105 protein-coding genes are annotated in these 111,350 nt (G+C 60.4%); 76 read left to right on the forward strand and 29 right to left on the reverse strand.

The features are described from left to right. Nucleotides 1-138: 138 nt before the first annotated feature. The gene (locus GGD46_RS25565) at nucleotides 139-1,047 is read right to left on the reverse strand and encodes a LysR family transcriptional regulator (RefSeq protein ID WP_184709302.1); all 909 of its coding nucleotides are present in this window, start codon (nucleotides 1,045-1,047) and stop codon (nucleotides 139-141) included. 101 nt (nucleotides 1,048-1,148) lie between these two features. Between GGD46_RS25565 and GGD46_RS25570 the strand changes: the two genes are divergently transcribed. Continuing rightward, on the forward strand, nucleotides 1,149-2,372 hold the full coding sequence (locus GGD46_RS25570) for an MFS transporter (RefSeq protein WP_184709304.1): 1,224 nt from the start codon (nucleotides 1,149-1,151) through the stop codon (nucleotides 2,370-2,372). Nucleotides 2,373-2,529: 157 nt separating this feature from the next. Here the strand turns inward: GGD46_RS25570 and GGD46_RS25575 are convergent, their stop codons facing one another. Then, nucleotides 2,530-4,533, reverse strand: a complete 2,004-nt coding sequence (locus GGD46_RS25575; RefSeq protein ID WP_184709306.1) for a methyl-accepting chemotaxis protein — start codon at nucleotides 4,531-4,533, stop codon at nucleotides 2,530-2,532. Between the two features lie 423 nt (nucleotides 4,534-4,956). Here GGD46_RS25575 and GGD46_RS25580 point away from each other — a divergent pair, with 423 nt between their 5' ends. Next, nucleotides 4,957-5,832, forward strand: coding sequence for a transporter substrate-binding domain-containing protein (locus GGD46_RS25580; protein ID WP_184709495.1), 876 nt, complete (start codon nucleotides 4,957-4,959; stop codon nucleotides 5,830-5,832). 50 nt (nucleotides 5,833-5,882) lie between these two features. Here GGD46_RS25580 and GGD46_RS25585 read toward each other — a convergent pair whose 3' ends face one another. The 4 genes from GGD46_RS25585 to GGD46_RS25600 all read right to left on the reverse strand — a co-directional run bounded on the left by GGD46_RS25585 (nucleotide 5,883) and on the right by GGD46_RS25600 (nucleotide 9,063). Then, complete coding sequence (locus tag GGD46_RS25585) at nucleotides 5,883-6,296, reverse strand: tellurite resistance TerB family protein (RefSeq protein WP_068397371.1); 414 nt, start codon at nucleotides 6,294-6,296, stop codon at nucleotides 5,883-5,885. Nucleotides 6,297-6,373: 77 nt separating this feature from the next. Beyond that, nucleotides 6,374-7,726 (reverse strand): hypothetical protein, encoded by a 1,353-nt coding sequence (locus GGD46_RS25590; protein ID WP_184709308.1) that lies wholly within the window; start codon nucleotides 7,724-7,726, stop codon nucleotides 6,374-6,376. A gap of 15 nt (nucleotides 7,727-7,741) precedes the next feature. Further along, nucleotides 7,742-8,407: a helix-turn-helix transcriptional regulator gene (locus tag GGD46_RS25595; protein WP_184709310.1), complete on the reverse strand. Its 666-nt coding sequence runs from the start codon at nucleotides 8,405-8,407 to the stop codon at nucleotides 7,742-7,744. Between the two features lie 227 nt (nucleotides 8,408-8,634). Beyond that, the gene (locus GGD46_RS25600; protein ID WP_246806480.1) at nucleotides 8,635-9,063 is read right to left on the reverse strand and encodes a hypothetical protein; all 429 of its coding nucleotides are present in this window, start codon (nucleotides 9,061-9,063) and stop codon (nucleotides 8,635-8,637) included. Nucleotides 9,064-9,168: 105 nt separating this feature from the next. On the opposite strand from GGD46_RS25600, the gene GGD46_RS25605 reads away from it, so the two are divergent. Together GGD46_RS25605 and GGD46_RS25610 are read left to right on the forward strand one after the other, a co-directional pair. Then, nucleotides 9,169-9,525, forward strand: coding sequence for a DUF952 domain-containing protein (locus tag GGD46_RS25605; protein WP_184709312.1), 357 nt, complete (start codon nucleotides 9,169-9,171; stop codon nucleotides 9,523-9,525). Next, entirely contained in the window at nucleotides 9,522-10,610 is a 1,089-nt protein-coding gene (locus tag GGD46_RS25610) for a quinone-dependent dihydroorotate dehydrogenase (RefSeq protein ID WP_184709314.1), read from the forward strand. The genes GGD46_RS25605 and GGD46_RS25610 overlap by 4 nt, the downstream gene beginning before the upstream one ends. Here the strand turns inward: GGD46_RS25610 and GGD46_RS25615 are convergent. Genes GGD46_RS25615 through GGD46_RS25625 form a run of 3 tightly spaced genes read right to left on the reverse strand, consistent with a single transcriptional unit; the run spans nucleotide 10,586 to nucleotide 12,723 of the window. Further along, a complete protein-coding gene (locus tag GGD46_RS25615; RefSeq protein ID WP_184709316.1) occupies nucleotides 10,586-11,935 on the reverse strand; it encodes an MATE family efflux transporter in 1,350 nt (449 codons plus the stop codon). The genes GGD46_RS25610 and GGD46_RS25615 overlap by 25 nt on opposite strands. A gap of 16 nt (nucleotides 11,936-11,951) precedes the next feature. Next, nucleotides 11,952-12,455 (reverse strand): CAP domain-containing protein, encoded by a 504-nt coding sequence (locus GGD46_RS25620; RefSeq protein ID WP_184709318.1) that lies wholly within the window; start codon nucleotides 12,453-12,455, stop codon nucleotides 11,952-11,954. Nucleotide 12,456: 1 nt separating this feature from the next. Further along, entirely contained in the window at nucleotides 12,457-12,723 is a 267-nt protein-coding gene (locus GGD46_RS25625) for a DUF6460 domain-containing protein (RefSeq protein WP_184709320.1), read from the reverse strand. 266 nt (nucleotides 12,724-12,989) lie between these two features. Here GGD46_RS25625 and GGD46_RS25630 point away from each other — a divergent pair, with 266 nt between their 5' ends. Both GGD46_RS25630 and GGD46_RS25635 read left to right on the forward strand, forming a co-directional pair. After that, nucleotides 12,990-13,934, forward strand: a complete 945-nt coding sequence (locus GGD46_RS25630) for a class I SAM-dependent methyltransferase (protein WP_184709322.1) — start codon at nucleotides 12,990-12,992, stop codon at nucleotides 13,932-13,934. A gap of 107 nt (nucleotides 13,935-14,041) precedes the next feature. Continuing rightward, nucleotides 14,042-14,677: a YitT family protein gene (locus GGD46_RS25635; RefSeq protein WP_184709324.1), complete on the forward strand. Its 636-nt coding sequence runs from the start codon at nucleotides 14,042-14,044 to the stop codon at nucleotides 14,675-14,677. A 25-nt stretch (nucleotides 14,678-14,702) separates the two neighbouring features. On the opposite strand, the gene GGD46_RS25640 is transcribed toward GGD46_RS25635, so the two are convergent. Then, nucleotides 14,703-14,894, reverse strand: a complete 192-nt coding sequence (locus GGD46_RS25640) for a DUF2735 domain-containing protein (RefSeq protein WP_184709326.1) — start codon at nucleotides 14,892-14,894, stop codon at nucleotides 14,703-14,705. Between the two features lie 439 nt (nucleotides 14,895-15,333). Here GGD46_RS25640 and GGD46_RS25645 point away from each other — a divergent pair, with 439 nt between their 5' ends. After that, the gene (locus tag GGD46_RS25645; RefSeq protein WP_184709328.1) at nucleotides 15,334-16,374 is read left to right on the forward strand and encodes a glutamine synthetase beta-grasp domain-containing protein; all 1,041 of its coding nucleotides are present in this window, start codon (nucleotides 15,334-15,336) and stop codon (nucleotides 16,372-16,374) included. A gap of 85 nt (nucleotides 16,375-16,459) precedes the next feature. On the opposite strand, the gene GGD46_RS25650 is transcribed toward GGD46_RS25645, so the two are convergent. Both GGD46_RS25650 and GGD46_RS25655 read right to left on the reverse strand, forming a co-directional pair. Next, complete coding sequence (locus tag GGD46_RS25650) at nucleotides 16,460-16,921, reverse strand: carboxymuconolactone decarboxylase family protein (protein WP_184709330.1); 462 nt, start codon at nucleotides 16,919-16,921, stop codon at nucleotides 16,460-16,462. A 30-nt stretch (nucleotides 16,922-16,951) separates the two neighbouring features. After that, nucleotides 16,952-17,455: an Rrf2 family transcriptional regulator gene (locus GGD46_RS25655; protein WP_184709331.1), complete on the reverse strand. Its 504-nt coding sequence runs from the start codon at nucleotides 17,453-17,455 to the stop codon at nucleotides 16,952-16,954. A 95-nt stretch (nucleotides 17,456-17,550) separates the two neighbouring features. Here GGD46_RS25655 and GGD46_RS25660 point away from each other — a divergent pair, with 95 nt between their 5' ends. Both GGD46_RS25660 and pdeM read left to right on the forward strand, forming a co-directional pair. After that, the gene (locus tag GGD46_RS25660; RefSeq protein WP_184709333.1) at nucleotides 17,551-20,061 is read left to right on the forward strand and encodes a ligase-associated DNA damage response DEXH box helicase; all 2,511 of its coding nucleotides are present in this window, start codon (nucleotides 17,551-17,553) and stop codon (nucleotides 20,059-20,061) included. A 20-nt stretch (nucleotides 20,062-20,081) separates the two neighbouring features. Then, complete coding sequence (gene pdeM, locus GGD46_RS25665; protein WP_184709335.1) at nucleotides 20,082-20,825, forward strand: ligase-associated DNA damage response endonuclease PdeM; 744 nt, start codon at nucleotides 20,082-20,084, stop codon at nucleotides 20,823-20,825. Here pdeM and GGD46_RS25670 read toward each other — a convergent pair. Then, nucleotides 20,822-21,382, reverse strand: coding sequence for a dihydrofolate reductase family protein (locus GGD46_RS25670; protein ID WP_184709337.1), 561 nt, complete (start codon nucleotides 21,380-21,382; stop codon nucleotides 20,822-20,824). The genes pdeM and GGD46_RS25670 overlap by 4 nt on opposite strands. A gap of 109 nt (nucleotides 21,383-21,491) precedes the next feature. Here GGD46_RS25670 and GGD46_RS25675 point away from each other — a divergent pair, with 109 nt between their 5' ends. After that, on the forward strand, nucleotides 21,492-21,995 hold the full coding sequence (locus GGD46_RS25675) for a helix-turn-helix domain-containing protein (protein WP_184709339.1): 504 nt from the start codon (nucleotides 21,492-21,494) through the stop codon (nucleotides 21,993-21,995). Here the strand turns inward: GGD46_RS25675 and GGD46_RS25680 are convergent, their stop codons facing one another. The 3 genes from GGD46_RS25680 to GGD46_RS25690 all read right to left on the reverse strand — a co-directional run bounded on the left by GGD46_RS25680 (nucleotide 21,996) and on the right by GGD46_RS25690 (nucleotide 27,687). Then, nucleotides 21,996-22,805, reverse strand: coding sequence for a TIGR02186 family protein (locus GGD46_RS25680; RefSeq protein WP_184709341.1), 810 nt, complete (start codon nucleotides 22,803-22,805; stop codon nucleotides 21,996-21,998). It lies immediately after the preceding gene. Further along, the gene (locus GGD46_RS25685) at nucleotides 22,802-23,725 is read right to left on the reverse strand and encodes a sulfite exporter TauE/SafE family protein (RefSeq protein ID WP_184709343.1); all 924 of its coding nucleotides are present in this window, start codon (nucleotides 23,723-23,725) and stop codon (nucleotides 22,802-22,804) included. The genes GGD46_RS25680 and GGD46_RS25685 overlap by 4 nt, the downstream gene beginning before the upstream one ends. A gap of 293 nt (nucleotides 23,726-24,018) precedes the next feature. Further along, on the reverse strand, nucleotides 24,019-27,687 hold the full coding sequence (locus GGD46_RS25690) for a peptidoglycan-binding protein (RefSeq protein WP_184709345.1): 3,669 nt from the start codon (nucleotides 27,685-27,687) through the stop codon (nucleotides 24,019-24,021). 480 nt (nucleotides 27,688-28,167) lie between these two features. Between GGD46_RS25690 and GGD46_RS25695 the strand changes: the two genes are divergently transcribed. From GGD46_RS25695 to GGD46_RS25705, 3 genes are read left to right on the forward strand one after another with little or no spacing between them, the layout of a single operon-like run. Continuing rightward, nucleotides 28,168-29,964, forward strand: coding sequence for an acyl-CoA dehydrogenase C-terminal domain-containing protein (locus tag GGD46_RS25695; protein WP_184709347.1), 1,797 nt, complete (start codon nucleotides 28,168-28,170; stop codon nucleotides 29,962-29,964). 35 nt (nucleotides 29,965-29,999) lie between these two features. Continuing rightward, on the forward strand, nucleotides 30,000-31,208 hold the full coding sequence (locus tag GGD46_RS25700; protein ID WP_184709349.1) for an acetyl-CoA C-acetyltransferase: 1,209 nt from the start codon (nucleotides 30,000-30,002) through the stop codon (nucleotides 31,206-31,208). Nucleotides 31,209-31,220: 12 nt separating this feature from the next. Then, complete coding sequence (locus GGD46_RS25705; protein ID WP_184709351.1) at nucleotides 31,221-33,431, forward strand: 3-hydroxyacyl-CoA dehydrogenase NAD-binding domain-containing protein; 2,211 nt, start codon at nucleotides 31,221-31,223, stop codon at nucleotides 33,429-33,431. Nucleotides 33,432-33,559: 128 nt separating this feature from the next. Here GGD46_RS25705 and GGD46_RS25710 read toward each other — a convergent pair whose 3' ends face one another. Further along, nucleotides 33,560-34,771 (reverse strand): MFS transporter, encoded by a 1,212-nt coding sequence (locus GGD46_RS25710; protein WP_184709353.1) that lies wholly within the window; start codon nucleotides 34,769-34,771, stop codon nucleotides 33,560-33,562. A 138-nt stretch (nucleotides 34,772-34,909) separates the two neighbouring features. Here GGD46_RS25710 and GGD46_RS25715 point away from each other — a divergent pair, with 138 nt between their 5' ends. The 4 genes from GGD46_RS25715 to galE all read left to right on the forward strand — a co-directional run bounded on the left by GGD46_RS25715 (nucleotide 34,910) and on the right by galE (nucleotide 38,741). Continuing rightward, complete coding sequence (locus tag GGD46_RS25715; RefSeq protein ID WP_184709355.1) at nucleotides 34,910-35,470, forward strand: TetR/AcrR family transcriptional regulator; 561 nt, start codon at nucleotides 34,910-34,912, stop codon at nucleotides 35,468-35,470. A gap of 251 nt (nucleotides 35,471-35,721) precedes the next feature. Continuing rightward, nucleotides 35,722-36,147, forward strand: a complete 426-nt coding sequence (gene mscL, locus GGD46_RS25720) for a large conductance mechanosensitive channel protein MscL (RefSeq protein ID WP_184709357.1) — start codon at nucleotides 35,722-35,724, stop codon at nucleotides 36,145-36,147. 144 nt (nucleotides 36,148-36,291) lie between these two features. Continuing rightward, the gene (locus GGD46_RS25725) at nucleotides 36,292-37,458 is read left to right on the forward strand and encodes a pyridoxal phosphate-dependent aminotransferase (protein ID WP_184709359.1); all 1,167 of its coding nucleotides are present in this window, start codon (nucleotides 36,292-36,294) and stop codon (nucleotides 37,456-37,458) included. Between the two features lie 248 nt (nucleotides 37,459-37,706). Continuing rightward, nucleotides 37,707-38,741 carry a UDP-glucose 4-epimerase GalE gene (gene galE / locus GGD46_RS25730; protein WP_184709361.1) on the forward strand — a complete coding sequence of 345 codons (1,035 nt, stop codon included), beginning with the start codon at nucleotides 37,707-37,709 and terminating at the stop codon, nucleotides 38,739-38,741. 18 nt (nucleotides 38,742-38,759) lie between these two features. Here the strand turns inward: galE and GGD46_RS25735 are convergent, their stop codons facing one another. Further along, nucleotides 38,760-39,686 carry a LysR family transcriptional regulator gene (locus GGD46_RS25735; RefSeq protein ID WP_184709364.1) on the reverse strand — a complete coding sequence of 309 codons (927 nt, stop codon included), beginning with the start codon at nucleotides 39,684-39,686 and terminating at the stop codon, nucleotides 38,760-38,762. A gap of 173 nt (nucleotides 39,687-39,859) precedes the next feature. On the opposite strand from GGD46_RS25735, the gene GGD46_RS25740 reads away from it, so the two are divergent. From GGD46_RS25740 to mmsB, 8 genes are all read left to right on the forward strand, one after another. Further along, on the forward strand, nucleotides 39,860-41,068 hold the full coding sequence (locus GGD46_RS25740; protein WP_184709366.1) for an ABC transporter substrate-binding protein: 1,209 nt from the start codon (nucleotides 39,860-39,862) through the stop codon (nucleotides 41,066-41,068). A 15-nt stretch (nucleotides 41,069-41,083) separates the two neighbouring features. Then, a complete protein-coding gene (locus GGD46_RS25745) occupies nucleotides 41,084-41,866 on the forward strand; it encodes an ABC transporter ATP-binding protein (RefSeq protein ID WP_184709368.1) in 783 nt (260 codons plus the stop codon). Between the two features lie 2 nt (nucleotides 41,867-41,868). Continuing rightward, nucleotides 41,869-42,570, forward strand: coding sequence for an ABC transporter ATP-binding protein (locus GGD46_RS25750; protein ID WP_184709370.1), 702 nt, complete (start codon nucleotides 41,869-41,871; stop codon nucleotides 42,568-42,570). Nucleotides 42,571-42,573: 3 nt separating this feature from the next. Continuing rightward, nucleotides 42,574-43,461: a branched-chain amino acid ABC transporter permease gene (locus GGD46_RS25755; protein WP_184709372.1), complete on the forward strand. Its 888-nt coding sequence runs from the start codon at nucleotides 42,574-42,576 to the stop codon at nucleotides 43,459-43,461. Between the two features lies 1 nt (nucleotide 43,462). Next, nucleotides 43,463-44,446 carry a branched-chain amino acid ABC transporter permease gene (locus GGD46_RS25760; RefSeq protein WP_409527714.1) on the forward strand — a complete coding sequence of 328 codons (984 nt, stop codon included), beginning with the start codon at nucleotides 43,463-43,465 and terminating at the stop codon, nucleotides 44,444-44,446. 162 nt (nucleotides 44,447-44,608) lie between these two features. Continuing rightward, a complete protein-coding gene (locus GGD46_RS25765) occupies nucleotides 44,609-46,204 on the forward strand; it encodes a GMC family oxidoreductase (RefSeq protein ID WP_184709376.1) in 1,596 nt (531 codons plus the stop codon). A 39-nt stretch (nucleotides 46,205-46,243) separates the two neighbouring features. Beyond that, a complete protein-coding gene (locus GGD46_RS25770; protein WP_184709378.1) occupies nucleotides 46,244-47,302 on the forward strand; it encodes an enoyl-CoA hydratase/isomerase family protein in 1,059 nt (352 codons plus the stop codon). A gap of 124 nt (nucleotides 47,303-47,426) precedes the next feature. Beyond that, nucleotides 47,427-48,308, forward strand: coding sequence for a 3-hydroxyisobutyrate dehydrogenase (gene mmsB, locus GGD46_RS25775; protein WP_184709380.1), 882 nt, complete (start codon nucleotides 47,427-47,429; stop codon nucleotides 48,306-48,308). 178 nt (nucleotides 48,309-48,486) lie between these two features. On the opposite strand, the gene GGD46_RS25780 is transcribed toward mmsB, so the two are convergent. Then, entirely contained in the window at nucleotides 48,487-50,562 is a 2,076-nt protein-coding gene (locus GGD46_RS25780; protein WP_184709382.1) for an ATP-dependent helicase, read from the reverse strand. Nucleotides 50,563-50,835: 273 nt separating this feature from the next. Here GGD46_RS25780 and GGD46_RS25785 point away from each other — a divergent pair, with 273 nt between their 5' ends. Continuing rightward, nucleotides 50,836-51,711, forward strand: coding sequence for an SMP-30/gluconolactonase/LRE family protein (locus GGD46_RS25785; RefSeq protein ID WP_184709384.1), 876 nt, complete (start codon nucleotides 50,836-50,838; stop codon nucleotides 51,709-51,711). 74 nt (nucleotides 51,712-51,785) lie between these two features. Here the strand turns inward: GGD46_RS25785 and secD are convergent, their stop codons facing one another. The 3 genes from secD to GGD46_RS25800 form a co-directional block, all read right to left on the reverse strand. Beyond that, nucleotides 51,786-54,344, reverse strand: coding sequence for a protein translocase subunit SecD (secD, locus tag GGD46_RS25790; protein WP_184709386.1), 2,559 nt, complete (start codon nucleotides 54,342-54,344; stop codon nucleotides 51,786-51,788). A 91-nt stretch (nucleotides 54,345-54,435) separates the two neighbouring features. Further along, on the reverse strand, nucleotides 54,436-54,855 hold the full coding sequence (locus GGD46_RS25795) for a hypothetical protein (protein WP_184709388.1): 420 nt from the start codon (nucleotides 54,853-54,855) through the stop codon (nucleotides 54,436-54,438). A gap of 174 nt (nucleotides 54,856-55,029) precedes the next feature. Beyond that, entirely contained in the window at nucleotides 55,030-56,526 is a 1,497-nt protein-coding gene (locus GGD46_RS25800) for an ArnT family glycosyltransferase (protein WP_184709390.1), read from the reverse strand. A gap of 722 nt (nucleotides 56,527-57,248) precedes the next feature. Between GGD46_RS25800 and GGD46_RS25805 the strand changes: the two genes are divergently transcribed. The 13 genes from GGD46_RS25805 to visR all read left to right on the forward strand — a co-directional run bounded on the left by GGD46_RS25805 (nucleotide 57,249) and on the right by visR (nucleotide 69,554). Then, the gene (locus GGD46_RS25805; protein WP_184709392.1) at nucleotides 57,249-58,895 is read left to right on the forward strand and encodes a globin-coupled sensor protein; all 1,647 of its coding nucleotides are present in this window, start codon (nucleotides 57,249-57,251) and stop codon (nucleotides 58,893-58,895) included. Between the two features lie 62 nt (nucleotides 58,896-58,957). Further along, on the forward strand, nucleotides 58,958-59,254 hold the full coding sequence (locus GGD46_RS25810; protein WP_184709394.1) for an STAS domain-containing protein: 297 nt from the start codon (nucleotides 58,958-58,960) through the stop codon (nucleotides 59,252-59,254). Next, nucleotides 59,251-59,616, forward strand: coding sequence for a chemotaxis response regulator CheY1 (gene cheY1, locus GGD46_RS25815; protein ID WP_004128526.1), 366 nt, complete (start codon nucleotides 59,251-59,253; stop codon nucleotides 59,614-59,616). Before GGD46_RS25810 ends, cheY1 begins: the two co-directional genes overlap by 4 nt. 16 nt (nucleotides 59,617-59,632) lie before the next feature. After that, the gene (locus GGD46_RS25820; RefSeq protein WP_184709396.1) at nucleotides 59,633-61,930 is read left to right on the forward strand and encodes a chemotaxis protein CheA; all 2,298 of its coding nucleotides are present in this window, start codon (nucleotides 59,633-59,635) and stop codon (nucleotides 61,928-61,930) included. 3 nt (nucleotides 61,931-61,933) lie between these two features. Then, nucleotides 61,934-62,401: a chemotaxis protein CheW gene (locus GGD46_RS25825; RefSeq protein ID WP_184709398.1), complete on the forward strand. Its 468-nt coding sequence runs from the start codon at nucleotides 61,934-61,936 to the stop codon at nucleotides 62,399-62,401. Beyond that, nucleotides 62,398-63,306 carry a protein-glutamate O-methyltransferase gene (locus tag GGD46_RS25830; protein ID WP_184709400.1) on the forward strand — a complete coding sequence of 303 codons (909 nt, stop codon included), beginning with the start codon at nucleotides 62,398-62,400 and terminating at the stop codon, nucleotides 63,304-63,306. Before GGD46_RS25825 ends, GGD46_RS25830 begins: the two co-directional genes overlap by 4 nt. After that, nucleotides 63,303-64,349 carry a protein-glutamate O-methylesterase CheB gene (gene cheB / locus GGD46_RS25835; RefSeq protein ID WP_184709402.1) on the forward strand — a complete coding sequence of 349 codons (1,047 nt, stop codon included), beginning with the start codon at nucleotides 63,303-63,305 and terminating at the stop codon, nucleotides 64,347-64,349. The genes GGD46_RS25830 and cheB overlap by 4 nt, the downstream gene beginning before the upstream one ends. Further along, nucleotides 64,349-64,738: a response regulator gene (locus tag GGD46_RS25840; RefSeq protein WP_004128537.1), complete on the forward strand. Its 390-nt coding sequence runs from the start codon at nucleotides 64,349-64,351 to the stop codon at nucleotides 64,736-64,738. Before cheB ends, GGD46_RS25840 begins: the two co-directional genes overlap by 1 nt. Beyond that, complete coding sequence (cheD, locus tag GGD46_RS25845; RefSeq protein WP_184709404.1) at nucleotides 64,735-65,289, forward strand: chemoreceptor glutamine deamidase CheD; 555 nt, start codon at nucleotides 64,735-64,737, stop codon at nucleotides 65,287-65,289. Before GGD46_RS25840 ends, cheD begins: the two co-directional genes overlap by 4 nt. A gap of 16 nt (nucleotides 65,290-65,305) precedes the next feature. Continuing rightward, complete coding sequence (locus GGD46_RS25850) at nucleotides 65,306-65,695, forward strand: hypothetical protein (RefSeq protein ID WP_184709405.1); 390 nt, start codon at nucleotides 65,306-65,308, stop codon at nucleotides 65,693-65,695. 165 nt (nucleotides 65,696-65,860) lie between these two features. After that, a complete protein-coding gene (fliF, locus tag GGD46_RS25855; protein WP_184709407.1) occupies nucleotides 65,861-67,540 on the forward strand; it encodes a flagellar basal-body MS-ring/collar protein FliF in 1,680 nt (559 codons plus the stop codon). Between the two features lie 518 nt (nucleotides 67,541-68,058). Next, entirely contained in the window at nucleotides 68,059-68,796 is a 738-nt protein-coding gene (visN, locus tag GGD46_RS25860; protein ID WP_184709409.1) for a transcriptional regulator VisN, read from the forward strand. Between the two features lie 11 nt (nucleotides 68,797-68,807). After that, entirely contained in the window at nucleotides 68,808-69,554 is a 747-nt protein-coding gene (gene visR / locus GGD46_RS25865; RefSeq protein WP_409527715.1) for a transcriptional regulator VisR, read from the forward strand. Nucleotides 69,555-69,697: 143 nt separating this feature from the next. Here visR and GGD46_RS25870 read toward each other — a convergent pair whose 3' ends face one another. The 6 genes from GGD46_RS25870 to motA all read right to left on the reverse strand — a co-directional run bounded on the left by GGD46_RS25870 (nucleotide 69,698) and on the right by motA (nucleotide 74,840). Then, complete coding sequence (locus GGD46_RS25870; RefSeq protein WP_184709413.1) at nucleotides 69,698-70,138, reverse strand: hypothetical protein; 441 nt, start codon at nucleotides 70,136-70,138, stop codon at nucleotides 69,698-69,700. Between the two features lie 5 nt (nucleotides 70,139-70,143). Continuing rightward, nucleotides 70,144-71,223: a flagellar biosynthesis protein FlhB gene (gene flhB / locus GGD46_RS25875; RefSeq protein ID WP_184709415.1), complete on the reverse strand. Its 1,080-nt coding sequence runs from the start codon at nucleotides 71,221-71,223 to the stop codon at nucleotides 70,144-70,146. A gap of 92 nt (nucleotides 71,224-71,315) precedes the next feature. Next, entirely contained in the window at nucleotides 71,316-72,359 is a 1,044-nt protein-coding gene (gene fliG / locus GGD46_RS25880) for a flagellar motor switch protein FliG (protein ID WP_184709417.1), read from the reverse strand. Between the two features lie 49 nt (nucleotides 72,360-72,408). After that, nucleotides 72,409-72,945 carry a flagellar motor switch protein FliN gene (gene fliN, locus GGD46_RS25885; protein WP_184709419.1) on the reverse strand — a complete coding sequence of 179 codons (537 nt, stop codon included), beginning with the start codon at nucleotides 72,943-72,945 and terminating at the stop codon, nucleotides 72,409-72,411. Between the two features lie 69 nt (nucleotides 72,946-73,014). Beyond that, the gene (locus GGD46_RS25890) at nucleotides 73,015-73,962 is read right to left on the reverse strand and encodes a FliM/FliN family flagellar motor switch protein (protein WP_246806481.1); all 948 of its coding nucleotides are present in this window, start codon (nucleotides 73,960-73,962) and stop codon (nucleotides 73,015-73,017) included. Nucleotides 73,963-73,967: 5 nt separating this feature from the next. Next, nucleotides 73,968-74,840: a flagellar motor stator protein MotA gene (gene motA, locus GGD46_RS25895; RefSeq protein WP_004128566.1), complete on the reverse strand. Its 873-nt coding sequence runs from the start codon at nucleotides 74,838-74,840 to the stop codon at nucleotides 73,968-73,970. Between the two features lie 222 nt (nucleotides 74,841-75,062). Between motA and flgF the strand changes: the two genes are divergently transcribed. The 13 genes from flgF (at nucleotide 75,063) to fliP (ending at nucleotide 84,302) form a co-directional block, all read left to right on the forward strand. Next, nucleotides 75,063-75,797 carry a flagellar basal-body rod protein FlgF gene (gene flgF, locus GGD46_RS25900; RefSeq protein ID WP_184709421.1) on the forward strand — a complete coding sequence of 245 codons (735 nt, stop codon included), beginning with the start codon at nucleotides 75,063-75,065 and terminating at the stop codon, nucleotides 75,795-75,797. 12 nt (nucleotides 75,798-75,809) lie between these two features. After that, a complete protein-coding gene (fliI, locus tag GGD46_RS25905) occupies nucleotides 75,810-77,198 on the forward strand; it encodes a flagellar protein export ATPase FliI (RefSeq protein ID WP_184709423.1) in 1,389 nt (462 codons plus the stop codon). A gap of 83 nt (nucleotides 77,199-77,281) precedes the next feature. Continuing rightward, nucleotides 77,282-77,827, forward strand: a complete 546-nt coding sequence (locus GGD46_RS25910) for a flagellar protein (RefSeq protein ID WP_184709425.1) — start codon at nucleotides 77,282-77,284, stop codon at nucleotides 77,825-77,827. Nucleotides 77,828-77,945: 118 nt separating this feature from the next. Continuing rightward, nucleotides 77,946-78,338, forward strand: coding sequence for a flagellar basal body rod protein FlgB (gene flgB, locus GGD46_RS25915; RefSeq protein ID WP_184709426.1), 393 nt, complete (start codon nucleotides 77,946-77,948; stop codon nucleotides 78,336-78,338). 16 nt (nucleotides 78,339-78,354) lie between these two features. Further along, nucleotides 78,355-78,771, forward strand: a complete 417-nt coding sequence (gene flgC, locus GGD46_RS25920; RefSeq protein ID WP_184709428.1) for a flagellar basal body rod protein FlgC — start codon at nucleotides 78,355-78,357, stop codon at nucleotides 78,769-78,771. After that, complete coding sequence (locus tag GGD46_RS25925) at nucleotides 78,771-79,121, forward strand: flagellar hook-basal body complex protein FliE (protein ID WP_184709430.1); 351 nt, start codon at nucleotides 78,771-78,773, stop codon at nucleotides 79,119-79,121. Before flgC ends, GGD46_RS25925 begins: the two co-directional genes overlap by 1 nt. Nucleotides 79,122-79,219: 98 nt before the next feature. Continuing rightward, nucleotides 79,220-80,008 carry a flagellar basal-body rod protein FlgG gene (gene flgG, locus GGD46_RS25930; RefSeq protein ID WP_184709432.1) on the forward strand — a complete coding sequence of 263 codons (789 nt, stop codon included), beginning with the start codon at nucleotides 79,220-79,222 and terminating at the stop codon, nucleotides 80,006-80,008. A gap of 34 nt (nucleotides 80,009-80,042) precedes the next feature. Next, nucleotides 80,043-80,528: a flagellar basal body P-ring formation chaperone FlgA gene (flgA, locus tag GGD46_RS25935; protein ID WP_409527716.1), complete on the forward strand. Its 486-nt coding sequence runs from the start codon at nucleotides 80,043-80,045 to the stop codon at nucleotides 80,526-80,528. Further along, nucleotides 80,525-81,643 (forward strand): flagellar basal body P-ring protein FlgI, encoded by a 1,119-nt coding sequence (locus GGD46_RS25940; protein WP_184709436.1) that lies wholly within the window; start codon nucleotides 80,525-80,527, stop codon nucleotides 81,641-81,643. Before flgA ends, GGD46_RS25940 begins: the two co-directional genes overlap by 4 nt. Beyond that, a complete protein-coding gene (locus tag GGD46_RS25945; RefSeq protein ID WP_184709438.1) occupies nucleotides 81,640-82,191 on the forward strand; it encodes a MotE family protein in 552 nt (183 codons plus the stop codon). Before GGD46_RS25940 ends, GGD46_RS25945 begins: the two co-directional genes overlap by 4 nt. Next, nucleotides 82,188-82,901 (forward strand): flagellar basal body L-ring protein FlgH, encoded by a 714-nt coding sequence (gene flgH, locus GGD46_RS25950; RefSeq protein ID WP_184709440.1) that lies wholly within the window; start codon nucleotides 82,188-82,190, stop codon nucleotides 82,899-82,901. Before GGD46_RS25945 ends, flgH begins: the two co-directional genes overlap by 4 nt. Before the next feature lie 148 nt (nucleotides 82,902-83,049). Further along, the gene (locus tag GGD46_RS25955) at nucleotides 83,050-83,547 is read left to right on the forward strand and encodes a flagellar basal body-associated FliL family protein (protein ID WP_184709442.1); all 498 of its coding nucleotides are present in this window, start codon (nucleotides 83,050-83,052) and stop codon (nucleotides 83,545-83,547) included. After that, the gene (gene fliP, locus GGD46_RS25960) at nucleotides 83,544-84,302 is read left to right on the forward strand and encodes a flagellar type III secretion system pore protein FliP (RefSeq protein ID WP_184709444.1); all 759 of its coding nucleotides are present in this window, start codon (nucleotides 83,544-83,546) and stop codon (nucleotides 84,300-84,302) included. Before GGD46_RS25955 ends, fliP begins: the two co-directional genes overlap by 4 nt. 84 nt (nucleotides 84,303-84,386) lie before the next feature. Here the strand turns inward: fliP and GGD46_RS25965 are convergent, their stop codons facing one another. Further along, entirely contained in the window at nucleotides 84,387-86,333 is a 1,947-nt protein-coding gene (locus GGD46_RS25965) for a glycosyl transferase (protein WP_184709446.1), read from the reverse strand. Nucleotides 86,334-86,667: 334 nt separating this feature from the next. Between GGD46_RS25965 and GGD46_RS25970 the strand changes: the two genes are divergently transcribed. The 24 genes from GGD46_RS25970 to GGD46_RS26085 all read left to right on the forward strand — a co-directional run bounded on the left by GGD46_RS25970 (nucleotide 86,668) and on the right by GGD46_RS26085 (nucleotide 111,031). Further along, nucleotides 86,668-87,591, forward strand: coding sequence for a flagellin (locus tag GGD46_RS25970; protein WP_184709448.1), 924 nt, complete (start codon nucleotides 86,668-86,670; stop codon nucleotides 87,589-87,591). Between the two features lie 252 nt (nucleotides 87,592-87,843). Then, nucleotides 87,844-88,761 (forward strand): flagellin, encoded by a 918-nt coding sequence (locus GGD46_RS25975; protein ID WP_184709450.1) that lies wholly within the window; start codon nucleotides 87,844-87,846, stop codon nucleotides 88,759-88,761. A gap of 466 nt (nucleotides 88,762-89,227) precedes the next feature. Next, complete coding sequence (locus GGD46_RS25980; RefSeq protein ID WP_184709452.1) at nucleotides 89,228-90,151, forward strand: flagellin; 924 nt, start codon at nucleotides 89,228-89,230, stop codon at nucleotides 90,149-90,151. Between the two features lie 249 nt (nucleotides 90,152-90,400). Beyond that, complete coding sequence (locus GGD46_RS25985; protein ID WP_184709454.1) at nucleotides 90,401-91,378, forward strand: flagellin; 978 nt, start codon at nucleotides 90,401-90,403, stop codon at nucleotides 91,376-91,378. A 249-nt stretch (nucleotides 91,379-91,627) separates the two neighbouring features. Further along, nucleotides 91,628-92,260, forward strand: a complete 633-nt coding sequence (locus tag GGD46_RS25990; protein ID WP_184709456.1) for a hypothetical protein — start codon at nucleotides 91,628-91,630, stop codon at nucleotides 92,258-92,260. Further along, complete coding sequence (locus GGD46_RS25995) at nucleotides 92,257-93,690, forward strand: MotB family protein (protein ID WP_184709458.1); 1,434 nt, start codon at nucleotides 92,257-92,259, stop codon at nucleotides 93,688-93,690. The genes GGD46_RS25990 and GGD46_RS25995 overlap by 4 nt, the downstream gene beginning before the upstream one ends. A 3-nt stretch (nucleotides 93,691-93,693) precedes the next feature. Then, entirely contained in the window at nucleotides 93,694-94,998 is a 1,305-nt protein-coding gene (gene motC, locus GGD46_RS26000; protein ID WP_184709460.1) for a chemotaxis protein MotC, read from the forward strand. Nucleotides 94,999-95,000: 2 nt separating this feature from the next. Further along, on the forward strand, nucleotides 95,001-96,569 hold the full coding sequence (locus GGD46_RS26005; protein WP_184709462.1) for a flagellar hook-length control protein FliK: 1,569 nt from the start codon (nucleotides 95,001-95,003) through the stop codon (nucleotides 96,567-96,569). Next, a complete protein-coding gene (locus GGD46_RS26010; RefSeq protein WP_184709464.1) occupies nucleotides 96,529-97,104 on the forward strand; it encodes a transglycosylase SLT domain-containing protein in 576 nt (191 codons plus the stop codon). Before GGD46_RS26005 ends, GGD46_RS26010 begins: the two co-directional genes overlap by 41 nt. Before the next feature lie 280 nt (nucleotides 97,105-97,384). Continuing rightward, complete coding sequence (gene rem, locus GGD46_RS26015; RefSeq protein ID WP_184709466.1) at nucleotides 97,385-98,056, forward strand: transcriptional activator Rem; 672 nt, start codon at nucleotides 97,385-97,387, stop codon at nucleotides 98,054-98,056. Between the two features lie 539 nt (nucleotides 98,057-98,595). Next, nucleotides 98,596-100,104 carry a flagellar hook-associated protein FlgK gene (flgK, locus tag GGD46_RS26020; protein WP_184709468.1) on the forward strand — a complete coding sequence of 503 codons (1,509 nt, stop codon included), beginning with the start codon at nucleotides 98,596-98,598 and terminating at the stop codon, nucleotides 100,102-100,104. Nucleotides 100,105-100,107: 3 nt separating this feature from the next. After that, entirely contained in the window at nucleotides 100,108-101,151 is a 1,044-nt protein-coding gene (locus GGD46_RS26025) for a flagellar hook-associated family protein (protein WP_184709470.1), read from the forward strand. 37 nt (nucleotides 101,152-101,188) lie between these two features. After that, nucleotides 101,189-101,536 carry a flagellar biosynthesis regulator FlaF gene (flaF, locus tag GGD46_RS26030; RefSeq protein ID WP_184709472.1) on the forward strand — a complete coding sequence of 116 codons (348 nt, stop codon included), beginning with the start codon at nucleotides 101,189-101,191 and terminating at the stop codon, nucleotides 101,534-101,536. Further along, a complete protein-coding gene (gene flbT, locus GGD46_RS26035) occupies nucleotides 101,533-101,985 on the forward strand; it encodes a flagellar biosynthesis repressor FlbT (protein WP_184709474.1) in 453 nt (150 codons plus the stop codon). Before flaF ends, flbT begins: the two co-directional genes overlap by 4 nt. Beyond that, the gene (gene flgD, locus GGD46_RS26040) at nucleotides 101,973-102,482 is read left to right on the forward strand and encodes a flagellar hook assembly protein FlgD (RefSeq protein ID WP_184709476.1); all 510 of its coding nucleotides are present in this window, start codon (nucleotides 101,973-101,975) and stop codon (nucleotides 102,480-102,482) included. Before flbT ends, flgD begins: the two co-directional genes overlap by 13 nt. Nucleotides 102,483-102,513: 31 nt before the next feature. Then, a complete protein-coding gene (gene fliQ / locus GGD46_RS26045) occupies nucleotides 102,514-102,780 on the forward strand; it encodes a flagellar biosynthesis protein FliQ (protein ID WP_184709478.1) in 267 nt (88 codons plus the stop codon). A 200-nt stretch (nucleotides 102,781-102,980) separates the two neighbouring features. Next, a complete protein-coding gene (flhA, locus tag GGD46_RS26050) occupies nucleotides 102,981-105,068 on the forward strand; it encodes a flagellar biosynthesis protein FlhA (RefSeq protein WP_184709480.1) in 2,088 nt (695 codons plus the stop codon). Continuing rightward, nucleotides 105,065-105,817 (forward strand): flagellar biosynthetic protein FliR, encoded by a 753-nt coding sequence (fliR, locus tag GGD46_RS26055; protein WP_184709482.1) that lies wholly within the window; start codon nucleotides 105,065-105,067, stop codon nucleotides 105,815-105,817. The genes flhA and fliR overlap by 4 nt, the downstream gene beginning before the upstream one ends. Nucleotides 105,818-105,889: 72 nt before the next feature. Next, a complete protein-coding gene (locus GGD46_RS26060; RefSeq protein ID WP_184709484.1) occupies nucleotides 105,890-106,309 on the forward strand; it encodes a hypothetical protein in 420 nt (139 codons plus the stop codon). 126 nt (nucleotides 106,310-106,435) lie between these two features. Further along, nucleotides 106,436-107,029 carry a rod-binding protein gene (locus GGD46_RS26065; RefSeq protein ID WP_184709486.1) on the forward strand — a complete coding sequence of 198 codons (594 nt, stop codon included), beginning with the start codon at nucleotides 106,436-106,438 and terminating at the stop codon, nucleotides 107,027-107,029. Between the two features lie 13 nt (nucleotides 107,030-107,042). After that, nucleotides 107,043-107,411, forward strand: coding sequence for a hypothetical protein (locus tag GGD46_RS26070; protein ID WP_184709488.1), 369 nt, complete (start codon nucleotides 107,043-107,045; stop codon nucleotides 107,409-107,411). Then, nucleotides 107,408-107,935, forward strand: a complete 528-nt coding sequence (locus GGD46_RS26075; RefSeq protein ID WP_184709490.1) for a hypothetical protein — start codon at nucleotides 107,408-107,410, stop codon at nucleotides 107,933-107,935. The genes GGD46_RS26070 and GGD46_RS26075 overlap by 4 nt, the downstream gene beginning before the upstream one ends. 235 nt (nucleotides 107,936-108,170) lie before the next feature. Beyond that, the gene (locus GGD46_RS26080) at nucleotides 108,171-109,007 is read left to right on the forward strand and encodes a WecB/TagA/CpsF family glycosyltransferase (RefSeq protein WP_184709491.1); all 837 of its coding nucleotides are present in this window, start codon (nucleotides 108,171-108,173) and stop codon (nucleotides 109,005-109,007) included. 98 nt (nucleotides 109,008-109,105) lie between these two features. Continuing rightward, a complete protein-coding gene (locus tag GGD46_RS26085) occupies nucleotides 109,106-111,031 on the forward strand; it encodes a succinoglycan biosynthesis transport protein (RefSeq protein WP_184709493.1) in 1,926 nt (641 codons plus the stop codon). Nucleotides 111,032-111,350 lie beyond the last annotated feature (319 nt).

The following is a 111,350-nucleotide window of genomic DNA, read 5'->3' on the forward strand; positions in this document are numbered from 1 at the left end:
TGCTGGCCTCCATTCCAGCATCAATGATCAATCACAAATCTGCTGATTTGGGAATCCCGCAACGATTCCGATAAGAAATGATCCGCTCTAAAGCGCTGGATGCTCGCTCGAAGGATCGCGATGGGCACTAGACACGGTTCAGGTCAGAAACGGTCTCTTCGATTTCAATGTTTCCGTCAGCGCTTCGCCGAAGGTTGCGATCGGGCGGGCGAGCCGGCCCGCCGGCGGCCGGTGCAGCAGCCAGTTGACCACCTTCGGACGAAAATCCGGGGCCTCGACAATCTCGACGTCATTGCGCCAGCGGCTGTCTGCTAGTGCCGCCGGCGTCAGCACTCCGATGCCGAGGCCGCGTGCAACGAGCGACATGCGCAGATCGGCACTCATGGCCTCGACGCCGACATCGAAGGGAAGCCGTTCCGCCTCGAAGCGATGCTGAATGAAGGCGCGGAAGCCACAGCCGCTCTGGTTCATGATCCAGGGAAAACGCGAAAGCTCTTCAAGTCTGGGTGTCTTCGGAACACCGAGCGACGGTGCGGCGACAAGAATAACACTGTGAACGCCGAGCACCTCGCCGACAACATTCTCCGGCGGCTCCACGCCCTCGGCCAAGCAGACGGTCGCCGCGTCCAGCTGGCTATGGGCAACCTGTTCGATCAGCTGCGGCGACCATCCGGATGCGATCCGCAGCGTCAATTGTGGAAACTGGCTGCGTAGCGCATCGAGCGGAGCCGATAGAGCGGCCTCGGAGAGATAGGGCATAATACCAAGGCGAAACTCCCCGCCGATCGCGCCTCCCGGCGACACGCCTGCTTTCAGGTCATCGAGTGAGCGCAGGACGCGGCGTCCATGCTCATAGGCCTCCCGCCCGGCGGCTGTCGGCTTGAGCGGCTTGGATTGCCGATCGAGCAGCGCGATGCCGAGACTATCCTCGAGGTTCTGGATGCGTCGCGTGATGCCCGGCTGCGTGAGATTGATGCGCGCGGAAGCGGCGACGATCGAGCCTGTTTCGACCACGGCGACGAAAGCCTCGAGATCATGGATGTTCATGAAAATCTCGCATAATCATTATTAGTTCAATTCAATTGCCGCATTATGCGACAAGGCGATAAACATGGTCATCTTTATTATCATAAATTACTGGAGAGTCCATGTCACAGGCCCCCGAACGTATAGCGACCGAGCCTGCGGACGATCTGTCCGAAGCCGGCGTCCCTTCGACATTGCTGTTTGCCACGGCCACCGGCGTCATCATTCTCAATCTCTTTGCGCCGCAGACGCTCGTCGGCATCATAGGTCCGTCGCTCGGCTTTTCCGAGAGCGGCGCGGGCCTTGTCGCGATGGCATCGCTGCTTGGTTATGCCGCCGGGCTGTTCTTCCTCGTGCCGCTGGCGGATCTGATGGAAAATCGGCAGCTGGTGCTGCGCATGCTCGTATCGGCCTTGGTGATGGCTATAGCGGCTGCCTTTGCGCCAACGGGATGGAGCCTGCTTATTTTCCTGTTCTTCTTGGGAGCAGCCTGTTCCGCCATTCAGATCCTGGTGCCGATTGCTGCGGCCATGACGCCGCCGGAGCATCGCGGCAGAGTGATCGGTAACGTCATGAGCGGCGTGATGGTCGGCATATTGGTGTCTCGCCCGTTGGCGAGCCTGATTGCCGACTATTGGGGGTGGAGGAGCTTCTATGCCGTCAGTGCCGCAGCACTTGCGCTTCTTACCGCCGTATTGGCCTTGCGGCTTCCGCAACGCCGTCCCCTGGCGACCGTTAGCTATGGTGCTCTCATCGGTTCGCTTTTCCAGTTGCTTCGCGATGAGCCGGTGCTGCGGCTGCGATCTTTCACCGCCGCCTTGCTGATGGCGAGCTTCAGCCTGTTCTGGACGACTGTCGCTCTACGCCTGGTCCAGCCTCCCTTCTCGCTTACTCAATCCGGCATCGCTCTGTTTGCGCTTGTCGGGGCTGGCGGCGCCGCGGCCACCTCTCCCTTCGGCCGTATGGGCGACAGAGGATGGACGCGGATGGCGACTATGGTGTCGCATCTGATCCTGCTTGCCGCCATGGCTCTCGCAGCCTGGGCTGGCGAAATAAGATCCGGCCATCCGCTGGCCTTGCTGATCCTGCTCGGCCTCAGCGCCGTGATGCTCGATGTCGGCGTGACCGGCGATCAAACCCTGGGAAGACGGGCCGTCAATCTGCTGAACCCGGAAGCACGCGGGCGCATCAACGGTCTCTTTGTCGGCATATTCTTTCTCGGCGGAGCGCTGGGATCGGCGCTGGCCGGGACGGTTTGGGATCACGGTGGTTGGGTTGCGGTCTGCTCAGTTGCCGCCGGTTTCGGGACCGTCGCCCTGGTGACGGCGCTTTCCGCGCGGAGGTAAATGAAACGGGGTGGTCACCGTTGGCCACCCCGTTTTGAGATAGAGAATTTTCAGGAAAAGGTCGCGGCAGCTTGCCCTTTGGAATGCGGAAACGCTCCAGACGCCGGGTCGCGTCGCTGCCCTCCGTACGGCTGCGACGCGGGACCGCAAGGCGATCTCAGAACTCCGTCCAGTCCGCATCCTTGCTTGTTGACGCCTGGCCCGCGCCGAATGCGCTCAGCAACTTCTGGCCGAGCGCCCGTGCCGGTGAGGGGGTTGCGCGCACTTTGGCTCCATCGACCGAGCGGACGGCCGGTGCTGCGACAGGTCGCGGTGCAGGGCGGGCCGACGCGCGCGACGTGGTGCCTGCAATTGGCGCCATAGAGAGATGGGCGGCTTCGCTGCCGCTCGTGCGGAACTGGCCGAGCAAGGCCGCCAGCGAGGCAGCTTCCGTCGCCAGGCCGTGGCTCGCAGCCGTGCTTTCCTCGACCATCGCCGCATTCTGCTGGGTGCCGTGATCCATCGCGTTGACGGCGGTGTTGATCTCCTGCAGGCCGGCCGACTGCTCGCGCGAGGCCTCGGCGATCGCATGCACATGGCGATTGATTTCCTGCACCTCGGAAACGATGGCGGCAAGCGCCTTGCCGGTCTCGCCGACCAGGTCCACACCGGTGCGCACATGCGTTTCCGAGGTGGCGATCAGCGTTTTGATTTCCTTGGCTGCATTGGCGGAACGCTGCGCCAGCTCGCGCACTTCCTGGGCAACCACGGCAAAGCCCTTGCCGGCTTCGCCGGCGCGTGCCGCCTCGACGCCTGCATTCAGCGCCAGAAGGTTGGTCTGGAAGGCGATGTCGTCGATGACGCTGATGATGTTGTTGATCTCTCCCGAGGACTTCTCGATCTGCTCCATGGCGCCGATGGCGTTGCGTACGATTTCGCCCGACCGTTCAGCGCCGGTGCGCGTATGGGCGACAAGTTGGCTTGCTTCTTGTGCGCGCCGAGCCGCATCCTTGACCGTCGTAGTGATCTGCTCCAGCGCAGCGGCGGTTTGTTCGACGGCTGCAGCCTGCTGTTCCGTCCGCTTGGAAAGCTCGTCGGCTGCGCCGCGCACTTCGTTGGCGCCGGCGCTGATGGCGCGGGCGTTGACGCCCACCGCCTGCATGGTTCCGTTGAGCTTCACGAGCGAGCTGTTGAAGTCCTGTCGCAACTGATCGAGATGCGCGATGAACTGAGTGTCGATATGCGTGACGAGATCGCCCTCGGCCAGTCGCTTCAAGCCGTCGCCGACGGCCTGGACGGCCTGCTGCAAGTGGGCAGCTTCGGCGGCCTGCCGGGCTTCGCGCTGAGCGCGCTCGCTGTCGCTCAGCGTGCGATCGGCTTCGGCCTGCGCCTCTAGGCGAGCCCGTTCGATGGCATTGTCACGGAAGACCGCGACGGCGGATGCCATCTGGCCGATCTCGTCGCGACGGTCGCGGCCCACGATCTCGTTGGTCGTATCGCCATCGGCGAGTGCCGTCATGCGCCGATGCAGGCGCATCAGCGGTGCAGCGATGCCGCTCTGCGCGACATAGATACCCAGGACCAGCGCAAGCAATGTCAGGCCGCTGAGGGTAACGAGCGTGTAGTTGACGGCGCTGTTGACGTCGGCGGACAAGGCGTCCGCACCGTTGTTCATACGGTTGCTCAGGGCGGCATCGTTGGCGATCATGATGGCGACGATCTTGCCCAGCTTGTCGTTGACCAGGACCATGGTTGCTTCAGCGCCCTTGTGGTCGCCGTCCGCGCGCTGCCGCACAGCCTTGTTCGTCAGCGTTTGCAGCTCGTCCAGGCCGGTCAAAAGATCTTCGATCGACTGCTTCTCGTCGGGAACGAGGCTCAGAGCATGCCGGAGCCGGGTCCGCGCCTCGTCGAAGTGATTTTCACTCGATGCAACGGCCTTGAACGCATCGCTGGCGGGATCGAAATTCAGCATCAAGCTTGCCTGCAGCACTGACGCCAATGAAGCTGCGCTGGCACGTGCAGATTCGGTCGCCGCAACGGCTTCGTTGTCGAGGAAGGCGCTGTAGGCGCGGTCTGCCCGGCGGAACTCGCCGGCGATATGCAACAAGCCGGCGATGGAGATGACGCCGAGGAGCAGGATCACCGCGAGCATCTTGGTCTTGATTTTCAGATTCTTGAACATGGCTGTCCGTCTGCGAATGCCGCCGGCATCAAGGAAACATGCTGAGCGCCGCTTGCCCGAAGGGATCAACGGCGATGTTGCTTGATGGTTGCGGTTGGAGGTCGATTTGCTTGATACCTTGCGAGGAAGGTTTGGACGACCTGCTTCATGCGATCGGCCCGGCCGATGTCGTCGATGCCAGCGAGTACAATCAACAGAGTTTAATCGACTGCTAACGACGAGGTATTGGAGGCGGAATTCCCGTGTTAAATTTGCCGTTGGCCGAAGTTGCACAACTGGTCGATGTATGAGGGATGGTTCATTCAGCCTGTAGGCGCCGCTGCAGGTAACCCGAGACGCATTATTCCCCCTTCGGCGTGACTCTGCTAAATCGGATTCGTGAACCAGGAATATGCAGCCACGATCGGAGACGGGATCAAGACCATGCGTGTTTGCCTTTCGTCGCTCATCTCTGTGGCCCGGCTTCTGACGCATGTGGCGCTGATTGCGGTTTCATGTGCTTTGCCGCTTGCCGCTCAGGAGGCAAAGCCTTCCAGCCTGCCTATTCTGTTCGATGCCCGCGAGCGGCTGCCGAAACCTGACCTGTCTTCCCTGGTCAGATTGCGGTTCCTGACCTCGACGGATTTTCCACCTTTCAATTTCCTCGACCAGAATGGCAAGCTCACCGGCTTTCATGTCGAACTTGCCCGCAAGATCTGCGATGAACTCGCCATAGCGGACAAGTGCCAGATCCAGGCTCTGCCGTTCAACGATCTGCAGGGCGCCCTTGCGGCATCGCAGGGCGACGCAGTGATCGCCGGCATCGCGGTCCGGCCCGAGCTACGCAATAGCTTCGCCTTTTCCCGCCCATTCCTGATGTTGCCGGCGCGCTTCGTGCGCAATCTCAAGGCCAAGATCAATGGCACGACCGCAGCTTCGCTTGCCGGCCATCCGGTCGGCGTGGTCAAGGGAACGGCACATGAGGCGATGTTGGCGTCATTCTTTCCGACGATCAAGCCGGTGCCGTTCGACGACAAGGATGCTCTTCTGGCCGCCGTCAAGGACGGAAAGGTCGATGCTGCCTTTGCCGATGGTCTGCAGCTGTCCTTCTGGGTATCGTCGCCGGCGGCCGAGAAATGCTGTGCATTTTTCGACGGCCCCTATCTGTCGCAGCAGTTTCTCGGCGAGGGCCTGACCATCATGCTGCGCCAGCAGGACGTCGATCTGACGGCAGCGATCAATCATTCGCTCGCCACCCTATCGCGCGATGGCAGACTGCAGGAAATCTATCTGCGGTATTTCCCTTACGGGCTCTATTGACGAGAGCCCGTCAGGAGACGTGTGAAGCGGCTTTCCGTTCGGAACGCGGTTCAGGCCTTGCGGTAGCGTGCGATTGCGCTGCGCTCGATGGCGGCGCAGGTCAGTTTGTCGAGGCCGAGGCGGTCGCGAAGCAGGCTGAGCAGACGCAGTTCCTCCGCCTTCACCGACAGGTCGGCTGAGGCGACTTCGACGGCAAGCGCATAAGCGGTGTCGTAAAGCCGGGCCGGGAGGGTATCGCGTACCGTTTCAAGCACGATGTCGAGCCCTTCGCTGCCCGATAGCAGCTTGGCGCAATCGCGCGAAACCGCAATCAGCTTCTCGTCGTCAAAGCCCTTGAACACCGGCAGGGCGTGAATGAGCTCTCCGATGCGGCTAAGCTCCCGGTCGTTCATCGTGCGGTCGACGGCCGAGGCCAGTACCATGACGTAGATCAGGGCCTCATGAGCAGAAAGCGGCTTGTTCATGACAGAAGAAGTCCTTTGATTTGGCAGACTGAAATGTCGCGCGTCTCATGCCAAAAGCTGGTGGCGGAAGCAAGGCGTCAGATCGGGTTGAGCGGATCTTCCTTGGGCAGGGCGGGGGCGAGGGTCGATTTTCCGTTCTTGCGCGGATCGTCACCGTACATGCCGCGCTTTTTCTCCTTCGCCTCGTCGACAAGCGCTTCGAGTGGCGAACCAGGCTGAGGATCGGCCCAGCCGAAGCGAACCAGCCAGGCGCTGAGATCGACGCGAACATAGCGGCATGCGGCCTTGACGGTGCCTTTCCACGAGGCGTCCGGCACGTCGCAATCGATGGAACGCCCACGCAGATACATTCGAAATGCGGAGCGCGCCGCCTGGCCGCAAGGCCAGCTCTTGCCGCTGGGACCGGTACACATCCGCTCGACATCGGTCGGAATGATCCCGTCAAGCTGAACGCTCCTGCCGCCGACGGTCAATGTGCCAGCCTGCTCAGCAAAGGGACGGACAAGCTCGACGGTCGTCGTCTGTCTATCCGGCTTGGCGGCCGGATCGATGGAAGTCTGATCCGAGGTGGCGTTTGGCTGTGGTTGAGGAAGGGTAGGCTGCGGCTGTTCGAGAAGGGTGCGATGCTCCGTTGCTGCCGTTTGCCGGTCGATCTGGTCCGCTGGCATCCGACTGTCAGGCAGCGGATCTGCCTTCGCCTGGTCCGTGGGAGCAGGCTGCGACGACGTCGATACGGCAGCGGGCTTATTCGCCGCCGTTTCAATGGGCTTCGATGCTTCGGCAGGTCCCGCCACAGTGTTTTTTTCAGCATCGAGTACGGCAGGCGCCGGCTGTATCGGCTGCGCTTCGACGGGCTTTGCCGGCGCATTGTTTGTCTGGGCGGTTTCGGTGGCGGCCTTGCTTTCCTGCGGCGTCGCGGATGCGGGCATCACGGACGTCTTGTCCTCGGCCTTCGCCGCTTCAGTGGTCTGGGCCTCGTCGATACTGTCGGCGGCCGGTATTGGCGGCACGGTAACGGCGGCCATTGCTGCGGCGTCCGAGGGCTGGATAGCGCTGTCAGGCGTGGTGGTTGCCGATGCGGGTTCTGCGGCTGGCGGTCCCGCTTTATCTGGCGTCGCCTCGCGGGCTGGCTTGGTGGGTTCCGTCTTTGTCTGTTCCTCCGGTTTCGGTTTGCCGGTAGCGGCAGTGTCCGGCCTGGTCGTTTCGGCGGGCTTCGGCGCCTCGATGTTCTTCGGAGGAGCGAGATCGATCTTGGACGTTGCTGCGGGAGTGGAGGCTGCGGAGGTAGCCGGGTGATTGTCTGCTACCGGGACGTTGCTGCCGCGGCCGGGCAGGCTGAAACCATGCCCACTGAACTGGACCGCGATCAGGGTCAACCAGGAACCGACGATCGCGCCTGCCACACCTGCAAGCAAATTATTGCGACGCATAACGAGAAAACTTTCCTATTGGCTAGCCCATATGATCCGGGCAATCCATTCCACCTCCGACAGATCGAAGCTGCGATTGGGGTGTTCGGGGTTGAGCGACAAGAGTTCTATCGACTTCGCGCTCTGCCGCAGCAGGACCTTGGCCATGACTTCACCCTCGCGGGTCTTCACAACGACACGATCATTCTTCCTGATCTGAGCCCCTGGCTCGACAATCAGAATATCCCCGTCGCGATAGAGCGGCAACATGCTTTCGCCCTGCACCTCAAGCGCATAAACGCCAGTGTTGTGGCCGGTCGCGGCGGGAAACTCCACGATATCCCAGCCCTGACCGGCGGGAAAGCCGCCATCATCGAAGAAGCCGCCGGCGCCCGCCTGGGCAAAACCGATGAGGGGGATAGCGTTTTCGCCGTGCTGAGCAAGGTGGGACAAACCTGGGCCATGCGGCTCACCGGGGCGGATGAAGCTCAGAAACTGCTCCAGGCTGGCGCCTGTCGCCTCCAGCACTTTGGCGATCGATTCCGTTGACGGCCAGCGTAGCCGGCCATCCTGGCTCAATCGCTTCGACTTGTTGAAGGAGGTCGCATCGAGCCCGGCGCGGCGCGCGAGGCCGGAGGGTGTCAAAGCATGCCGTTCGGCAAGCCGGTCGATCGCCCCCCAAATTTGCTCGTGTGACAGCATCGCCGCTCAGCATCTGTGCGCCGGCTTGCCCGGCGCTCAACTCTTTAAAAAACGTTAACCGAGGCCTCTGGGCGAGTAAAGCCCGGCATAGGAATAGGATCCTTTATCTCTGTGCTTTCCCCCGTTGGTTTCAACGGCCCAAGCGCACTTCAAGAAAGAGCGTATCCAGAAACCGCCGCAACGACCCTCTGGTCCAGAATGCCGAAATGAACAGGAGGGCCGGCGCCTTAAGTCTTCTGCGGCAACGGTTTGGTATTAGGTTCCTCGTTCTGGAATTCCTTCGCCATGCCCATGAAGCCGCGCATGAATTTCTGCATGATGCCCAGTGTGCGGTCGACTTCAGCATCGCTCGGAAGGTCCGAGCCCTTGTTTGCGGCAGCAGCTTTTTCCAGCTTCGCCACCCGGTCGGATAGCCGGTCCAGCTCGTCGTCATAGGCGGTGCGCTCGTCGGCGGCCATGCGGCAGACGAGATTGCCGTTCTGATCCTGGCATATGGCCATCGCACCCGTCTGCCGATCGAGGCGGACGAAATGATCACCGCTGCGCTCGAGCTGGAAGCGCCCGGCATCCTGCTCGGCGGCCCCGCCCGGGGATGCGAGGAGAAGAGCGGCAGGCAAGAACAAGGCCGCAAGGCCGATTCCGATTTCCTTCGTCATGTCATCCTCCGGATTTTCTGCGTTAAAATCTCGAATCCACCACGGAAACCGTGGCATTGGCTGTCATTTTCGTGCAAAGCCCTATCACGACAGCTTTACATAGGGATGATGACCGCCATGTCAGTGGTTTACAAGATCGTGCCGGGTGCTCTCTGGGATCCAGCCAGACAAACCGGCGTTTTTCATGGCGCGCCGATCGACTTCACGGATGGTTATATCCATCTGTCCACCGGCAAGCAGGTGAAGCAAACGGCGGCTCTCTACTTTGCCGGCCAGACGGATCTGCTGCTTGTCGCGATCGATGGCGATGCGCTGGGCGAGAAGCTGGTATTCGAAGTCTCGCGCGGCGGCGATCTCTTTCCGCATCACTACGCATCTTTGCCGCTTTCGGCCGTGCTGTGGGAAAAGCCCCTGCCGCTCGGGCCTGATGGCGTGCATATCTTTCCGGACCTGGCGGAATGATCGGCGCCTTTCTCGATCTCGGCCGGCGCGGCCTGCTTCTGTTCGATCCCGAAACGGCGCACGGCATGTCCATATCGGCGCTGAAGTCCGGTCTCGTGCCTGCCTGCCGCGTCAATGCCGATCCGCGCCTGCGCCAGACCGTGGCGGGGCTAGAATTTGCCAATCCCATCGGTATGGCGGCTGGATTCGACAAGAATGCCGAAGTGCCGGAAGCGCTCTTGAAACTCGGCTTCGGCTTCACGGAGATCGGCACGGTGACGCCGAAGGCACAGCCGGGCAATCCGCGCCCACGCATCTTCCGCCTGGTCGAGGACGAAGGCGTCATCAATCGCCTCGGCTTTAACAATGAAGGCCATGAAGCGGCATTTCAGCGGCTCAAGGCCATTCGCGGCAACGGCATCATCGGCGTCAATATCGGCGCCAACAAGGATAGCGCCGACCGCATCGCCGACTACGTCGCCGGCATCCGCGGCTTCTACTCCGTGGCGCGCTATTTCACCGCCAATATCTCCTCGCCGAACACGCCGGGCTTGCGTGACCTGCAGGCGCGCGAAAGTCTATCGGCATTGCTGTCGGCCGTGCTCGCCGCTCGCGATGAGGAGGCGGCAAAAGCCAGCAAACACATTCCCATCTTCCTCAAGATCGCGCCCGATCTGACCGAAGAGGGCATGGACGATATTGCCGCCGAAGTGCTGGCGCATAAGCTGGATGGCCTGATCGTCTCCAACACGACGTTGTCGCGCGACGGCTTGAAGGATCAGCGCCAGGCAAAGGAAGCGGGCGGCCTTTCCGGCAAGCCGGTATTTGAAAAGTCGACCGTCGTGCTCGCCAAGATGCGCCGCCGCGTAGGCGCTTCCCTGCCGATCATCGGCGTCGGCGGCGTGTCGTCGGCGGAGACGGCGCTGGAAAAGATCAAGGCTGGAGCCGATCTCGTCCAGCTCTATTCCTGCATGGTCTATGAGGGGCCTGGTCTGCCTAGCCAGATCGTTTCCGGTCTGCCAAAGCTGCTCGACCGAGAGCGCGCCGGCTCGATCCACGATCTGCGCGATGCCAAGCTCGATTACTGGGCGAACCGAAACGTCTGATCCGCGCGCTTCTTCAGGCCCATGGCCAGGAAGATGCCGCGAAACAGCAGAAAGGCGTTCATGGCCATCCAGAGGCCATGATTGCCGAGCGTCGGCACGAACACGGCGAGCGCCAAGAGGTAGCCGCCGAAGGAAAGCAGCATCTTGTTGCGCATCTCGCGTGACCATGTGGCGCCGATGAAGACGCCGTCCATCAGGAAGGCGAGGGCGCCGGTGAGGCCGGTTATCGCCGCCCAGGGCAGGTAGGTTCCGGCCGCAGCGCGAACCTCCTCGGAGGTCGTCAGCAGGCGGATCAGAGCTGGCCCAACTGTGAAGAAGAAGATGGCGGCAGCCAGCGCCAGCCCGAAGGACCAAAGCCCGGTCAGCCTCAAGCCACGCTCGAAGGCGGGCCGATAGTTTGCGCCGATCGAGCGGCCGGTGATCTGCTCGGCGGCATTCGCCAGTCCGTCGAGATAATAGCCTGACAGCAGGAAGAAGTTCATCAGCACGGCATTGGCGGCCAGCATCACGGCGCCGAAGCTGTTGCCGATGCGCGTCATCAGCGTGAAGGCGCCGATGAGCACGAAGGTCCGGATCAGAATATCGCGATTGAGCGCGAAGAGCTGCGTCAGCTTGGCGCGTGAGAGCAACTCCGATCGTGGCGGGCGTTCCTCGCCGGCGAAGCTGCGCAGCACGATCGCCAACCCCAGCAGCATGCCACATGCCTCGCCGATCAGCGTGCCCCAGGCAACCCCGGCGACACCCCAGCCAAGATAGAGGCCGAGCAGGATGGCAAGCACGATGTTGACGCCATTGATGACGGTTTGCAGCAAGAGCCCGATGCGGCCCTGGCCGCGTCCGAGCACGAAACCGAGCAGGGCGTAGTTGGCAAGAGCCGCCGGACCGGACAGCATGCGGATGGAGAAATAGGTTCGCGTCGCGTCGGCAATGCCGCCCTCCGGTCCCATCAGCTTGATGCCGATCCAAAGTAGGAGTGGCGACAGAACGACGATCAGCACGCCGCAGCCGAGCGCCGAGATCAGCGCCCGCCAGAAGACGGCCTGCTGTTCGCGCCGATCATGCCGGCCAAAGGCCTGGGCGGTAAGGCCGGTCGTCGAGGCGCGCAGGAAGTTGAAGCTTGCGAAGAGGAGGTCGAACAGGACAGCGCCGATCGCCAGCCCGGCCAGCGCATCCGGCTGGCCCATGTGGCCGACCACGGCGGTATCGACAAGACCGAGCAGCGGCGTCGTCATGAAACCGAGCGTCATCGGGATAGCGATCGACAGCACGAGCCGATGCGTCACGTCGAAGGGCAGAACCTTCCGGCTCCCCTGTTGGACATCCATTTTACCTTACGCCTCCTCAGATCGAGGAAAGCACCATGGACCAATATGGCCTGCCACCGGAAGAGGGAGCATAGGCAAGAGCGACGCCGAGACCGTCATATTTGCCGAGCATGTTGTGCAAATGCTTCGGCGAATTGATCCATGCAATCACCGCAGCGTTCACGTCGCGCTGTCCTTCGGCGATGTTCTCGGCCGCCGGCAGCTTGACGCCGCTGGCCTTGACGCGCTTGCCGAAATCATCGCCGATACCGATGAGGTGCTCCATCTTGCCGGCATCCGCCATGCGCCGTGCCTGGTAGGCGGCGGCGGCCCCGGCGGCGGTGTCGATTTTGAGCGGCGGCAGGCCGTTCTTGGCGCGCAGCGCATTGACGAGAGGCAAGGCGGAGGCGGTCTGGTCGCTGGCGGGCGTACTGGAAACGCGAGCGGGCGGCGTGGCGCAGCTTGCAACGGATGCGGTGAGCGCAAGGGCGGCGAGGCGCAGCGCATCGCGGCGCGAATAGTTCAGTGTCTGGGAGGTCATGTCAGCTGCGATAGTTGAATAGGCGGAGGATGATGAAGATGGGAATGACGATGCTGGCGCCGACGAGCACATAATCGCCGAACTCGCCGAGTGCGGCAAAGCCGCTGTGCCAGAGGTCGAGCAGGAAGCGGCGGACACCATAGAAGAAATCGAGCGGCCGCCAGCCGAAGAACTTCATCACGAAGCCGACGACGAGCGACACGATGGCGAGCTTCACCAGCGTGCGACCGGGCGAGTCGCCAAGGAATCTGTTCACCTGATCGGACATGCTGACGTCTCCATAATGGCAGTCTGTGGCTGTTGAGATAGGGCCGGCGCCTGCAACTCGCAAGCATTTTTGCCCGGCGGACACCTCAAACTGAAGCGCTTCCGGGAAAAGTGCGTAGCGGTTTTCCGTCCGGAATGCGGAACGAAACAAGCCAGAGGGCTTTCGCGATTCGAAGAAAAGCGGAAGCGCTCTGGCGTCTGCCTGAAATAGGACTTGAGTTTTTTTATGGCCGCGTTCAAAGCCGAGCGTCAAACAGGAAAAAACCCATGCTGCCAAGCCAGCTTTCCTCCGGCGATGTTATTACCGACCGCCGGGCCGACTATGCGAAGATGCTTGCCGAAAGCGGAGAGCTGCAGAGCGCCGCCGAACTGATGGAGCAGGCGCTGGAGCTCGTGCCGCGCTGGGCGGCGGGATGGTTCACGCTTGCGACCTATCGCGAGAAGGCCGGCGATGTGCAAGGTGCAATTGCTGCGCTGAACGAAGTGCTGACGCTCGATGCGGGCGATGTCTTCGGTGCGGGTTTGAAGCTTGCGGTTCTCGGAGGAGCCGAGCTGCCGGACCGGCCGCCGAGCCTCTACGTTGAGCGGCTGTTCGACGACTATGCCGATCGCTTCGAGACTTCGTTGGTCGAGAAGCTCTCTTATAGTGTGCCTGGCAAGCTTGCGGCCCTGATTGCTGAAACCGCTGGGATCCCGAAGCATTTCCGCCTAGCCGTCGATCTCGGCTGCGGCACCGGCCTGTTCGGGCCGGAAATCCGGGACCGCGTCGATCGGCTCGAAGGCTACGACCTGTCGAAGGGCATGCTCGCCAAGGCGGCGGAGAAGAATGTCTACGATCATCTCCGCCAGGCCGATTTGTCGGCGGAGCCGGATCTCTCAGGTGTTTTCGATGCAGGCTTTGCTGCGGGGCGTGCGGATCTGATCACCGCCGCCGATGTGCTGATGTATCTCGGCAATCTGCAAGACGTGATGACCATCGCTTGCCAGCTCGCAGCCGATGGCTCCATCTTTGCCTTTTCGGTGGAGGATGCGCAGCAGCCAGACGGCTATGTGCTGCGCGATTCCCTGCGCTTTGCACATTCAGAAGCCTACGTACGGGACGTATTGGCCGATCACGGCTTTGCGGTGCAGGATCTTGCCCGCAGCGTTATTCGCATGGATGCCGGAAAACCGGTCCACGGCATTCTGTTCATTGCCCGCAAATCGGCCTGATTATTCGAATCTTGCGAATTTAAAATAGGTCAGCATTGCTTACGTATTTTTGCTTGATTGTCGCCTGAGCTTTCAGCAGAAAGCCCCGGAAACATGAGGGTAAGCACATGGCGAACGCGAAGAGTGCATTTGGTGTCTGGAACACATCCGCGACCCGGCATTCATGGGCCGAGGACGTTCAGGGCATCATATCGGGCAGCCTAATTTCGTCGCTCGGGCTGTTCTGCCTTTCAAGCGCGGGGCTCCTGACCGGCAGTACCGCCGGTATCGCCTTCCTGCTGCATTACGCGATCGGCGTGAACTTCGGTCTGGCCTTCTTCGTGGTCAACCTGCCGTTCTTCTATCTGTCGCTGAAGCAACTCGGCCCGGCCTTCACCATCAAGACCTTCATCGCCATTGCGCTGACCTCGCTGCTGACCAATCTGCAGCCGTTTCTGTTCGATATTGCGCACATCAATGCATTGTGGTCGGGAATCCTCGGCGGCATCCTGCTCGGCTTCGGGCTGCTCGCGCTCTATCGCCACCGCGCCAGCCTTGGCGGCGTCGGCATTCTGGGGATCTATGTGCAGGAGCGTTTCGGCATCAGGGCAGGGTTGGTGCAGCTTGCGATCGATCTATGCGTGCTCGCCGTTGCCTTTGCGGTTACCACGCCGACGGTCGTCCTCTGCTCGGTGATTGGCGCAATCGCGCTCAATCTCTTCGTCGCGATCAATCACCGTTCGGATCGCTACATCGCCCTTTAATTCGGGCTTGCGAGTTGCAGTCGGCTTACTGTTTGCGGCTTGGATCGGTGTCGACGATCGCGTCTTCGTGATACCAGCTGTCGAAGGCAGCCGTTGCAATGCTCGGACCGATATCGGGAGTAAGGTTCACCTTCGGGCGCTGGCTTACTGCCGTCGGGCGGGCCGCGACCGGGAACTGATAGATTTTTGCCGTCTCATGCCGAGCACTGGTTGCCATTCGCCGTCTCTCCCTTTTGGTTTTCAAGCGGTGCGCTTGAAGAGACAGCTCATATATAGCAAAGCCGAAGGCGAATATCATCATTCCGCTTAAAAAAAATGCTAAATGACTAAATTATGGGCAATTTGACGATAATTGAGATGCTGCCGCTTCTTTGAACTCTCGCTTTTCCAATCTGTTCCTGGAGGATGCGAGCCTGCGACATCTTGGCAGTTCGATTGGAGCGGCGCTGGCGACTTGAAAAGATTCCAAGGCTTAAAGCCCGGAAATCCGGCTCCTAAAATCCTAGATCTAAAAATTTTCATCCGCTGGGCGACGTGCTTGAGGAAACTGGCACGGCAAATGCATCTCCCTTGGCAGCCGTTCGTAGCAAGGAATTACTCCGGCGGGCGCCGGGCAAGTTTCCTGCTTTGCCTGATTAACTGTTATGAGGTGCGTAATGACGAAATATAAGCTCGAGTACATCTGGCTCGATGGGTACACTCCGGTGCCGAACCTGCGTGGCAAAACGCAGATCAAGGAATTCGACGCTTTTCCGGCGCTCGAGCAGCTTCCGCTTTGGGGTTTTGACGGCTCCTCGACGATGCAGGCCGAAGGCCGCAGCTCGGATTGCGTGCTGAAGCCGGTTGCCATTTATCCCGATCCGGCCCGTACGAACGGCGCTCTCGTCATGTGCGAAGTCATGATGCCGGACGGCGTAACCCCGCATCCGTCCAACAGCCGTGCAACGATCCTCGACGACGAAGACGCATGGTTCGGCTTCGAGCAGGAATACTTCTTCTACAAGGACGGCCGTCCGCTCGGCTTCCCAGAATCCGGCTATCCGGCTCCGCAGGGCCCGTACTACACCGGCGTCGGCTACAAGAACGTCGGCGATATCGCTCGCGAAATCGTTGAAGAGCACCTCGACCTGTGCCTGGAAGCAGGCATCAACCACGAAGGCATCAACGCCGAAGTGGCCAAGGGTCAGTGGGAATTCCAGATTTTCGGCAAGGGCTCCAAGAAGGCCGCCGACCAGATCTGGATGGCACGCTACCTGCTGCTGCGTCTGTGCGAAAAGTACGGCATCGACATCGAGTTCCATTGCAAGCCGCTCGGCGACACCGACTGGAACGGCTCGGGCATGCACTGCAACTTCTCGACCAAGTTCATGCGCGAAGTCGGCGGCAAGGCCTATTTCGAAGCGCTCATGGCGCAGTTCGACAAGAACCTTGAAGCTCACATTGCTGTTTACGGCCCGGACAACCACCTGCGCCTGACCGGCAAGCATGAAACTGCTCCGTGGAACAAGTTCAGCTACGGCGTTGCCGACCGCGGCGCCTCGATCCGCGTACCGCATTCCTTCATCAAGAACGACTATCGCGGCTACCTCGAAGATCGCCGTCCGAACTCGCAGGGCTGCCCCTACCAGATCGCTTCGCAGGTTCTGACGACCATCTCGGAAGTGCCGACAGCTGGCTTCGGCTCGGTTGCTGCCTGATTTTTCTGATCTCGGTTGCCGGGGTCAGCACAAATGAAAAGCGCGGGATTTCGGTCCCGCGCTTTTTGCATTTCGAGAACTTGCTTCAAGCAGCCTTGCTGGCAGCGTCGATCGGATGCTGCGAGCGGAAGCCGACGGCGAGACGGTTCCAGACGTTGATCGTGGCAATCGCTACCGTGATCTTGACGATCTCTTCCTCGGTGAAATGTTCCCGCAGCGGCTCGTAGTCGGAATCCGGTATGCCGGTCTGGGCGATCTTCGTCACGGAGTCGACCCAGCGAAGCAGGGCGCGCTCGCGATCGTCATAGACGGGCGATTCCCACCAGACGCACATGAGGTTGATCCACTGCTCGCTGAGACCGTCATGGCGGGATTCTTTGACATGCATGTCGACGCAGTAGGCACAGCCATTGATCTGCGAGGCGCGGAGCTTGATCAGGTGAATGAAGCGGCGCTCGAGGCCGCTGTTCTGAACGAAGTTCTCGAGTGCGACGACGGCCTTGTAGGATTCCGGGGAGGCCTTGGCGGGGTTGAAACGCGGATGCATGGTCTTCTCCTTGGGTTTTGATCTTGAGGTTCAGTTTCTGGTCTTGCGTTCATGCAGCTCGAGAAAGGCGCAGCCCCTCGCGGCTATTCCACCATCCGTGTCCGTCTGCCTGAGATCGGTCAGCACGTCGGCGATACTCGTCTTGGCCAATTCGGCCCGGTAAACACGCTCCGCCGCCAGCATGGCAGCATTGATGCCGCATGGCTTGGCGAAGTAACGCCCTTCCAGCGGGTTCGGGCCGCGCTGGCGGATTTCGGCGCATCTGAAGGCCGGTGCCGGACCTTCCGCTGCCAGCACGATGTCAAGCAGAGTGATGTCCTCCGGCTTGCGCGCCAGCCGATAGCCACCTTTCGGCCCAGGCACGGTATCGAGAATGCCGGCGCCCGAAAGCGCCTGCAGATGCTTCAGCAGATAGCTGACGGAGACGCCGTGAAACTCCGCAAGCGCCGCTGCCGAGAGTACGCCGCCATCAGAAAGGCCAGCCAGCATGCCAACGCAATGAATGGATTGTTCGACGCCGTCTCCAAGTTTCATCACTCTACCCTCATGATCGTAGATATTTTTTATCCGTGATTATGATGACCGTCAAGCCCTTTCTTTTTTCCGCGATTTGTCGCTAGGGTTGAGGCGTGGACCAGATCGAGCCGAAGCATCCTCTTGCCTTGCCTGCCCCCTTTACCCGCTGGTTTGCGGAAAAGGGCTGGCAGCCGCGTGCCCATCAGCTGGAGCTGCTTGCCCGTGCTGAAGCCGGCGAAAGCACGCTGTTGATCGCGCCCACCGGTGCGGGCAAGACGCTCGCCGGCTTCCTGCCGTCGCTGACGGATCTCACCCGGCGCGGCAAGATCCCGCCGGGCTCGGCGTTCACCGGCATCCACACGCTCTACATTTCGCCGCTGAAGGCACTTGCCGTCGATATCGAGCGCAACCTGATGAAGCCCGTTTCGGAGATGGGCCTGCCCGTATCAGTCGAAAACCGCACCGGCGATACGCCAAGCGGCAAGCGGCAGCGGCAGAAGCTCAATCCGCCCGATATCCTGTTGACGACGCCGGAGCAGGTCGCGCTGCTGCTCGCCAACCGCGAGGCAGAGCGCTTCTTCAAGGACCTGAAATACATCGTCTTCGACGAGCTGCATTCGCTCGTCACCTCCAAGCGCGGCCATATGCTGTCGCTCGGCCTTGCCCGCATCCGCAAGCTCGCACCCGAGGTGCAGACCATCGGCCTTTCGGCGACCGTGGCCGACCCCATGGACCTGCAGAAATGGCTGGTGGCGCAAGAGCCGGGGGAGGAGCGCCATGCCGGCCTCGTCATCGTCGAGGGCGGCGCCAAGCCGGATATCTCGATCCTGTCGACGGAAGAGCGCATCCCTTGGTCCGGCCACTCCGCCAAATATGCGATCCCCGATATCTATCGCGAGCTGAAGGCGCATCGCACGACGCTGCTCTTCGTCAACACGCGCTCGCAGGCCGAAATGCTGTTCCAGGAGCTGTGGTCGGCCAATGACGACAATCTGCCGATCGCCCTGCACCACGGCTCGCTCGATGTCGGCCAGCGCCGCAAGGTGGAAGCGGCCATGGCGGAAAATCGGCTGCGTGCCGTCGTCGCCACCTCGACGCTCGATCTCGGTATAGACTGGGGCGATGTCGATCTCGTCATCCATGTCGGGGCACCCAAGGGCGCGAGCCGCCTTGCCCAGCGCATCGGCCGCGCCAATCACCGTATGGACGAGCCGTCGAAGGCGATCCTGGTGCCGGCCAATCGCTTCGAAGTCATGGAATGCCAGGCAGCACTCGATGCCAACTATATCGGCGCGCAGGATACGCCGCCGATCGGCGCCGGCGCGCTTGATGTTCTCGCCCAGCACATTCTCGGCATGGCCTGCGCCGAGCCCTTCGACATGCTCGAGCTTTATGATGAGGTGCAGAGTGCGGCTCCCTATGCCGAGCTTCCCTGGGAGACCTTCGAACGCATCGTCGATTTCGTCGCCACCGGCGGCTATGCGCTCAGAACCTATGAGCGCTATGCCCGCATCCGTAAGACCCCGGAAGGGCACTGGTGTGTGTCCAACCCTCAGGTCGCCCAGCAATATCGCCTGAACCTCGGCACGATCGTCGAAGAGGCGATGCTGAATATCCGGCTGGTGAAGCGCAATGCGCTCGGTTCTCTAGGGCGAGGGGGAGCGCCGCTCGGCAAGGTCGAGGAATATTTTGTCGAGCAGCTTGCGCCCGGCGACACTTTTCTCTTTTCCGGCAAGGTGCTGCGCTTCGAAGGCATCCGCGAGAGTGAATGTCTGGCGTCGCAAGCTTTCTCGCTCGACCCGAAAATCCCTTCCTATGCGGGCGGCAAGTTTCCACTCTCGACCTATCTCGCCGATCAGGTGCGGGCGATGATTGCTGATCCCGACCGGCGTCACCGCCTGCCGGATCAGGTGCGCGACTGGCTGGAAATTCAAAAAGAGAAGTCGCTGCTGCCGAAGCGCGACGAGTTCCTCATCGAGACTTTCCCGCGCGGCAGCCGCGCCTACCTCGTCGCCTATCCCTTCGAGGGCAGGTTGGCGCACCAGACGCTAGGCATGCTGCTCACCCGAAGGCTGGAGCGCGCCGGCGCAAAGCCCATGGGTTTCGTCGCGACCGATTATTCGCTCGGCATCTGGGGGCTGGAGGATATGGGGCTGATGATCGCCAACCGCCGGCTCAGCCTTTCCGATCTCTTCGACGAGGATATGCTCGGCGACGATCTGGAGGCGTGGCTCGATGAATCCTTCCTGCTGAAGCGGACCTTCCGCAATTGCGCCGTCATTGCGGGCTTGATCGAACGCAGGCATCCGGGCAAGGAAAAGACCGGCCGGCAGGTGACGGTGTCGGCCGATCTGATCTATGACGTGCTGCGCAGCCACGAGCCGGACCACATCCTGCTGCAGGCAACGAGGCAGGATGCTGCGACCGGGCTTTTGGATATTGGCCGACTTGCGGATATGCTGAGGCGAATCAAGGGCCATATCACCCATCGCGCGCTGGACCATATTTCTCCGCTTGCCGTGCCGGTGATGCTGGAAATCGGCAAGGTGCCGGTGCCGGGCGAGGCGCACGATTCCCTGCTTGCGGAAGCGGCCGACGACCTGATCCGCGAGGCGATGGGTTGAACGAACAAGGATGAACTGACGTGATCAACCGGCTGGCGCTGGCACGGAGCTTGAACTGTCAAGGCAGCGGCGAATCTGCGCCGGCTGCGGGCGTCGAGACCGTTGTTCATGGTATTGCTGCCGTCTGCGATCCGCTGGGTGCGCTCTATCTGCCTGAGGCCGGTATTCTCGTCGTCTCCGACCTGCATCTGGAAAAGGGTGCGGCCTTCGCCCGCCGAGGCATGATGCTGCCGCCATACGATACCTTGGCGACGCTGACCGTTCTCTCCGCCGTCATCTCCCGCTACGATCCGAAGCTGGTCGTTTCGCTTGGCGACAATTTCCATGATCGCGTCGGTTCACAGCATCTGCCGGAAGAATTTCGCAGCCTCATCGTCAGCATGGCCCGCGGCCGCGAGTGGATCTGGATCAACGGCAATCATGATCCGGATGGCGCCGTCGATCTGCCCGGTCATTCGGTAGACGAGATGCATTATGGCGGCTTGACCTTCCGCCACGAGCCGAAGGCGGGGCGGCAGGCAGGCGAGATCGCCGGCCATTTGCATCCCTCCGCTACCGTTCGACGCCGTGAAAAGTCGGTGCGCCGACCATGTTTTGCAACGGATGGCGCCCGCCTGTTGATGCCGGCCTTTGGCGTCATGACCGGTGGTCTCGATCTTCGCCATAAGGCCATGGCAGGCCTCTTCGAGCGGGAAAGCCTGATCGCCCACCTACTCGGCCGCGACCGTATCTATTCCGTGCGCTTCGGCAATCTCTCGGCCTAAGCCGTGTTCGCGGGCTCGTAACGCAGGACCACTGCACCGGTCTTCAGAGCTTTGGATTCGAGCAGCTTCATCGGCCGCTGTTCGGATGCCGGCTTGAAATGCGGATTGCCGGAGCCCAGCACGACGGGAACGAGGCAGATGCGGATCTCGTCCACCTGCCCCGCCTTGAGCAGCACATCCGTCACCTCGGCACTGCCGAACACGAACATGGTCTTGCCAGGTTCTTCCTTCAGCTTCTTCACTTCAGCGACAATGTCGCCGACGACGCGGGTGTTATTCCAGTCCGCTTTGTCAAGCGTCCGCGACGCGGCGATCTTGGCGATACCGTTCATATAGGCAGCGATATCGGACGTTTCCGTCGCGGTCGGCCAATAAGCGGCCATGCCTTCATAAGTCTTGCGGCCGAAGATCAGCAGATCGCCTTCCTTGCAGAGGTCTTTCGAATAACTGTCCAGTTCGTCGCCCCAGGCGAGCATGTGAAATCCGAGGTCCCAGGGCTTGGCTCCCTCGAAATAGCCGTCAAGCGTCATGAGATTCCAGACAACAAGTTTTCTCATCATTTCCTCCACGATGACAACTGTTTCAGAAGCGAAACTGGTTGCTAAAAGCAATTGGTTGAAAGCTAGTCGCACTGATGGCAAAATGCAAGCAGTTTTGGAGACCACCATGGAAGCATCATATCGCTCCGGCTGCCCGATCAATCTGACGCTGGAAATCCTCGGTGACCGCTGGAGCCTGATCGTCATCAGGGACATCATGTTCGGCAACCGCCGGCACTTTCGAGAATTGCTGCAGAATTCGGAGGAGAGAATAGCGTCCAATATTCTTGCCGACCGCCTGAAGCGGCTGGTCGAGTGCGGCCTCCTGACCCGCGCAGATGACCCCACCCACAAGCAGAAGGCGGTTTACAGCCTGACCGAAATGGCGATCGACCTTGTGCCGCTCTTTGCCCATATGGGCGCCTGGGGCCGCAAGCATTTACCGGTATCCGAGGAGCTGTCGATCCGGGCCGAACTGCTGGAGAACGGCGGCGCGGCGCTCTGGGAAGATTTCATGGAGGAGCTGCGCGCCAAGCATCTCGGCAAGGTGTTGCCGCCGGGCACACCCTGGGTGCTCGGCCGATTGACCGACGCCTATCTCGAAGTCGTCGATCGCCGCAAGGAAGGCTGATCAGTTCTTTCGGAACATGAAGCTCGCGCCCCAACCCGTGACCAAGGCCAGCAATACGGAAAACACGCCATAGGCGACCGGCTGCTGATGTGCCGCATCCGTGATCATCTGCTCTATGCCGGTCTTGATGACACGCAGCGGCAGCGCTTTTTCGCCGATGAACTTGCCGCTCTTGAAGAGATAGGCGCGAACTGTATGCACGCCGTTCGGCACATCGGCGGGGATCCTGAGCGTTGCCTTGAACAGCGAGGAACTGACGAAGCGCACGCCGGCCGGGTCGCTTTCGTAAAGTCCGCCTGCCGATTGCAGCCGCCGGAAAGCCTGCCGGAATTCCGGAACGTCGCCGACATTGCCGACGAAGCCGACTGGGGTGAGGGGGATGTGGTCGACGCCGATGCCGCGATCGCTGAGTTCAAGCGGCGCAGTGATGTTGTCGACAGCGCGCGTGCTCGACAGCGAATAAGCCTGCGGCACATGCTCGAACGTCATCGAGCGGGTGTTGACCCAGATGCCGAAGACGCGGTCCTTCCTGCGCACCGTCGCGTTTTCACGCGGCCCTTCCAGCACGACGACGATGTCGTATTGGCCGATCGCCAAAAGCAGCTGATCGGTGTTGGAAAGTGCGCCGAAGATCGTCAGATCGGCGCCTGCGAAATCGGAGGTGATGGCGATCTCGCTCGTCGATGTACCTATTTCCATCGTTTCACGTGCCGTCGTCGATGTCGTCGGCTGGTCGAGCAGCACCTGCGCTTGCGCACCAAGCGGCGCAAGCAGCAGGATCGCGACAGCGAGGAGCCCGAAACCTCTCATCGGCTCACCCCTTCCATGATGACCGAGTAGACGTCCGCGGGCGTGACCACGAGTGCGATGGCCAGACGAAGCCCGACGGCAAGGACGAGAAGGCCAAGCAGGGCGCGGAGCTGCTCGCCGCGCAGCTTCTGGCCAACCCGCACGCCGTACTGCGCGCCGACGACGCCGGCCACCATCAGCATGAACGCAAGGATGATATCGACGGAATAGTTGGTGGCCGCCTGGACGATCGTGGTGAAGGCCGTGACGAAGATGACCTGGAACAGCGATGTGCCGACGACGACATTCGTCGGCACGCGCAGAAGATAGATCATGGCCGGCACGAGGATGAAGCCGCCGCCGATACCCATCGGCGTTAGCATGCCGACGAAAAAGCCGAGGCCGATCACCGGAATGGCGCTGAGATAGAGCTTGGATTTCTTGAAACGCAGCTTGAGCGGCAGGCGCTGCACCCAGTTGTGATGGCGCAGCTTGGCGGTGGCCGGCGGCAGCTTGCCTGCGGCCCGGCGCATGGCGCGCACGCTTTCCCAAAGCATGAGCGTACCCACCGTGCCGAGCAAGAGCACGTAGATCAGCGAGATGATCAGGTCGATCTGTCCGAGCCGGCGCAACAGCACGAATAGCCACAGGCCGAAGGTCGCGCCCGCGAGACCGCCGGCGAGCAGGATCGTGCCCAGTTTCAGGTCGAGCGAACCTCGGCGAAAATGCGTTAGCGCTCCCGATACGGAGGAGGCGACGACCTGGTTGGAGCCGGTGGCGACGGCGACGACGGGGGGAATGTTGTAGAAGATCAGCAGCGGCGTGATGAGGAAACCGCCGCCCACGCCGAACATGCCGGAGAGAAACCCTACGGCTGCGCCCATGCCGAGAATAATGAAGATATTCACCGACAGTTCTGCGATCGGCAGATAGATCGTCACGCGCTGTTCCCATTTGCAGGCTTTCCGGCACGGAAATCGGAGCCTGAGCCATTTTCCCCTTTTAAACGGCGAATTCTAACCTGAAATCGTTGCCAGAGCCTTAGGAAAGCTGGACACGACAGATTCGAATTGCCCGCTCCACCTTAGCGCGGCTTTTTTCGCTTTTCTGTGACGAGCGCGGCGGCCACCCGAGGGCGGCATCGGGAGGGGTTTGGAGGAGTATCCCGCAACAAAAATGCCGGCGTGGTTGCGCCGGCATTTTTGTTTGACTGCGTTCGACAGGTGCGGATCACCTACTTGTTGCGGGCGAGCAGCTCCTTGACGACCTGATCGGTCACCCGTCCATCGGACGGCAGGCCGACGGACTTCTGGAAGCTCTTCAGCGCCGCCACAGTCTTGTCGCCCATGCTGCCATCTGGCGCACCGGCATCGAAACCGTTCTTGTTGAGGATGGCCTGGATGTTGCGGATGGCCTTCTTCATGTCGATGGACGCGGTGTTCACGCCCTTGCCCGTGGTCCACTCGTCGGGAACATCCGTGCCGTTGGCCTTGGGATCAGCCTGCTGCGCCTTCCAGAGATCGACTTTGGCGCGAGCGCCTTCGAGATCGGCCGGCTTCATGGCGTTGGCGACTTCGTCACGCTTTTGCGCGGCGTCCTTGTCGCCGCTCTTTGCGGCGATTGCGAACCACTTGTAGGATTCCTGCAGATCCTGCTTCACGCCGTTACCGCGAGCATAAAGGATCGCAAGGTTGAACTGGCTGTCGGACACGCCGAGATTGGCAGCGCGCGTAAACCAGTTCGCAGCCGAGTCGTAGTCCTGCTGTCCCGCCGTCCCAGATGCGTAGAGGACGGCAAGGTTGTGCATGGCGCTGGCATTGCCCTGATTGGCGGCCTGCTCATAATAGCCCTTGGCCTTGAGGAGGTCACGGTCGATGCCGTTGCCTTTCTCGTACATGCTCGCGAGCCGGTATTGTGCCGGAGCATAGCCCTTCGCGGCCGAAAGCTGATACCAGTTCGCCGCCTGCTTCAGATCCGTCGCGACATTGCGGCCGTCGGTATAGCGGGCGCCGATCTCGAAGAGCGCGACAGGGTCGCTCGATTTCGCGGCGGCGACAAGCGATGGCGGCTGAATGCCATCAGGCACCTGGATCTCTGCGGCCGCCGGAGCCGCGACGGCGTTGTCGGTGGAAGCGTCAGCGCTCGCTTGCTGCCCAGGTGCTGTGCTGCCGCCAGAATTGTCGGCGGTGGCCGAGGGGACTTCGGCCGAAGGTGTTGCCGCAGGTTGGTCGCTGGTCGGTGCGAGTGCCGGGTTGGCAGATGCCGTCGCGGGCTGGACATTTGCCGTGTCCGCTGACGTCGCAACCGGCGCTGCGGCCTGGTTTGCAGCCGGCTGCTGATCATTGACGACCGGGGCTGCATTGGTGGCAACGCGGTTGGTCACCGCGCTATCTGCCGGCGCAACCATGGTCGAAATTTCGGCGGGCGCGGGTGCCTTCTGGCCACGCGTCAACGTGTTGACGAGCGGGAAGGCCATGATCGCCAGCAGGGCCGCGCCAATGGCGAGCAGGATCGGGCGGCGGAAGCGCGAGAACGCTCCGCCCTTCTTCGCATCCTTCTTGCCGGCGGGTGCTGTCCGCTGGACTTGATCGACTTCGATCGCCGCGGCCTGTGCGGCACGGCGGGCTGCAGCGATATAGTCTGCACGCTCGTTTTCGGTCGGCTGACGGCCGCCGCGGGCGGTGTTCTGGCTGGCGCGTACGCGCTCCAGGATCTTCTTGATATCGGGCGCGCCGGAGCCGGGCTCCAGCAGCTCGTTTGCCTCTTCCGTCGGCATCATGTCGGCCGGGTCGATGGACGGTGCCTGTTCGATGACAGGGCGATCCGGCAGGAAGATCGGCTCGGCCTTCTCCGGCGTGAAGAAACGCTTGCCGAGGCTGGCGAGAAGGCCTGCCTTCGAACCGCTTTTCTTGGCGGCGGCCTTGATCTCTGCCTTGGTATTGGCATCGATTGCCTGTGCGACGGCGGTCTCGGACGCTGCGGCCGTTTCTGCGGGCGCAACCGTGCGGATGATCGGGCCGGCCTTCTGCTGTGCGGCCATCGGCGGCTTGATTGCCGGCGCATCCTCGTCGGCGAAGACGTCGCTTTCGAAGGCCGCTGCCGGCATGGTGGGTGCCGGTCGGCGATGTTCCATGTGGTCGAGCCGATCGGCGATCTGCAGCAGCGTGTCGTGCAACGCTTCGAAGGTGCGGTGCGTGCGCTCGTCGCTGGCGCGGCTAAGATCTTCGAGATGACGAAGGTCTTCGGCAAGAGCCGTCAGTGCGGCCATATCGCCATGCTGCGCGCTGCCGGCCATTCCGCCTTCGCGAGAATAGGCTTCAACGACGGTTTCCGCCGCATGGCGTGCGGCTTCGATGATGTATTCGTCGTTGGTCGCCATATAATCTTCGATGGCGCTCATCCGCCGATCGAAATCGACAGGGAAATGCTCGCCCGCCGCTGCCCGGGGCTCGCTGGTGAGAAGGGTGGACAGGTGGGCGATCTGCTCTTCGAGGCTGCGCAGGGCCTGCGTGTCCGTCGGCGGTGCGGCTGTGCTGGCTTCGAGCCGGGCCGCGATGTCGGAGAGGCGGCCTTCGAGCCGGCGGACCGCACCGTCATCGATGTTTGCTGCCGGAGCCGGCGGATGGAAATCGATTTCGTCGATGCGGCGAGCGAGATAGTCCAGCCGGTCCGCAAGCGCATTGCCGACCGAGCCGTGTTCCAGCGCATCGATTTTGTGCGAGATGTCGGCGAGATAGGTGACGAGCTCCGGCTGCGGCGCCGCCTTCTGCGAGCGTTCCATCAAGTGCGAAAGCTGATCCAGACGCTCCTCGAGGCGAGCGACGGCCTTGGCGCTGCCCAGTTCGTCGATGCGCATGGCAAGCGCTTCGAGGCGACCGGAGAGATCGTCCGCGGGCTGGCGTCGTGCCGCATCGCGGCTCATGACATCGATCTGGTCGGCAAGGCCGCTCAGCTGGCCTTCGAGCCGCTGCATTGCCTGATCCTGCGGTTGCATCATCGAGCCGAGGCTCTCCATGGCAGTCGCGATCGTCAGCAGCTTGTTTTCCAGCGCATGCACGGCGGGGCTGTCGTTCATGCCGCCGAGGTGCTGCTTGATGTCGTCGAGGCGGTAGGCAAGCGATACGAGCTCGTCCTGCAGGCCGGTCGTGTCGATCGCTTTTACCTGGCGTTCGACGTGGTGCAGGGATTCCTCGCGGGCAAGGCCGTCCATCAGCGAACGCAGCTCGTCGAACTCGGCCTTGAGACCCGCCGTCTCCGGCTGGCCGGTGAGCTGGTTGATGCTGTCGGCAAGCCGCGCCATGTCCTCGCGAACATCGGCTGCGAAATGTTTGTCGTTGCTGTTCTCGCGGATATCGCGAATTTCAGCGCGCAGGGCGTTTACTTCGCGGGTCACGCTGTCGGCGATGTCGCGCTTCAGGTCCTGGCGGAGATTGACGAGCGCCTGGGCGATGTCGACGGAGCTTTCGGCGGCCGGCCGCTGCTGCTGGCGTGGGCTATAGGCATCGAGCGGACGCCGGGCCGGCTGCGGCTCGGCCTGCGGGATTTCTTCGCGGCGCGCAAGCAGCCGCTCGCGGTTCGCCTCGAGCGCGCGCTGGCGCTGGCGGATTTCTGCAAGCGGATCTGGGCGGACCTCATGCTGCTCCTGGCGTTCGGAACGCAGCGGACGTTCATAGGGCCGGCTTGCGGGGTATTCGCGCTCGGGGCGCGGCGGCATGCGCTCCGGGGCCGCTGTCCGCTCGGGAACGGCGCCGTAGCCGGCTGCAACGCGCTGGCGCGTATCGCGCGAGGCTGCGGTGCCCATCAATCCCTCGATGCGCGCCTCCAGCCCCTCGATCGTGCGGCTCAGAGCATCCAGCGATGTCCAGTCGCCCGTGCTGGTAGGATTTGATCGCGATCCGCTCATATCTTTTGCTCGCCTCGAACTATGACCACCCAGGTCACCGTGTTGACGGAAGAAAGACGCTGCGCCATTGCCGCAATGCCCGGATCCCGCCGTTCGGAAAGGGATAAATCTATTGGCTTTCCTCAAACCGAGCCGCAAAGACACCGCGTCATTCAATGATAGATTGAAGAAGCGCGAAGCACTGCTGCTCAACTCGTACAATTTACGAAACGTGGTAAACAACTCGTTAAGTTTGGCGGAAATCTTTAACCTTTTATTTCGGTTCTGCTGTCGGATGCCTCGATATTCTTCCGATATTAGCTCGATAGAGACCACGGGAACGCGGATCTTCGTTTGCGCCGATCCAAATTCCCATCTGTAGATCCCTAGAAAAAATCGGCGCGACAAAAACTTGACGTTTACGCAAACGTCAATATTTTATATGGGTAATCGCAGTGGCCGGAATCTGAGGTCCGGCGGCGAATTGGAGGAATTCGAGAGATGCCAGTCTACAAGGCCCCGGTGAATGATACGCTCTTCGTCCTGAACGATGTGCTTGGGTTGGAGCGCTACAACAATCTTCCGGGTTATGCCGATGCGACGCCTGACATGATCGAGGCGATCGTCGGCGAGGCGGCAAAGCTGTCGGAAGAGGTGCTTTTCCCGCTGAATTACTCGGGTGATCAGGAAGGCTGCGTACGCCACGATGACGGCACGGTTTCGACGCCGAAGGGCTTCAAGGAGGCCTATCGCGCCTATCGCGAAGGTGGTTGGCTCGGCCTCGCCGTGCCGGAAGAATTCGGCGGGCAGGGACTTCCTTATGTGCTGCATTGCGCAGTCGGCGAATATACCTCCGCCGCCAACATGTCGCTGATGATGTATCCGGGTCTGACACAGGGCGCGATCGCAGCCATCCTCGTGCATGGCTCCGACGCGCAGAAGCAGACCTATTTGCCGAAGATGGTCGAGGGCACGTGGTCCGGCACGATGAACCTCACAGAACCGCATTGCGGCACCGATCTCGGCCTCCTGCGTACCAAGGCAGTTCCGCAAGCCGACGGCAGCTACAAGATTTCCGGCCAGAAGATCTTCATTTCCGCCGGCGAACACGACATGACGGACAATATCGTCCATCTCGTCCTTGCCCGCATCGAAGGCGCTCCTGAGGGCACCAAGGGCATCTCGCTGTTCATCGTGCCGAAGTTCCTCGTCAGGCAAGACGGTTCGCTCGGCGCGCGCAACCCCGTTTCCTGCGGCGCGATCGAGCACAAGATGGGCATTCACGGTAACGCCACCTGCGTCATGAATTATGACGAGGCGACGGGCTTTCTGATCGGTGCCGAGAACAAGGGCCTCAACGCCATGTTCGTCATGATGAACGAGGCGCGTCTGGCCGTCGGCTTGCAGGGTGTGTCGATCGCCGAAGTCGCCTATCAGAATGCCGCCAATTATGCCCGCGAGCGCATTCAGGGCCGCTCGCTTTCCGGCCCGAAGGCGCCGGACAAGAAGGCGGACCCGATCATCGTTCACCCCGACATCCGCCGCACACTGATGACCATCCGCGCCTTCAACGAGGCCGGCCGCGCCTTCCTGCTGTGGACGGCGCTGAAATCCGATATCGCCCATCGCTCCCCGGACGAGAAGGACCGTCAGGCAGCCGACGATGTCCTTGGCCTCGCGACCCCGATCCTCAAGGGCGTCATGACCGACAAGGGCTTTGAGCACGCCGTCATGGCGCAGCAGGTCTTCGGCGGCCATGGCTATATCGAAGAACACGGCATGAGCCAGTATGTCCGCGATGCCCGCATCGCCATGATCTATGAAGGCGCCAACGGTATCCAGGCGCTCGATCTCGTCGGCCGCAAGCTGGCGCTGAATGGCGGCCGCGCCGTCATGGCCCTGTTCAAGGAAATCGGCGATTTCTGCGAGGAGAACCGCAACGACGAGCAGATGGGCTTCTTCACCAAACACCTGAAGAAGGGCTTGAACGATGTGCAGGCCTCAACCATGTGGTTCATGCAGAACGCCATGGCCAAGCCCGACAATGCCGGTGCCGGCTCGACCGATTACATGCACCTCTTCGGCCTCGTCGTCCTCGGCTATATGTGGGCGAAGATGGCGAAGGCGGCACAGGATGGCCTTGCACGCGGCGATGCTGCGCGCGAGGATTATCTGAAGAACAAGCTTGTCACGGCGCGGTTCTATATGGAGCGCATCATGCCGGAAACGGCATTGCGCAAGGCTCGCATAGAAACCGGCGCCGACACCATGATGGAACTGGCGGCGGAAGCCTTTTGATCAAAGCGGCGCTTGCCGCTGCAGGGAGATGAGACATGACCGAGGTTTTCATTTACGACCACGTGCGCACGCCGCGCGGACGGGGCAAGAAGGATGGATCGCTGCACGAAGTGCCGTCCGTTCGCCTTGCCGCCAAGACGCTGGAGGCGATCCGCGACCGCAACGGCCTCGACACCGCAACGGTTGACGATATCATCATGGGCTGCGTCGATCCGGTCATGGAAGCCGGCGCCGTCATCCCGAGGGGTGCCGCCTTCGAAGCCGGCTATTCCACCAAGGCCCCCGGCATGCAGATCTCGCGCTTCTGCGCCTCGGGCCTCGATGCCGTGAATTTCGGTGCCGCCAAGATCGCGCAGGGTGCTGACGACATCGTCATCGCCGGCGGTGTCGAAAGCATGTCGCGCGTCGGCTTGGGCATGTCCGGCGGCGCCTGGTTCATGGATCCCTCCGTCAACTTCCCGGCCTATTTCATGCCGCAGGGCGTATCGGCCGATCTCATCGCCACCAAATACGGCTTCTCGCGCGATGACGTCGATGCCTATGCCGTCGAGAGCCAGAAGCGCGCCGCCAATGCCTGGGAAAAGGGCTATTTCAAGAATTCCGTCATCCCGGTGAAGGATATCAACGGCCTGACCATTCTCGATCGCGACGAACACATGCGTCCAGGCACCGATATGCAGGCGCTCGCCTCGCTCAATCCGTCCTTCCAGCTGCCGGGCGAAATGGGCGGCTTCGAAGCGGTCGGCATTCAGGCGCATCCGGAAGTCGAACGCATCAATTACGTCCATCATGCCGGCAATTCCTCCGGCATCGTCGATGGCGCCGCCGCCGTGCTGCTCGGCTCCAAGGCGGGCGGTGAGAGTATGGGGTTGAAGCCGCGCGGCCGCATCAAGGCTTTCGCTAATATCGGCTCCGACCCGGCGCTGATGCTGACCGGCCCGGTTGACGTCACCGAAAAGCTCCTGAAGCGCAGCGGTTTGACGCTTGCCGACATCGATCTGTTCGAGCTCAACGAAGCCTTCGCCGCTGTCGTGCTGCGCTACATGCAGGCCTTCGATATCGAGCATGACAAGATCAACGTCAACGGTGGCGCCATCGCCATGGGCCATCCGCTCGGTGCGACCGGCGCGATGATCCTCGGCACCGTGCTGGACGAGCTGGAGCGCCGCGACCTCAATACCGCGCTGGTCACGCTCTGCATCGGCGCCGGCATGGGTACGGCCACGATCATCGAACGCGTCTGAGGAGGGAAAGCAATGGCTTACACAAATTTCACCGTTGAGACCGACGCAGACGGCATCGCACTCGTCACCTGGGATATGCCCGGCAAGTCCATGAACGTCTTCACCGCCGAGGTGATGGATGAGCTGAACGCCATCCTCGACGCCACCGTTGCCGATGCAGCCGTCAAGGGCGTGGTCTTCACCTCGGGCAAGTCCTCCTTCTCCGGCGGCGCTGATCTGTCGATGATCAAGTCGATGTTCTCGCTCTATCAGGATGAGAAGGCGAAAGACCCGGCTGCTACCGCGCAGAAGCTCTTCAATCTCGTCGGGCGCATGACGGGCCTCTTCCGCAAGCTCGAAACCTGCGGCAAGCCGTGGGTCTCTGCCATCAACGGCACCTGCATGGGCGGCGCTTTCGAGCTGTCGCTGGCCTGCCATGGCCGCGTTGCGTCGAACGCCAAGAGCGTCAAGATCGCGCTGCCAGAGGTCAAGGTCGGTCTCTTCCCGGGTGCCGGTGGCACGCAGCGCGTCTCGCGCCTGGCGGACGCTCAGTCGGCCTTGCAGATGATGACGACGGGCCAGTCGCTGACGGCGGCACGCGCCAAGGCGATGAACCTCGTGCATCAGGTGGTCGAGCCGGATCAGTTGATCCCGGCCGCCAAACAGATGATCAAGGACGGTCTGAAGCCGGTAGCACCTTGGGATGAAAAGGGTTTCAAGGCGCCGGGCGGCGGTATCTGGACGCCTGCCGCAGCCCAGCTCTGGCCGGCAGCCCCCGCCATCCTGCGCCGCGAAACATCGGGCAATTATCCGGCAGCACTCGCCATCCTAAAATGCGTCTATGAAGGCCTGCAGGTTCCGTTCGATACCGGCCTGAAGATCGAGCAGCGCTATTTCACCCATGTGCTGCAGACCACCGAAGCCTATTCGATGATCCGCTCGCTGTTCATCTCCATGCAGGAACTTGGCAAGGGCGCTCGCCGTCCGGCAGGCCAGCCGAAGACCGAGTTGAAGAACGTCGGTGTCGTCGGCGCCGGTTTCATGGGCGCGTCTATCGCTTATGTTACGGCAGCCGCCGGCATTCCGGTCACGCTGATCGATCGCGATATCGAAGCTGCCACCAAGGGCAAGGGTGTTGGCGAAGGCCTGGTCAAGGATTCGATTAGTAAGGGAAGAATGACGCAAGACGAGGGTGCCGCGTTGCTTTCGCGCATCACGCCTTCGGCTGATTATTCCGATCTGAAGGATGCCGATCTCGTCATCGAGGCGGTATTCGAGGATCGCGAGGTCAAGAAAGCCGTCATCGAGGCCGTCGAAGCCGTGTTGCCGCCAACTGCCGTCTTCGCTTCCAACACCTCGACGCTGCCGATCACCGGTCTTGCGAAGAATTCCAAACGTCCAGCGGACTTCATCGGCGTCCACTTCTTCTCGCCGGTCGAGAAGATGATGCTGACCGAAGTCATCCTCGGCAAGGAAACGGGTGACCGTGCCATTGCCGTCGCGCTGGATTACGTCGCCGCCATCAAGAAGACGCCGATCGTCGTCAACGACACCCGCGGCTTCTTCGTCAATCGCTGCGTCTTCCGCTATATCCACGAAGCCTATGACATGCTGATCGAGGGCGTGCCCGCAGCCATGATCGAGAATGCCGCCAAGATGGCCGGCATGCCGGTGGGGCCGCTGGCGCTCAACGACGAAGTCGCCATCGATCTCTCCTACAAGATCCTGAAGGCGACGGTCGCGGATCTCGGCGAGAAGGCCGTCGATCCGCGTCACATGCAGCTGGTCACCGGTCTGGTGGAGCGCGAAGGGCGCCTGGGCCGGAAGAACGCCAAGGGCTTCTATGAGTATCCGCCGAAGCCGGCCAAGAAGTCGCTCTGGCCGGGCCTTAGGGAACTCTATCCGCAGAAGAAGGCCGATGAGGTCGATGTCGGCGTGTTGAAGCAGCGCTTCCTCGTCACCATCGCGCTCGAGGCGGCGCGCACCATCGAAGAGGGTATCGTCACCGATCCGCGCGAGGCCGATGTCGGCTCGATCCTCGGCTTCGGCTTCGCCCCCTATACCGGCGGCGCGCTGTCCTACATCGACGGCATGGGCGTGAAGACCTTCGTGGACCTCTGCGAAAAGCTGGCCGCCGCTTACGGCCCGCACTTCCAGCCGACAGCGCTGCTGAAGGACATGGCCGCGAAGGGCGAGACCTTCTACGGGCGTTTCGATCCCTATCGCGTCGAGAAGGCGGCCTGAGGCGAGGTTGATCTTTGATGGCAAATGATAGGCCGCTCCTTTGGGGCGGCCTTTTCTTCGATCCTCGGCTTTGCCGGTCTTGTGGCCGATGGTAGGGGTCTCGTCGAGGTTAATTTGTAAGTATTATCTTACGCTACGCTCAGCTGCTTGTCCTTGCCGGCCCTTAGGGCAACGACACCCCAGCCGACGAGCAGAATGATGGCCGCAGCATAAATATCGGCCGCTTCGGCATATCCAAGCGCCTTCGACAGGAAACCTGCGACGATGGCGGGCACGCTGAAGGCGAGATAGCTCTCGATGTAGAAAGCAGAGAGAAGGCCGGCGCGTTCGTCGGGCTTGGCCAATGGCATGATGCTGCGTACCGTGCCTAGGAAGGTTGCCCCGAAGCCTGAACCAGCGATCACAGTTCCCACGGCAAGGATCGATACCTCGGCTGTATGCACGCCGGCAATCACGGCCAAGACGCCGAGCGTCATGCTCGATACGCCGAACCACATGGCTGTGGTGGCAGATCTTTTGCGCAATAGAAAAACGGCGCTCGCCCCGCTGATCGTCAAGGCGGCGACCACGCAGCCGCCGATCAAGGGTGCAGTGCTGCCGGTCGTCGCGCTGACCAGTGAGGGGACCAGCGACAGATAGAAGCCGCCGAGCGCCCAGACGGCGATATTGATAGGCGTCAGCGCCAGCAGTGTGCGTCGCACTTGCGGCGGTACCGCCACTTCCGGCTTCAGCGATGCGAGCAGCCCGGCCCGGCGCTTCGTTGTCTCCGGCATGAGCCAGAGAAGCGCCGCCTGAAGGAGGAGGAGGGCGAGCGTCACGGCATAGACGAGCAGCATCGGCGCGGGTGCGAACTGAACGAGCAGGCTCGTGCCGAGCGCGCCGACCGCCATGCCGGCAAGCGGCGCGAGACTATTGGTAATCGAGCCCCTGATCGGATCGAGATCGACAAGGGCAGCCCCAATGGAACTGGCCGCAGCGCCTGTTGCCAGCCCCTGCACGATGCGGGCCGCAATCAGCCAATTCGGTCCTGTGGCCATTAAAAATAACGCCATTGCCACCATATTGAGGAGGATCGATGCGAAGATGACAGGGCGCCGGCCGAGATGATCGGAAATCGAACCGACGATCAGCAACGCGACGAGGAGGGCGAAGGCATAGACGGCGAAGATGACTGTGATCAGCACCGGCGAGAAGGCGAAGGTCTGCTGGTAGAGACGGTAGAGCGGCGTCGGTGCGGATGAGGCGGCAAAGAACAGCGCGCTGGTCGCGGCATAATAGAAGGGCGCAAGACGTCTGGCCGGTGAAATCGGCGCGCTAGCAGTGGAAACGGGCTCAGTCATCGACTATATCCTGACTTAAAGCTAAAAGATTGCGTTAGGCGGATATAGGGTGCCTGACGCACAAAAGCAAATAATTTGCGTTAGTTGGTGTCGAATTGTGCACCACTGCCCGCAAAAGCGAAAGATTGGCAAAGGCTTATGAGCCACAGAGAGAATCCTCGTCCGGGTGGGCGCAGCGCCAGAGTACAGGCGGCGGTTCATCAATCCGTCCGCGACATACTTGCAACGATGGATCGCACCGATGTGACAATCCCTTTGATCGCACAGCGCGCCAATGTCACGCCGTCAACCATCTACCGTCGCTGGGGCGATCTGCAGGAGCTTCTGGCCGATGTGGCCGCTGCGCGCTTGCGGCCGGAGAGCGAGCCCCCGAGGATCGGCAGTGCCCGCGAAGATCTGGAATCATGGATCGAGCAATATGCCGATGAGATGGCATCAGGTGTCGGACGGCAGATGTTGCGCGACGTTCTTTCCTCGACCGACGGCACCAGTGTCGAAAAGTGCCGCTGTTACATGCAGCAACAACTTGCCGTTCTCATTGCGCGGGCGGAGAAATCAGGCGAGCGCTTTCCTGATCTGGAAGAGCTGATGGATCATGTCATCTCGCCGATCATATACCGCATCCTTTTCGATTGCCCCATCGGCGAGGATTATGTTCGCGAACTGATCGCGAAGGTGATGCAGAAATTCAAAGGGTAGATCGCCGCAACCGACTCCGATGCGCCAACCGAATTCCACGAAGTCCGTCCCTGGCGTCGTTGGCTAGGTTGCTCGCAACTGACGAACAAGTAGATCGGCGCCGGCACAGATAAGTTGTTCTATCTGGGGAATTATCTTGGGATATGCACGCTGGAGCGGGGCGATGCACCAATTTGCTGTTGAAAAATATGACAAAAGATGATGCTAATCATCATTAGTGAATTCAACGGCAACGCGAAGGGGACTGCTCAATGCTTAATGAATTCAAGGCATTTATCGCCCGAGGCAATGTCATGGATCTCGCAGTCGGCGTGATCATCGGCGGTGCTTTCGGCGGTATCGTGAAATCGCTGGTTGACGACATCATCATGCCGATTGTCGGCGCCATTTTTGGCGGCTTCGATTTCTCGAACTATTTCGTCGGTCTTTCCTCGGCCGTCAATGCGCCGACGCTGGCTGCCGCCCGCGCCCAGGGTGCGGTTTTCGCCTACGGTAACTTCATCACCGTCCTCATCAACTTCCTGATCCTTGCCTGGATTATCTTCCTGATGGTCAAGGGCGTGAACAAGCTGCAAAGCCAGGTTGCGCGCAAGGAAGAGAAGGCTGCTGAAGCAGCGCCTCCGCCGGCTGACGTTCAGCTGTTGACGGAAATCCGCGATCTTCTCGCGAAGCGTTGATCTCTCCTTAGGGGGTGTTTTTAAAAGCCTCGGTCCCGCAAGGGCCGGGGCTTTATTCATCACGGAAATCGATCGGTCGCTAAGGCAAAGTCATGGGATTTGTCCGCCGCTCTGCTTTATGAAGGCAGAAACCGGAGATTCTGCATGTCGATACTGAATAGCCTCAGCCCGCGCGCGCTCGCAGCCCCCGAAAGCGGCATCGTCGAAGTGGTGAATTATGCCCGCGGCCGTGATGGCCTGCTGCCGCTCTGGGTCGGCGAGGGCGATCTGCCGACGCCCGATTTCATCAATCGCGCTGCCATGGCGTCGCTCAATGCCGGCGAAACCTTCTACACCTGGCAGCGGGGCATTCCGGAACTGCGTCAAGCGCTGGCGGATTATTACGGCCGGCACTTCGGCACTTCGCTGCCGATGGAGAATTTCTATGTCGTTGGCTCCGGCATGCAGGCGATTCAGCTTTCCGTCCAGGCGATTACCTCGCCCGGCGATGAGATGGTCTATCTGACGCCGGCCTGGCCGAACATTGCCGCGGCTCTCGAAATTGCCGGCGCGCGCTCGGTCGGTGTGCCGCTGCAATTCGAGAACGGCAAATGGATTGTTGATCTTGGACGCCTCGAGGCGGCGATCACCCCGAAGACCAAGGGTCTGTTCATCAATACCCCATCCAACCCCACCGGCTGGACGGCGACCCATCAGGATCTCCGGGATATCCTGGCACTGGCGCGCAAATACGGCCTCTGGATCATGGCCGACGAGATCTATGCGCTCTACTATTATGCCGGCGGCCGGGCGCCGAGCTTCCTGGACGTCAAGGAAGCCGACGACAAGATCCTCTTCGTCAACTCCTTCTCGAAGAACTGGTCGATGACCGGCTGGCGCGTCGGCTGGATCGTCGCTCCCGCAGAGCTCGGGCAGGTGCTCGAGAATCTCGTGCAATATTCGACATCGGGCGTCGCACAGTTCATGCAGCGGGGCGCAGTCGCCGCACTAAACGAAGGCGATGATTTCGTTCGCTCCAACATCGCCAAGGCGACCCGCTCACGCGACATTCTCTGCGAGGCGCTGATTGCGACCAATCGCGTGCATACGTTGAAGCCGGATGGTGCTCTTTACTCCTTCCTGAAGATCGACGGCGTCACCGACAGCCGCAAGGCCGCGCTCGACATCGTCGACAAGACCGGCGTCGGCCTGGCGCCGGGAACGGCATTCGGGCAGGGCGGCGAGCTCTTCATGCGCGCCTGCTTTCTGCGCGATCCGGCAAAGATTGCCGACGCGGCCGAGCGCTTGAGCCGCTATATTCAGGGGTTGTAAGAACGTCCGCTACTGCGGTTCGCAACGTTTGGCTTCGCGCTCTGTATACCCCCTCTGTCCTGAAGAAAGGACGGAGGGGCGCATTCTCCGCAAGGTGCCATAGCGCCAATCCATAAAATGCAATCGATCCGGGAAAGGCTGTCCTAACCATTCCCGCAATCTTCCCCCTTCCGCCGTCTGCTTTTAATCAAATTGGCAAGGGACGACGCGCCATATATCGCCAACAAGACTTGGCGGGGACGCGAAGAATGACGGTGTTGGTGACTGGCGGGGCCGGCTATATCGGCAGCCATATGGTCTGGAAATTGCTGGATGCGGGCGAGGACGTCGTGGTCATCGATCGCCTCTCTACCGGCTTCCGTTGGGCTGTCCCTCCTGCCGCCCGTTTCTATCTCGGCGATATCGCCGACGAAGCGCTGCTGCAGACGATCTTCGCCGAAAACAGCATCGACGCCATCATCCATTTCGCCGGTTCGGCCGTCGTCCCGACTTCGATCGAAGACCCGCTTTCCTATTACGAAAACAATACCGGCAAGACCCGCATCTTGATGAGTGCTGCGGTCCGTGCCGGAATTCGCCATTTCGTCTTTTCTTCCACCGCCGCCGTCTATGGAGCGCAGCCGGCCGACATGCCGGTCAGCGAAACCGCATTGCCGCGGCCGGAATCCCCTTATGGCCAATCCAAGCTGATGTCGGAGCTGATGTTGCGCGATGCCGCTGCGGCCTACGATTTCAGCTATGTGGCGCTGCGCTATTTCAACGTCGCCGGTGCCGACCCGGAAGGGCGGGCGGGACAATCGAGCCAAAGTGCCACCCATCTCGTCAAGGTTGCCTGCGAGGCGGCTCTCGGCTGCCGCCACCAGGTGAATATCTACGGCACGGACTATCCGACGCATGATGGAACCGGCGTTCGCGACTATATTCACGTCAGCGATCTTGCCGAGGCGCATCTCCTGGCATTGCGGCATCTGCGCGGCGGCGGTCGGTCGCTGGTTGCCAATTGCGGCTATGGCACGGGTTACTCCGTACTTGATGTGCTCAACATGGTCATGCGCGTGCATGGCCGCGCTTTCCGTATTCATATAGCGCCGCGCCGACCCGGCGATGCCGCCAGCGTCATTGCCGATGCAACGCTTGCGCAGCGTGAGCTGGGCTGGACGCCGAAATACAATAGTCTCGAAACGATCGTGCGCTCGTCGCTGGATTGGGAAATCAGGCTGGCGAAGCGCGCCGGCCTCGACGCCGATGAGCCGCAGCTGATCCTTGCCGCCCAGAGCGCCTGACGCCGGCAGTCGCTGCCATCAGCCTTCGGCGTTTCTCCAAGGGCCGAGAAATGCCGGCGCATTCCGGCGTACGGCTTCCGTCAGGAAATCGATGACGGTGCGCACCCGCGGCGACTGGCGCAGATCGCGGTGGCATGTGATCCAGTAATGACGCCTCAGATCGACCTCCTGCGGCAGCACGACCTGAAGATCCGGGTGCTTGCCTGCGATGAAGAACGGCAGCACGCATAGCCCAAGGCCGCTCTTGGTTGCCGTCAGCTGCGCAAAGATACTCGAACTCTGGAATTGCGGCCTGATGCGTGGGTGGACATCGTCGAGATAGTCCAGCCCCGGCGCGAAGATCATATCCTCGATATAGCCGATGAAGGCAAAATTGGTCAGATCATCACGGCTTGCGACAGCCGGATGGCGGGCGAGATAGTCCCGGGATCCGTAGACCTGAAGATGGTAGTCAGTCAACTTCTCGGTGAAGTAGGGGCCAGCCTTCGGCGGGTCGAGGACCACGACGATATCGGCCTCCTTGCGCGAGAGCGACATGATCTGCTGAATGGTAATGAGCTCGAGCGAGATATTCGGATGGCGCGCGGTGAATTCCGGCAGCACGCCCGTGAAGAAGAAGTTGGAAAAGCCTTCCGGCGCGCTGATGCGAACCACGCCGCGCTGCGTTGCCGACCCGGCCGAAAGATCTGCCTGCAGGCGCTCGGTTTCCTGCTCCATCCGCTCGGCTGTGTCGATGAAACGCTGACCCATGGCTGTCAGCATGTAGCCGCGCGGGTTGCGCTCGAAGAGTTTGACTTTCAAGGAGAATTCCAGCCGGTCGATGCGGCGGGAAACCGTGGCGTGACTGGTGCGCAACTGCCGGGCGGCGGTCGATAGCTGCCCTGTCCGCGCCACCGCGAGGAAGAATTGCAGATCGTCCCAGGTGAAATGCGGTGTGTGCTTCATCCCTTCCCCTTCTGTTCAAAAATGAACAGACATTGTTTGGAATTAATTTCAATCGCGACTTGCGTCAACGTGTGAATTCCGTGATCTTGCCTTAAGAGGAAAGTCGTTTTTAGAAATTCGACCCGTCAAATTTGAACAGATTCGTTTTTGCCAAATCTCTGGGAGGAGAGGATATGCGAAAGAGTCTTATTGCATCCCTGGCATTTCTGCTTGCAACGAGTACCGCGGCTTTTGCCGCCGGCCCGGCCAATGGTTTCGTCAAGATCGGCATCTTGAACGACCAGTCCGGGGTCTATGCCGACTTCGGCGGCAAATCGTCCGTGGAAGCCGCGAAAATGGCTGCCGAGGATTTCGGCGGCAAGGTTCTCGGCGTGCCGATCGAGATCATCAATGCCGACCATCAGAACAAGCCCGACATCGCTTCCAATATCGCCCGTCAATGGTACGACCAGGACAAGGTCGATGCGATCATGGAGTTGACGACCTCTTCCGTGGCTCTTGCCGTGCAGGCTGTTGCCAAGGAAAAGAAGAAGATCGACATCGTCACCGGCGCCGCGACGTCGGATCTTACCGGCAAGCAATGTTCGCCCTACGGTTTCCACTGGGCTTATGACACGCATGCGCTCGCCGTCGGCACTGGCGGTGCACTCGTCAAGCAAGGTGGCGACACCTGGTTCTTCCTGACCGCGGATTATGCATTCGGCTATTCGCTGGAGCAGCAGACGAGTGATTTCGTCAAGGCGAACGGCGGTAAGATCTTAGGCTCTGTTCGTCATCCGCTGTCGTCGAATGACTTCTCGTCCTTCCTGCTGCAGGCGCAGTCGTCGGGTGCCAAGGTCATCGGCCTTGCCAATGCCGGTCTCGATACCGCGAATGCCATCAAGCAGGCTTCTGAATTCGGCATCAGCCAGAGTGGCCAGCATCTGGCGGCGCTGCTCTTCACGCTCGCCGAAGTTCATGGTCTCGGCCTGAAGGCGGCACAAGGCCTGACCCTGACGGAAGGCTACTACTGGAATCTTGACGACAAGAGCCGCGAGTTCGGCAAGCGCTTCTTTGCCCGCACCGGCAAGATGCCGAACATGGTGCATGCCGGTACCTATTCCGCCGTGATGCAGTATCTGAAGGCGGTCCAGAAGGCCGGTACGGACGATACCGATGCCGTCGCCAAGGAGCTGCATGAAATGCCGGTTGACGACTTCTTCGGTCGCGGCGGCACGGTTGGCGCGAATGGCCGTATGATCCACGACATGTATCTGCTTCAGGTCAAGAAGCCGGAAGAGAGCAAGGAGCCGTGGGACTATTTCAACGTGCTGGCGACGATCCCAGGCAAGGAAGCCTACATCGATCCAGCCAAGAGTGGCTGCGACCTCGTCAAGCAATAGGGCTCGGACCAGCCTATGGCGATGTCAGCGACACATCTGCATGAAGAGCCCCGGGTGGTACTGTCCGCCCGGGGACTACGACGGGATTTCGGCGGCTTCACTGCCGTCAAGAATGTCGATCTCGACGTTCACCACGCCCGCGTCCATGCGCTGATCGGCCCGAACGGCGCCGGCAAGACGACGGTGTTCAATCTGCTCACCAAGTTTCTGCAGCCGACGCATGGCACGATCACGCTGCTCGATACGGATATTACACGCACAAGGCCGGACAAGGTTGCGCGCATGGGCCTCGTGCGTTCCTTCCAGATTTCGGCCGTCTTTCCGCATCTTACGGTGCTGGACAATGTCCGCGTCGCCCTGCAGCGACCGAACAATCTCGCCCATCAGTTCTGGCGGCCGCTGTCGTCGCTGGACAGTCTCAATGCGCGCGCCGAACAGCTCATTGCCTCTGTCGGCCTCTCAAAGGAGCGCAATGCCGTTGCGGCCGATCTTTCCTACGGCCGCAAGCGCGTGCTGGAGATCGCAACCACGCTCGCGCTCGATCCGAAGGTGCTGCTGCTCGACGAACCGATGGCCGGCATGGGGCTGGAGGACGTAAACACGGTCTCCGCGATCATCCGCGATGTTGCGCGCGATAGGGCTGTGCTCATGGTGGAGCACAATCTCTCGGTCGTTGCCGATATCTGCCACCATGTCACGGTGCTGCAGCGCGGTGAAATCCTGGCCCAGGGCGACTATGCGACGGTGAGCCGCGATCCGCGCGTCCGCGAAGCCTATATGGGCACGGAGGAGGCTTGACGATGGCGCCGCTTCTGGAAGTTCAGGGCCTCAATGCCTGGTATGGCGAAAGCCATATCCTGCACGGCGTCGACATGCGCGTAGGCGAAGGGGAAACCATCACCATCCTCGGCCGCAACGGCGTCGGCAAGACGACGACATTGCGCACGATCGTCGGCATCGTCCGCGCCCGCAAGGGCAGGATCGCCTTTGCCGGCAAGGACATGATGCAGGTGCCTCTGCACAAGACGGCGCATCAGGGCATCGGCTTCGTGCCGGAGGAGCGCGGCATATTCTCGACGCTCAGCGTCTATGAAAATCTCATGCTGCCGCCGGTCGTCGCCGCTGGCGGCATGACGCTCGACGAGATCTTCGAACTGTTTCCCAATCTGCATGAGCGGCGCAACAGCGTCGGCACGAGGCTCTCGGGCGGCGAGCAGCAGATGCTCGCCATGGCACGCATCCTGCGCACCGGCGTTCGCATGCTGCTGCTCGACGAGCCCACTGAGGGCCTTGCTCCCGTCATCGTCCAGCGTATCGGCGAAGTCCTGCAGAAGCTGAAAAGCCGCGGCATGACGATATTGCTCGTCGAGCAGAATTTCCGCTTCGCCAGCCGCATCGCCGATCGCTTCTATCTGATGGATCACGGCCAGATGGTTTCGGAATTTCCAGTCGGCGAATTGTCCGAACGGATGGATATGCTGCACAAGGTTCTGGGGGTCTGAGCCATGACGATGATATTCGGCATCCCCGCCCAGGCTCTTCTCGGTCAATTGCTGATCGGGCTGATCAACGGCTCCTTCTATGCGCTCCTGAGCCTCGGTCTCGCGATCATCTTCGGCATGCTGCGGGTGATCAATTTCGCCCATGGCGCGCTCTACATGCTCGGGGCTTTCACGGCCTATCTGCTGCTCGCCTATGCCGGCATCGGCTATTGGCCCGCTCTGGTTCTGGCGCCGCTCATCGTCGGCCTGTTCGGGGCGGTGGTCGAGCGGCTCTGCCTGCGCCAGCTCTACAAGATCGATCCGCTCTACGGATTGCTTTTCACCTTCGGCATGGCGCTGACCATAGAGGGAACCTTCCGCTATCTCTATGGCTCTTCCGGCCAGCCCTATGCCGTTCCGACGGAACTGGCGGGCGCGAAAAATATCGGCTTCATGTTCCTGCCCGTCTATCGTGGCTGGGTGGTCATTGCCTCGCTGATCGTCTGCATCGGCACCTGGCTTCTGATCGAGAAGACGAAACTCGGCGCCTATCTGCGTGCCGCGACCGAGAATTCCGTGCTCGTGCAGGTTTTCGGCGTCAACGTGCCGGTGCTGTTGACGCTGACCTACGGCTTCGGCGTCGCGCTTGCCGCCTTTGCCGGCGTGCTGGCCGCGCCGATCTACCAGGTCTCGCCGCTGATGGGATCGAACATGATCATCATCGTCTTTGCGGTCGTGGTCGTCGGCGGCATGGGCTCGATCATGGGCGCGATCGTGACGGGCTATATGCTCGGAATTGCCGAAGGCCTGACCAAGGTTTTCTATCCGGAAGCCTCCAACATCGTCATCTTCGTCATTATGGCGATTGTGCTGCTAATCAGGCCGGCAGGCCTCTTCGGTCGGGATGCGTGACATGGCTGGATTGATCACAACAAAACCGAAGGCGCAGCCGGCCCTCTCCGTGCAGAAGCTGTTGCTGGTGATCGGCCTCGTCGGGCTGATATGGGCCCCCTTCTTCGTCTACCCGATCTTCGTCATGAAGGTGCTCTGCTTCGCGCTTTTCGCCTGCGCCTTCAATCTGTTGCTCGGCTATGCCGGCCTGCTGTCCTTCGGCCATGCGACCTTTTTCGGTGGTGCTGCCTATTTCACCGCATACACGGTGAAGGAATGGGGCGTTCCGCCCGAGCTTGGCATCCTGATCGGCGTTGCCGGCGCATCGCTGCTCGGCCTGGTCATGGGCTTCGTCGCCATCCGCCGTCAGGGCATCTATTTCGCCATGATCACGCTGGCGCTCTCCTACATGTTCTATTTCTTCTGCCTGCAGGCGAAGTTCACCCAGGGTGAGGACGGCATCCAGTCGGTGCCGCGGGGCTACCTGTTCGGAGTTGTCGATCTCAATAACTCCCTCAATATGTATTATTTTGTTCTCGCCGTGTTTTTGATCGGCGTCCTCATCACCTGGCGCTTCATCAACTCGCCCTTCGGGATGATCTTGAAATCGATCCGTGAGAACGAGCAGCGGGCGATCTCTCTTGGCTATTCCGTCGCGCACTACAAGCTCGGCGCCTTCGTCATGTCGGCGGCGCTGGCGGGGTTGGCAGGCTCGGTCAAGGCACTGGTCTTCCAGTTCGCGACGCTCACCGATGTCGCCTGGCAGATGTCCGGCGAAGTCATCCTTATGACCCTGCTCGGCGGCATCGGCACGTTGATCGGCCCGATTTTCGGGGCGGGATTGGTGGCAACGCTGGAAAACTATCTCGCCACTTCGGAATTTCCCGTCACCATCATCACCGGTATCGTCTTCATGGTTTGCGTGCTGCTCTTCCGCCGCGGCATCGTCGGCGAATTCTATGCCTCGCGGCTGGGACGGAAACTGGGTTTCGAATATCGGCGCTAGCGATTTGATTTTCCTTCTCCCCGCAGGCGGGGAGAAGGTGCCCGAAGGGCGGATAAGGGCCCCGCACGGGCTTCCAGTAAATATGGAGTTTGCCGGACCTTCCTGCCCCTCACCCTAACCCTCTACCCGCACGCGGGGCGAGAGGACGATAGAGTTTTTGGAATGGATCGCTTCGATTACATCATCATCGGTGCCGGCAGTGCCGGATGCGTGCTGGCCAACCGGCTCTCGGTTGACCGCAACAACAGGGTGTTGCTGCTGGAAGCCGGCGGCAACGACAATTACCATTGGATCCATATCCCTGTCGGCTATCTCTACTGCATCAATAACCCCCGTACCGACTGGTGCTTCACCACGTCGCCGGAAGCAGGCCTGAATGGCCGCTCGCTGAACTACCCCCGCGGCAAGGTGCTCGGTGGCTGTTCCTCGATCAACGGCATGATCTACATGCGCGGCCAGGCGCGCGACTACGATCTCTGGCGGCAGCTCGGCTGCGCCGGCTGGGGCTGGGACGATGTGCTGCCCTATTTCGTCAAGTCCGAGGATCACTATCGCGGCAGGGACGAGATGCACGGCGCCGGCGGCGAATGGCGAGTCGAGAAAGCGCGTGTTCGCTGGGCCGTGCTCGATGCCTTCCAAGCCGCGGCCAGGGAGGCGGGCATTCCGGAGACGGCTGATTTCAATCGTGGCAACAACGAAGGATCGGGTTATTTCGACGTCAACCAGCGCTCCGGCATCCGCTGGAACACGACGAAAGCCTTCCTGCGGCCGGCCATGCAGCGTGGCAATCTCACCGTCTACACGAAAGCGCAGGTCCGCCGCCTGATCGTCGAAGACGACGCTATCGCGGGCGTCGAATTCCAGCATGACGGCGTGGCGAAGCGCGCCTATGCGAACAAGGAGACGGTGCTGTCGGCTGGCTCCATCGGCTCGCCGCATATTCTCGAACTGTCAGGCATCGGTCACGGCGATGTGTTGAACAAGGCCGGCATCGAGGTGGTGCGCGAGGTCCGGTCCGTCGGCGAAAATCTGCAGGATCATCTGCAGCTTCGCCTTGCCTACAAGGTGACCGGCGTTCCCACACTGAACGAGAAGGCGACAAGCCTCATCGGCAAGGCGGCGATCGGCCTTGAATATCTGGTTCGCCGCTCAGGCCCGATGGCGATGGCGCCGAGCCAGCTCGGCATCTTCACGCGTTCCGGCCCCGACAAGGAAACGCCGGACCTGCAATATCACGTGCAGCCGGTCTCGCTCGACAAGTTCGGCGATCCGGTTCATCCCTTTCCGGCCATCACCGCCAGCGTCTGTAATCTTCGGCCCGAAAGCCGCGGTTCGGTGCATGCGCGCAGTCCTGATTTCGCTCTGCAGCCGGCGATCAACCCGAACTATCTTTCCGCTGCGCGAGACCGGGAAATCGCCGTGCGCTCCATTCGCCTGACCAGGCGGATCGTAGCGCAGCCCTCGTTTGCCCGCTTCAGGCCGGAGGAGTTCAAGCCGGGGCCGGCCTATGAGACGGATGCGGATCTGGAGCGGGCCGCCGGCGATATCGGCACGACGATTTTCCATCCAGTCGGCACGTGCCGCATGGGCGGCGACGCGCAAAGTGTGGTCGATCCCCGCCTGCGCTTGCGGGCATTGGCAAAGCTGCGCATCGCCGATGCCTCCGTCATGCCGTCGATCACATCGGGCAATACCAATTCGCCAACCATCATGATCGCCGAAAAGGCAGCCGAGATGATCCTTGCCGACCACAGATGAAACCCTATTCATGGATGGCAGCAAGGACAGGAGATTTGCATGGATACTACGGATGAGGTCATCATCGAGCGGCGCGGATCGGCCGGGATCATCAGGCTCAATCGCCTGAAGGCGCTGAACAGCCTGACATTGCCGATGGTACGGGTCATCGCTCCGGCCCTGGAGAATTTCGCCACAGATCCAACGATCGCAAGCGTCATTGTTATGGGCGAGGGCGAGCGCGGCTTTTGCGCGGGAGGTGATATCCGCCTGCTGCATCGGAGCGGCAAGGAAGGCACAGGCGAAGCGGAAACCTTCTGGCGGGAAGAATTCCTGCTCAACCATGCCATCTCTTGCTACCCAAAACCTTATGTCGTGTTGATGGATGGCATCACCATGGGCGGCGGTGTCGGCCTCTCGGCGCACGGCAGCCATCGCGTTGTCACCGAGCGCACCCGCCTTGCCATGCCCGAAACTGGCATCGGCTATTTCCCTGATGTCGGCGCCACGTGGCTGCTACCGCGCGCGCCGGGGGAAGCCGGCACCTGGATGGGACTGACCGGCCTTACCGTCGAAGCTGCCGATGTCATCCATGCCGGTTTTGCCGATCACTATGTCGCATCCTCGGCGCTGCCGGCACTCATGGATGCGATAGCAGCGCTGCCTGCTGCTGCCTCTGCTGCAGACGTCCATGCTCTGATCCGGACGATGGCGGCGGATGCCGGCGAAAGCCGGCTTGCGGCAAACCGCGAGGTGATCGACCGCACGTTCTCGGCAGACACAGTGGAAGGGATCTTAGCGGCATTGGCTGGTGAGCCTGGAGAGTTTGCCGCTGAAGCCGCCGGCGTGATCGCCAGCCGCTCGCCGACCAGCGTGAAGCTGACCTTACGGCTGCTCAGGGCAGGGCGAACGAGCGCCGATCTTGCCGAATGCCTTAATCGTGAACTCGGTGCCTGCAGGGGCATATTGTATAATCACGATTTCTACGAAGGTGTGCGCGCCGCTGTTATCGACAAGGATCGCAATCCGAAATGGTCCCCGGCAAGCCTTGCCGACGTCACCGCCGATGATATCGACCGCTTCTTCGTGCCGGCGCAGCCGCCGCTTTTCGCGAGCTAGACCGGTTCAGCTGATCACGGGATTTCTGAACCGCTCTATCTCACCACTTTAAGCAATTCCGGAACGGAAGGCCGATCTGCGTCTTTCCCGGAATTGCTTCAACCGATCATGGGAGGAAAACATCATGACACGGATCGCATTCATCGGCCTCGGCAACATGGGAGGCCCGATGGCGGCCAATCTGGTCAAGGCGGGCCATGCCGTCACCGGGTTCGACCTCTCGCACGATGTGCTGAAGGTGGCCGAAGCGTCGGGAGTAAAACCTGCGGGCGTGCTCACGGAGGCTTTGGCCGACGCGGAAGTGGTGGTGACCATGCTGCCGAAGGGCCAGCATGTCCTCACCGTTTGGGCCGACGTGCTGCGCTCCGTGCCCAAGGGGACCTTGGTAATCGACAGTTCCACAATCGACGTCGACAGCGCCCGCAAAGCGCATGCCATGGCAGGCGATGCAGGCTGCCTCTCGCTCGACGCGCCGGTGTCCGGCGGCACGGGCGGCGCGGCGGCTGGAACGTTGACCTTCATGGCCGGCGGTTCGACGGAAAGCTTTACGGCCGCCAAGCCGCTGCTTGATGTGATGGGCAAGAAGATCGTCCATTGCGGCGATGCCGGCGCAGGCCAGGCGGCGAAGATCTGCAACAACATGATCCTTGGCATCTCCATGATCGGCGTCTGCGAGGCTTTCGTGCTCGGCGAAAAGCTCGGCCTCTCGCATCAGGCCCTCTTCGACGTTGCCTCGACTTCGTCCGGCCAGTGCTGGTCGATCAATACCTATTGCCCGGTGCCCGGCCCCGTACCGACCTCGCCCGCCAACAATGACTACAAGCCCGGTTTCGCGGCTGCCCTGATGCTCAAGGACCTGCGCCTGTCGCAGGAAGCTGCACTATCGAGCGGCGCGTCGACGCCTCTGGGCGCCGAAGCGGCACAACTCTACGCGCTCTTCGAAAAGCTCGGCAATGGCGGCCGCGATTTTTCGGCTATTATCGAGATGTTTCGGGAAGCGAAGTGAGGAGTGCCGGTGACAGTGAGGGGCGTGAAAAGCTGCCCCTCACCCCGCATGCGGGGAGAGGGGGAGTTATGCCCCACGTAGCTTTCGGTGGCTGAGGAGCCTGCGGTTTTGCACGATCGTTCCCTCTCCTCGCTTGCGGGGAGAGGGCTAGGGTGAGGGGCTTTTTGGGAGGCTCAACTCACCGCCACATGCCCCGCATGCGCGCACCCACGTCGACTCGCACCTCTCGCGCCCGAATGGCGGCCGCACTTTCAGCCCGTGCCTGCGGCCAGCCGCAGACCTCAAAGAACTGCAGCAGCGTCGCCGGAATGAAGCGGGTGCGGGAGGCAAAGACATGCCTGTCGCCCTGCGCATGTTGGCCGTGCACGAAGAAGCGCTGCGGAATGACGAGATCGAGATTGTCCTTGGCCCGCGTCATGGCGACATAAAGCAGCCGTCGCTCCTCTTCGATTTCGGCGGATGATCCGACCGCGAGATCGGCGGGGATGCAGCCGTCGATGGCGTTGAGGATGAAGACCTTCGTCCATTCCTGCCCCTTGGCGGAATGGATGGTCGACAGGATCAGATAGTCTTCGTCGAGCAGCGGCACGCCGGCCTGATCGCTGGTGGCGTCAGGCGGATCGAGCGTCAGTTCGGTCAGGAAGCGCTCGCGCGAGCCGTAGCCTGCTGCGATCTGCTCCAGCTGGATGAGATCCGCCAGTCGCGTCGATGCATCCTCGTGTACCCGCTCCAGATGCGGCTCGTACCATTGCCGAACCAGACCGATTTCGGCCGGCCATCCGGCCCCGCCGCTTTTGACCTCCCGTATCGTCTCGACGAAAGTGGTCCAGTCGTCTCCCGTGCGGGGCGGCGGCGGCAGCTCGGTCAGCGCCGTGATCGGGCTTGCCTCTTCGCCGATCTGGTCGAGCACGCGCTGCGCCGTCGAAGGGCCAACGCCAGGCAGCAGCTGCATCAGGCGGAAGCCGGCAACGCGGTCGCGCGGGTTCTGGGCAAAGCGCAGAGCCGCCAGCATGTCCTTGACATGAGCGCTGTCGAGGAACTTCAGCCCTCCGAACTTGACGAAGGGAATGTTGCGCCGGGTGAGCTCCACTTCCAGTGGGCCGCTATGGCTTGACGTGCGGAAGAGCACGGCCTGCTGTTTGAGCCTTGCGCCGCCCTCGCGATTTTCCAACACCTGATCAGCGATGTAACGCGCCTGGTCGGCCTCATCGCGCACCGTGACCAGCCGCGGTCGCTCCGTGCTCTGCCGCTCGGTGCGCAGGTTCTTGGTGAAGCGCTCCGAGGCGAGATCGATCACGGCATTGGCGGCGGCAAGGATCGGCTGCGTCGAGCGATAATTGCGGTCGAGCGTGACGATATCGGCCGAGGGCGTGAAGGCCTTCGGGAAATCGAGAATGTTGCGCACGGTCGCGGCGCGGAAGGAATAGATCGACTGCGCATCGTCTCCGACGACGGTCAATCCTCGGCCGTCCGGCTTCAGGGCCAATAGAATGGAGGACTGCAGCCGGTTGGTATCCTGATATTCGTCGACAAGCACATGATCGAAGCGGCTGCCGATATCCTCGGCGATCAGCGGCTCCTGCAGCATATGCGCCCAGTAGAGCAGCAGGTCGTCGTAATCGAGCACGTTCTGCACCTGCTTCGCCTCGACATAACAGGCGAAGAGATCGCGCAACTGCTGCTCCCACATGGCGCACCAAGGAAAGTAATCCCGCAGCACGCCATCGAGTGGCGCCTCCGCATTGACGGAGCGGGAGTAGATGGCAAGACACGTCGCCTTGGTCGGGAAACGGCTTTCGGTCTTGGAAAAGCCGAGGTCGTGACGCGCGAGATTCATCAGATCGGCGCTGTCTTCCCGGTCGTGGATCGTAAAGGCCGGATCGATGCCGATCTGCTCGGCATAATCCCGCAGCAGGCGCGCGCCGATGCCGTGGAATGTACCCGTCCAGGCAAGCGCATCGGCGGTGATGCCGGCATTCGTACCCAGCACCTCGCGACAGATCCGCTCGACGCGGCGGCCCATCTCGGCGGCGGCGCGGCGCGAGAATGTCATCAGCAGGATACGGCGCGGATCCGCGCCTTTGACGATCAGATGTGCGACGCGATGGGCAAGCGTGTTGGTCTTGCCGGATCCTGCTCCTGCGATGACCAGCAGCGGACCGGCGACATGGCCGTCACCCTCAGTCGTGCCATGCTCCACCGCCAGCCGTTGCTCCGGGTTGAGCTTTTCCAGATAGGCTGTGGCAGCGGTCATGAATTCTCCTGAACATGCCGGATTGAATATGGCCAGGCACGATCCACGGCGAATCGCATCGGCGAGATTATCCGGACGTTCTATGGATGTTCCGAATCGCCAAAGCCTGTCAAGATTGGGGAGCCGCACGCGGATATGAGCCTTTGTGCAGGAATCTTATCCGGATTCGCTGAATTCAGGCTCGAAAAGGACTTTCTTCTTTCTTATGTATTATTCTGGCGCGGGGTTTTGAGTTTTTGGGCGTGGTAGTGCGTAGGATGAAGGTCTCAGGACATGAACGAAACGATTGCCACTAGGCTGCGTCTGCCTAGCGGGCTGGTGGCTTTACCTGATGGGCGGTTTGCACTTCTGGAGATGGATGCCAGCCGTCGCTGTCTGAAGATTTTCGAGACCAGCGGCGCATATCGGGAGATCTGCCGGATCGGCGGCAGCCCAAGCGGAATTGCGCTCGATGGGGACGGGTGCTTCTGGATAGCCGGCGGCCCGGAAAATTCGCTCGTCAGACTTTCGCCGCAAGGTCGCGTGCTGCAAGTGATCGAAGGCAGCGCAGACGGCCCATTCCTTCATCCGAGTGCACTCGCTTTCGGGCCGGACGGCCTGCTCTATATGACCGATTCCGGCATACGCCTCGATGACCTCCTCGAAGGCGGCCATATTCATCCCGATTTCTTCAAGGCTGCCTATAATGGCTGCGTCTATCAGATCGACCCCGCCGAGGGTCGCGTCATCAGGGTCCTGGCGGCTGGCCTGCTTCTGGCAAGCGGCATAGCATTCGACGCTGGCGGTCTGCTTTACTACAGTGAGACGCTGACCGGGAAAATCCACCGGCAGGTCATCGGCGGCCGGCAGGAACTGTTCGTGCAGTCCATGACGTCACCAGCCATCAATGTCTTGCGCGGGCCGTCCGGTCTCGCCTTCGATCGTACGGGCGTACTGTATTGCGCAATGTATGGGCTCGGAGAAATTCTGCTTGTCGATGGCGATGGAAAGAGAACCGGCCATATCCGCACGAACGGTTCGAAGCCCGGCAATATCGCGTTCACGATCGATGGCAAACATCTGCTCGTCAGCGAACAAGAAAACGATGTCGTTGAAAAAATAACAGCGCCGCGTCCCGGATTACCGCTGCATATGCCGTCCATTTCGTAGAACGGCCCCATCTCTCAGGGTAGTTGGCGGACATGCCCGGTGCCGGGCATGTCCTGTTGCAATCGAGCAGCCGTTTATTCCGCGGCAGGGATCTGCTTGTTGCCCTTGCCCGACTTGCCGTCGGTCGACGACGTATCGTTGGCGGCGGGCTTGGCATGGCGACGGCGCCAGTCGCCAAGGAAGAGCAGGATCGGCGCTGCGATGAAGACCGAAGAGGCGCCGGCGACGAGAATGCCGAATACCATCGGGATCGCGAAGCTGGAGACGGCGCTGCCGCCCCAGATCGCCATCGGCACCAGCGCCAGGAAAGCGGTGGCGTTGGTATAGAGGCTTCGCGCCAGGGTCTCGTTGATCGACTTGTCGATGATCTCTCGCAGCGGCATCGATTTGTAGAGCCGCATATTTTCACGCATACGGTCATAGACCACGACCTTGTCGTTCACCGAGTAACCGACGAGCGTCAGGATCGCGGCGATGGCCGTCAGGTTGAAATCGAGGCCGGTGATCGCGAAGAAGCCGATCGCCTTCGTGATGTCGAGGATCAGCGTGATGATGGCGCCGACCGCGAACGGCCATTCGAAGCGATACCAGATGTAGAACAGCATCGCGAGGCTGGCGATCACGACCGACAGGATACCGGCCTGGGCAAGCTCGCCCGAAACCTTCGGACCGATGACATCAGTGCCTTCGATACTCGCGCTCGGGTCGATCTTGACGATCTCTGCCTTGAGCTTGGTCACCGCGGCTGTCTGCGCCTCTTCGCCGCCGTCCTGCCGCTGGGCGCGGACGAGGAGGCTGTTGTTGTCGCCGAAGGACTGCAGTGCGATTTCGCCGAGGCCGAGCGTGTTCAGGCCCTCGCGGAAAGTCGCCAAATCAGCCGCTTCCTTGGTCTTGACCGACATCTGGATGCCGCCGCGGAAATCGACGCCATAGTTGAGGCCCGGATGGAAGAACAGGACCACCGAGGCGATCGACAGGATCGCCGAGACGGTGACGCCAAAGAAACGGGCCTTCATGAACTGGATGTGCTTGTCATAGGGGCTGAAGGGGATCAGCGGCCTGATGTTGATCACCTTCAGCTTGCGGCGACGGGTAATGGCGATCATCACGACGCGCACGAAGGCGACGGAGGTGAACATCGAGATGATGAGGCCGAGACCCATGGTCACGGCAAAGCCGCGAACCGGGCCGGAGCCAAAGTAGAACAGGATGGCGGCCGCGATCAGGGCCGTCATGTTGCCGTCGATAATCGTCGAATAGGCCTTCCGGAAGCCATTATCGATGGCGGCGAAGGCGCTCTGGCCCTTGCGGGTTTCTTCGCGGATACGCTCGTTGATGAGAACGTTGGCGTCAACAGCAAGACCGATACCGAGGACGACGCCGGCGATGCCGGGCAGCGTCAGCGTGGCGCCGACCAGCGTCAGAGCCGAGAAGGTCAGGACCGTGTGGATAAGCAGCGCGACATTCGCGAGGATACCCCAGGAGCCGTAGAGCACGAAGATGAAGGCGGCAACCAGGACGAAGCCTACCAGGCCGCTATAGATGCCCTTCTGGATCGCATCGGCGCCGAGGTCGGCGCCGACGGTGCGTTCTTCGATGACAGTCAGCTTGGCGGGCAGGGCGCCTGCGCGCAGCAGGGCTGCAAGCGTGGTGGCGCTGTCGGCGGTGAAGTTGCCGGAGATCTGGCCGGAACCGCCGGTGATCGGTTCGCGGATATTCGGCGCGCTCAGCACCTTGTTGTCGAGGACGATGGCGAAAGGCTTGCCGACATTTTCGCGGGTGATCTCAGCGAAACGATTGGCACCGGCGCTGTCGAAGCGGAAAGTGACGAGCGGCTCATGCGTGCTCGGATCGAAGCTGACGCGGGCGTCGGTCAGGCGGTCGCCGGACAGTTCGATGCGGTCGAGAACCGGATAGTTGTTGCCCTGCTCGTCCTTCATGATGGTGACGCCAGGCGCCGGATTGTTCGGGTCGGCGTTGTCGGCCAGCAAGTGGAAGGACATCTTCGCGGTCGAGCCGAGCAGTTCGCGCAGGCGCGACGGATCCTGTGCGCCCGGAAGCTGGACGAGAACGCGGTTGGGGCCGACGCGCTGGATGGTCGGTTCGGCAACGCCCACCTGGTCGACGCGCTTGCGGATGACTTCAAGGCTCTGCTGGACGGCGGAATCGACGTTGGCGGAAATGCCGGCCTGCGAGAAGGACATGGCGATCGTCGCGCCGTTCGGCGCGATCGTCAGGTCAGACTGGCCGGCGGAAAGGCCCGAAGTGATCGTGTTGGCCAGCGTCTGCAGCTGGGTTACCGCCGCGCCGCTCTGCGTGGGGTCGGTAAGCGTCACGACGATCTGGTTGCCGTTGCGGACGATCGAACGGGTCAGGATGTTCTTGTCGCGCAGCACGCGGCGCGAATCCTGCTGCAGGGACTGCAGCCGGCCATTGGTCAGGTCCTTCTCGTCGACTTCCAGGACGAGATAGGAACCGCCGCGAAGGTCGAGGCCGAGGGAAACCTGGCTATGCGGCAGCCAGGATGGAATTTTGCTGAGGGCCGACGGCGGAAGCACGTTCGGCAAGGCAATCAGAAAGCCAAGCACGATGATCACTGAATATAGTGTCACCAGCCATGGTGAAGTGCGCATGGGTATGATCCTTGGAAATACGCTGATGCCAACGGTCGGGCCGCTGGCGGAGTTAGGTCATGTTGGAAATGTGCGCGTCGGCGCGAACGGCTCAGGCGAAGCTGGCCGGCGGCGCTCGGGCAAGATAGACGCGGGAATGAGCGGATTCGAGCAGCGATACGCTGGCTTGATCGCGGGGTTGCCAAGGCCTGGCCACATGCTCGAGCAAGGGAAAGGAGGCGAGCGTCGCTGGTCCGATATCGTTCCAGGTCGCCTTAGACGTCACCAGACGGTCGGCAACGACGATGCCGCGAATGGGGTCGCGTATGGAAAGGTAAAGCGGCTGTGTGTCTTTGCCGGAGGAGAGCGCATCTGCATCCGCCCGCGTCGCGAGATTGATGCCGCCGCCGAGCGCAAGTCCGATATAGGCGAAGAACGCGACGAACAGCGAGGCGATCACGCGCGCTCCGGCGCGGTGCGTCCTGTCGTCTCTATCTTCGCTGTCGGCAGCGCCGAATTCGAACGGGCTCAACGGTCAGAAATGCCTTCTTTCCTTTGCCGGCGCGAACTCCGGCGGTTCGGTCATGATATCAGGACGCCCTGCGTCTTCATAGTGCGGCCCGTCATGTTGCACTTGTCATGATGCAGTTGCGCCAACCGGTCAACCGTCCCGGCGTGATTTCTTCCATGCCAAAACCATCAGTGATCACGGCTTCGGCGCTAGGCAGCTTGCCGGGACACGATAGGCATGGAGCGTATCACCCTTCATGTCGCCGAAGGGAGGCGACCAGCTTTTGATGAGCTCGGCCTGGCCTTCCGGGCAGGTGATGGGGTCGGTGTCGACGAACAGAACAGGACCGGTCACAGCGGCGGGCAGGGAGAAATCCTGCTCGTAATAATTCCTAGGGAAGCCGCCGAAATTGCGGGCGTAGATATGGAATGGCTTGCCCTTCAGCGTATAGAAGAGGTCGGCAAGAATGGCGCGGTCCGAGGCGACGATGTCAGACAGCTTCGCGGCCGTCGCGATATCGGCGATTTCCAGGCTGACGATGCTGCGGCCGACATAGCGCTTCATGACGAGATCGCCACCCGGAATTTTCACGTCAAGCGCGAAGACCGTCAGCACCGGAATGACGACGGCGACGATCGCGCCGATGATCAGCGAGGTGACCAGGCCCTTCTTCGTCAGGCGGTACAGCAGCCAGACGGCGAGTATGGTGCCTGCGGCATAGGCGGATACGGCCCAATTGGCGTAGGCCTTGGCGAAAAGAGCCTGCAGAGAGATCAGGATCACCACTGGCATCGACAGCCAGAACAGCAGCTTTTCTTTGTCGTCGCTCTGTCCGCGGATCAACCGCCAAGTCGCCCACAACAGCGCGAAGAACACGACTGGGCCGACGACGCCGAACTGGGCGCCAACGAAGCCGAGTCCGTTGAAAAGGTGTTTCAGGGCGCTGGTTCCGCTGTCGCCGCTGCTCCAGCGAGCAATGCTTTCCGTATGCTTTACGGTCGCCGCATCATGCGTGAGGTTCCACCACAGATTGGGCGCCACGACGATGGCGCCGACGACAGCGGCTATGGCCACGTCCCGCCAGGCAATCCGCGCCGAACGCAGCGTCAGCATGGCGATGCCCACGCCCGGCAGCAGGAAGAGCACGGAGTATTTCGTCATGAAGGCGAGACCGAGGCTGATGCCGAGGATCAACGCTTCGGAGACGGAGGAACGCCTGGTCAGGCCGAGAAAGGCCCAGATCGCAATCGTGATGAACAGGATCTGGATCGTATCGGTCGATACCAGCACGGCCGAAAGCGACGCAGCCGGCAGTGTGATGAAGATCACGCCGGCCCAAGGGGCGATAGCGCGCCCTTCCTCGCCATCGAAGAGTCGGCGCGTCGTGACGATCAGCATCAACGCTGTGGCGAGATGGAAAAGCGGCGCGGATATGCGGATCCAGAAGGTGGAGTCCGATCCCGAGATCGTATTGAAGAAGCGGATGACCCAGGCGATCATCGGCGGCTTGGAATAATAGCCGAAGTCGAGATTCTGACCCCAGAACCAATATTGCGCCTCATCGACGAACAGATCCGTCCTGTTGATCAGCAGCATGAGCACGCGCCAAAGCGTCACGCCGAAGATGATCGCAAGCGCTACTCCCAGAGAAAGCGTCTGGGTATTTGTTCGGGATTGGGTCGTATCGGACATTAAAAGATAGATCTCGGTGCCAGGTTGTGAGGCTTAATACGGAACTATCAAGGCTAATGCTAGCTACTGGCGGACGAGAAACGTGGGAAGGCGCCGGCCTGTAATCAGGCGACGAAGCGTCCAGGCAGGTCCGAAATCGGTATGTCCTGCCAGGCGGCGTTAAAGGACGCGAGAGGCGCTGCTGCCGCGTGCCTCTTCGATACGGCACAAAAGCATAAAGGCTGCGAGCGTCATGCCGGCCATCAGCGAGGCGGTCAAACCAAGAACAATCATTGCTCTCTCCGTATCGACATCGAGGTGTCTGCGCCTTGCAGCACTAGGGCATGAAGCTTGCTCGTGACTTGCGTTGAAGCGGCTTTTTCCCGTGTGCGAGCAAACCTAAAGGGCGGCCTCGGCCCGGAGGTGATCGAAACAGAACAGTCGACCTGAGGTCATTAACCTTCGGGCAAGGAATTAACCATAAATAATGAGGCTGAACGTCGGAATGGGAAAATTGTGACTCGTTCTCAGCAGGCATGAAGCCGCCCCGTCGTACCGGGTCCGATCCGGTATCCATCTCATCAAACAGGTCCGCAAAAGACTTTGATGAACGAGCGAGCTTCAGCGCCTCGATCATTTGATCGGCGGCTTCCTGTGCTTTTCCTCGCGTCCTCATCGCGCCTGGCGCGGATCATCAGCGGTTCGCCGGCGCTTGCGCGCGCGGCACTTCGGCGGGGACGATTTTGGCGCAAGATTCGCCGTCAGATCAGGCAGGTAGGGCGCAGGCTGGCAGCCTTCGCGACCGCTTGCGTTTTGCTGGTCTCGATGCCGGACAATGCGAGACCCTGCGCCGTAACCGGCCAATGCTTGAGGCCCATCTCAAGTCCGGCCTGCGCGATCTTTTCCACCGTTTCCAGACGTTTCCGGACGCTGCCCGCAATTTCGCCAGCGAAAGCCAGCTCGAACGGCTTCAGGATCTGCAGTCGTCCCATTGGGATGTTCTGACCGACGCCCGCTTCGACAGCCTCTATGCCGAGCGCGTCAAGGTTCTGTCCGACAGCGAAAGCAAGATGGGGCTCGATCCGCGCTGGCATGTTGCCGGTCACGGCGTGATGCTGGAACATATTCTGACCGGCCTCGTCGAGGAGATGGGTGGCCGGGCCATACTGCCGGGAGCCAAGCGCCGTGCGCGTGAGCTGAAGGAACTGGTCACATCGGTCGTCCGCCTTGTCATGGTCGATGTCGAGATTGCCGTATCCCTGCGTTTCAATGAATTGCGCATCGGGCATCAGCGGGCGCTGGCAGAACAGCGTCTTGCCGATCGCACCGAAGCGGCAGGCCTTATCGCCGATTTGGCCAACAGCCTTACCGGTCGCGATCTGACGGCCCGCCTGCCTGCCGATTGTCCCGAAGCTTATATGGAAGTGGCCGAAGCGCTGAACGCTGCTCTCGAAGACATCCGGCAGCAGTTTGCGGTGCTCTCCAGCGGCGTGCAGGCGGCGGAAGCGACGACGGATGCCATCGCGCGCACCTCCAGATCCTTTGTCGAGAATTCCGCTGAACACGCGCAAGGGCTCGCGGCCTCGGCCCGCCAGCTTGCCGAGCTTGCCGATCAGGTGCGCGGCAATGCCGCCAATACCCGTTCGGCGGAGCGCGCGGCAGCGTCGACGCGTAGCGCCGCGGAAGACAGCGGCCGGATTGTCGGGCAGGCGATATCGGCCATGGCGGATATCGAGACGTCGGCCGAAAAGATCGGCCAGATCATCGGCGTCATCGACGAGATCGCCTTCCAGACCAATCTTCTCGCCTTGAATGCCGGTATCGAGGCTGCTCGCGCCGGCGACAGCGGCCGTGGTTTTGCCGTCGTCGCCCAGGAGGTTCGCGCGCTTGCGCAGCGCTCCGCCGATGCTGCGCGTGAAATCAAGGTTCTGGTTTCGGGCACGAAGGCGCAGGTCGACGCCGGCGTGCAGATGGTCGGCCGCACGCAGGATGCGATCGGCAGCATCGTCCGCCAGGTAACGGATATCAACGACGCTATTTCCGGGATCGCGGCGGCGAGCGACGTGCAGGTGGCCGGCCTGCATTCACTCTCGGCTGATATTGGCGACTTCAGCACGCGTGCTGCCGCTGGCGAAGGCCTGGCCAATCGCTCGCAGGAAGGCGCCGATCACCTCCAGACCGTTGTTGTCGAACTCGGCCGCACCATCCGCGAGTTTCGCATCGAGCGGGAGCGGCGCCATGCGGCCTCTCCGGCGCCGGTGAAGGCTGCGCAGCAGCGACAGCTTCCCGGCCGCGACGAATTCAACGTCGGGCGCGATGAAGACGAAATGGCCGACTTCGGCTTCCCGCTTCGCAGAGCGGCGATGGGAGGCGAACGCAATGCCTATTGATTTAACCGTTTCATGCACATGCGGGCCGGCAGGCCCGATTTCAGGCAACAAGGAATAGAGCGATGCCGAGCAGGAAAGGCGAAAAGACAATCAGTCTGGCCGCGGTGCTGGACCTCAACGAGGCTTCGACGCTGCGCGGCAAGTTGATGGGGATGCGCGGCAGCAATGTCGTGATCGATGCGTCCGGCGTCGAAAGGGTTGGGGCCTTGTGCATGCAGGTCATCATGGCCGCTGCCAAGACCTGGGATGAGGACAAGCTGTCCTTCACCTTTTCCAAGGTGTCGGACGCATTTCAAAAAACAATGCAGATGATTGGGGTCGACATCTCTCATCTACTTGCCAAGGAGATCCGGCAATGAAGAAAAAAGTACTGACCGTGGATGATTCACGGACCATTCGAAACATGCTTCTCGTCACCCTCAACAATGCGGGTTTCGAGACCATTCAGGCTGAAGACGGAGTCGAAGGCCTGGAAATTCTGGAAGAAGCCAATCCGGACGTGATCGTTACCGATATCAATATGCCGCGCCTCGACGGTTTCGGCTTCATCGAGGGCGTGCGCCGCAACGACCGCTATCGCGCCGTTCCGATCCTCGTCCTGACGACCGAGAGTGACGCTGAAAAGAAGAATCGCGCCCGCCAGGCCGGCGCAACCGGCTGGATCGTCAAGCCGTTCGACCCCGCCAAGCTGATCGATGCCATCGAGCGCGTAACCGCCTAAACAGGACCCGCCCCTTATGGATATGAACGAAATCAAAGAGATTTTCTTCCAGGAGTGCGAAGAGCAGCTCGCCGAACTGGAATCCGGTCTCCTGAAAATGAATGATGGCGACCGCGATCCGGAAACCGTCAATGCCGTCTTCCGCGCCGTTCATTCCATCAAGGGTGGGGCAGGGGCTTTCGGTCTGGACGACCTGGTCTCATTCGCTCACGTCTTTGAGACCACGCTCGATTGCGTTCGATCCAATAAGCTGGAGCCGACCCAGGATGTCCTGAAGGTCATGCTGAAGGCTGCCGACGTGCTGGCCGACCTGACCAATGCCGCCCGCGATGGCGGCAGCGTCGATCCGGCGCGCAGCCGCGGGCTGGTCAAGGAGCTTGAGGCGCTGGCTAATGGCGATGTGCCCGCGCCATCCGCGGCAGTTGTCGCAGAGCCGGCTCCGAAGCCGGTCGCGGCGGCGCCTGCACCCGCGCCGACCGACGACAGCGGCTTCCAGCCGATCCCGTTTAGCTTCGACGATGATTTTGGCTCCGATGAGCCGTCCGCCGATGCCCTGCCGGAATATGAAGTCACCTTCAAGCCCCGCTCGGATCTCTACGCCAAGGGCAATGACGCCACGCTGCTGCTGCGCGACCTCGCGCGGCTGGGTGAGATGAGCGTCTATTGTGATCTGGACGCGTTGCCGAGCCTTCCGGAACTCGACCCGGAAGGCGCCTATTTCAAGTGGACGATCTCGATCAAGACGAACAAGGGCGAAGATGCCATCCGTACCGTCTTCGAGTTTGCGGAATGGGATTGCGAGCTCGATGTCCGTGCTGTCAGAGCCGACGCAGGTTCTTCTGGCGATGAAGAGCTGCCGATGGTTCCGGTGCCCTTCGATCTTTCCATTCTCGATGACGAGCGCAGCGAGCCGGTTGCCAAGGCAATCGAGGAAGCTCCCGCGGCAAAGAGCGATGCCGCCGCCGCCGTTGCTGCAGCTGAAACAGCCAGCAACGTCACGCAGCTTGCCGCCGTTGCCGCCCGCGTCGAAAAGAAGGAGGCGGCTCTTGCTGCCGCCGCAGCCGCCAACGCCGCTGCAGCGGCGCAAAACAATGCCGCCGCCGGCGTCGGCCAGACCATTCGTGTCGATCTCGACCGCGTGGATAGGCTGATCAACCTCGTAGGCGAGCTCGTCATCAATCAGGCGATGCTCTCCCAGAGCGTCATCGAGAACGACAACAACGGCACGTCGTCGATCAATATGGGCCTCGAGGAGCTGCAGCAGCTGACCCGCGAGATCCAGGACAGCGTCATGGCGATCCGCGCGCAGCCGGTGAAGCCGGTCTTCCAGCGCATGTCGCGTATCGTCCGCGAAATCGCCGACATGACCGGGAAGTCGATCCGCCTGATCACCGAGGGCGAGAACACCGAAGTCGACAAGACCGTCATCGACAAGCTTGCCGAACCGCTGACGCATATGATCCGCAACGCCGTAGACCACGGCGTCGAAACTCCTGAAAAGCGCGCGGCACTCGGCAAGAATCCGGAAGGCACCGTCCGCCTGACGGCGAAGCATCGTTCCGGCCGCATTCTCATCGAGCTTGCCGACGACGGCGCTGGTATCAATCGCGAGAAGGTGCGCCAGAAGGCCATCGACAACGACCTGATTGCAGCCGATGCGAATCTTTCGGACGAGGAAGTCGATAACCTGATCTTCCTGCCGGGCTTCTCGACCGCCGACAAGATTTCGGACATTTCTGGCCGCGGCGTCGGCATGGACGTGGTCAAGCGCTCGATCCAGGCACTCGGCGGCCGTATCAACATCAGCTCCAGGCCCGGTCAGGGCTCCGTCTTCACCATGAGCCTGCCGCTGACGCTTGCCGTTCTCGACGGCATGGTGGTGACGGTTGCCGGCCAGACCCTGGTTGTGCCGTTGACCGCCATCGTCGAAACGCTCCAGCCGGAGGCGTCCGCGATCCATTCCTTCGGTGCGAACCATCGCCTGATCTCGATCCGCAACAGCTTCTGCCCGTTGGTCGATGTCGGCCGTATCCTGAACTTCCGCGCCACGCAGGCCAATCCGGTCGAAGGCGTCGCGCTGCTGGTGGAATCGGAAGGCGGCGGCCAGCGTGCGCTGATGGTCGATGCGATCCAGGGCCAACGCCAGGTCGTCATCAAGAGCCTCGAAGCCAACTATACGCATGTGCCCGGCATTGCGGCCGCAACCATCCTCGGCGATGGCCGCGTCGCATTGATCCTCGATGTCGATGCGGTGGTCGGCGCTTCCCGCGGCCAGTCGCTGAAGCCTGAAATGTCTTACGCAGCGGTGGGTTGATTTATGTCCTATGCCGTCAAGAATCTGACCCAGGGGGTCCGGGAGCTGATAGCCTTCCGGATCGGCGATCAGGAATTCTGCGTCGACATCATGTCGGTTCGCGAAATTCGTGGTTGGACTCCGGCGACGGTCATGCCGCATGCGCCTGCCTATATGCTCGGCGTCATCAACCTGCGTGGCGCCGTGCTGCCGATCATCGATCTTTCCAGCCGCCTCGGCATGAAGAATGCGGAGCCGACGGCCCGGCATGTGATCATCGTCGCCCAAGTCAAGCGCAAGGTTGTCGGCCTCCTGGTCGATGCCGTGTCCGACATCCTGACGATCACCGACGACAGCATCCAGCCGACGCCGGAGGTCTCGTCCGACCATGAGCGGCAGTTTGCACGCGGTATCGTCGCCATCGACCGTCGCATGATCTGCCTGATCGAACTGGAAGCCCTGTTCCCCGAGAGTGAAAGCGAAGCTGCATGAGTGTGATGGGAGCAATAGATCTCAAGGCATCACCGGACGAGATCCTGGCCAGCGGCGAGTATCCGCTGACCCGGCGCGACCTCGCCGAGATCGCCGCCATGATCTATGCGGATGCGGGCATTTCCCTCAACGAAAGCAAGGCGTCGCTGGTTTATTCGCGGTTGTCGAAGCATATCCGCGCGCTGGGCCTGCCAGGTTTCCGTGACTATTGTCTGCTGGTGTCTTCGCCGGCCGGAAGTGCGGAGCGGCGCGAGATGCTGTCGCATCTGACGACGAACTTCACCCGCTTCTTCCGCGAAAACCATCATTTCGATCATATGCGCACTGAAGTCCTGCCGGAGCTGCTGGCTCGTGCCAAGGCCGGCGGTCGCGTGCGGATCTGGTCGGCTGCCTGTTCCGACGGGCAGGAACCCTATTCGATCGCACTGACGGTGCTGTCGCTCATGCCGAATGTGGCGGAGCTCGATTTCAAGATCCTGGCAACGGATATCGATCCGAAGATACTGGGCCTTGCGCGCGCCGGCGCTTATGATGAGGCCGCGCTGGAAACGATCTCGCCTGCCATGCGCAAGCAGTGGTTCCAAGAGGTCAATGTCCAGGGCCGCCGCAAGTTCCAGATCGATGATCGCGTCAAGCGGCTCATCACCTTCAACGAACTGAACCTGATGGCGCAGTGGCCCTTCAAGGGCACCTTCGACGTCATCTTCTGCCGCAACGTCGTCATCTATTTCGATGAGCCGACGCAGGTGAAGATCTGGTCGCGTTTCGCCGGCCAGCTGCAGGAAGGCGGCCACCTCTATATCGGCCATTCCGAGCGTGTCGCGGGGGAATCGAAGCACCTCTTCGACAATATCGGCATTACCACCTATCGCTATCTCGGTAAAAACGCGGGGAGAAAACCATGAACGCCGCTGCCCGTGTTCTCGTGGTCGACGATTCTGCGACCATGCGTGGTCTCATTACCGCCGTGCTGCGCTCGGATCCCGAGGTTGACGTCGTCGGCCAGGCGGGCGATGCGATGGAGGCGCGTGCCGCCATCAAGGCACTCAATCCCGACGTCGTTACACTCGATATCGAGATGCCGAATATGAACGGCCTCGATTTTCTCGAGAAGATCATGACGCTGAGGCCGATGCCGGTCATCATGGTTTCCACGATGACCCATCGCGGCGCCGACGCGACGCTCGCTGCGCTTGAAATCGGTGCCTTCGACTGCGTCGGAAAGCCTTCGCCCGGTGAGCCGCATCCGTTTGGCGATCTGGCCGAGAAGGTCAAGGCGGCCGCCCGTTCGCAGCGGCAATACGTCAAGCCCGTCGCCGAGCGCGCTCCGCCGGCTCCGGCGGTTGCCGATTTCCGAGTCGGCCGCAAGATCGTTGCGATCGGCTCCTCCACCGGTGGTGTCGAGGCACTGATCAATGTGCTGCAGAAATTCCCGGCCAATTGTCCGCCGACCGTCATCACCCAGCATATGCCGCCGACCTTTACACGCAGCTTTGCCGAACGGCTGAACCGCCTTTGCGCGCCGGTCGTTGAGGAAGCGACCGACGGCGCACGGCTGGCGATCGGCAAGATCTATCTGGCGCCAGGTGGGGAACGGCATCTGCGGATCGCCAATTCTTCCGCCCCCCATTGCCGCCTGGTCGAAGGCGCGCCGGTCAACGGCCATCGTCCTTCCGTCGACGTGCTATTTGATTCGGTTGCCGAACTGGCAGGCCGCAATGCCGTCGGCGTTATCCTGACCGGTATGGGCCGCGATGGCGCTGCCGGTCTCCTCAAAATGCGCCACGCGGGTGCCCGCACCATCGGCCAGAATGAGAAGACCTGCGTGGTCTACGGCATGCCGAGGGTCGCCCATGAGCTTGGCGCCGTCGAACACCAGTTTCCGCTGAACGCCATTGGCGAGGAAATTTTGAAAATAACAGCCGCCCGAAAGGAAGGGAGCGAATAATGTCTCTAGCGGAGAAAATCAAAGTTCTGATCGTCGACGATCAGGTCACCAGCCGCCTCCTGCTCAGCGATGCGCTGACGCAGCTCGGCTTCAAGCAGATCACGGCGGCCGGCGACGGCGAGCAGGGGATGAAGATCATGGAGCAGCAGCCCCATCATCTGGTCATCTCCGACTTCAACATGCCGAAGATGGATGGGCTTGGTCTCCTCCAGGCCGTCCGCACCAATCCGACGACGAAGAAGGCGGCCTTCATTATCCTAACGGCGCAGGGTGACCGTGCACTGGTCCAGAAAGCGGCCCAGCTTGGCGCCAACAACGTCCTGGCCAAGCCCTTCACCATCGAAAAAATGAAAGCGGCTATCGAAGCCGTGTTCGGAGCATTGAAATGATCGTCGAGGGTGCTGCCCGCCGCGTTCACATCATACAGGGCGAGTACAAGGTCGTGAACGATCCGGAAGTGGTGCTGACCACCATTCTCGGCTCCTGCGTCGCGGCCTGCCTGCGCGACCCGATCGCCGGCGTCGGCGGCATGAACCATTTCCTCCTCCCGGGAATGGCAAGTTCGCCGACGAGCGGTGGTGATGCGACGCGCTACGGCGTGCACCTGATGGAGCTTCTGATCAACGGCCTCTTGAAGAAGGGTGCGCGTCGCGATCGGCTGGAGGCCAAGGTCTTCGGTGGCGCAAAGACGATCGCGACCTTTTCCAATGTCGGCGAGCAGAATGCAGCCTTCGCCATGCAGTTCCTGAAGGACGAAGGCATACCCGTCGTGGGCTCGAGCACCGGCGGCGAACATGGGCGCAAGATTGAATATTGGCCGATCTCCGGAAGAGCCAGGCAATACCCGCTCACCGGCGCGGAGACGCAGAAGACCGTGGCGCTCGAACAGCGTCCCGTCGTGGCTCCAAAGCCGGTCGACAATACGATCGAATTTTTCTGATCAGCGAGGCTACCGCATGACCCCCTTCCAGCGCGCCGAAATGACCGACACCGAGGATCTGCTTCCGGCTATTCTCCTGCGTATCGTCTCCGAACTGCACGATGTCGCCTATCTGATCGAGCGTATTGAGCCGCAGCTGCTGGATGTCGGCGGCGCAAAGGTACTGGAATCGCCCGGCACGATGAAGGTTCTTCAAGGCATCGATCTTGCCGTCCAGAAGACGCGAGGCATCGCCGAATTCATCGATACCCTTGCCGGCAGCATGCCGGAGGGATGGACGGTCGATCTTGCTGCCGCACTGAGCCTGGTCAAGCTGACGGAGATGCAGAAGGCGCTCGGCGGCGGCAATTTCCACGCCCATCAGCAACCCATGGCGAAGGCGGCCGGCGATTTCGATTTCTTCTGATCGGGCATCCGCGACGGATATTGTTTTTCTTATGTAATTTTCTCCGATTCTCCCCCGCTTTTTCCTTCCAGGCGGGCCGGACGAAACGTTCGCACAAGTTTCGATTTCTATTTTCGCTACGGAGCACAAAGGCATCAGGTCTTTGACGAATCGTGCGAGAACAGAATGAATCTGTTAAATCAATTAGTTCCCTTATTCCGGAACATCCAGAATCTGGGCAAAACGCGCCTAATGATCATGGGTGGCGTCGGCGCAGCTTCCATTGTGCTGGTCCTTCTGGCGGCCCTCTTTGTCAACAAGCCAGCACAGGAAACGCTCTATGTCGGCCTGGATGCCACCGATCTCAATCAGATCAGTATCGCACTCGCCGAAGCCAAGATCGGCTTTCAGGTCGGCACCGACGGCACCAGCCTGACCGTTCCGGCCGGGATGACCGGCAAGGCCCGTGCGCTGCTCGCCGAACGCGGTCTGCCCACGAGCGGCAAGGCCGGCTATGAACTCTTCGACAACGTCGGCTCGCTGGGCCTGACCTCCTTCATGCAGGAAGTCACTCGCGTGCGTGCGCTCGAAGGCGAGATCAGCCGTACCATCACCTCGATCGCCGGCATCAGCGCGGCGCGCGTTCACATCGTCATGCAGGATGTCGGCAACTTCCGTAAGGCCGATCAGAAGCCGACGGCGTCAGTCATGATCCGCGCGAGCGCCGAGGCGGCACGCAAGTCGGCGCCTGCCATCCGCCACCTGGTCGCTTCGGCCGTTCCCGGTCTGGAAGTCGATGACGTCACGATCCTCGATTCGACCGGCCAACTGCTCGCTTCGGGTGACGATCAGAGCAACGGCGCGCTCAGCCGCAATCTCGGCATCGTGCAGAATGTGCAGGGCGAGATCGAAGGCAATATCAACAAGGCGCTCGCACCGTTCCTTGGCATGGACAACTTTCGCTCCAGCGTAACCGCACAGCTGAACACCGACAGCCAGCAGGTGCATGAGACCACATTCGATCCGGAGTCGAAGGTCGAACGTTCCGTCCGCACGGTCAAGGAAGCGCAGAAATCGCAGCAGAGCCAGCCCGACACGGCGGCGACGGTTGAGCAGAATATCCCGCAGGCGGCTCCGCAGTCGGGCGGCAACACACCGACGTCGAACGATCAGTCCGACAAGCGCGAAGAGCAGACCAACTACGAAATCAACAGCAAGACGACGGCGACGACCCGCAACAGCTACAAGATCGAGAAGCTCTCTGTCGCGGTGGTGGTCAACAGGGGCCGCATTGCACAGATGCTTGGCGACGGTGCCGATCAGGCGAAAGTCGATGCCTATATCGCCGAGATGCAGAAGATCGTTGCGACTGCTGCCGGAGCCGATCAGGCCCGCGGCGATGTCGTAACCGTCAATGCGATGAGCTTCCTCGACAATCAGCTGCTGGAAGACACGGCTTCAGGCTTCAGCATCACGGAAATGCTGAGCCGCAACCTGGCTGGCATCATCAACTCGCTGGCCTTCGTCGCAGTCGCCTTCCTGATCGTCTGGGTGGGCTTCCGTCCGCTGATCCGCTCGCTGAGCGGTGGTGAGGCCAGCGGCACGGCGCTGCCCGAGGCAGCCGGCCTGGAACTGCCGGACTTCGCGCCTCCGGTGGGCGGCGCCGGCGCCGCGCTGATGGACGGCTTCGGCTCGGATTTCGGCTTCGACAGCACCGACGATCTGCTGACGATGGGCGACGACAGCGGTACCTTCAACCGCCGCGTCAAGGAAGGACCGGAGCGCCGTCTATCGCGCATGGTGGAAATCAGCGAAGAACGCGCCGCAAAAATCCTCAGAAAATGGGCCGTCGATCAGGCCGCATGATGAAACGACCGGGAGAGATCCCGGTCGTTTGCATTTCCGGAACCGCTGCATGTCGCTGTCTCTTTCGCGGGCGCCATTGTTGCCGGCTCGACTCAGCCAAGTAATTTGACGTGTTCGTAAGATGGAATTTTGACGTAAAAGCCGTTGCTGGGTAGAAAGAATCGACTTACTAATATGCGAACTATACTTGTTAACCGTTTAACTGGCGCGAATCGTCTGCCGATCTCGGTGTTTCGCAAGCGCAGTGCGCTAGCAGATTCCGGGGCGGGAAAACCGGTCCATGGTTCGTCGGTCGTGTCTGCCGGTATTCTTACGGCATGATCGTCAACGTAAAAATCGATAATGGGTGTGTTGATTTGCCCTGCCTTCACCGGGATGTGTTTGTGTCGCGGTAAACAATGATTCGGCTCCGAAGCCCTGTGGATGTCATGATTGATTCTCCGGGCTGGCGCCTAGGCTTAGACTGAATGATGCTCTCGTTGACGACGGATCGTCCACCAGCGGCAGGAAATGCGGGAATGGACATACAGATATCGCAGATGAGCAAGGGCGATAGGGATGTGCGGCCAGTTGCGCCCGCCGCCGTCATGTCGCGCGAGCAGCTCATCCTGCAGCTGAGTGCCACCTCCGGCCCGACCTATCTGCAGGCCGGCTTGCGGGCGCTGGCCAGCTATGCCGGCGCCACTCACTATCTTCTGGTGCGCTGCGATTTCATTCAGGAAAGCGGCCTGGATTTCGTTGTTTCCTCCGATTGGCCCTTCGATCTCGTCAGGCGCCTGGCGTCGGAGCTGACAAGCGGTTACGGCCGCATCGGCGAGCTGGAAAAATGCATGTCATTGTTCCAGCCGAACCTCGCTTCTCTTCCTGACGATCTGGAACTGCCGCAAGGCGTCGGCCGGCAATATTACGCGCTGACATTCAATGTCGGCCGCACGCGTTTCTCGCTGTTGCTGCTGACGCGTGAAGCCGTATCGCTCTCGTCGGAACGGCTGCGCGACGCGGGTTTGCTGGCGGGCTACCTTGCCAGCTGCACCCGTTGTTTCGAGGATAAGCTGGAGCGCGATTTCGACCTGACGGAACGCGAACTCGAGTGTCTGTTCTGGATTGCCGAGGGCAAGACAAGCGACGAGATCGCCATGATCCTGGGTATCTCGCGCAATACCATCAATAACTATATCACCAGCGTCATGCGCAAGACGGCTACCAAGACCCGGTCGGAGGCGATCGCCTTCGCTGTTCGAAACAACCTCGTTTGAAGGCCCGTTGAATGCGATATCAGCCAGACAGGACGACGGACATGCCGGCAGAATCACGGCAGACCCGTTCGAGCCGGATTTCTGGCCGCTCCGATCTCTTTCCAAAACTCGTTGCGATGCTGAAGCTGATCGATGCACAGCACTTCGCCGTTTACCGCCTGCATGGCTCCGGCTTGCCGCACAAGCATCGTTTGGTTTGCGAGCTCGACAATTGGGGCTCCGCCAATTCCGTGATCGCCAAATCCTTCCTGGAAGCCTATGGCGACGCGATGATCGAGCATATCGACAAATCGCTGCTTCCGCTCATGTGGAACGGCCGCGATAGCGACAGCACGGCCGAGACGCCGGACTTCGCGGCCTTCACCCAGCGCCTCAAACCTCATCTTCTGCCCTTCGCCGGCGTGGCCTTTCCCGTGCGGCTGGGCGCCGTGGGCAACGGCTATGTCGTCTTCACGGCGAAGTTCATGGATCTGGCGAGCGACGTGATCGTCGAGCTGCACGGCCGCAGCTGCCGGGTCATGATGGAGCTCTTGTCGCTGGACGAACGCCGTTCACAGGCCGCCGAGGCGCTCAGCGAGCGCGAAATTGCCTGCCTGCAGCTTGCCGGCGATGGGCGCATCAGTGAGGAAATCGCCGAGAAGCTGGGATTGTCGGTTCACACCGTCAACGCCTATCTCGGATCGGCGACGATCAAGCTCGACAGCGTCAACCGCATCCAGGCGATCGCGAAGGCGATTCGCTTCGGGTACATAAGCTGAAGCATATCGCCCCACTTGCGCAGCGGTTTTGTCTCTGAAGCTGCTCGCCGGCATCGTCGAGCAAAGAAATTGAGCGGGGCGGTACGGCTTCCGCCGATACACGCCGCTCCAAGAAGTCATTCCTTAAAGCCTGATTCTCTAAATCAGATTACTCGCACGGGCTCGCCGCGGGTGACGTAACGCGAATCCTTGAGGCTGCGTGCAAGAAGCGCCGTGTTCTCGTCCGGATCCGCGGATGCCTTGTCGAAGGCGATGTGGTTGATCTCGATGCCGGCATAATGCTCGGTCAGGGCAAGCTTGGCATAGATGACCACGCCGCGTGGCTTGATTTCCAGATCGAGCGTAACTTCGGCGGGGCCGCCCCAATCGAGCTTATAGTCGCCGCCAAGGCCGAAATTGACTATGCCCGGTAAGAAATACAGCTCTGCGGCCGACGCCACGAGATCGGCAAGATTACCATATCGTTCGAAGCGCAACAGAGAGATCAGGTCGGCGGCGTCGAGCAGACGCAATTCGCTCGCGACAGGGCTGATGGCTTCGGCAAGTATTTGTTCTCGTTGGGCAGAGTAGGGGCATTTTTTCATATGGTTTATCGTACCCGTTTTCCATTCGACTGCACGGCGTAGACTCGGTGGATGAGTTCGGCGACAGCCTTGTAAAATACTGACGGTATGACGCTATCAACCGAGACTTGCGCAAACATGGAGCGGGCGAGGGGAGGGTCCTCGAAAACGGGAATATTGTTGGTCTCGGCTATCTCCCTGATTTTCAAGGCGATCAGATCCTGACCCTTGGCAACGACAACAGGTGCGTCGTTTTCCTCGCGCACATACCGCAGCGCCACGGCAAAGTGCGTCGGGTTGGCGATGACGAGGGTGGCGCGGGGTACCTGCTTCATCATGCGTCTGCGGGCGCGGTCACGCGCGATCGAACGTTGGCGCGATTTGACGATCGGGTCGCCCTGCGATTGCTTGTGCTCGTCCTTGACCTCCTGCTTGGTCATCTTCAGCTGATCGAACCAGTGGTGTCGGCTCCACAGAATGTCGGCGACGCCGACGACCACGGTCGCCATCAGCACGATGATCAGGATACGCTGCACGATTGCCGAGAGACGGATGAAGATCGTCTGCGGATCCGACGCCATCGCGTCGATCGAATGGAAGAACTGCCCGCGCAGCACGAAAAACATCACGACGCCGACCAGCAGGATCTTCGTGAGCGACTTTCCGAATTCCACCAGGCCGCTGACGCTGAACAGGCGCTTCCAGCCGGAAACGGGCGATATCCGCGAAAACTGCGGCCTGATTCGCTCGAGCACAGGCGTCGGCAGATTCTGGAACATCGAAGCGCCGACGCCGAAGGTCATGAAAAGCACCACGGCGGGAAGCACCATATTGGCGACTTCCCAGCCTATGCGCACGAAGAGCGAAATGGCGTCTGGACCGGTTTCGAGCTTCCATTGATCCGGCTTTTCGAAGAGGTCGCGAAGAACCTCGCCCATGCGGCCCATGCGTGTCGGCAGAAAGAAGGTGACGTAGATGACCGTCGCGAGCATGGTGGCGAAGATGGTCGCTTCCCTGGAGTGCGGCACATTGCCTTTCTCCTGGGTCTCGCGGAGTTTTTTCTCCGTCGGGTTTTCTGTTTTACTGTCCTTGTCTTCGTCAGCCAAAGCAGCCGCCCTTTACGCAACGGAAAGAGGCCGCGCATCACACGCGGCCTGATCTGAGCACTTTAAGACAATTCAAGTGAGTCGCGGTGAGATTACGCCGCTTCTTCCACAGGCGTATTTTCTTTCTGCTTGAGCTCGATCTGGCCGGAGTTGGCAAGCCGGATAGCTTCCTGGGCGATGGCGCGACGTGCGATAGCGATTTCGCGCGGATTGATGCCGTTCGTGCCCGTCTGCAGATCGGATTCGATCATGCGGCGCTGACGCGGGCTGATCGAAGACAGAACAATCTCGCGGATCTCCGCACTCGAACCGCGCAGCGCCATCGTCAGAATGTCCGAAGCGATGTCGTTGAGCAGCAGCACGCGGCTTGGCTGCGGCATGCGCGTGAGATCGTCGAACAGGAAGATCTTCGGACGAACCTTTTCGACCGATTCCTTGTTGATCGATTCGAGCGAGCTGAGCAGCGTATCCACCTGCGGCTTGTCGAGTTCGTTCATAAGGTCCGCGACCTTGGTCGAGCCGGAAGCGTTGCGCTCGGCATCGATCTCCGCCATCAGCCCGAGAACGCGATTCTCGATGATCTGTGCGGCCTTCGGGCTGACTTCCTTCAGGTTGACGGTGCGGTTCATGATGTCTGCGCGCTGGGCTTCGGGAAGCTGCAGCAGTACCTTTGCGCCGAAAGCGGAAGGCATCATCGACAGGACATAGGCGATGGTCTGCGGATGTTCGCGCAGCAGGAACTTGGCGACGAAGACGGGGTCTGCTTCGCCCAGGCGGTCCCAGATGGAGGTTTCATAGGCCTGGAAGGCGGTGCGGCGGCCGAGCAGGCTATCCACTTCGTCCGGCGTCAGGCCTTCCTCGAGAATGCTCTCGATCGCCTTGGCGTTGTCCATCAGGCCGGCGCCTTCGGTGAACAGGTCTTCGAATTCGGCCACGAGCTGGGCAAGTTCGTCCGGCGGAATGAGTCTCAGCGATTGCGCCGAAGCGATGATCATCTGCAATTCGTTCTGAGTAAAATACTTGAGCAGCCGTCCCGCCACTTGCTTTCCCATAGCAAGAAGGACGGCTGCCGCCTTTTCAGTCTGAGATAACGGTTTCTCGGCAAGCGTGCCGCTGAAATCGTCAAAGTCCATCATGGTCTTCGTCTCCATCCCGCACAGGGAGTGGGCTCATCCTGAGCCGGGTTCAGCTTTTCTTCGTGTTGTAGATTTCAGTGAGCTTGATGCCGAATCTGGTGTCATCATGTTCCAGAACGGTAATCTCGCCCCGACCGATCTTGCGGCCGTTTACGGTAATTTCGACCGGTTCGCCGATCTTCTTGTCGAGCGCGATAATTGCGCCCTCGGTCAGGTTCATCAGGCCGGAAACCTGCATGCGGCTGCTGCCGAGAACGATCTGGACGTCGATCGGAATGTCCATGATCATGTCGAGATTGGCGGCAAGCGCGCTGCCGAGAGGAGCAGGCTCAAGCTCCGGCGAGGAGCTGCCGAAATCGCTGTCATCGAAGGCTGGGCTGGAAGCGTCGTCGCCGAAATCGCCGAAGGTGGAAAGATCCGTGCTGGTCTCCGCGGCAAAAGTGCCGGCATCGAGGTCCGGCATGCCGCCATCGCTGTCCTTCTTCAGGACGCCGCGCAGGCCGTCGATGGCCTCATCCAATGCGGCGTCGCTGTTTGAAATGTCCAGCGATTCGTCGCTGTCTTGCTGTATCGTCTTCGTAGCCATGAAATCACTATTCCAGTTGAAACTTGCCTCAAGCTGCCGTGGATGGGAGGGAGCCCATCCGCCAGCCGGTCAATTCATTAGGTGTCGAAGAAGCTCGTCGTCGGAGTTCACGTTGTCCTTGACGCGCACCGTATAATTTTCGCCGGAACGGCCGAATTCGCAAATATAGAGGTCCTTGCTGTTGGCGCTGACCTCGACCCGGACGTCGCCGGTATTATCCATGAAAGGAATGACGTCGCCGACCGCGAGCTTCGAGATCGTGTCCAGCGTCAGCGATTGCAGCCGGATACGGGCGTCAAGCGTCACCTGCGAGCGGCGCACCTGTTCGCTGAGCTGCTCCGACCACGCCTGAGAGGCGGCTGTCGGATTCTTCGCACGCGGCGCGCTGATGACGGTCCGCAGCAGATCGCGCTGAGGCACGATGATGATGATCTCGGAGACGCATTTGCCGAGCGAAATTGTCATCGTGATCGCTGCTGCAAAATCATCGTTGCTATCGGCGAGCGGCGCTGGATGATCTTCGATATTGCGCGGCGGATCCAGATAGGGCTCGAAGCCGCCGGGAGCATTGACGGCGGAACGAAGCACATTGGCGATCTTCTCGAACACCATGACGGAAAGATCAAGCTCCATCACCGAAAGTGGCCTGGCAATGGCCACCTCCATGTCCTCAGGCCGGGCGCCCAGCATGTGTTCCATCAACGTCATGATGAAAGCCGAGCCGCAGCCGAGAACGAATTTGGGTGCCCAGTTGCGCAGCGATCCGTTGACCAGGGCATGATTGCCACCAAGTCTCGAGATCAGCTCGTTCATGAGGCCGGACTGACAGCCGGTATAGGCAATATTGATCTCGAGTCCGGTTTCGCTCTTGATGATATCGGGCAGAAATTCGGAGTAGACCTGGGCGAAGGCGGTGCCGAGCTTGGCGAGCTTCGCCTGATCGCCGAGATTGCCGGTGAGCTTGGCAAAGAGGGTGCGATCCATCGCGGGCGTCTTTTGTGCGGATTGCTGGCTCATGATCGTCAGGCTGCCTTGCTTTCGCCGCCGGGGTTCATCATTTCCTGCTCGACGGCGTCGATGGACGGACGCTCGTACGAGGAGATGGTCTTGCGGCCGTATTCGAGCGCGACCTGCGGTACGGAGCCGTTCATGTAAGCCAGCAGCGTCTGCTTCACGATGACATAGAGACGATGCTGCTTGTTGCGCACGACCTTGATCTGGGAAACCAGCGGAGCGCAGACGGAATAGGACAGGATGATGCCGAGGAAGGTGCCGACCAGCGCCGATCCGATCAGGTGGCCGAGGACCTCGGGTGATTCGTTGATGTGGCTCATGGCCTTGATGACGCCCAGAACGGCGGCGACGATACCGATGGCAGGGAACGAATCGCCCATGATCGTGATCGCGTGGTAGGGCTTCATCTTGTCGTGCTGCATGGTGTCGAGTTCTTCATCCATCAGCGCCTCGATCTCGTGAGAGCGGGCGTTGCCGATGATGATGAGACGGACGTAATCGCAGATGAAAGCCGTCAGATCCTTGTTTTTCAGGACCGTCGGGGCGGCCTGGAAGATCGCCGATTCATCCGGATTATCGATATGAGCTTCGATCTCGTTGCGCGACTTGGTGCGCAGGTCGCGCATCAGGGCGTAGAGCACGCCCAGCGTATCGAGATAATTGCGCTCCTTGGGGACCGCATGACGGAAGGCTTCTCCGAGCGCCTTGCCCGAATCCTTCACGACCTTCATCGGATTGGCCATGATGAAGCCGCCGAGACCGGCGCCTGCGATAATGACAAATTCGAAGGGCTGGAACAGCGCGCCTACGTCTCCGCCCATAGCCATGAAGCTGCCTATGATGCAGCCGCAGGTCACTACAAATCCGATAATAATGTTCATCGTCGGTCCACACCTGAACGTTGCTTCATACGATGAACTAGGGGAGCTGCCTTGCGTGAGGCTGTTCGTTGCTGCCGTTCGGTCGTCTTTTGCCGTGTCAGCTTCGCACAAGCCAATGCCGGCAGGATAGCGGGTAAGGGCATCGATGCCCCGCTAACGAAATGTAGGAGCGCCCTAGCGTTTCCTTTCCCGTTATTCTCCAATGTCCGGAGGGCGTTGAAAATGCAGTCTGGTATCTATGTGGCGCTATCGTCCCAGATGGCGCTCGAGCGGCGTCTGACGACGATCGCCGACAACTTGGCCAATGTGAACACGACGGGTTTCCGCGGTACCGAGGTCAAGTTCGATCAGGTTCTCAGCAACACTGAAAACAAGCTCAACGCCAAGGTCGCCTTCGTTTCGCAAGGCAACGACTATCTCTCCGTGGAAAATGGCGAACTGCAGAATACCGGTAATTTCTTCGATTTTGCCGTTAAGGGCGATGCTTGGTTCGGCTTGAATACGCCGGCCGGCATGGTGCTGTCGCGCGACGGCCGCTTCACCATGTCAGAGAGCGGCGCACTGGTTTCCGTGCGTGGCTTTCCGGTGGTGGATCCCGGCGGTGCGCCGATCCAGCTCGACCCGGCGGGTGGGGCGCCGACAGTGTCGTCAAACGGCACGATTAGCCAGAACGGCAAGACCATGGGTCAGATCGGCCTCTACTCGGCAGATGTCACCAAAGGTTTCCTGCGCTACCAGAATAGCGGCATCCTGCCGACCGATACGCCACAGTCGGTCATCGACCGCTCGAGTGTCGGCATCGCGCAAGGATATCTCGAAAATTCCAACGTCAACGGCATGCGGGAAATGACCAACCTGATCGAGGTCAGCCGTGCTTTCGACAATATCAGCACACTTACCAGCAGCAGCGAAAGCACGCTCACCGACGCGATCAAGACCCTCGGCGGCAGCCAGTAACGGGGACGGATCATGGTCGAGGATCGGTTGCCGGAGGGCGTGATGTCGCCGAAGCTCTCGCATATGGCTGTCCTTGCGGGGCAGTATGCGATGGCGGAAAATGCCGTGGCCCATGGCGGCCACGTGCGCACCATCGCCGCCGGCCACTACACGGTTGCCGGTCTTTCCAGGCAGGTGCGTCTTGGCGATTTCGTTGCACATCGTTCCAAGACGGGGGTCCATCTGGGCGAAGTCGTGCGTGTCGAGCCGGAGCTGACCTATGTCTGTCCGATCGAGCCGGGCGAGCCGATCGGCATTCAGGACACGATCATTCGCAAGGGTGCCTTCCGCATCTCTCCTGACAACAGCTGGTGCGGTCGCACGATCAACTCGCTCGGCGAGCCGATCGACGGGCTGGGACCGCTGACACAGGGGCTCGAAGCGCGGTCGATTTCCAATACGGCGCCGTCCTCGATGACGCGCAAGCGCGTCGAAACCGGTTTCAAGACCGGCGTGCGGGCCATCGATATCTTTTCGCCGCTCTGCCTCGGGCAGCGTCTCGGCATCTTCGCCGGTTCCGGTGTTGGCAAGTCGACGCTGCTGTCGATGGTGGCCAGGGCCGAAGCTTTCGACAAGGTGGTCATCGCGCTTGTCGGCGAACGCGGTCGCGAAGTGCGCGAATTCATCGAGGATACGCTCGGACCCCATATGCAGAAGGCAGTGGCCGTCGTCGCCACCAGCGACGAAAGCCCGATGCTGCGCAAGATGGCGCCTTTGTCGGCGATCACCATCGCCGAGCATTTCCGCGATCAGGGCGACAACGTGCTGTTGATCGTCGATAGTGTCACCCGTTTCGCTCATGCCATTCGCGAGGTTGCGACCGCATCCGGCGAGCCGCCGATCGCCCGCGGCTACCCGGCCTCGGTCTTCACGGAATTGCCGCGCCTGCTCGAGCGGGCCGGCCCCGGTCCCGAAGGCACCGGCACCATCACCGCCATCATTTCCATCCTCGTCGATGGCGACAATCACAACGATCCAATCGCCGACTCGACCCGTGGTATTCTCGACGGTCATATCGTTCTGCAGCGCAGCCTTGCCGAGGAAGGTCGCTATCCGCCGATCGATCCGCTGGCGTCGGTGTCGCGCCTGGCGCGCAAGGCCTGGACGCCGGATCAGGAAAAGCTGGTCTCCCGGCTGAAAGCTCTCGTGCATCGTTATGAGGAAACCCGCGATCTGCGTCTGATCGGCGGCTATCGCCAGGGCAGCGACGCGGATCTCGATATCGCCGTCCGCCAGGTGCCGATCATCTACGACGTCCTGAAGCAGACGCCGGGAGAAGGACCGTCGGACGACTCGTTCACCGATCTTGCAACCGCCCTGAAAAATGGCTCCGCGGCAGCGGTGCCTGTTCGAGGGAGGTGACGCCGCGTGATGGATCGCTTCAATCAATTAGTGTCGGCAGCCGGCCGACATCCCGGCATTCAGTGCCGTAAGAGGGGGCAGACGTGAGAGAAACCGACGCAGACGAACCGGTCGCTCCGCCGAAACCGGCGAGAAGGCGAACCGTCACGGACAAGGCGCTGGCCTGCACCGGCCTGGTGCTTGCCGGGGCCTCGGCCTTCTTCCCGTGGTATGTTTTCCTGAACCCGGACAAGTTCGGTATCCAGGTGGCTGAAGGCGATCGTACCCGCGATCTGCCGAATTGGCCGGGTCGCCAGGTTGTAAGCGTATCGCCGCTCGCCATGGTCAATAAGAATCCCGCCGAACCGCGGGATCTCATTCCGGATCCATTGACCACCGCGACCGTGAGCAATGCCGGCCGCGAGGACGACAAGGGGCCGGCGGCCGATCAGCAGCCGTTCCCGGGCAAGGTGCCATTTCACCTGCTGCACGTCGTCAACGGCCGGGCTCTGATCGAGGACGATACGGGCATGTATGTCGTGCGCGTCGGCTCGGTTCTGCCCGACAACAGCCGTTTGGCGTCAATCGAACAACGCAACGGAAAGTGGATCATCGTCACCTCCACGGGCGATGTTTACGGCAACAATTGAAACAGCCGGAAGCGCCTGTGTTTCAGGCACTTTCAAGACCTTTACAGGAACGCATTTCCCGCAAGTCCCACGCAAGATTATCCCGCTAGATTCTGAGTGTAAGAACGGAGAGAAGCCCATGCAACCGATTCAGCTCTTTGACCTGGCCTCGCGGCAAGCCGAGTGGCTACAGGCGCGTCAAGAGGTTGTTGCCGGCAACATCGCCAATGCCAATACCCCGAAATATCGCGCCAAGGACGTTACGCCGTTCCAGGCCGTTCTGGAAAACCAGAACGTCACCATGGCGAGAACCAATCCGGCGCATCTTTCGGGCAATGATTTCAGCGCGAGCGGCAACGTCAACGTAGAGGAAGCGCCGCTCAATCAGGAAATTGGTGTCCAGGAGTCGGGTAACACCGTCGGCCTGGAAGACGAGCTCGCCAAATCCGGTGAAATCAAGCGCCAGTACAGCTTGAACACCGCACTCGTAAGCTCCTTTCATCGCATGATGCTGATGGCCGTAAAACAATAGATGAAGTGAAGATGTCATGGACCCGTTATCCGCCGCATTGAAGATCGCAGGCTCCGGCCTGGAAGCTCAATCGACCCGCCTGCGCGTTGTCTCCGAAAATATCGCCAACGCCCGTTCGACGGGCGACACTCCGGGCGCCGACCCCTATCGGCGCAAGACCGTGACCTTCGGTGCCGAAATGGATCGCGCCAACGGCCTCACCACCGTCGGCGTCAAGAAACTCGGCCACGATACGGGCAAGTTCATCCAGGAATATGATCCGGGCAATCCGGCCGCGGATCAGAAGGGCTACGTCAAGATGCCCAACGTGAACGTCCTGGTCGAAATGGCCGACATGCGCGAAGCCAACCGGTCCTACGAAGCCAACCTGCAGACTGTCAGGCAGGCTCGCGACCTCATCTCCTCCACGATTGACCTGCTGAAGAACTCATAATGATCGACTCCATCAAGAATGTCGCCTCTCTCTCGGCAACCCGCGGCCTCGGCAGCATCGCCACCGATCTCACGTCTGCAGCTTCCAGCACGCTGAACGCCTCTCCGGCGGTCGCCATGGGAGCGGAAGCCGGAATGAACTTCGCCTCCGTCATGTCGAATGTCGCGAAGGACTCCATCAGCACACTGAAGGAAGCGGAAAACGCCTCCTTCGCCGGCATGAAGGGCACGATGAGCACGCGCGAAGTCGTCGACAAGGTCATGCAGGCCGACCAGACCCTGCAGACCGCGATCGCGCTGCGCGACAAGGTCGTTTCCGCCTTTCTCGATATTACGAGAATGCAGATCTAGAGCGGGATCTCCCGCCCTAACTACCTGATTCCGCGTGAGTTGCTCGCTGGCCTTATCTCCGGCTTCGACGACCACGCCCAAGCTCGAAGGACGAAAGCATGAGAGCGCTCGCAATTGCCGCAACGGGCATGGACGCCCAGCAGACCAATCTTGAAGTCATCGCGAACAACATCGCGAACATCAACACGACCGGTTACAAGCGTTCGCGCGCAGAGTTCTCCGACCTTCTCTATCAGACCGAGCGCGCCAAGGGCATCTCCAACCGACCCAACCAGGCGGTGGTTCCGGAAGGCGCCAATATCGGTCTCGGCGTGCAGACAACAGCTGTGCGTAACATCCAGATCCAGGGGCAATTGTCGCAGACGCAGAACGACCTTGACGTCGCGCTCGTCGGTCGCGGCTGGTTCCAGATCAAGATGCCTGACGGCACGATGGCCTACACGCGCGCTGGATCGTTCAACAAGAGCGATACGGGCCAGATCGTCACGCCCGATGGCAACGTGCTGGCGCCGGGGATTACGATCCCGAGCAACGCCACCAGCATCACCATCAACCAGTCCGGCCAGATCGCCGCCAAAATCGGCACGGCGACGACGCCGACCGTCCTCGGTCAGCTTCAGATCGCCAACTTCGTCAACGAAGCCGGCCTGCAACCCATGGGCAGCAACCTTTTCACGCAAACACCGGCCTCTGGCAGCCCGGTCATCTCCGATCCGAACCAGGACGGCTTCGCCTACATGAAGCAATACTATCTGGAATCGTCGAATGTCGATCCGGTCAAGGAGATCACCGACCTGATCACCGCGCAGCGCGCCTACGAGATGAATTCCAAGGTCATCACGACGGCCGACGACATGGCGCAGATCGTCAGCAAGAACCTGAAGTAGCGGGAAGGACGGGCTGAACATGAGGTTTCGCCGGATGAAAAGCTTAGCAATGGCCTGGTTCGCCGCCGCGAGCCTTTCGGTAATGTTCGCAGCCGCTGCGCCGGGGGGCGCTGCAGGCGCCGATACCGGTGGCATGGGCACCGCTGTCGTACCGACCGAGACGATCTATCCCGGCGACATCATCAACAAAGGTCAGCTGGAAGAGGTCGAAGTCACTAACCCCAATCTGACGGGCGACTATGCCAAGCGCATCCCGGAGGTCACCGGCAGGGTATCGAAGCGGACGCTCCTGCCCGGCCGCACCATCTCGATCTCTTCGTTACGGCAGCCCTATGCGGTAACGCGCGGCTCCAATGTCCGCCTGGTCATGAGCATGGGCACAATGACGATCACAGCGGCAGGCACGCCGTTGGACGATGGCGCGGTTGGCGACAGCATCCGGGCCCGCAACATGGATTCCGGCATCATCGTCAACGGCACGGTTCTCGAAAACGGCACGATCCGCGTGGTCGCAAAATGAAACGGCTTCGTCAATTTCTCGCGATCCTGTTTGCATTGCCCAGCCTGATCATTGCCGATCCGGCCGCCGCGATGCAATCACGCATCAAGGACATCGCGTCGCTGCAATCCGGCCGCGACAATCAGCTTATCGGGTATGGCTTGATCGTCGGCCTCCAGGGAACGGGCGACAGCTTGCGTGCGTCGCCTTTCACCGAGCAATCCATGCGCGCAATGCTGCAAAACCTCGGCATTTCGACGCAAGGCGGTCAATCCGCAGCCAAAAATGCCGCAGCCGTCATGGTGACGGCGAACCTGCCGCCGTTCGCAAGCCCCGGCAGCCGTCTCGACGTGACGGTAAGCTCGCTCGGCGATGCGACATCGCTGCGCGGCGGCACGCTCATCATGACTTCGCTGAGTGGCGCTGACGGCCAGATCTATGCGGTCGCGCAGGGTTCGGTCATCGTTTCCGGCTTCCAGGCACAGGGTGCTGCTGCATCGGTCACCGAAGGCGTCACCACGGCAGGTCGCGTCCCCGGCGGTGCTATCATCGAGCGCGAACTGCCGTCCCGCTTCAAGGATTCGGTCAATCTAGTCCTGCAGCTGCGCAATCCGGACTTCTCCACATCCATCCGTATTGCCGATACCGTCAACGCATGGGCAACGTCGCGCTTCGGCTCGCCGATCGCCGAGGCGAAGGATTCGCAGGAAGTCTCCATCAGCAAGCCGAAGATGTCCGATCTGACGCGACTGATGGCCGACATCGAGAATCTCAACGTCCAGACGGATACGCCGGCCAAGGTCGTCATCAACGAGCGCACCGGAACCATCGTCATCGGCGCCGACGTTCGGGTCTCCCCGGTCGCGGTGAGCTACGGAACGCTGACCGTACAGGTGAGCGAGAATCCGCAGGTGATCCAGCCCGAGCCCTTCTCGAACGGGCAGACGGCCATCCAGGACCAGACCGACATCACAGCCACGAAGAGCGGCGGTCGTGTCGCAGTGCTCGAAGGACCTGACCTGAAGACGCTCGTTTCCGGCCTCAACAATATCGGCGTCAAGCCGGACGGCATCATCGCCATCCTGCAAGGCATCAAGTCTGCCGGCGCCCTGCAAGCGGAGCTCGTGCTGCAATGATATCGATCGTAAGCTCCAAGAAGATGCTCATCTCCTGCGGTCTGTCGGCTGTCTCTGCAGCGGCCCTCTTGCTGCTGTCGCTCGGAGCGGGCGCGGCGCAACAGGCGCCGAAGCCGGTTGTCGATCCGGCCTCGAGCCAGGATGAGATCCGGCAGTTCTGCACCAACATCGCCGATCCGGCCCGCGATCAACGCTATCTGCTGCAGAAGCAGGAGCTGGAAAAGCTGCAGGCCGATGTCGACAAGCGCATTGCCACCATGGACACGCGCAAAGCCGAATACGAGGACTGGCTGAAGCGTCGCGACGACTTCCTGAAGGCGGCAGATGTGGGGCTGGTCGATATCTATAAGAACATGAAACCGGATGCCGCCGCGGCCAGCCTTAATGACGTTAGGACGACGACTGCGGCCGCGATCATCATGAAGCTTTCGGCGCGTCAGTCGAGCCTCATCCTTGCGGAGATGGATGCAAAAAAAGCGGCCACGATCACCAACATCATCGCCAGCGCATCCAACCCGAACACATCGAAGTCGAAGGACCCCTCATGAACACGCGTGTTAAGGCCGCCTGTGCAATCGTCGTCTTTCTCGCCGGTTGCCAGTCGCAGGCCATGAAGGAAATCGGCAGGGCGCCTGCCATGAGTCCGATCGGCAGCGGCCTGCAATATGCGCAGACGCCGCAGATGTCGCAGTATCCGAAGAGGCCGCACCAGGTCGCGCAGGGCTATTCGCTTTGGAATGATTCACAGGCCGCCCTCTTCAAGGACGCGCGCGCACTCAATGTCGGCGACATCCTGACCGTCACGATCAAGATCGACGATAAGGCGAACTGGGACAACGAGACCAACCGCAGTCGCGTGAACAAGAGCGATATGGGCTGGAACGTCACCGCCAAGATTTTCGGCTGGCAGCCCAGCACGAATGCGAATGCGACGTCGGGCTCCGATACGAGCACGGACGGCAAGGGCAAGATGCAGCGCTCCGAGCAGATCAACCTGCTCGTGGCCGCTGTCGTCACCGGTATTCTCGAGAACGGCAACCTGATGATCAGCGGCTCGCAGGAAGTCCGCATGAACCAGGAAATTCGTATTCTCAACGTTGCCGGTATCGTCCGCCCGCAGGATGTCACCTCGGATAACACCATCTCCTACGACAAGATCGCCGAAGCGCGCATCTCCTATGGCGGTCGGGGTCGCCTGACGGAAGTACAGCAGCCGCCGAGAGGCCAGCAGGCGGTCGATCTTCTGTCGCCGCTCTGACAGCTGACGGCATCGTATAAGTTAGATGCATTTCCAGGAAAAGTGCGCAGCGGTTTTCCGTCCGGAATGCGAGAGAAAACAAGAAAGTAGAGCGCTTCCGCGATTCTGAGAAAAGCCGAAACGCTCTAGACAACGGACGGACAGGAACATGGCTGCAGCCGCAGACGAATCAGCAAAGGGCAAGGGATCGCCGCTCATCATGACGATCGTCGGGCTGTTGGTGCTGACCGTGCTCGGCGGCGGCGGCGGCTGGGTCGTCGGTACCATGGTTGCGCCGAGGATCAAGGCGGCAGCTGCGGCCGTGCAGGCGAAAGCAGCGCCGGCCGGCGGCAAGCAGGCCGCGGCAGCGGCGGCAGGACAGCCGAACGGCATCGTCGCGCTCGACCCGATCACCACCAATCTCGCCTATCCTTCGCAAAGCTGGATACGGCTGGAGCTGGCTCTGGTCTTCAAGGGGCAGCCGGACACCCAGCTGGCCCAGTCGATCCATCAGGACATCCTTGCCTATATCCGCACCGTCTCCCTGCAGCAGATCGAAGGTGCCCGGGGCCTGCAATATCTTCGGGATGACATTCAAGAGCGTGTTGACCTGCGCTCGGAAGGACGAGTATCGAAAGTTATGTTCAGAACTTTCGTGATCGAATGAGTCGGTTTGCACTTGTATTTGCTACATTAGCCCTTGTTGTTTTGTCGCCAGAGCTGGCGATGGCGCAGCAATTGTCGCAGCAGCTCCCCACAGATCTTCTGAACGCTCCGGTCAACGGTTCCGTTGCTGCCTGGATCATTCGCACCTTCGGGCTCCTGACGGTCCTGTCGATCGCACCGGGCATCCTGATCATGGTGACGAGCTTTCCGCGCTTCATCATCGCCTTCTCGATCCTGCGGACCGGCATGGGCCTTGCGACGACGCCGTCGAACATGATCCTGCTGAGCCTGGCCCTTTTCATGACCTTCTACGTCATGTCTCCGACCTTCGATCAGTCCTGGAAAGAGGGCGTGCAGCCGCTGCTCGCCAACCAGATTTCGGAAGCGGACGCCGTGCAGCGCATTGCCGAGCCCTTCCGTACGTTCATGTCGAACAATACGCGCGACAAGGATCTGAAGCTCTTCGTCGATCTGGCGAAGGAGCGGGGCCAGACCACCGTGGTCGATAACAAGATCGACTATCGGGTGCTGATCCCGGCTTTCATGATTTCTGAAATTCGCCGCGGCTTCGAGATCGGCTTCCTGGTTGTCCTGCCGTTTCTCGTCATCGACCTGATCGTGTCGACTATCGTTATGGCGATGGGCATGATGATGCTGCCGCCAACCTCGATCTCGCTGCCCTTCAAGATTCTGTTCTTCGTGCTGATCGACGGCTGGAATTTGCTGGTCGGCAGTCTCGTGCGCTCCTTCCACTGACGGAATAACGACGAAAACATCATCCAAAGAAAATCGCCGGGAATCTCTTCCCGGCGATTTTCCTGTTTGCTCGATTTTTCAGTCTCATTCGGCGGCGATCGCCGCCGTGCTCGGATCGTCCGCCGTCATAAAGGGTTCGGTGCGGATCGGCAGCGCCGGCACATCCATATGGTCCGGTGCTAGCCCTTGCTTGGCGCGGTCCACCATCATCTCGAAAGCTGTCTCAAGGTGATGCGTGAAACGTTCGGAGTCGAAGAGCGGCTTGATGTAGCGATTGGCAACCAGCGTCTGCTTGAACTGCGCCACGCGCGCCGGCTGGCTAGCAAGCTCCACTGCCATGTCTTCATAGGCCTGCATGTCTTCAGCGACCAGCTCCGGCACGCCGATTGCGTTGAGCAGGCTTTCGCTGACGCGTGAGGCGAAGTTGGTGCCCTTGACAGTCAGAACCGGCAGGCCGCCCCAGAGCTGCTCCGAGGTCGTGGTATGGCCGTTGACCGGGAAGGTGTCGAGGCCGAGATCGGCGAGCTGCTGACGATCGATGTGTTCCTGATAATCGATACGCGTGGTGAAGATGACGCGCTTGCGGTTGATGCCGCGCGCTTCCAGTCGCGCCCAGAGATTGGCCTCGGAGTGCGGGCCGTTGCACAGCAGCCAAAGCACGCTGTTCTTGCTGCGCTTCAGAATGTTGCACCAGACGTCGATCATCTGCGAGGTGATCTTGCGGTTGCCGTTGAAGGAGGCAAAGACGAAAGCGTCCTCGGGCAACCCATGCTGGGCCCGGGTCGTCGGCCGCGGCTTCGGCCGGTTGAGCGGGTCGTTCGGCTGATAGCAATCGGGAAGGCGGCAGAACTTCTCGTGGAAATGTTCCTTCGAACGCTCCGGCAGCACGAACTGATCGCCGATGATGTAGTCGAGATCGATATTGACCGTCGTGCCGGGGAAGCCGAGCCACGCAACCTGGATCGGGGCGGGCATGTGGTTGAAAATATGCGCCCGGCTTGCCTTCGTGTGCCCCTTGAGGTCGATGAGTATGTCGATGCCGCGTGCGCGGATCTCAGCCGCCGCCGCCTGATCTGAGTGGCCGCGGATATCGACCAGAGTTCCAAGCTTCGCGTAATCGAACTCCTCTTCCTGCTGAGCGAGCGGATTGGAGTGGTCGAACAATGTGACTTCGAACCGTTCCTTGTCGTGCAGCTCGAGAACGTGCTGTAGGAGCTTCATGGTTGCATGCCCCGGCCAGAAGTCGGAGGAGACGTATCCGATGCGGATCTTCCGGTCCCACGCATGCGGAAGCTTGCGGCGCGTCTCGGCGTGGCCGGCGGGCAGCGGAACGGTATCGTGGATCGCGAGCTTGTTGATGGCTTCGTCACCGCACCAGTGAAGATGGAAGAACGGGTTATCGGGGATCACATGATCGAGCTTGCCCTGCGCCAGCGATGCCAGGACTGGCGCCATGTGCCTGTCGACGGCGGCGAGGTCGGACTCCTCGCGTGCGAAGATCAGATAGAGCGTCCGGAAGATGATGTTGTCCGGGTAGGTCTTGAACAGGGTCGCGACGATGTGCTTGTTGCCCTCTTCGTAGAGATCGTCGGTAAGAAGCGTTGCCGCCATAAACCGATGCTTCATCTCCGGCCCTTCGACGAGCACGCTCTTGAAGCCGGTCAGAAGCTCTTTCTGCTGACGGCCGAGGAGAATACGGCTGAGAGCGAAAGCAAGGTCCGGATCCTTGAATGCCAGCGGCAAGATGAGGCTGCCGACAGCGAGCGCCTGATCGTCGTTACCGCATTCGCTATGAAGCAGCAGCGCTTCGCGGAGATAGTCTTCGCGGCGGGGCGGTTGCCTGCCGGCCAGTTCGTAGGCGCTCGCAGCATCCGCCTTGAAGCCGAGCTTGAGCAGCGTCTTGGCCAACAAAGCATAGGTCTTGGAGGACCTGTCGACATTAAGCAGATCGTTCAGCGTTTCGAGCGCGCGCGTATATTGTCCCTTCTGATAGAGACTGGACGCTGCTGAAAAGGCGTTTTTCGTATTCACGAGCGAGAACTCCAAGCGGAATGTTGAACCGGCTCTCGTCAAAGGCCGAGTGCCGGCATCATGGATTCGCTTGATCATCGCCTGCGTAGCTTGCCTGAAACCGAAGCAACCGTCGAAAATGCTTTTACGGAATTTTAGCCACGTTCCTGAGAGCCATTTTCCGGGCGCCCGAATTTAAGAAATTGGCAAGTAATGGATGCGACTTTCCTCGCGACATGACGGGTTTGGTCCTCTAGGAAGACGGATCGAGGGGCATGAAGCTGCTCCGTCATCGCCGGTATTCTCAGTCCGGTATGTCCTCCTTTCGTATCCAGTTTCCAGGGGACACACTCAAATGACCAGCATTCTTACCAACAACTCCGCAATGGCCGCCCTCCAGACGCTGCGCGGCATCAGCAACAACCTGCAGCAGACGCAGAGCCACGTTTCGTCCGGCCTGCGCATCTCCAAGGCTTCGGACAACGCTGCTTACTGGTCGATCGCCACCAGCATGAAGTCCGACAACGGCGCTATCGGTGCCGTTTCCGACGCTCTCGGCCTCGGCGCCGCAAAGGTTGACACCGCTTCGACCGCTGTCTCCAGCGCGATCGACATTGTCGGCCAGATCAAGAACAAGCTTGCAACCGCCATGGAAGGCTCGGTTGACAAGAAGTCGGTTCAGGAAGAAGTCGGCCAGCTGCAGCAGCAGCTGCAGAGCGTTGCCCAGTCGGCTTCGTTCAACGGCGAAAACTGGGTCATGGCTAAGAACGGCGGTTCGGCTTCGGTCGTTTCCTCCTTCATCCGTGGCACCAACGGCACGGTTTCGGTCAGCACGACTGCCTACAAGTTCGACACCAGCTCGGTTGGTAACGTTCTGTTCGGCACGACTGCAGCCGGCGCTCTCGACACGGCCTCCGGTATTCTCGGCAGCAAGTCGAGCATCGGCGGTACCCAGTATTCGGTCTTCAGCCTTGACATCAGCAAGATGACGTCCGGCCAGATCTCCAGCGCCCTGAACATGGTTCAGTCCGCTCTGAACTCCATGACCAGCATGGGTTCGAAGCTCGGCTCGATCTCCAGCCGCATCAGCCTGCAGACGAGCTTCGCTTCTTCGCTTTCCGACTCGATCCAGTCGGGCGTTGGCAAGCTGGTCGATGCCAACATGGAACAGGAATCCAGCAAGCTGTCCGCTCTGCAGACGCAGCAGCAGCTCGCCGTTCAGTCTCTCTCGATCGCCAACTCTTCGAACCAGTCGATCCTGTCGCTGTTCCGCGGCTAATAGGTTCGGCGTTAATCGCCGGGCAATAATTTTAAACAAGACGTTAACCGCGCCTACTAAGGCGCGGTTTTTTTTATTTTTTTCGGGTTTTCAGAGGTTCAAGATTTTTTAACTATATTGCTGTTTCTTAGGACCATCGAAGCGGCGAGTTAACCTTAACGAATTGGGTTAACAGGCATGATGCTGAATGCCGTTACCGGTTTAGGTCCGGAATGTCCCTTATTCTAACCACTGCCAAAAGGGGCAAATATTATGACGAGCATTCTCACCAACAACTCCGCAATGGCAGCTCTCCAGACGCTGCGCGGCATCAGCGGCAACCTGCAGCAGACGCAGAGCCACGTTTCGTCCGGCCTGCGCATCGCTAAGGCTTCGGACAACGCTGCTTACTGGTCGATCGCCACCAGCATGAAGTCCGACAACGGCGCTATCGGTGCGGTTTCCGACGCTCTCGGCCTCGGCGCCGCTAAGGTCGATACGGCTACCACGGCTACCACCAGCGCAATCGACATCGTCGGCCAGATCAAGAACAAGCTTGCAACGGCCATGGAACCGTCGGTTGACAAGAAGTCGGTTCAGGAAGAAATCGGCCAGCTGCAGCAGCAGCTGCAGAGCGTTGCTCAGTCTGCTTCGTTCAACGGCGAAAACTGGGTCATGGCTAAGAACGGCGGTTCGGCTTCGGTCGTTTCCTCCTTCATCCGCGGCACCAACGGCACGGTTTCGGTCAGCTCGACCAACTACAAGTTCGACACCAGCTCGGTTGGTAACGTTCTGTTCGGCACGAATGCCGCCGGTGCTCTCGACACGGCTTCCGGTATCCTGGGCAGCAAGAACACCACCGTCAACGCTTCGGTCTTCAGCCTTGACATCAGCAAGATGACGTCCGGCCAGATCTCCAGCGCCCTGAACATGGTTCAGACCGCTCTGAATTCCATGATCAGCATGAACTCGCGCCTCGGCTCGATCTCGGCTCGTATCGACCTGCAGACGAGCTTCGCTCATTCGCTCTCCGACTCGATCCAGTCGGGCGTTGGCAAGCTGGTCGATGCCAACATGGAACAGGAATCCAGCAAGCTGTCCGCTCTGCAGACGCAGCAGCAGCTCGCCGTTCAGTCTCTCTCGATCGCCAACTCCTCGAGCCAGTCGATCCTGTCGCTGTTCCGCGGCTAATAGGTTCCGGCGTCAACCGCCGACCGAAAATCTTAAACAATACGTCAACCGCGCCTGCACAAGGCGCGGTTTTCGTTTATCGGCCAGCAGCGACGGGTTGGCCACGTCACGGCCGCGTCTACTGGATGGCATCTGGGCCGCCTGGCCATGCAGAACCGCGTCAGATGAAGATGCCAAGCAAAAATCGACGTTCTCTCGCAACCGAAACGACAATCGCACGGGCATATCCCGGGACAACACCGATACGGCCGGCGTCGCACAAAGCCGCCCTGTCTCGGTGAAGTATGATTTTGTTAACTATTATGGATGACGTTAACCTTTTATTAACGCTATTCCTGTCAGTTGCAGCTAACGCAACGGTTGGTTAACCTCTCCTAAGAGTCGGTTAACAAGCATGAGGCTGATTGCCGTTCCCGGCCGCAGACCGGAATGTCCCTTCCTATCTCAGCCACAAGGGGCACCCTCAATGACTAGCATTCTCACCAACGACGCAGCGATGTCCGCTCTCCAGACTCTGCGCGGCATCAGCAGCAATCTGCAGAATACGCAGAGCCGCGTTTCTTCCGGCTATCGCGTCGCCAAGGCATCGGACAACGCCGCCTACTGGTCGATCGCGACCACCATGCGCTCTGACAACAGCGCGCTTTCCGCCGTGTCCGATGCACTGGGGCTGGGAGCCGCAAAAGTCGATACGGCCTATACGGCGATGGACAACGCCATAAAAGTCGTACAGCAGATCAAGGACAAGCTCGTCGCTGCGACGGAAAACAGTGTCTCCAAGGGAGATGTGCAAGAGGAAATTGCGCAGCTTCAACAGCAGTTGGAGAGTATTGCGCAGTCGGCATCGTTCTCCGGTCAAAACTGGATGTTCGCGGCCAACGGCGCGTCCGCATCGGTCGTTTCTTCGTTCGTGCGCAACAATGACGGCACGGTTGCGGTTAACACCACCAGCTACAGTTTCGACACCGGTTCGCACGGCAACGTCATGTTCGGCGCGAAGCCCGGCGGCACGATCGATACCAATTCAGGCATTCTTGGAACCAAGCAGACGATCGGCAGCAAGTCCTATTCGGTCTTCAGCCTCAACATCAACGGCATGACCAGTGGCGATATTGGCAAGGCGATGAACCTCGTGCAGGGCGCGCTCAATGCCATGACCAGCACGTCTTCGCAGCTTGGCTCGCTCTCGACCCGCATCGATCTGCAGACAAGCTTTGTCTCCACGCTACGCGATACCATTGATTCGGGCGTCGGCAAGCTCGTCGATGCCAACATGGAACAGGAATCGAGCAAGCTGTCTGCCCTGCAGACGCAGCAGCAGCTGGCGATACAGTCGTTGCAGATTGCCAATACCAGCGCGCAGAGCGTCCTTTCGCTCTTCAAAGCTTGATCGGAGCTTGCGCTAGGATAGCGCGGCGACATTTACCTCTTGTCGTCGCGCGTTGGCTTTTGTTAACCTTATCGACAACTGATTTGCAGTATCTGTTCAAGAGTTGCCTCTCGACTTTCCTCGAAGCGAGGGCGGCATCTTGTTTTAGCGACGGCCGCGCTGGGAAATCTCCCGCTGGTGGGCATGAGGCCATTCGTTGCTGCCGGATCGGCCCGGTTTGCCAATCCCAATGGAATTACGGATTTTCTGATGAGCAATGTGACGGCGAATGGGGCCACGTCTGCGGCATTGACCGTGTTACGCGGAGTCAACAAGGATCTCGGTGTCGTACAGCTGCAGGTTTCCTCCGGCTACCGCATTCAGAAGGCGAGCGACGATCCGACCTATTGGTCGATGGCGACGACCATGCGCTCGGATCAGAGTAGCCTGTCGACCATCAACGATGCCCTCGGCCTTGGCTCTTCCAAGGTCGACACCGCATCGACCGCCATGGATACGGTTGTCGGCCTGCTGACCCAGATCCAGTCCAAGCTGGTTTCGGCAAAGGAGCCGGGCACGGACAAGATCGCCATCAATTCCGATATCCAGCAGCTTAAGAATCAGCTGCAGTCTGTCACGCAGTCGGCCTCCTTCTCCAATGAGAACTGGCTCTACAACACGGACGCGCATCCCACCACGCAGCAGTCGGTCATCAGCAATTTCACCCGTGGCACGGGTGGGCAAATCACCCTTGAGACGATCGGCTACGATAGTTCCCAAACCCTGATGATCGATACTGCCGATGCGAGCCGTGGCTTGTTGACGAAGAATGTCGATGCCAGCACATTCAGCACGTCGAGCGGCGGTACAACGCCCCGCAACTACTATCTTCTGGCCGCCACTGGCGGCACGCCGCCAACTGGCGGCACCGAAATCGCCATTTCGAGCACCACCACCGACGATCAGCTCACGGACATGCTCAACGTCACGAGTTCGCTTCTGAAGTCTGCAACGGCGGCGGGCGCAACGCTCGGTGTGATGAAGTCGAATATCGACGACCAGTCGAATTATATTTCCAAGCTCACCGACAGCATCAAGAGCAGCGTCGGCGATATGGTCGACACGAACATGGAAGAAGCAGCGGCGCGGCAATCAGCCTTGCAGACAGCGCAGCAGATGGGCGTGCAAGCGCTGTCGATCGCCAATAGCATGGCGAGCAAGGTGTTGATTATCCTTCAGGGCAAATGATGCTGGGTGGTGCGGCGGAATGGCCAATGCCGTCCCCGCATTCATCCTCGCACAAGTTTGACTGCCTACGGTCCGGCGCAGTGGCATGGTTGCGCCGCAAGCTGCCGGAGAGAGTCGTCATCTCCGCCAGCGTTGCCAGAAGACGGAAACCGGAAGCGTGATGATCGACGTTTTGAGAATGGGAAATGACCGGCCCTTTTGTGGCACCCACCCGCAGCGTCTAGCCGACGCGAAAGGGGAGATGCGCGCATGAGCCTGGCAATATCCCGATATCTCAAGGACTTCGGTGCCGAGCAAGCTCCGCCCGCAGACATGCCGGATATGACTTTCGCCGAGCCGCTGGACCTTGCGGAAAGTGTGGTGGAGCCGCCGGTCGACGTAGAAGCCGAGCGCCGCGCCGCCTTTGCCGAAGGGCATGAAGCGGCGACGCAGGAGCTGTCTGAAAGACATCGCGCCGAGTGCGAGGCCATGAGCCTCTCGTTCCGAACCGAAATGGATGCGCTGCGAGCACGCTATGAAGAACAGGCGGCTGAGAGAATTGCCGTCAACCTGGCAAATATTGCCACGATGCTCGGCCAAGCCATCAGCGCGGAGGCGGCTGCGGTTCTCGCGCCAGTCATGACCGAGACGATGACGATGAAGGCCGTCACCGATCTCGCCGACCTGGTTAGGACCGCAATTCTCGATGGCGGTGCCGGCTCCATTTCCGTAAGCGGCCCGCGCCATCTCTTCGAAGCGCTGCAGGCCAATCTTGGTGAGAGCGCCACTCTGCTGCGTCACGTCGAAGCCGAAGATGTCGATCTGACGGTAACCATCGGTGAGAGCGTTCTTGTGACCCGCATGTCCGCATGGGCCGCCAGCTTGAAAGAGATTCTGAAATGAGCGACGGCGATCAAAATCACGGAAAGCACGAGATCATCATCGTCAAGCGTCACGGCGGCGGCGATCACGAAGGCGGTCATGGTGGGGCGTGGAAAATCGCCTATGCCGATTTCATGACGGCTATGATGGCTTTCTTCCTCGTCATGTGGCTGGTCAACGCCGCCAATGAGGAGACGAAAGCTTCGGTCGCGTCCTATTTCAATCCCATCAAGCTAGCCGATGAGAAGCCAACGGAGAAGGGGCTCAAGAAGCCCGTCGACAAGGCCGAGGGCGAGAAGAACCAGCAGAAGTCGGATAAGGCACAGGACAAGCCGAATGACGGCAAGTCGGCCAAGACGGGTGAGGACCTGACGGCGACGTCGGGCGACCAGACGAACTATTCAGAGGCCGATTTCTTCGAAAATCCCTATTCCGTGCTAGCTGAAATCGCGCAGGAAGTCGGCCAGCAAGCCAATGTGAGCGCCAAGGGCGAAGGCGGTGCCGCTCAGTCCGGTCCCGCTACGGGCGCCGATGGCGGTCAGGCCTATCGCGATCCCTTCGACCCGGATTTTTGGACGAAACAGGTTCAGGTTTCCAGCGCCTCGAAGAAGGCGAATGAGGAACAGTCCGCCAAGTCGGATAAGTCCCCGAAGGGAGAGGTCGTGGCCCTGTCCAAGGCGACGGCAGCCGATAGCGGCCAACCTGCCGATCAGCCGCAGATCGCCGAGCAGCAGCCGACGCAGAGCGAGCCGCAGGCCGTCGGAAAACAGCAGGGCAAGCAGCAGTCACAACAGCAGCAGGTCGCCAGCGCCAAAGAGCAAAGCAGCGCCTCCAGCTTCGACGATAACGTCGCCGTTTCTCCGAGCAAGGATACTCCACCGACGAAGGCGCAGCAGCAGGAAGCCAAGCAGCTGCAGCAGGAGATCGAGGCGCAGATCGGCGGCATCGCCGGTCAGCTGGCCGAGGGACTGCAAGTCACGGCAGCCGAAGGCGGCGTGCTGGTGACCATCTCCGACCAGAGCAACGATCCGATGTTCAATATCGGCTCTGCCGTGCCGCGCCGGGAAATGGTGCTGGCAATGGAGAAGATCGGCAAGGTGCTGTCGGAGCGCAAGGGAGCGATCCTTATCCGCGGACACACCGACGGACGCCCATACATGGTCAGCGGCCGCAACGACAACTGGCGTCTGTCGCTCGATCGTGCCCAGAGCGCCTATTACATGCTGACGAGCAGCGGCCTCGACGAGAAGCGGATTTCGCAGGTCTCCGGCTTTGCGGATCGGCGGCTGAAGTTGCCCAACGATCCGTTCAACGACGCCAACCGCCGTATCGAGATCCTGATTGTCAATTCGCCAGCCCAAGCCGCGAAGGACCCCGCAAAGCCCGATGGCCAGAACCCCGTCAAACCGGCGCCGGAGAAAGCCAAGTCGGGCCAAGGCAAGCAGGGCTAATCCATGGCGCGCAAACGGCATCGTCATCATCTTGCACTTGCGTTGAGCCTCGGCGTGTTGACGCCGTGGGGAGCTCGTGCCGAGGGGCAGGATAATCTGCCGCTCTACAAGATGCTGCGCTCGCTTGAATTCGTTCAGGATTCCGTGGTTGCGGGCGATAGCTCAGCGGGTGAGATGCAACGCTTCCTGCTGGCCACGATCGATGCTCGGCTGCGCAATGCGGATAAGTCCATTTTTGAAGATACCCGCAATTCCGACGCGGCTCTCGCCTATGCGATGAGCGGCGGCAATCCGGAAACGCTCGAATATCTTATGCAGCGCGACATCAACGGCAATTTCGACAACCGCGTTGCAGACGTTCTCAGAAAATATCTGAACGGCAAGGGTCTGCTGGTGGTCAATACCCTTGCGGATATCGCCAAGGAATATCGCGGCAAGCCAATCGGTCCTTATCTCTCGCTGATTGCCGGCAATGTCATGTCCGGCAAGAATGCCATGGCGGCCCTGAAGCTTTACGACTGGGCCCGGCTGCTGGCGCCCGGCACCGTCGTTGAGGAGTCCGCACTGCGCCGCTCGCTTGCCTTGTGCGCCGATGCCGGGATGGTGCCGCAGGGGATCGAATATGCGCGGCGCTATACGAGGCGCTTCCTGCATTCTCCCTATGCCAGCCAGTTTGCCGATCTCTTCGTGCAGTTGGTCGTGGATCACGATTCCGACGTCAAGCAGCAGGATATCATCGACATCCTTGCCTCGATGGATCCACCCCGGCAGCGGGAGATCTATCTGCGCATGGCGCGTCGCGCAGCGATTGCCGGCAAGGCCGATCTAGCCGCGCTTGCGGCGGGCCGCGCTCAGGCCATATCGAGTGACGGTAGTGATGCCTTCGGCGCGCTTGCGGGCTTTTACGGCGGCATTGCCGGCGTTTCGACGCCGGATGTGGAGGCAGCGATCAGCAACCTCAATCAGATGCCCGCTGGCGAGCTGAATGCACGGGATCGCGCACTGCGCGATGCGGCGACGGCCGTGGCGGATGAGATTCTGCGGGCACCCGATCCTGCAAGCCTCGGGCAAGGCAACGTTCCTAACCTGCCCAATCAACAGAATACTGAACACGATGCTGCTGTGACGATTAAAACGGGAGGCCAGTCCCCCGGCATAGCGGGTGTTGAGCAGGGAGCCGCGGCAAAGGCAGCTCCCGTCTCGAAGGGAGGGGGGCAGGAGGCCGACTCTTCGTTCAACGCATTCGTCACGACGAGCCGCTCGAAGCTGGATGCTATCGACGGCATGTTGAAGCAGGGAAGTCATTGATCATGAACGACATCGGTGTCTCTGGCGCCTCGTCTGGCGCAGATATTCTTGCTGCCGCAAAGGGCTCCCGTTCTGGGAAGCAGGACGATGGCAAGGGTTTTCTCGATGCATTGGCCAATTCGCTCGGCAATGGGCGCAATTCGTCTGGCGCGGATGCCGGAACAGGTGCGTCGAAAACAGCCAATGACAATTCCGACGGCGATGCGGGCGCGGCAAAGGCGGCGCTTGCCATCGATGACAGCGTCAATGTCGGAGTCGGGATGATCGATACGTCCGCCGCAAATATCGCCAATCTGGCCGGCCTGGTGAAAGGGGCGAAGTCCCTTCAGGGTGCCGATCCTCTCTCGCTTTCGAAGTCGCTGATCGAGCTTCAGAAGACCGCACAAGCGATGCCGGGAACCGATCCCTCCGCCGCAGAGGCCGACCCTGCTGCCGGTGCCAACGATCCGGCGGCGGCGATGCCCGATATCGGCAAAGTACCGACGCCGGCGGATGCAGCGGCGCAGCTTGCCGAAATCGCGCAACAGCTGGCGGAAGCCACCGCCGGCGGTCAGACCGCTCCTGCGGATGGCAATGGCAAGGCACCATCCGCAAAGTCTGACAAGGATACATCTTCGGCCGACGATGGTAAGTCTACGGCGACGCAAGGTGCGCCTGTTGCGAATACGATTACCGACGCTCTCTCGCTGCTGAATGTCGCGCAAACCGTTGTTGCTGCGCAGGAGGCTGCCGCGAACAACGGACAGGTTCGTGGCGATGCGAAGGTCCAGGGAGTAACGCTTTCCGCCGCGGGGTTGAAGGATGCCGCGGCTAATGCAGAGCAAGCCATGCCGACAGATGGTGCGACGACCGACACGGCGCAGACCTTCCGGTTGGCGCGCGTAGATGGGAAAATCAGCGCGCTCGACATGTCGATCGCCAAGCGCGGCGAGGAGGCGGCCGACGTCAAGATATCCGCTGCCGCCGGCGGCGATGCGCAAACCGTCACCGTTCTCGATTCCCGTCGTTATCTCGGGCTTGCTTCCAATTCGGCATTGGTCACCGGATCGCTGGCCGGAAATCGCGAATGGTCGGCCGCAATGCAGCCGGGTTCGGCACTCTCCAACGCCGCAAATCTCGGCAGCACAGGCAAGGTCGTCAACACGCTGAAGATCCAGTTGCGCCCCGACAATCTCGGCGATGTTACTGCTACGATGCGGCTTTCCGGCGATCAGCTGACCGTCGATCTGAAGGTGCAGACGGGCGAGGCCTACAGACAGCTGCACGCGGATCAGAGCCGCATGGTCGATGCACTGCGGGCGCAGGGCTATCAGGTCGACAGCATTACCGTATCCATGGCCTCCAATTCGGATCAGCAGTCGGATAGCGGCCGGCAGTCCGGATCGAGCCAACAGCAGCAGCAATCCTTGCTGAACCAGGGGCAGGGCGGTGACGCGCGTCCGCGAGGCCAGAACTATTCGGGGCAGCAAGCAGATGGAAACAAGGGCAATCGCGGTTCGAGTGAGCGCGGCGTGGACGACGGCGCTGCTGGTGGCGTTCAGCGTTCTCGCTCTGGTGCGGTTTACCTCTGATGCACAAGCATCGGGTAACCCGGCACCGCCAAATAATGGCGCCGCCGGCCTCTGCGAACGCGAGATCCAATCGGCAGCCGCGAAATACGGAATACCCGAAGGAATACTCTATTCGGTCGGTTTGACGGAGACAGGACGCAAAGGCTCGCTCTACCCCTATGCGCTCAATGTCGAAGGACGGCCCATCTTTCCGCCCTCCGAGAATGCCGCCCTACAGGTTTTTGCCGCAGCAAGGCAGAGCGGCGCCAAGCTTATCGACGTCGGCTGCATGCAGATAAATCAGTATTTCCACGGAGAGAATTTTACCTCCGTGGAGGCAATGTTCGACCCGCGCAGCAATGTCGAATATGCTGCGAAGTTTCTCCGCAATCTTCATGACAGGCATGAAACCTGGACGATGGCGGTAGCAAGATACCATGCCGGTCCGAACAACGACCCCGCCCAGAAGGTCTATGTTTGCCGCGTGATCGCCAATTTGGTCGCGACGGGTTACGGCAAATGGACGCCCAACGCGGCAACATTCTGCCGCAATTAGACAACCTATAGGTTGTATTCACCTTCTGGTTAGCTGGCGCTAACTCTTGCGCTGCGATTGACTGCCACCAGATTGCCCAAAATATGCGTATTAACGATAAGCTAACAAACAAGTTTTTTATTGGTGTGATTTGAGAGCCACCTACTATATGTAGTGCAAATCGCACCCCTATGGTTAATCAATTATTAATTTCCGCCACTCATTTCCGACAGTTGTTCGTGATTCGCCCGATTCGTACCCATAGGTCATCGAAACACCACACTGATTCGGAGGCGGACGAATGATCGTAGTGGTTGATGAGCGAGAGCTCGTTAAGGACGGATATACATCACTCTTTGGGCGCGAGGGCATCCCGTCCACGGGATTTGACCCACGCGAATTTGGCGAATGGGTCACAACGGCGGCTGAGGGCGATATTGCCGCTGTCGAAGCGTTTTTGATCGGGCAGGGACAGCACGTTCACGAGCTCCCGAGAGCGATTCGCGACCGGACGGCAGCGCCCGTCATCGCAGTCAGCGATCAACCCTCGCTCGAATCGACGCTTGCACTCTTCGATTGCGGCGTGGACGACGTCGTGCGCAAACCGGTACATCCTCGCGAGATCCTGGCAAGGGCCGCAGCGATCCGCCGGAGGCTGAAGGCCATCAGCAACTATACCGATATCGGACCGATTCGCGTTTTCGCGGATGGTCGCGATCCGGAGATCAATGGCGAGGTTTTCGCACTGCCGCGGCGTGAGCGTCGCATCCTGGAATATTTGATTGCGAACCGCGGTCGCCGGGTAACGAAGACGCAGATCTTTAATGCTATCTACGGCATCTTCGACGAGGAAGTTGAAGAGAACGTGGTCGAAAGCCACATTTCGAAGCTTCGCAAGAAGCTTCGCAAAAAGCTGGATTTCGATCCCGTCGATTCCAAGCGTTTCCTCGGCTATTGCATCGATTGGGAATGAAGCTTCCCACCAGCCTCTAGCTTTCCGAATTTGCCTATGTGCCCGGGGATCCAGCGATTCTCGGGCTTCTTTTTTGCGAGGCAGCACGGTGTCGTTCAAGCCAAAGGGTGCGTGATGCCTTACCTTATGTGCGTCGTTTGCCGGTTTGTCGGGATACTTGGCGGAGCGATTTTACAATGATCGGTTTTCTGTCCTCACAGACAGCTTCACGCAAGGCCCGCCACCTACTCTCAGTCGCATGAAGGATAACGAGGATTCCAGATGAGGAATTTCGGCAACGTAAGGATCGTGACTGCGGAAGGGGATGTGCAGACCAATCGTCTGGGCGTTGTCTCCGGTATGGTCACCCGTGCGATGCCGGCTCGTCTCGGTGGTCCCGTATGCGAAAACGCTTCCAGGCGGTCATTTCGAATCCACTGGGTGGTGCCAACGTCGGTCCGTTCAATTCCGTCGGTGTCACCTCGATGGGCTAACCTGACGCATCCGGCGTGCCATCGGCCGATCTGCGGCGCAAAAACGAATAGGGTATCGAGTCAGTCATGACGCTCACATCAGCTCTCAACAACGCGCAGGCAATATTCAACAATACCGGCACGCAGAGCAGCGTCGTGTCGAACAATATCTCAAACGCGAATAATGCCGATTATTCGCGTCGACAGGCCATACTGACGACCAACGGGACTGGCGCGCAGGTCGTCAAGATCGCTCGCAGCCAGGAGCCGGCGCTGCAGACGGCCTTTCTTACCAACTCGTCGTCCGATGCGGCGCAGCAGCTGCTTTTGGCCGCTTACGGCAACCTTAAGTCGGCCACGCTTGGCGGCAACAACAACGAAATTGCGCCAGCCACCTATCTGGCGGCATTCCAGACCGCGATGCAGAACTTCTCCGGTTCACCGTCCAACACGACGGCGGCAAAGTCGGCAATCAATGCGGCTCAGAGCCTGGTAACCTCGCTCAACAATGCCACGACGGCCGTACAGAATGCGCGTACGGATGCGGACAAGAAGATCAGCTCCGACGTCGACACGCTGAACAGCCTGCTGAAGCAGTTCCAGACGGCGAATGACGCGGTTAAGTCTGCAACGGCGACGGCCGGCCCGACTTCGAGTGCGGCTGCCGATGCGCTCGACCAGCGTGATTCGCTGCTGAAGCAGATTTCGCAGATCGTTGGTGTGACCGCGGTAACGCGAGGCAACGGCAACGATATGGCGCTATACACTTCGAGCGGCACGACTCTGTTCGAAACCATCCCGCGTACGGTGACTTTCACACCGACGAATACCTATACGGCGGGGACGCAGGGCAACAATGTCTACATCGACGGGGTGGCGCTGACCCCAGGACAGGGCGCGAGCACGACCGCGCAGGGCAGCCTTCAGGCCTCGCTTCAAGTTCGCGACACCGTTGCGCCCACCTATCAGAAGCAGCTTGACGAAATCGCACGCGGCCTGGTCTCGACATTTGCGGAAACGACGTCCAGCGGCACGACAAAGGCTGCCGGCCTGTTCACCTACACCGGTGCGCCGGCCACCTGGACCGCTGGCACCGGGCTGGACACCGGGGCAGTTGTGACTGGCCTTGCCGGCACTCTCAAGCTCAATGCGGCCGCGGTCTCCAATCCGAGCCTGCTGCGCGACGGCGGTATCAACGGCAGCGCCTACATCACGAACCCGAGCTATGATCCGGCTAACCCGTCAAAGCCCCTGGATGCCGGCTATTCGGGGAAGCTCGATGGCTTGATCACCGCGATGAACACGAAAATCGGCTTTGACGGCGGTGCCGGTTCCGATACCAGCGCCACTCTCATGAGCTACTCGGCCAGCTCCATCGGTTGGCTCGAAGGCCAGCGCAGCTCGGCGACCTCGGCGGCAGAAAATACCTCGGCGGCCTTGTCGCGCTCCTCGGGCGCCTATTCGAATGCAACTGGCGTCAACCTCGACGAAGAGCTGACGCTGATGATGGATATCGAACAGTCCTACAAGGCTGGAACCAAGATATTGAACACCGTCAATGCGATGCTTCAATCGGTACTGGATATTGTGAGATAAGCCATGAAACTTTCCTTCATTTCGAGCCAAGCCATTCAGAACGCCATGCGCCAGACGATCCGTCAGGCGCGGAACGATATGTCGAGCGCCTCCACCGAAGCGACCACGGGCGTCTATGCCGATATCGGCGTCTCCCTCGGCAGCAATACATCGCTCAACGTCAACCTGACGAGAGAAGTTTCGCGCATCGATTCCATTCTGGGCAGCAACTCGATTGCAAACCAGCGGATGACCACGTCGCAGACGGCGCTGACCGGCATGAGCTCGAATGCGCAGAAACTCATGGATCAGTTGGTGGCGCTGCGCGGCAACACCGATGGCACGAGCATTGCGCTGACCCAGCAGCTCTCGACGTCGACGCTGTCGAGCGTCATCGCTTCCGCCAACGTCATGGTCAACGGCGAATATCTCTTTGCCGGCACCAACACCGATGTTCAGCCTATGACCGACAAGTCGGCAACGACGAACGCGGCGATCCAAACCGCGTTGGGGACATATGCGACCAGCAAGGGCACGACGGTCGATAAGCTCACCGGCGCTCAGATGAAGGATTTTATCACGACGACGGTTGAGCCGATGTTCACATCCGACCCCGGTTGGTCGCAGTGGTCGAGCGCTTCGGATCAGAACATGACGAGCCGGATCAGCAATACCGACGTGGTTGAAACCTCGACCAATTCCAATTCTGCCGGCATGCGCTATCTGGCGCTCGCCACCAGTGTTACCAATGCGCTGATGAAAACGACGCCCGCCCTCAGCCAGGATGCGCTGAGTGCGGTCACCGATCAGGCCATCAGCTACTCGCGCCAGGCGATCGACGGGTTGAACAATCAGGCTAGCCAGCTCGGGCTGTCGCAATCGCGCCTGTCGGACGCGAACACGACGCTGAATGCACAGAAGACCATTCTGAATACCAATATAGGCGATCTGACGGGGGTGGATCCCTACGAGGCCTCGACGAAGGTCAACAGTCTTCAGACGGAGCTCCAAACAGCTTATACTATTGTCTCCAAGATCCAGCAGCTAAGCCTTGTAAATTACCTTTGATGATCAAAGGGAAGGAATGACCAGGAAGGATGCATGAATGTATCAGTTCTCATATGCGGAAGTCATGCAGGATGCAGTGGCCGACGCCAAGGAGCGAGAACGACAAGTTCTGGACCGGTCGATAGCTCTCCTTTCTGCGGCCCGTGATGCTGAGAAATACGGCCGGGAAGCGATCGAGGCTCTCTATTATACGCAGCGCGTATGGGTGAGCTTCGTCGAGGACCTCAAAAGTCCGGAGAACCAGCTTAACGTCGAACTACGGGCCAATATTATTTCGATCGCTATCTGGATTTTGAAGGAATGCGAACGAATCCGGCGGCGCCAGTCGGTTAATTATCAAGGCATCATCGATGTCACCACCATCATCAGGGATGGACTTAAATGAAAAGTACGCTTCGCATATCGCTTAAAGCCGGGGAAAAGATCTTTATCAACGGGGCCGTTCTGCGCGTCGATCGCAAGGTCGCTCTGGAATTCCTGAATGATGTGACATTCCTGCTTGAAAACCACGTGCTTCAACCGGAAGACGCCACGACCCCGATGCGTCAGCTCTATTTCATCGCGCAGATGATCCTCATCAATCCCGAGGGCAAAGAGCAGTCGACGGCAATGTTCCGCAAGTCGATCGTCATGCTGCTGTCGTGCTTCCACAATGAGGAAGTGCTGGCCGAGCTGAAGCGTATCGACGGACTCGTCGCAACGGGTCGTGCCTTCGATGCTCTGAAGGCTATCCGTACGCTCTATCCGATCGAAGACGGTATTCTGAACAATCAGGAAATGCCGGCGGCGACGATCGAGCACATCCGCCGCGAGATCGCTCCATGGCAGCGGTAGACCCCCTTGCCGGCGCGACCGGAAGCTCGTCTTCGGGCAATTCCTCGAAGACCGCTGCTGGCGCGGCCGTAAGCGCTAACCTGAACTACAACAACTTCCTGCAGCTCCTCGTCGCTCAGATGAAGAACCAGGATCCGACCAGTCCGATGGACGCCAGCCAGCAGATTTCTCAGCTGGCCAGCTTCTCGCAGGTCGAACAGCAGATCCAGACGAACTCACATCTGGAAACGGTGTTGCAGAACCAGTGGATCTCGCAGGCCTCCGATTATATCGGCAAGCAGATCATGAGCGCCGACGGCAAGACGACGGGCACCATCAAGGAAGTTACCGTCTATACGGATGGTATCATCGCCCAGACCAATGCCGGCGACAAGATTCTGATCCAGGCCGGCGTGACCATCGCTCCGGCAGGCACCACCATTGATACCCCGGCCGCGTCGAGTGATAATAGCTCGAGCGATTCGTCGAATTCGAACGGGGATTCGACCAGCAGCTAATGAGTAGCTGCTGAACAAGGGATGATGTTGCATGAATGAAGCCGATGCATTGGATATTTTCCAGGCGGCCATATGGACGGTGCTTGTAGCTTCCGGTCCGGCCGTGCTCGCGGCGATGGTTGTGGGCCTGGTGATTGCCTTGGTTCAGGCATTGACCCAGGTGCAGGAGGCAACACTGACCTTCGTGCCGAAGATCGTTGCCGTCATGGTGACGATCGGTGTCACGGCTCCCTTCGTCGGCTCGCAGATCTCGATCTTCACCAATCTCGTCTTTTCCCGCATTCAGTCGGGCTTCTGAGGCACTTCGCCCAAAGGGCGGATCGGAAAGGTCGCGGTGCGCTTTGGGCATCGCGGCCAGCGGCCGAAATGATGTTTTGGATCATGCGCTTCGTCGGTCAAAGCCATTCTCGCGCAAGCTTCGCCTTTTAAAGATCGGTTCGAATAGGGCAGGCGGGTCAGCCGTTTGCCTCCTCTCATGAAGAGACGGAAAATCGGTCGATGGCACAACCACCCGCACTAGCGCTCCCAAAAGCTAATCCCAGCATCCGTGACATCGGGTTTGCCCTCGGTATCATGGTCATCCTTTGCGTGCTGTTTCTGCCGATCCCGGCATTTCTGATTGACCTTGGACTCGCTTTTTCGATCGCGCTTTCGGTGCTGATCCTCATGGTGGCATTGTGGATCAAGAAGCCGCTGGAATTCTCATCCTTCCCAACGATCCTGCTGATCGCCACGATGACGCGCCTTGCGCTGAACATCGCCACCACGCGCGTCATCCTTTCGCATGGCTATGAAGGGCACGACGCCGCCGGTGGCGTTATCGCCGGCTTTGCGAGCCTGGTCATGTCGGGCGATTTCGTCATTGGTCTGATCGTCTTCCTGATCCTTATTACCATCAACTTCATCGTCATCACAAAGGGTGCGACTCGTATCGCCGAAGTCGGCGCCCGCTTCACCCTGGATGCCATCCCCGGCAAGCAAATGGCGATCGATGCCGACCTTTCGGCCGGTCTGATCGACGAAAAGGAAGCGCAGCGGCGGCGGCGTGAGTTGGAAGAGGAGAGCTCTTTCTTCGGTGCGATGGACGGTGCCTCGAAATTCGTGCGCGGCGATGCCGTTGCCGGCCTCTTGATCACCTGTATCAATATCTTCGGCGGCATCATCATTGGCTATTTCCGTCACGGCATGCCGATCGGTCAGGCTGCGGATGTCTTCGTCAAGCTCTCCGTCGGCGACGGTCTTGTGTCGCAGATGCCGGCACTCGTCGTGTCGCTCGCCGCTGGTCTCCTCGTTTCCCGCGGCGGCACGGCTGGCTCCACCGACCAGGCGGTCATCAATCAGCTGAGCGGCTACCCGCGCGCACTCGCCGTCTCGGCCGTCCTCATGGGCATTCTCGCTGTAATGCCCGGCATGCCTTTCCTGCCTTTCGTGTTCCTCGGTGGATTGCTGGCTGCCGGCGCCTGGTTCATTCCGCGGCAGATCGAAGCCGAAAACAAGCTTCGCCGCGATGCCGAAGAGCAGAAGGTGATGCAGTCGAAGGAGATGGAAAAGGATTCGGTCAAGTCGGTTCTGAAGACCGCCGAAATCGAACTGGCCCTCGGCAAGATCGTCTCGACTCGCCTGCTTGGCGCCCACCAGGAACTCGCCTTCCGCGTCGGCAAGATGCGCAAGAAGTTCGCCACCCAGTATGGTTTCGTCGTACCGGAGATCAAGGTGATCGACGATATGGCCATTGCCGACAAGTCCTACCAGATCCGCATCCACGGGACGACGGTTGCGTCCAACATGCTGCGTGTCGGCGAAGTCCTCGTGGTCACCGGCTCCGGCCGCAAGCCGACCGTTCCGGGCGACGAGATTCGCGAACCCGCTTTCGGTATGCCCGCCGTCTCCGTCCTCGAGGCTTTCGCCGAGGATCTGAAGCGCGAAGGTTTCCAGCCGATCGACAACGTCTCTGTCGTGCTCACCCATATGAGCGAAGTCATCCGCAACAACCTGCCGGCGCTTCTCTCCTACAAGGACGTGAAGATCCTGATCGAGCGTCTCGATCCGGAGTACAAGAAGCTGGCCGACGAAATCTGCTCGTCGCATATGTCCTATTCGGGCCTGCAGGCGGTGCTGAAGCTGTTGCTCGCCGAGCGCGTTTCGATCCGCAATCTGCACCTTATCCTGGAAGCGGTCGCAGAACTCGCACCGCATGTTAGAAAGACCGAGCAGATCGTTGAGCATGTCCGCATACGCATGGCACAGCAGCTCTGCGGCGACCTGGCCGACAACGGCGTGCTGCGTGTCCTGCGCCTCGGCAGCAAATGGGATCTGATCTTCCATCAGGCGCTGAAGCGCGACCAGAAGGGCGAAATCGTCGAGTTCGATATCGATCCGCGCAGCCTGGAAGAGTTCAGCGAGCAGGCGGGCAAAGTTATCCGTGAATACATGGATCGCGGCATGCCCTTCGTTCTTGTCACGTCGCCGGAAACGCGCTCCTATGTGCGCATGATCATCGAACGCCTGTTCGCGACGCTTCCGGTTCTGTCGCATGTCGAGTTGGCCAAGGGGATCGAGATCAAGATTCTAGGTTCGATTTCATGATAACTGACCCCCAGGGGACCATTCTGGCGCTTTTCGTCGCCTTCTGCCGCATCGGCAGTTGCATAATGGTGCTCCCGGGATTTTCATCAGGCCGCGTGCCGGTGCAGATCAGGCTTCTGCTCGCCGCGGCCTTGTCGATGGCCGTCCTGCCCCTGCTGTGGAACACGATCTATCCGGCGGTGGCAAAAGGCGGCGCCAGCTATATCGGACTGATTTTCACGGAAATGGTCATCGGCCTGATGTACGGCATGATGGCTCGCATCTACACGCTCGGCTTGCAGTTTGCCGGCACGGTCATATCGATGCTGATCGGCTTTAACGCACCGGCCGGCGCCGATCTTGTCGAAGATTCGAGCGAGACCTCATTGACCAGCTTCATCAGCTTTTGCGGGTTGATGGTCCTCTTCATCCTGGATTTCCATCACTATGTTCTCCAGGCGCTGGTCGATTCCTATTCCGTCATCCCCTTCGGTGGTCACATCGATCCGCGATCCGCGCTGATATCGATCACGGATACGCTATCGACGACCTTTTTCATCATGCTCAGGCTGTCGAGCCCGTTTTTACTTTACGGCATGATGTTCCAGATTTCGATCGGCTTCATCAACAAGCTGGCGCCGCAGATCCCGATCTACTTCATCTCCACGCCCTATCTTTTGATGGGTGGCTTGTTCATGCTTTATTTGAGCATCGCGGCGGTGATCAATCAGTTCTCCAACGCGTTTCTCAGCGTCTATAACGGGCATTAGCCGATGAGGAGCAGGGCCAAGAAACATACATTCGAGGCGGTCGCAGACACCGGCTTGGTGGGCAGGTAGACGATGGCGGAGAAAAGCCGTTCCGAAAAACTGAAGCGCCTTGTCGCGGTACAGCGCCACTTGGAGCGTATCGCCGAAAATGAGCTTGCCGATACCACCCGCCACCGTCTCGAGGTCACCGAATCGATGGAGAGGGTCATGGATGCCATTAGCTCTTCCGACCCCGTACATATGGCATTTTCGATCCATTATGCCGAGCGCTACGGCCGCCTGGCTATCAAGGACCAGCAGCTCGAAAGCATCCAGACCTTGATTCAGATGAAGGTTCAGCAGGAGCGCACCAAGGGCGACCGGCTGGAAGAGCATATGAAAGATGCCCAGGCGCTTGAAACTCGTGAAGCGGACGACAATGCGGTCTACGATATCATCGACCAGCGCTTTGCCGGCGCAACGCCAGCCTCCAGCAAGCTTCAAAATTCATAATCGCCTCGATCATGGAGCATGGCATGCGTCACAAGGTTGCCAGCCTGCTCCGACCGTTTGATTCGACATGCCCTCGACCGTTGCATTTGGTTTTGGGGAGCGTGCGATAGCAGAAGGAGACGTGACGTGGCTATTTCGCCTCCGAGTGATTTGGTTCTGGATGTGGTCAGGGCCGCGAACCCGGACGATGTCCAGATTGCCCAGGCGAAGCTCGCCGCCAACAAGGCCGCCTTTGCCGCCACCAGCCTCGCGGAAAACGGTAATGGCTTTGGTGCCGCCGTCGATGCGCTGAACAACGCCTCATCGCAGGCCGGCCTCGGCAATGCCAGCACGCATGCCGGCCCCTCGAAGGTGCCGCAGGTCTACCGCAAGTTCGAAGCCATGGTGCTGCAGAATTTCGTCAAGAACATGCTGCCGAGTAGCGAGACGCTCTATGGCAAGGGTTCGGCCGGCGAGATCTGGAAGGGAATGATGGCCGAACAGCTCGGCAATACGCTCGCTAAGGACGGCGGCGTCGGCATTGCCGAGAAAATGTACAAGGAACAGGTCGACAAGATGCGCAACGGCGGCGTTGCCAATGCCACGACCGACGAGAACGACAAGAAGATGGCGCTCAGCGCCATCACGGATTTTCAGCGTAAGACGCTTGCTGCCCATGACGCCAATGACGGCGACAAGAGCATTACCAATCAAAATACGCTGACGTCCCAGAGAGCATAAGCGAGGTAACAACATGGAAGTGATGTCACAGGACTATCGGATCAAGTCTGTCCTTGGCCGTCTGGAGATGATTATCGACAACGAGAACAACCGGATCGGTAGCGACCCGGAATTCGATTTGAAGGTGTCGAACGCTCACAAGAGCCGCTGCCTCTACGAACTGTCGATGCTGTTTCGCGATACCGACCCCGCCGATCTCGCGGTTGCGCATGTCGAGCAGCTGCATGGGTTGAAGAAGAAGCTGGTGGTAAACGCTCGTCGCGTCGAAGCTCATCTTGAGGCCGTGCGCGCCGTTGCCGACATTCTGAAGAATGCCGCGCAGAATGCGGATACTGATGGTACTTATTCGCAGGAGCAATTCCGCGTCCGTGAGGCCGGATGATCAAGCTCGTGCTCACCGGCCTTTGGGTCTGCGCTGTAACATTGGCTTCGGTCTATTTTTCAGTGCAGACGGCGACGGCGCCCGCGATCAGCCCCGATGACGCCAAGAAGGCGCAGCAGGAACTGGTCAAGGGCGAATCGATCAATGTTCCCGTCATCGCCAACGGCCAGGTGACCGGCTACTTCCTGACCCGCATCTCCTTCATGATGGAGAAGGGCAAGGCGACCGCGCTGCAAATCCCCTTGCCGGAGCTGACGACCGACGAGCTCTTTTCTCTGCTGGTCGGCAACAATGCGATTGATATCTCCCATACGCAGAATTTCGACATTGCGGCTTTCCGCAGCGATTTGAAGAAGCGGATGAACGAGCGGCTCGGTGGTGATTATGTCGCCGAAGTTCTGATCGAGCAACTCGACTACCTCTCCAAGGAAGAAACCCATGGCGGGGAAAGCATCGGCAAGAAAACGGTCAAGCCGGTAAAAATCGTGCCGGAAGCGGCAGCGGCCAAGGTTCCGATCGAATAGATGTCGTTCCGGCGGGAACAGGTCGCCGCCCTGCCATTGCCCACCCTATGCTTAATGAAATCCTGACGAATTCGAGAAATTGCAGCTTTTTGTCCTAACGGAAGCTTGGGATTGCTTTGCTATAAGCGACCTTTAGCAATGCACCTGTGGTTGCCGTGCCGATGGCCGGGGAAAAGACAGGACCTTGCGTTACCGACGCCTGTCATGTCGATGGCGCCGGCAGGAGGTTATTGGGTTGAAACAGGTTGCTGATTTTGCCGCGGTTGCGTCTCGCCGTATGATCTTTGATCTGCCGGTTTGTGATCTCGATTGGGAGGATGCGCTGACTTTCGTCAATGAACTCGCCTCCTTGCCCGTCGGACAAACATCGATTTCCTTCGTCAACGCCCACAACATGCTGGTGATGCTGCGCGACGGCAGCTACCGCGAGGTTCTGGAGCGCAATCTGGTCCTGCCCGATGGCGTTGGTCTCGATATTGCGTCGCGCATCGCGCATGGCGAACCCTTTCCCGCCAATCTGAACGGCACGGATTTTGTCCCGGCGCTTTTGACCTTCATGGAACGGCCGAAACGCATCGGCTTGCTCGGTGGTCGCCGTTCCGTCGTGGAGAAGGCAGCCGAAAGACTGCGGCAGCACGCTCCATGGCACGAATTCACCGTCATTTCGGATGGTTTCTTCGATGCACAGAAAAGCAATGCGGTCACGGCGGAAATCAGCCGGCAGAAGATCGATATCCTGATCGTCGGCATGGGTACTCCGCTGCAGGAGAAGTGGGTGGCCGAACATGTCGGGCCGCAGCATGCACGGCTGGTCTTGACCGTAGGTGCACTCTTCGATTTCGTTTCCGGCACGGTGCCGCGCGCTCCGGCATTGGTGAGGGCGCTGCGCAGCGAGTGGCTGTTCCGCCTGGCGCTTGAGCCGAACAGGCTCTGGCGGCGTTATATGCTGGGCGTGCCCCTCTTCCTTTATCAGGTCGCAAGGCATCAGTTCGGCCGCAAGGGCCGCATCGACCGCATGGAGGTGCAGCAGACGCGGCCGCGCCTCATGCCTCCTGACAAATTGGCGAGCTGACGCTACTGGCGCGGCGTTAACTCTTTCTTTCCTATGAAAGTTTAGAGTGGGTTAACATTTGCATTGGTCGTAAGGCCAAGCGCACGAGATGACCCGCCATGTTTGAGAGCAAAGCCAGGACTGGATCCCACGCCAACGATGCCGAAACCTTCGAGCGTTTGCGAAGGTCGGGAGAACGCGCGTCTTCGGACCGCGGCGGAGACTTTCAAGCCTATGCCGATTTGCAGGCCGCCAATTCCGATGATCCGCGCGATGCGGAACTGCGCGCGATCCTGCGCAGAAGGCTGAATGGCGATCCCTATCCGGTATCCGGCGGAAAAACGTCGCGGCCGGAGGCAATGCCGCCGGCGCAGCCCTTGGCCCAGCAGATCGGCACCATCCTGGGCCATCGCTACGGAGAGAACGAGCCTGCCGTTAAGCCGCAGCCGGAACCCGTCGCCGATTTGCTGGAATTCGTGCCGGACTTGCTCGTTGGCGAAGCTGCGCCTCTGCCGGAGTTCGCCGAACCTGCTGCTCCCGTCGTCTTGCCGCGCCGCCGCAACTGGTCGCTCAGCATCGGTTCCCTCGGTTTCGTCATGGCGACGGCACTGGCAGGTGCGGCCATACCGACGCTGTTCGCGCCACCGCCAGCCTATGTGTCCCAGGCATTTCTGCATGCGGAAGGCGAAGGGAGGGCGCGCCAGTCCGTGCTGAACATCGCGGCAAGACGCGCGGTCGCTCCCGCCGCATTGTCAGATGTCGTCGCTCGGTTGAGGCTTGACCGCGATCCGGAATTCACCGGCACCCGTGCTGGCGCCCTCGGCGTTGCCATGGAACTCCTTTCGGGCAATGGTGGCGCATCGGATGCGCCGTCGCGCGCGCAGGCCACTCTTCGCAAAGGCATTGCTGTTGGTGTCGATGACGCAACAGGCCTTCTGCGGCTGACCGTTACCTCAGGCGATCCGGGTAGATCGGCCGATATCGCCAACCGCCTCGTCGTTGCCACCATTTATGATGCCGCCGTTGTGCAGGCGGCGGCTGCGTCCAGGGCTGGCGATACGTCGGCCGACCGTAGCCGCAAGGAACTTGATCGCGCCACCGCAGCACTTGCCGAGTTCAAGGCGGAATATGGTGAAGACAAGATCGCTGCCGCGCTGACGCTGCAGGATCAACGGCGCCAGCTGGACAGCGAAATCAAGGCGGCCGATCTCGCCGTGCGCACCGCCAGGGCGAATGTCGCGGTGGCCAGATCGGCAACGCCCGCCTCCCTGCTGAGCGGCGCCCTGCCGGCGGATCTTACCTCTGCCGGCCTGGACGATCTGCGCAGTCGCTATAGCGCCGCCAAGGCCCAGTTAACCCAGCTTGCAACGCAGCTTGGGCCACGTCATCCGCGCCTGCTCGCACAACAGGCGACCGTTGACGATCTTGGCGCCAATCTTCGCGCGCAATTGCAGCGGCTTGTCACCAGCAGCGATGCGGCCTTGAAAGCTGCGCTCGACAAGCAGGCAGCGCTTTCGGCGCAAATGACGGCCCTCAGCAAGAATAGCACGGATGTCGATATTGCCCGGCTCGGGCAACTGCGGGATGCCGTTGCCGCGGCGCAAAGCCGCTTTGATGCTGATCAGCAGAATGCGGCCCTGGCTCCCCAGGAGGTCAGGCCGCCGATGACGGTGATATCGCAGGCGGTCGCAGCCGCGGCCCCGATCGACGATCATCTCGCAAGCAATCAGGCGACCGGCTTCCTGGTCGGCCTCGGCCTGTCGCTCGGCCTTGTCTTTCTCAGGAAATGGTTGGCCGGTGCCACGGAAAACGAGGACCGTGAGATCGGTCATGCCGCGGCGCAGGTGCGGGCTCCGCAATATCATATCGAGCCGCTCCCCACGCAGTCGCCTGGGGCAATTCGCGAAGATATCGTCGAGCCGATCGCTGATATCGACACCACCAACGCCACGTCTGGCGAATGGCTGCGCGTGCAGCAGGAGTTGGCGGAGCTGCGCTCGAAGGTCGAAACTTATGCTGCGCGCCGGCAAACCGAGCGCGATTGACGCGGCGGCCGTTTTCTCCTTGCAATTACCGCTTTCAGACACCATAGGGCGTTGGCAGGCAATTCCGCGCGGCCGATGGTTTGTAGATTGGCGCATGTCCAGGAAAACAGCGCAGCGGTTTTCCATCCGGAATGCGCAGTGGAATATAGGAATGAGCGTTGCCTCGGTTCGAGGAAAGCGGAAACGCTCCAGCATCGAATTCATATCGGGAGACCAGCGTGACGACAGTGATCGATGGCAAGGTTGCAGCGGCTTCGGTAATCGAGGCGGTGAAGGCTGCAGCAGCGGAGCTTGAAGCTGAGGCCGGCGTGAAGACCGG

It is taken from the genome of Martinezella lusitana (assembly GCF_014207095.1).
Lineage (GTDB): Bacteria > Pseudomonadota > Alphaproteobacteria > Rhizobiales > Rhizobiaceae > Rhizobium > Rhizobium lusitanum_B.

What these genes read in the sequence shown, in the direction of transcription:
- GGD46_RS25565 (WP_184709302.1), bottom strand. Translation starts at nt 1,047, where the DNA reads ATGAACATCCATGATCTCGAGGCTTTCGTCGCCGTGGTCGAAACAGGC.
- GGD46_RS25570 (WP_184709304.1), top strand. Translation starts at nt 1,149, where the DNA reads ATGTCACAGGCCCCCGAACGTATAGCGACCGAGCCTGCGGACGATCTG.
- GGD46_RS25575 (WP_184709306.1), bottom strand. Translation starts at nt 4,533, where the DNA reads ATGTTCAAGAATCTGAAAATCAAGACCAAGATGCTCGCGGTGATCCTG.
- GGD46_RS25580 (WP_184709495.1), top strand. Translation starts at nt 4,957, where the DNA reads ATGCGTGTTTGCCTTTCGTCGCTCATCTCTGTGGCCCGGCTTCTGACG.
- GGD46_RS25585 (WP_068397371.1), bottom strand. Translation starts at nt 6,296, where the DNA reads ATGAACAAGCCGCTTTCTGCTCATGAGGCCCTGATCTACGTCATGGTA.
- GGD46_RS25590 (WP_184709308.1), bottom strand. Translation starts at nt 7,726, where the DNA reads ATGCGTCGCAATAATTTGCTTGCAGGTGTGGCAGGCGCGATCGTCGGT.
- GGD46_RS25595 (WP_184709310.1), bottom strand. Translation starts at nt 8,407, where the DNA reads ATGCTGTCACACGAGCAAATTTGGGGGGCGATCGACCGGCTTGCCGAA.
- GGD46_RS25600 (WP_246806480.1), bottom strand. Translation starts at nt 9,063, where the DNA reads ATGACGAAGGAAATCGGAATCGGCCTTGCGGCCTTGTTCTTGCCTGCC.
- GGD46_RS25605 (WP_184709312.1), top strand. Translation starts at nt 9,169, where the DNA reads ATGATGACCGCCATGTCAGTGGTTTACAAGATCGTGCCGGGTGCTCTC.
- GGD46_RS25610 (WP_184709314.1), top strand. Translation starts at nt 9,522, where the DNA reads ATGATCGGCGCCTTTCTCGATCTCGGCCGGCGCGGCCTGCTTCTGTTC.
- GGD46_RS25615 (WP_184709316.1), bottom strand. Translation starts at nt 11,935, where the DNA reads ATGGATGTCCAACAGGGGAGCCGGAAGGTTCTGCCCTTCGACGTGACG.
- GGD46_RS25620 (WP_184709318.1), bottom strand. Translation starts at nt 12,455, where the DNA reads ATGACCTCCCAGACACTGAACTATTCGCGCCGCGATGCGCTGCGCCTC.
- GGD46_RS25625 (WP_184709320.1), bottom strand. Translation starts at nt 12,723, where the DNA reads ATGTCCGATCAGGTGAACAGATTCCTTGGCGACTCGCCCGGTCGCACG.
- GGD46_RS25630 (WP_184709322.1), top strand. Translation starts at nt 12,990, where the DNA reads ATGCTGCCAAGCCAGCTTTCCTCCGGCGATGTTATTACCGACCGCCGG.
- GGD46_RS25635 (WP_184709324.1), top strand. Translation starts at nt 14,042, where the DNA reads ATGGCGAACGCGAAGAGTGCATTTGGTGTCTGGAACACATCCGCGACC.
- GGD46_RS25640 (WP_184709326.1), bottom strand. Translation starts at nt 14,894, where the DNA reads ATGGCAACCAGTGCTCGGCATGAGACGGCAAAAATCTATCAGTTCCCG.
- GGD46_RS25645 (WP_184709328.1), top strand. Translation starts at nt 15,334, where the DNA reads ATGACGAAATATAAGCTCGAGTACATCTGGCTCGATGGGTACACTCCG.
- GGD46_RS25650 (WP_184709330.1), bottom strand. Translation starts at nt 16,921, where the DNA reads ATGCATCCGCGTTTCAACCCCGCCAAGGCCTCCCCGGAATCCTACAAG.
- GGD46_RS25655 (WP_184709331.1), bottom strand. Translation starts at nt 17,455, where the DNA reads ATGAAACTTGGAGACGGCGTCGAACAATCCATTCATTGCGTTGGCATG.
- GGD46_RS25670 (WP_184709337.1), bottom strand. Translation starts at nt 21,382, where the DNA reads ATGAGAAAACTTGTTGTCTGGAATCTCATGACGCTTGACGGCTATTTC.
- GGD46_RS25675 (WP_184709339.1), top strand. Translation starts at nt 21,492, where the DNA reads ATGGAAGCATCATATCGCTCCGGCTGCCCGATCAATCTGACGCTGGAA.
- GGD46_RS25680 (WP_184709341.1), bottom strand. Translation starts at nt 22,805, where the DNA reads ATGAGAGGTTTCGGGCTCCTCGCTGTCGCGATCCTGCTGCTTGCGCCG.
- GGD46_RS25690 (WP_184709345.1), bottom strand. Translation starts at nt 27,687, where the DNA reads ATGAGCGGATCGCGATCAAATCCTACCAGCACGGGCGACTGGACATCG.
- GGD46_RS25695 (WP_184709347.1), top strand. Translation starts at nt 28,168, where the DNA reads ATGCCAGTCTACAAGGCCCCGGTGAATGATACGCTCTTCGTCCTGAAC.
- GGD46_RS25700 (WP_184709349.1), top strand. Translation starts at nt 30,000, where the DNA reads ATGACCGAGGTTTTCATTTACGACCACGTGCGCACGCCGCGCGGACGG.
- GGD46_RS25705 (WP_184709351.1), top strand. Translation starts at nt 31,221, where the DNA reads ATGGCTTACACAAATTTCACCGTTGAGACCGACGCAGACGGCATCGCA.
- GGD46_RS25710 (WP_184709353.1), bottom strand. Translation starts at nt 34,771, where the DNA reads ATGACTGAGCCCGTTTCCACTGCTAGCGCGCCGATTTCACCGGCCAGA.
- GGD46_RS25715 (WP_184709355.1), top strand. Translation starts at nt 34,910, where the DNA reads ATGAGCCACAGAGAGAATCCTCGTCCGGGTGGGCGCAGCGCCAGAGTA.
- mscL (WP_184709357.1), top strand. Translation starts at nt 35,722, where the DNA reads ATGCTTAATGAATTCAAGGCATTTATCGCCCGAGGCAATGTCATGGAT.
- GGD46_RS25725 (WP_184709359.1), top strand. Translation starts at nt 36,292, where the DNA reads ATGTCGATACTGAATAGCCTCAGCCCGCGCGCGCTCGCAGCCCCCGAA.
- galE (WP_184709361.1), top strand. Translation starts at nt 37,707, where the DNA reads ATGACGGTGTTGGTGACTGGCGGGGCCGGCTATATCGGCAGCCATATG.
- GGD46_RS25735 (WP_184709364.1), bottom strand. Translation starts at nt 39,686, where the DNA reads ATGAAGCACACACCGCATTTCACCTGGGACGATCTGCAATTCTTCCTC.
- GGD46_RS25740 (WP_184709366.1), top strand. Translation starts at nt 39,860, where the DNA reads ATGCGAAAGAGTCTTATTGCATCCCTGGCATTTCTGCTTGCAACGAGT.
- GGD46_RS25745 (WP_184709368.1), top strand. Translation starts at nt 41,084, where the DNA reads ATGGCGATGTCAGCGACACATCTGCATGAAGAGCCCCGGGTGGTACTG.
- GGD46_RS25750 (WP_184709370.1), top strand. Translation starts at nt 41,869, where the DNA reads ATGGCGCCGCTTCTGGAAGTTCAGGGCCTCAATGCCTGGTATGGCGAA.
- GGD46_RS25755 (WP_184709372.1), top strand. Translation starts at nt 42,574, where the DNA reads ATGACGATGATATTCGGCATCCCCGCCCAGGCTCTTCTCGGTCAATTG.
- GGD46_RS25760 (WP_409527714.1), top strand. Translation starts at nt 43,463, where the DNA reads ATGGCTGGATTGATCACAACAAAACCGAAGGCGCAGCCGGCCCTCTCC.
- GGD46_RS25765 (WP_184709376.1), top strand. Translation starts at nt 44,609, where the DNA reads ATGGATCGCTTCGATTACATCATCATCGGTGCCGGCAGTGCCGGATGC.
- GGD46_RS25770 (WP_184709378.1), top strand. Translation starts at nt 46,244, where the DNA reads ATGGATACTACGGATGAGGTCATCATCGAGCGGCGCGGATCGGCCGGG.
- mmsB (WP_184709380.1), top strand. Translation starts at nt 47,427, where the DNA reads ATGACACGGATCGCATTCATCGGCCTCGGCAACATGGGAGGCCCGATG.
- GGD46_RS25780 (WP_184709382.1), bottom strand. Translation starts at nt 50,562, where the DNA reads ATGACCGCTGCCACAGCCTATCTGGAAAAGCTCAACCCGGAGCAACGG.
- GGD46_RS25785 (WP_184709384.1), top strand. Translation starts at nt 50,836, where the DNA reads ATGAACGAAACGATTGCCACTAGGCTGCGTCTGCCTAGCGGGCTGGTG.
- secD (WP_184709386.1), bottom strand. Translation starts at nt 54,344, where the DNA reads ATGCGCACTTCACCATGGCTGGTGACACTATATTCAGTGATCATCGTG.
- GGD46_RS25800 (WP_184709390.1), bottom strand. Translation starts at nt 56,526, where the DNA reads ATGTCCGATACGACCCAATCCCGAACAAATACCCAGACGCTTTCTCTG.
- GGD46_RS25810 (WP_184709394.1), top strand. Translation starts at nt 58,958, where the DNA reads ATGCCGAGCAGGAAAGGCGAAAAGACAATCAGTCTGGCCGCGGTGCTG.
- cheY1 (WP_004128526.1), top strand. Translation starts at nt 59,251, where the DNA reads ATGAAGAAAAAAGTACTGACCGTGGATGATTCACGGACCATTCGAAAC.
- GGD46_RS25820 (WP_184709396.1), top strand. Translation starts at nt 59,633, where the DNA reads ATGGATATGAACGAAATCAAAGAGATTTTCTTCCAGGAGTGCGAAGAG.
- GGD46_RS25825 (WP_184709398.1), top strand. Translation starts at nt 61,934, where the DNA reads ATGTCCTATGCCGTCAAGAATCTGACCCAGGGGGTCCGGGAGCTGATA.
- GGD46_RS25830 (WP_184709400.1), top strand. Translation starts at nt 62,398, where the DNA reads ATGAGTGTGATGGGAGCAATAGATCTCAAGGCATCACCGGACGAGATC.
- cheB (WP_184709402.1), top strand. Translation starts at nt 63,303, where the DNA reads ATGAACGCCGCTGCCCGTGTTCTCGTGGTCGACGATTCTGCGACCATG.
- GGD46_RS25840 (WP_004128537.1), top strand. Translation starts at nt 64,349, where the DNA reads ATGTCTCTAGCGGAGAAAATCAAAGTTCTGATCGTCGACGATCAGGTC.
- cheD (WP_184709404.1), top strand. Translation starts at nt 64,735, where the DNA reads ATGATCGTCGAGGGTGCTGCCCGCCGCGTTCACATCATACAGGGCGAG.
- GGD46_RS25850 (WP_184709405.1), top strand. Translation starts at nt 65,306, where the DNA reads ATGACCCCCTTCCAGCGCGCCGAAATGACCGACACCGAGGATCTGCTT.
- fliF (WP_184709407.1), top strand. Translation starts at nt 65,861, where the DNA reads ATGAATCTGTTAAATCAATTAGTTCCCTTATTCCGGAACATCCAGAAT.
- visN (WP_184709409.1), top strand. Translation starts at nt 68,059, where the DNA reads ATGGACATACAGATATCGCAGATGAGCAAGGGCGATAGGGATGTGCGG.
- visR (WP_409527715.1), top strand. Translation starts at nt 68,808, where the DNA reads ATGCGATATCAGCCAGACAGGACGACGGACATGCCGGCAGAATCACGG.
- GGD46_RS25870 (WP_184709413.1), bottom strand. Translation starts at nt 70,138, where the DNA reads ATGAAAAAATGCCCCTACTCTGCCCAACGAGAACAAATACTTGCCGAA.
- fliG (WP_184709417.1), bottom strand. Translation starts at nt 72,359, where the DNA reads ATGATGGACTTTGACGATTTCAGCGGCACGCTTGCCGAGAAACCGTTA.
- fliN (WP_184709419.1), bottom strand. Translation starts at nt 72,945, where the DNA reads ATGGCTACGAAGACGATACAGCAAGACAGCGACGAATCGCTGGACATT.
- GGD46_RS25890 (WP_246806481.1), bottom strand. Translation starts at nt 73,962, where the DNA reads ATGAGCCAGCAATCCGCACAAAAGACGCCCGCGATGGATCGCACCCTC.
- motA (WP_004128566.1), bottom strand. Translation starts at nt 74,840, where the DNA reads ATGAACATTATTATCGGATTTGTAGTGACCTGCGGCTGCATCATAGGC.
- flgF (WP_184709421.1), top strand. Translation starts at nt 75,063, where the DNA reads ATGCAGTCTGGTATCTATGTGGCGCTATCGTCCCAGATGGCGCTCGAG.
- fliI (WP_184709423.1), top strand. Translation starts at nt 75,810, where the DNA reads ATGGTCGAGGATCGGTTGCCGGAGGGCGTGATGTCGCCGAAGCTCTCG.
- flgB (WP_184709426.1), top strand. Translation starts at nt 77,946, where the DNA reads ATGCAACCGATTCAGCTCTTTGACCTGGCCTCGCGGCAAGCCGAGTGG.
- flgC (WP_184709428.1), top strand. Translation starts at nt 78,355, where the DNA reads ATGGACCCGTTATCCGCCGCATTGAAGATCGCAGGCTCCGGCCTGGAA.
- GGD46_RS25925 (WP_184709430.1), top strand. Translation starts at nt 78,771, where the DNA reads ATGATCGACTCCATCAAGAATGTCGCCTCTCTCTCGGCAACCCGCGGC.
- flgG (WP_184709432.1), top strand. Translation starts at nt 79,220, where the DNA reads ATGAGAGCGCTCGCAATTGCCGCAACGGGCATGGACGCCCAGCAGACC.
- flgA (WP_409527716.1), top strand. Translation starts at nt 80,043, where the DNA reads ATGAAAAGCTTAGCAATGGCCTGGTTCGCCGCCGCGAGCCTTTCGGTA.
- GGD46_RS25940 (WP_184709436.1), top strand. Translation starts at nt 80,525, where the DNA reads ATGAAACGGCTTCGTCAATTTCTCGCGATCCTGTTTGCATTGCCCAGC.
- GGD46_RS25945 (WP_184709438.1), top strand. Translation starts at nt 81,640, where the DNA reads ATGATATCGATCGTAAGCTCCAAGAAGATGCTCATCTCCTGCGGTCTG.
- flgH (WP_184709440.1), top strand. Translation starts at nt 82,188, where the DNA reads ATGAACACGCGTGTTAAGGCCGCCTGTGCAATCGTCGTCTTTCTCGCC.
- GGD46_RS25955 (WP_184709442.1), top strand. Translation starts at nt 83,050, where the DNA reads ATGGCTGCAGCCGCAGACGAATCAGCAAAGGGCAAGGGATCGCCGCTC.
- fliP (WP_184709444.1), top strand. Translation starts at nt 83,544, where the DNA reads ATGAGTCGGTTTGCACTTGTATTTGCTACATTAGCCCTTGTTGTTTTG.
- GGD46_RS25970 (WP_184709448.1), top strand. Translation starts at nt 86,668, where the DNA reads ATGACCAGCATTCTTACCAACAACTCCGCAATGGCCGCCCTCCAGACG.
- GGD46_RS25975 (WP_184709450.1), top strand. Translation starts at nt 87,844, where the DNA reads ATGACGAGCATTCTCACCAACAACTCCGCAATGGCAGCTCTCCAGACG.
- GGD46_RS25980 (WP_184709452.1), top strand. Translation starts at nt 89,228, where the DNA reads ATGACTAGCATTCTCACCAACGACGCAGCGATGTCCGCTCTCCAGACT.
- GGD46_RS25985 (WP_184709454.1), top strand. Translation starts at nt 90,401, where the DNA reads ATGAGCAATGTGACGGCGAATGGGGCCACGTCTGCGGCATTGACCGTG.
- GGD46_RS25990 (WP_184709456.1), top strand. Translation starts at nt 91,628, where the DNA reads ATGAGCCTGGCAATATCCCGATATCTCAAGGACTTCGGTGCCGAGCAA.
- GGD46_RS25995 (WP_184709458.1), top strand. Translation starts at nt 92,257, where the DNA reads ATGAGCGACGGCGATCAAAATCACGGAAAGCACGAGATCATCATCGTC.
- motC (WP_184709460.1), top strand. Translation starts at nt 93,694, where the DNA reads ATGGCGCGCAAACGGCATCGTCATCATCTTGCACTTGCGTTGAGCCTC.
- GGD46_RS26005 (WP_184709462.1), top strand. Translation starts at nt 95,001, where the DNA reads ATGAACGACATCGGTGTCTCTGGCGCCTCGTCTGGCGCAGATATTCTT.
- rem (WP_184709466.1), top strand. Translation starts at nt 97,385, where the DNA reads ATGATCGTAGTGGTTGATGAGCGAGAGCTCGTTAAGGACGGATATACA.
- flgK (WP_184709468.1), top strand. Translation starts at nt 98,596, where the DNA reads ATGACGCTCACATCAGCTCTCAACAACGCGCAGGCAATATTCAACAAT.
- GGD46_RS26025 (WP_184709470.1), top strand. Translation starts at nt 100,108, where the DNA reads ATGAAACTTTCCTTCATTTCGAGCCAAGCCATTCAGAACGCCATGCGC.
- flaF (WP_184709472.1), top strand. Translation starts at nt 101,189, where the DNA reads ATGTATCAGTTCTCATATGCGGAAGTCATGCAGGATGCAGTGGCCGAC.
- flbT (WP_184709474.1), top strand. Translation starts at nt 101,533, where the DNA reads ATGAAAAGTACGCTTCGCATATCGCTTAAAGCCGGGGAAAAGATCTTT.
- flgD (WP_184709476.1), top strand. Translation starts at nt 101,973, where the DNA reads ATGGCAGCGGTAGACCCCCTTGCCGGCGCGACCGGAAGCTCGTCTTCG.
- fliQ (WP_184709478.1), top strand. Translation starts at nt 102,514, where the DNA reads ATGAATGAAGCCGATGCATTGGATATTTTCCAGGCGGCCATATGGACG.
- flhA (WP_184709480.1), top strand. Translation starts at nt 102,981, where the DNA reads ATGGCACAACCACCCGCACTAGCGCTCCCAAAAGCTAATCCCAGCATC.
- fliR (WP_184709482.1), top strand. Translation starts at nt 105,065, where the DNA reads ATGATAACTGACCCCCAGGGGACCATTCTGGCGCTTTTCGTCGCCTTC.
- GGD46_RS26060 (WP_184709484.1), top strand. Translation starts at nt 105,890, where the DNA reads ATGGCGGAGAAAAGCCGTTCCGAAAAACTGAAGCGCCTTGTCGCGGTA.
- GGD46_RS26070 (WP_184709488.1), top strand. Translation starts at nt 107,043, where the DNA reads ATGGAAGTGATGTCACAGGACTATCGGATCAAGTCTGTCCTTGGCCGT.
- GGD46_RS26075 (WP_184709490.1), top strand. Translation starts at nt 107,408, where the DNA reads ATGATCAAGCTCGTGCTCACCGGCCTTTGGGTCTGCGCTGTAACATTG.
- GGD46_RS26085 (WP_184709493.1), top strand. Translation starts at nt 109,106, where the DNA reads ATGTTTGAGAGCAAAGCCAGGACTGGATCCCACGCCAACGATGCCGAA.